Source organism: Chitinophagales bacterium (assembly GCA_020635995.1).
Lineage (GTDB): Bacteria > Bacteroidota > Bacteroidia > Chitinophagales > UBA8649 > JAFMKE01.
On the sequence record JACJYS010000006.1, the window covers coordinates 57,672 to 173,014 of the forward strand.

Here is a 115,343-nt window from a genome sequence, read left to right on the forward strand (position 1 = left end):
GTTTTACTGCTAAGGAATTTACTCTGGCAGACTGCTGCAGCTGCTTAACCATATCTAAGGCATTTTGCTGAATTTTTATGTTTTCTTCTAAATTTTTAAGTTGATTATCTAAAGCTACAAGCTCGTAGTACGAGTCTGCCACTTCAGCGATTAAATTAGTTGTTAAAAAATTCTTTCCGTCTATGGTAGCCATATATTCCATTACGGCTGCATTTTTAGCATTCCGAAGTTTTTTATAAACATCTAACTCCCACGATGCAAACAAACCAAACTGAAAATTGCCTAAAAATTTAGGAAATTCTTTTCCATTTGCCATGTCTAATCCTTCTTCAATGGCTCCATTTCGGGTATATGTACCTACTTTGTCCACATCGGCACCTATTTTAGCACTTACAAAAGGCAAGTATTCTCCTTTTCTTGCTTTTACTTCATTGTTGGCAATATTTATTTTTTGCATTACAATGTTAAGCTCCTTGTTGTTAGCTAAAGCAGAGTCAATTAAATTAACTAAATAAGGATCTTCAAAAAAGTCATTCCATTTTAGTTGTGCTGAATTTACAGTATCTGTTTTTCCTTCTTGAAAAGCCTCTGGCAGGCGTGTATCTGCTTCTTTTTGAGGCGTTTTAAATAATGCACATGATTGAATTGTTAAACAACTAATGACTATTATAGTAAGTTGTTTAGCAATTCTCTTATTTATTGTTATTCTCATTTTGTTTTGTTTTAATTTTGGTTATCATTATCATCAAATTCTATCTCTGTGTCATAATCGTTGTATTTATAATCTTCGCTAAGAGGTTTTAAATCTTCGTCTTTAATTAATTTTTTACCATCAGAAATACTGGCAAAAATGTAATATAAACCGGGAATTATAATTACTCCGAATACTGTACCCAATAGCATACCTCCTAAAGCGGAACTTCCTATGGTTCTGTTTCCTATAGCTCCGGCACCTGTGGCTATTACAAGAGGTATTAATCCGGCAATAAAAGCAAATGAAGTCATTAAAATAGGTCTAAACCTAACTTTTGCTCCTTCAATGGCGGCATCTCTTATACTCATGCCCTCGTTCCTTTTTTGTATGGCAAACTCAAAAATTAATACAGCGTTTTTACCTAATAGTCCTACTAACATCACCAGTCCCACTTGAGCATATATATCGTTTGCTAAGCCTAATATTTTTAGCAAAAAGAAAGAACCAAAAACTCCCGCAGGAAGCGATAAAATAATACCAAAAGGTAAAATGAAACTTTCATATTGGGCGGCTAAAACTATATAAACAAACACTAACACAATTCCAAAAATTACAATAGCTTCATTTCCTCTTCGGGCTTCATCAAAAGCTAAACCTTCCCATGCTACATCATAGCCGTGAGGTAGTGTTTCTTTAGCCACTTCCTCCACTGCTTTAATGGCATCTCCTGTGGTATATCCCTTGGCGGGCACGCCTCTAATAGCCGCTGAATTGTACAAGTTATACCTTGTTATTTCATTAGGTCCTTGTTTTTTAACCATTTTCATAAATGCAGAATAGGGCACCATTTCGCCTTCTTCGTTTTTTACATAAAGATTTAAAATGTCGCTTGGATATTTTCTGTATTTTGGATCGGCTTGGGTATAAACCTTAAAGAAATTATTAAACCTAATAAAACCTTGCTCATAAGTACTACCTATTAATATATTGAGGTTTTCCATAGCTTTACCTATGGTAACACCTTTTTGCATAGCTAATTTATTGTCAATAACTAATTCGTACTGAGGATAGTTTGCGGCATAAAAAGTAAACAATCCTGTTAATTCTTTCCGTTTACCTAAGGCTGCCATAAATTCCTTATTAAGTCTATCAAATTCTTGATAGTCTGTGTTATTTCCTTTGTCTAACAATCTAAAAGAAACACCACCGGCAGCACCATAACCCGGAATAGCAGGCGGTTCAAAATATTCAATAACAGCACCAAAATCCTTTGTTTTTTCTTCTAATTCTTCTATAATTTCAGTTACAGATTTTGAACGCTCTGACCAATCTTTTAAATTAATAAGACAAGTACCAGCGTTAGAACCTCTACCTTCGGTAAGTATTTCGTATCCTGCCAGAGAAGATACTGACTGAATGCCTTCTATCTCTTCAGCTATACCTTGTAGCTGGCGTGCTACTTTATTAGTAGCTTCTAATGTAGTGCCGGGAGGAGTTTGAATAATAGCATAAATCATACCTTGGTCATCACTTGGAATAAACCCTGCCGGCAAGGTTTTATTTACAAACACTGTACCTGCGGCAAATGCAGCTAATATTAAAAATGTAAGTAATCTTCTGGTTAATATTTTTTCTAAAATATTAGTATAATGACCTGTTACTTTTTCAAACCAACGATTAAAACCATCAATAACATAACTGATAGGAGTTTTCTTTTTGGGTTGACCGTGAGTATTTTTTAAAATCATAGCACATAAAACGGGCGTAAGCGTAAGTGCCACCAAACCCGAAATAACAATAGAGGAAGCCATTGTAATAGAAAATTGTCGGTAAAAAATTCCAACAGGACCGGACATAAATGCCACAGGAATAAAAACGGCAGTCATTAATAAAGTTATGGCAATGATAGCTCCACCTATTTCGTTTAATACTTCTTGTACAGCACGGTATGGTCCTACATTATTTTTTTCCATTTTATCGTGTACCGCTTCTACCACCACTATGGCATTATCTACCACTATACCTATGGCAAGTACTAAAGCAAATAACGTAATAAGATTTATAGTAAGTCCAAATGCTTTCATAAAAATAAAAGCTCCTACCAGCGATACAGGTACCGCTAATGTAGGAATAAGAGTAGAACGCCAATCGCCTAAGAAAATAAACACAACTAAAGCCACTAAAATAAATGCTTCTACAAGTGTGTGTATTACTTTTTCTATTGACGCATTTAAGAAGTTAGATACATCATAGTTTATTTCGTAATCCATACCGGGAGGGAAAGATTTTTCCAGCTCTTTCATTTTGGTTTTTACTTGAGCTATTACATCGCTGGCATTACTTCCATATATTTGTTTTAGCACAATAGCCGCAGAAGGATGTCCGTCTTTGTTAGAATAAATATCAAAAAACTCACTGCCTAATTCTACTTTTGCTATATCCTTAAGTCTTAAAATTTCTCCATCAGAGTTAGTCCTAATAATAATATCTTCATACTGTTCCGGTTTATTGTATCTACCTTGATAAGTTAATACATATTCTAACGATTGTGCTTCAATACCAGAACTTCTTCCTAATCTACCCGGGCGAGCAATGATACTTTGCTCATTAATAGCATCCATTACTTCTTCTGTAGAAACTTTGTAAGCTCTCATTCTGTCTGGATTTAACCAAACTCTCATAGCATACTGGCGACTACCTAATATTTTAGCACTTGAAATACCATTAATCCTTTTAATTTCTGGAATGATATTAACGTTTGCATAATTATATAAGAATTTCTCATCGGTATTTTCATTTTTGCTATATACATTTACGTACATAAGCATACTTGGCTGCACACGCGATACAATAACACCTTCCAATTGTACTAACTGAGGCAACCGGCTCATTACTTGATCCACTCTGTTTTTTACGTTTACTACCGCTTGGTTGGGGTCTGTTCCTAATTCAAAAATTACTTGTATGGTAGCTTCCCCTGCACTGGTAGCATCAGAAACTATATATTTCATGCCTTGTACACCATTTATGGCTCTTTCTAAAGGAATAAGTGTAGAGTTTACTAATACATCGGCACTAGAACCCGGATAGGCAATAGTAACAATAACCCTTGGAGGAGCAATTTCCGGGAACTGAGAAATAGGTAATGTTTTTATGGAAAGTACTCCTAAAAACATAATAACCAACGATACTGCAATAGCTAGTACGGGTCTTTTTATAAAATGTTTAAACATTTGTTTCGGTTTTTAATTGATTAATTTATTCAGCGTCTAAATGTAGATTAGATAAGACTTCTTCAGGTTTTAAAAAGGTGGTAGTAACTTCTTCACCGTCTTTTACTTTTCTTAAACCATCTAATAAAATTTTATCATTTTTGCTTAAACCATCTTTAATTATAAAAATGTTAGGCAATTCGTAAGCAATGCTAATTTCTCTTTGTTCTAATTTGTTTTCTTCGTTTACAACAAAAACATATTTTTTATCAAGCACTTCAAAAGTTGCTTTTTGTGGAATTATAAGGGCATTTTTATAAGGTGTATTAATTAAAATACTCCCTGTTTGTCCATGTCTTAAAATTCTATCGGGATTAGGAAAACCGGCTCTAAATTCAATATTTCCTGTTTCATTATTAAACTCTCCTTCTATAGTTTCTATAACTCCTTTTTGATTAAATAAATCGCCATTTGCCAGCATAAGACTTACAGGTTCTTTTTCGGCATTTTTATGTGTAGCAACATAGTTTAAATACTCCGCTTCCGGCACATTAAAATACACCCACATTTGGCTGTTGTCAGATAAAGTGGTTAATAGCTCTCCTTCATCAAGTAAGCTTCCTTCTCTTACTTGAAGTCTATCCATAATACCCGTAAAAGGGGCTTTAACATCTGTAAAGCCTAAATGTGTACTTGCCAGTTGTACTTCAGCGTTGGCTTTATCTAAGGTAGATTTTGCTAAAGCAAGCTCATTAGGCGATACTACATTGCTATCGGCTAAAGCTTTTGTATTTTTATATTCCGTTTCAGCCAGTCGTGCTTCGGCTTTTGCTTTTTGCAGGTCGGCTTCATATACATTAGGCATTATTTTAAACATCATTTTGCCTTGAGGCACTAACTGTCCCTCATCTACATATATTTTTTGCAAGTAGCCTTTTTCTAATGCTCTAAGTTCTATGTGTTTTATAGCATGAATTTGGCATACATACTCTTTAGTTATAGCAGTATCGGTAAGCAAAGGTGTAGTAATAGGTAGCTGAATAACTTCTTCATGCTTTTTTTCTTTTGAGTGGCAACTGCTAAACACTGCTAATAGCAGCAATAAGAAATAAATTGTTTTGTTCATTTTTTTCAATTTTGTTTAATAAATATTTTGTTTATGTTTTAATTTGAAACCTCAAAAAATTAATAGGATTAGTATTTGATATGCCGTAAATGCATAACAATACTTACAGTAAACAAGCTATGTTTACTATAAATAAGAATGTGTTAAGTGAATTTTAAATTCTAAAATCTTGGAGTACTATAAAAATAGGCATGCCGGCAAGTGTGCTGGTGCTATTTTTAAAAGTATAAAAATTATCGGTAAGAAATTTGCTCAGTGAGAGCTTACTAAAATCAATGTGGGCAAAAATTTGTGGAAGAGGTAAAGCTATGCTTATAAGTTTCTCTTCTTGTTCTGCTATTTCGCCAAAAACTTCGTAAAAGTTATTTTCTGTAGTTTTAATATAAGAAAGAAAGCAATTATTAACGGTATAATTTATTGTATAATTACCGGCAGTTGCGGCATTGTAATTATCTGCTAATGAGATGTTTGTAGTTTCTGCGTGGAAGAAAAAACTTGCAATTAATACCAATAAAAATGTATAAACTTTCATTTGTTTTAAAACTGACGCAAAAGTAAATAACATTCAATATTGATTTATTGAATTTAGCTTTTTAACATTACATTAACTATGGGTAAAAATTGCTATTTTAATAAGATATTTTAATTTTTCTTAGCAATAATAGCTACGGCATTTAAGTGATTTTTGTACTTTTTAAATGTTTTTCTCATAGCTAAAATTCTTTTTCGTTCATTTGGGTGGGTAATAATGTTAAACATTATTTTAAGTGTTCTAAAAAAGCCTTCATCATCTATTACTCTTGATGGTTCTAACAAAAGCATGGGGTTAGTTTCTATACTTACAATAGAAAAACCTTCTTTTTTTAGTAGATTTTCCCATTCTTCTACAGTAAGCGGTCGGGCATTTACTTTTATCACGTTTGCTAATTGCTTTTGAATATCGGCTTTCAAATTTTCATCTATAGTGTTAGGCGTAAGACCTAATTCGTGTATGCCGTAGTATCCGTCTTTTTTTAGCAATCTGTAGGCTTCTTTAATAATATCCGACTTTCGGTGGTCGGCTTGCATGGTTAACATGGCTTCTCCATACACTTTATTGGCACATTCTGAGTCTAAATTAGAGTTAGATGCATTGCCTACAACAACTTTTCTGTTTTTGCCTGTTATTTTCTTTTCTAAAAATGCTACGGCATCTTTGTTTAAATCCACTCCCGTGTATGATTTAGGATTTTTTTGAAGAGCAATATTGGCTGTAAAACCTAAACCCGGAGCAAATTCTACAATGTCATCTGCATTTGTAATGTTTAAGTTGTCTATTAATTTTTGTGTTAGTTCTTTTCCGCCAGGTCTAAGAACTTTTTTTCCCATTTTAGCTAAAATCCAGTGTCCTTGTTTGCTGTCAATTATTTGCTCACTCATTTGTTTTATTTAGTTTATTTGTTAATGTTTTTTACTCTTTCTTCAGAATCTAAGATGGATAGCGTTAATCTTACTATACTTTCTTTTTGAGCAGTAAGGCTATGAGGTATATTGCCTTTTAAACTGATTAAATCGCCTTTTTTAAGAATTAGAGATTCGTTTTGTACACCAAAACTTATTTCACCTTCCACTATTTCTACTACAATAGGATATGGTGTTTTGTGTTCTTTTAGCTCTTGGTTTTCTTTAAAAGCTATTCTTATTTCTTTTGTAAAATCTGTTTGTAGTAATACCGAAACGGCAGGTTTATTTTCTTTAAAATCCAAATCTGCAAATAGAGATGCTGTTTTCATATATAATTAGACTAATTACAAACAAAGGTAAACATTGTTTTTTTAATTATAAAGATAATTTTGTCTTTTATTTTGAGGTAAAAAGAATTTGAAAATTTGAAAATGAGCTAATTCGGAAATTATAATGTCAACAAATATAGTTGCCCGAAAAGTACCCCGTGGGAGATTTTAGGTGGCTTAGACCAATAAGATGGATACCTCAAGCAAAGAAGTAGCCAAACTACAAATTCCTTCCGACAACTGGCTAATTGGAATACCATAGACAAAAAACTTATGATTATCCGTAAAGATACCTATGAAGTATTTTACATTAACTTTTCTTTAGAAGAAAAGTTACAAAAGAATCGCACTAAGTTTTCAGCGACCCATTATAACCTCAACTCCTAAAAATCAAAAACTCATCACTCCGTTCTTCAAACAGTTTAATTTTTTACGGAGTTTTCGGTTAATGGGTGCCCCACTTGCAAACTTAAAGTGCACTTTTTATCTGACCTTAATCAAAAATACGTTAAGAAATGATGTAAAACAGACATCAACTATAAGTGGTTTTTATAAAAATACGGATAGACAAATTAGTATGCTCCTACGAGTGAAAATACTTTAGGAAAACTAAAATTGAGCATACATTAATTTGTCCTCGTCTGTTTTATAGCATTTTAGTATTTTTGATTACAGTCTTGATTTTTTGTTACTTTTGTATCAAGACAAAAGTAAAAGACCACAAACTACTTAAACGTCCCAAGATGTTATCTTAAAGTATAAATTATTGGTATAATAACGGATAGTCATTAAAAAACTATATTGAGTTCACTATCTCTAAAAACTCATCTCGCTTATCTTTAGAAATTGATACTATAATATCATTGCTCATTACTATGTAATTCCCGTCTTTTCTTACAAACTGCTTGATGTGTTTTATATTAATAAAATACGAGCGGTGCGGTCGGTAAAAAACGTTATTGTTTTTGAGTATATCTACAAAATATTTAAGCGGTTTGCTTATTACATGACTTCTACCGTTTTCTATATACACTTTGGTGTACATACCGTCTGCTTCCATCACTATTATTTCATCAAGTTTTACAAACAAAATACCATCAGAAACAGGCAAGCCTATTTTATCAAACATAGCAGACTGAAAACTTAATTTCAGCTCTTTTATTTGATTTGAAAAATCTTGATTTTTTAATTGCTGTTTTACCTTTGCCACAGCTTCTTTTACCTTATTGGGACGCATTGGTTTAAGCAAATAATCTACCGCATTCATTTCAAAGGCTTTTATGGCAAAATCGCTATAAGCGGTGGTAAATACTATTTTGAAATTAATTTCTTCAGCTTCAAAAAAATCAAAAATTTGTGTGCCATTATACTCGGGCATTTCTATATCTAAAAAAACCAATTGAGGTTCTTCTGCTTTAATAATTTCTACTCCTTTTGGTAAATTTTCAGCTTCTAATATTTCCGTTATACCCTCACAAAAATCTTGCAGAATAGTGCTTAATAATTTTCTTGCCTTAGCCTCATCATCTATTATTACTACTTTCATGTTTTTAAGCTTTTGGGATTATTAAAGTTACTTTTGTTCCGGTAGCCTCGCCTTTATCATTGCTTAAATCTTCAATTTGTAACGAAATATCTGCTTGCCTTCCCATATTGAGTAGCTCTATCCTATTTTGTGTGGCAGAAGTGGCAAAACTTTTATGCTTTTTCATATTATTTTGTTGCAACATAGCTGACGCTTTTCTACCTATTCCATTGTCTTCAATAGTACAAATAACGTCTTGTTTTTCATTTGTGCTAAAAAATACGTTAAGTTTTTTCTCTCCTTTTTTATGAAGCAAACCGTGTTTTAATGCGTTTTCAATAAAGGGTTGTATCAACATTGGCGGAATAGAAACTTGTGTTTCGTCTATATTTTTAGCTTTTGAAACACTGTAATTTAATTCATCTTCAAAACGGATTTTTTCTAAAGACAAATACAATTCACTCGCTTTAATTTCATCTTCTAATGTAATGAGTTTCTCTCTGCTATGGTCAAGGTAAATACGCATTAAATCGGCAAATTTCCCTAAATAATCGCTAGCCAGTTCTCTATTGTTTAAGATAATGTATTCTTGTATAGAATTAAAAGCATTGAACAAAAAATGTGGATTCATTTGAGATTTTAAAGCCTTTAATTCTGCCTGATTAAGTTGGCGTTCTAAATTGAGTTTATTTTCTGTTTCAAATAGTTTTAGTTCAGCTATTTCTGCACGTTTTTTAAGCTGTATTTGATAAATAAAGAAAAGTGCCAGTAGCAGAATAGCTAGTCCTCCAATTAATGAAGCAATAAATAATTTTTTGTTTTTGCCGGCTAACTGAGTGGCATATTGCTCATTTACTAAGGCTTGTTCTTTTTCTTGTTTTAAAATGTCGGTTTCATATTTTTCTTTTAGTTCTTCTGCTAAAGCCATTCTTTTTTCATTATCTAAAGAGTCTTTTAAAGTGATATAAACAAATTCTATTTCTTCGGCTTTATCAAATTGTTGAAGAGCCGAATACATAATTATCATTTTTTCCGCTATTCTTTTTTTCGATTGCATATCGCCCACATCTGTATAAATTTTGTAAGCATCTTCTAAATATGGTTTTGCCAAAGTATATTTATGCTCTTTCACTAAACAAAACCCTTTAAACATCTTAATTTTCCCCAACTTTGACTTATCGGCAGATTGACTATAATAAATTAATAATTCATCATAGAGCGTATATAGTTTTTGGCAATTATTATCCATATAATACATTTCCATCAAGGTAGATTTTCCTGCCATAATGCCTGGTGTAAATCCAATTTCTTCGCTTATTTCTATTGCTTTGTTGAAATAAATTTCTGCATTGGTATAATCTTCCATAGTGCCGTAAGTATTACCTACTTCAAAATAATATCTTGCTTTATTGGGTGATGGAGCATCATTTTTTACCATTTCTATTATTTCCAGCATAATAGATAATGCTTTATCGGTTTCGTTGGTAACGCGGTAGTAAGAGCTTAACTCACTTTTTATAAAAATTTGCTCTTCTTTTGGGCTATGTTGTTTAGATAGTTCGTAAGATTCTATAGCAAGATTCAATGCTTTATCGTACAATTTGTTTTTACCATAATACATAGCCTTATAAATTAAAGCCTTAGCTTCAAATCTTTTATTTTTAAGTGTTTTAGCTATTAAATGGGCTTCTTCGGCTAACTGCAAAGCCGAATCTAAATCCTGTTTAAATTCTAATCTAAAGGTTTCTATCAGCAATTCAAATCTAAGAGAATCTTGCTTTTGATAGTTAGATAATTCTTGTTTTAAACTATCAATTTGAGGGGTATTTTGGGTATAAGAAAATAGACTTATTGTAAAAAAACTGAGTAATAAGATTAGTTTTAGGTTCATACTTTTAGGGTTTGCACACATAAATATGCACAATTTTAGCTAAAACTATGTACCAAACTAAATAGAAACTGCTGAAAGTGCCGTTTTGGTTGCTTAAACTAAAACACCGTTATTTTATTCCTTTCTAATTTTACTTCTTTGCGTTCTTCTAACTTTTTTAGTAGCCTTGATATTACTTCTCTTGATGTATTTAGCTCTTGGGCAATTTGAGCGTGCGTAATATTTAATTCACTATTTTCTGTTGCATCTACTTGTTTGTGCAAATAATTTAGCAATCTTTCATCTAACTGCTTAAATGCCACTTCATTAAGCGTTTCTAGCACTTCATCAAAACGCTGGTTGTACGAACGCAAAACAAATCTATTCCAGCTTGGATATTTCATCATCCAATCTTCCATAGATGATGACGGAACAGCTACAACTTTTGAATCTTCTACCGCCTGCACTTTTATACTGCTCATTTTATCGTAGCACGCAAAAGACATAGCACAGCCCTGCCCCGCATCTAAATAGTATAAAAATAGCTCGTGCTCTTCTTCATCTACTTTAAATACTTTAAATTTTCCATCAAAAAGCAAGGGAATATACTTTATAATACTCCCATGATCTATAATAACTTCATTTTCTTTGTACTTAACTATTTTTCCTTTTTTTTCAATTTCAGCAAGTAAATCTGCATCTAAAAATTCGGGAAAATGTTCGTTTAAAATATCTATTATTGGCATAATTATTCTTTTATCATTTCGTAATGTGGCAATCCGTCTTCTAAATACTCTGTGCTACATACTTTAAATCCATAACTTTTATAGAAAGGTACTAAATATGTTTGTGCAGAAATTCTGCATGCACTTGTTTTAAATTTTTCATTTAAAACTTTTAGGCTTTCTTCCATTATTTTTCTTCCTAATCCAAGTTTTCTGTACGCTCCGTCTGAAACTACTCTACCTATTGAAGCTTCTGTATAAGAAATTCCTTGTGGTATTACTCGTGCATAAGCCACTACCTTTTCTTTATCTTTTAGCATTACATGCCACGATTTTTGATCTTTATAATCGGTATCTTGGTAAGCGGCATTTTGTTCTACTACAAAAACTTTTTCTCGCAAGTGTATAATGCCGTATAGTTCTTCTAAACTTAGTTTATCAAAAGATTTTATAGCTGTAGTTATTTCCATAAAATTTTACCAAAGATACGTAAAATAAAAAAGGGTTGCTTAATGCAACCCTTTTTTTAAAATATCATAACTGAAAAATTATTTTTTACCTTTTTTCTCAGCTTTTTCCATTTTTTGTTTCAATTGAGAAAGTACATCTAAATCGCCTAAAGTTGAAGCTTCATTGCTTGAATTTAAGTCTTTTATAGCCTTTTTCGTTCTTGCATTGTCTTTCTTAGCTGTTTCTTTTTGCTCTGCTCTTTCTGCTTCTATTTTATCATTATAAACAGCTGAGTGAGAAAGAATTATTCTCTTATCGTTTCTATTAAATTCCAATACTTTAAAATCTAATTTTTCGTCAACTTTTGCATCTGAGCCATCTTCTTTTTTCATGTGGCGTGTAGGTGCAAAACCTTCTAAACCATAAGGTAATAATATAATACTTCCTTTATCTTCTGTTTTTAATACGGTAGCTTCGTGCACAGAACCTTCAGGGAACACTGATTCAAAAGTATCCCATGGGTCTTCTTCTATTTGTTTGTGTCCTAACGATAATTTTCTGTTTTCATTATCTATATCTAAAACTACACATTCTATTTCTTCACCTACTTTTGTAAACTCAGACGGATGATTGAAACGTTTTGTCCATGATAAATCTGAAATATGAACCATGCCACCAATACCTTGCTCTAACTCAACAAACACACCGTAAGGCGTAATGTTTTTAACTTCTCCTTTGTGTTTTGAACCTATTGGGAAGTTTTTACCTATTTCATTCCAAGGGTCTGGAGTTAATTCTTTCAATGATAAAGACATTTTTCTTTCTTCTCTATCTATTGTCATCACTACAGCTTCGTGCTCATCTCCTAATTTAAAGAAATCTCTTGCGTTAATAGGCTCATTGCTCCACGCCACTTCACTTACGTGAATTAAACCTTCTACACCCGGATTAATTTCTAAGAAAGCTCCGTAATCTTCAACATTAACAATTTTACCTTTAACTTTTTGACCTACTTCTATTTTATCGCCAAATTCATCCCATGGATGTGGTTGTAATTGTTTAAGACCTAAAGAAATTCTACTTTTCTTATCGTCAAATTCTAATACAACAACATTAATTTTTTGATTTAATTCTAATACTTCACTTGGGTGGTTAATACGTCCCCAAGAAATATCTGTAATGTATAATAAACCATCTACACCACCTAAATCTATAAATGCTCCAAAGTCTGTAATGTTTTTAATAACACCTTCTAATACTTGACCTTTTTCTAATTGAGAGATTATTTCTAAACGTTGCTCTTCAATATCGCTTTCAATTAATGCTTTGTGAGATACTACGGCATTTTTAATAGCTTCATTAATTTTCACTACTTTAAATTCCATAATTTTACCTACAAACGCATCATAATCCACTATTGGCTTAACATCTATTTGAGAACCCGGCAAGAATGTTTCTAAACCAAATACATTGGCTATTAAACCACCTTTAGTTTTAGTAATAATTTTACCTTTAACAATCTCATCGTTTTCGTAAGCATTTTTAATGCTTGTCCAAGCAGTAAGTAATTTAGCTTTTTTACGAGATAACTCTAACTGACCTCTTTGGTTTTCAGTATTTACTACGTAAACATCTACTTCATCGCCTACTTTTAGGTCTTCCATATCTCTAAATTCAGAAGTAGAAACCATACCGTCAGATTTAAAACCTACGTTTAATACTACATCTGCTTTATTAATACTTACCACTGTACCTTTTACCACTGTATTCTCTTCTAAAGAGTTTAATGCAGCCGTATAAGTTTCTTCCATTTCAGCTTTTTCAGCTTTAGAATATGTAGTTACATTTCTTTTATCTACAGACCAATCAAAATCATCATGAGCTGTTTCTACTGCTTCTTCTCTTGCTTCTTTAACATACGGAGCTTCTGCATCTTCTACATCGTCTTCTTCTTCAAAATCTTCTACATCTTCATCATCGTCAGAAGATTCATCGGCTTTGCCGTCAGTTTCTTCCTCTGCTACTTCTACTACTTCTTCTTCTGTGGTTTCTTCAGTAGTTTCTGCTTCATTTAAGAATGTTTTAGCTTCGTTTATCCAATCGTGCCATACATCTAAGCTTGTCATTGAATCTTCTTTTTCAAGTTCTTCAATTTTCTCATCTGTTAGAGCAACTAAATCGGCAAAAGTTTTAACGCCTAATTTGTTTAGTCTCTTTTCAAAGGCAGGACCTACACCGTTTAGTTTTTTTAAATCGTCTTTTTTACTTGACATGTTTAATTTTTTTTATGACTTTTTGGCTATTCTATTTTCAATATAAATTATTGATTTTCAAATAGTTTTACAAAAAATCGGGTTAAGAATAAATATTTTGGAGTGCAAAGGTACTGAAAAAGCTTTTAATTCCTTTACTTTTCTGTAGTTTTATTACTGCTTTTTTCTTCTTTAGCAGGTTTTTCCTTTTTCTGTGGTTTTCGGTGTTTTATCTGCTCGCCTAAATTTAAGTTTAAAGTAAACTGATTGGCAGAACCGGCTACAGTATATTTTGCAAAAGAATACTGTATATCAACTCTTTTTATATGCAAGCCTGCTCCAAAACTAAAGCCCGACAATCCTGCTTTATTGGGAAATTTCAGCTCTTGTCGCCTGTGGTGGTTATACGCAAAACCTAATGAGAATACTCTTCCAAACTCAAATTCGCCACCTATTATAATATGCCTCATCATATTGTCTAAAAAAACTACTCCTTTTTTAGGTTTTTTATCTTCTTCGCCAAATATACTGCCGGTTTGGTTATCATTGGCTACGCCATTATCATCTATTAAATCCCAGCGTGTAAAATTATGAGCTGTTATATTTATTCTAAATGGCAGGTGTTTAAATCGCTTTGAAATACCAAACTGCACATCGGTAGGCATCATTTCCTGCCCTTTTCCTTTTACATAGGTTTTCATTAAAAAGCCTACATTTTTAACTATTAATGATGCTGAAAAGTTTTTTGCGGTATCTACATACATTCCGGCTAAGTCAAATGCCATACCCATTGCATTGTAGCTTTCTATTTGCGAATATGCCAATTTCACATTGGCTCCAAACTTAAGTTTATCGCTAAAAAAGCTACGCCCTGCTCCTACTACAAGTGCCACGTCTGAAGCACCAAAAGTTCCTTGGCTATTGCCGTATTCGTCATAGCGTTCTTGCTTGCCATAATTCATAAATTGAGCTCCAAACTGAAAAGTAGCAAAATTAAAACTGTGCACGTAAGAAGCATTGGCATAATGACTACCTGCAAAATAAGGCAAATACGACATAGATATATGTTTATGCATTCCTTTTTGCAACATGGCAGGATTTCCAATGGCTAAACCGGCATCTTCGGTATCGTAAATATGATTATAAACACCTCCCTGTGCTGCTGCACGAGCAGAAACAGGCATATCTAAAAACTGAAAAGTACTCATACCGCCTACTTGTGCATAAGCTGTATTGATAACAAATAAAAAAATAAGTACTTTCTTCAAAATATAATTTTGTTTTTAAACGAACGAAAAACGAAGATAGTGTATTGTTTTAAAACTTATTGGAAATAATAGCAATTGTTAATACCTATTTGGATTTTACAATGGTAAATGCCTTTAGATTAATAAAATTTTAGCTTATAAGATATCTATGTTCATAGGTAGAACAGCACTTTTCATTATCCCCCATCCCTTAAATTCGCAAAAAAATATACACTCTTTTCTATTAAATTAATTTTTATTCCTTATATTTATCTCAACTAAAACCTATACCATGAAAAAATCAATACTTTCTTCATTACTTTTTATCATTTCGCTTTCTTTTTCTTTTGCTAAAACAATAGATGCAAATTATGCCAAAATAGTAGCTCAAAATTTCTTAGAAAATGAAACTAAAATTGCAGATGCAAGTCATTTAACTTTAGTTAAAACAGAATTTTCTAAACACAAGCCTGCATATTTTAATGCTCCCCTACCCTTGTTTTATACTTTTACAACTGCCAATAATGAATTTGTAATAGTTGCAGCAGATGATGCAGCAATGCCAATATTGGGATACTCTGACGAAAGCAGAACTATTGATGTAAATAATATTCCCAACAGTATTCAAAAATGGTTTGAACTGTATAAAAAACAGATTATTTATATAACCGACAATAACATTGAGGCTACGCCTACAATAGACTTTTTATGGACATCTTATTACAATGATATTCCCATAGCTCAAGCTAAAGGCACTAATGCCGTTTCGCCATTAGTACAAACCACTTGGAATCAATCGCCATATTATAATGCACAGTGCCCCGGTGGTTCTGTAACGGGTTGCGTAGCCACGGCTATGTGTCAAATAATGAAATATTGGGATTATCCTGCCACAGGTTCAGGCTTCCACTCTTATAATGAAGATAATTATGGCACTTTATCTGCCAACTTCGGAAGTACTACCTACAACTGGGCTTCAATGCCTAATAATGTGAGCAGTTCTAATAGTGCTGTTGCCACTTTAATGTATCATGTAGGTGTAAGTGTAGATATGGATTATAGCCCACAAGTAAGCGGAGCTTTTGTTATCAGTGCTCAAAGTCCTGTTCAGCATTGCTCGGAATATGCTTTAAAAACCTATTTTGGCTACAAAACATCTATGCAAGGCTTAGCGAGAAGTAATTATTCAGAATCTCAATGGACATCAATGTTAAGAACTGAACTTGATGCCGGCAGACCAATATTATATACCGGATTTGGCTCTGGCGGAGGGCACGCATTTGTGTGTGACGGCTATGATAATAATGGATATTTCCACTTTAATTGGGGCTGGGGCGGAGCTTACGATGGTTATTTTGTGGTTAATGCCCTTAATCCAAGTGGTGTAGGAACAGGAGGTGGCTCCGGAGGATACAATAGCGGACAGCAAGCATTAATAGGAATAGAACCTGCCAACGGTGGCGGAGGCGGTGGTGGCGGAGGCACTCAACCGGGTAGTACAAATTTGGCTTTAAATGACTATGTTTCGCCCTCTAATTCTACTATATATTATGGGCAAAGTTTTAGTATAAGTACCAATGTTGTAAATAATGATGTAAATAATTTTGCAGGAGATTATTGTGCCGCAGTTTTTGATTTGGATGGCAACTTTTTAGATTATGTAGAAGTACTAACAGGAGCTACACTACAAAGCGGATATACATATTCAAGCAATATGGTATTTAGTTCGGGAGGTTTATTAAGTATGGTGCCGGGCTCATATTATGTTGGTATTTTCTATCGCCCTACGGGAAATAACTGGATAGAAGTGGCGGATAATACGCCTTATGCAAACTTTATTCAAATGAATGTTATAAATCCTAACGATTTAGAATTGACAGAAAATATAACATCTAACACAGGAAGTAGTATTGTGCAAGGAAGTCCGCTATCTGTTAATTTGAATTTAATAAATAATTCAGCATCTACTTTTTATGGTGATTATGCGGTTAATCTATACAATTTAGATGGTTCTTATGCAGAAGGAATAGAAACTATTACAGAAAACAATGGATTACCACCCGGATATACGTATAATAACTCTTTAACATTTTCTACTAATGCCATCGCTTCCACCCCTGGAACTTATTTGTTGGCAGCTGTATATTTTCCCAATGGTGGAAATTTGAATATAGTAGGCTCTTCCAACTATATTAATCCTATAAGAGTAACGGTAAAAGCACCGCAAATTTCTCCGGATATTTATGAAAATAATGATGCCGAAAGTCAAGCGTATGCTTTTAACCCTAATTTTAGTGGAAATAATGCAAATGTTTCTACCACAGGTTCAAATTTACATATCACATCAGATAATGACTACTACAAATTAGTACTTCCGGCAGGAAGTAATTATAATGTTTCGGCTCGCCTCCACGATTCTTATAATAGTGGAAATGGAAATACTTACTCAGTAGATGCTCTTTTTAGTTATTCTACAGATATAGTTAATTGGTCATCTGCTTTTGATGATGTTATTGGATACACTATTGGCATAACAAACGGAGGAGAACTCTATTTTAGAGTTGCTCCTTATTTTGCAGGAGAAACGGGTTCTTATTTATTGCAGATGAATGTTGAAAAAACAAACAATCCGGTAGGAATTATAGAAACCGCAGAACAAAATTTGGTTAATTTATATCCTAATCCGGCTTCAGAACGCATTATTTTGTCTTCGGAAAATAACGTAGAACAATTAAAACTGTACAATAATCTGGGTAAAGAAATTCAAGTAAACTACTCAGATATTAATTCTAATAAAAAGCAAATAGACATTAGTAATTTAAGTACAGGCGTTTATATACTTAAAGGAAAAACGAACGGAAAAACGTTTACTGAAAAATTGATTAAAGAATGAAAATACTAAGCATTTTAATAACATTAATTGGCATTTTTTCATTTTTATCGTGCAATAAAAATCTAAAAAATGCCGATAAAAACTTTAGTCCGCTATTTACACCCGGGCCAAGAGCTTATGTGTATAAAACCAATGCCGATTATAGCAATAAAGTACCTGTAATTTTATCGGAAGATAAAAAAACCATTATCTCTTACCCTCACCCTAATGATGTAAAAACAGGAAATAGTTTTTTAACACCTACAAAATTGCTACAAGATTATTACTTAGATAATAAGGGCATACAAATCAATACCGCTTTTTTAGACATTAGTTTTGAAGAGTATAGTAGCTATACAGAAGTTCCTCCCTTAAGTTATTTAGAAAGCAAAATATTAGACAAAAACCCTTTTACCGAATTATGCGATTGCGGATTAAAATCCAATATTAAAAATACTGAAACAATAGATCTTTTAATTAAACAAAAGAAACTAAGGAGCACTTGTAAAGTACTTAAATAAGTGAGCATACTTCTAAATAGTTTCTAACTCGCCATTAGATTTTTTACTATAATCTAATATATAATTTATGCTAAAAGTACTTGGAGATTTCTTTTCTTTATCTAATAAAGAAGTTATTTCTTGAATGGTTTTAAAATCCTCTTTCAATGTAGCATCAAACTCTAAAGCTATTTGCAAAGCATTAGTTTTATCTTTGGGCAATTCGTTGTAATAATAAAGGATTAAATCGTTAAAGGTAAAGTTTTGGGTCATATTGTGTTCTTTTATTTACATTATTAACGACTACAAAATTCTGAATATTGTATTTCCATCTCATTTTTTCACCAAAATATGTTTTTTAAGTTTCTTTTAACATTAAGACCCCTATTTTTCCCCATATTTGCATAAGCTATATGAATTTTAAACTTGTATCTAAATTTCAGCCGAAAGGCGACCAACCTACTGCTATTAACGAATTAGTTAAAGGCATAGAAACTGGCGATGAAGCTCAAACTTTATTGGGAGTAACAGGCAGTGGAAAAACTTTTACCATAGCCAATGTAATACAGCGAGTACAAAAACCTACTTTAATTCTTACACATAATAAAACTTTGGTAGCTCAACTTTATGGCGAGTTTAAACAATTTTTTCCCGATAATGCTGTAGAATATTTTGTTTCGTACTACGATTATTACCAACCCGAAGCCTACTTGCCCACAACAGATACTTATATAGAAAAAGACCTCCAAATAAATGAAGAAATAGACAAACTTCGTCTAAGTGCCACCTCTTCCCTACTTTCAGGAAGAAAAGATATAGTAATTGTAGCTTCTGTTTCTTGTATTTATGGTATGGGAAATCCTACTGATTTTGCCAATGGCGTTATCAAACTCCATATAGGTCAAATTATAAGCAGAAATACTTTTTTGCACAACTTAGTGTCAAGTTTATACAGTAGAACCATTACAGATTTTTCAAGGGCAACTTTTAGGGTAAATGGAGATATAGTTGACATCAATATTCCTTATGCCGATTGGGGATACAGAATTAGTTTTTTTGGCGATGAGATAGAAGAATTAGAACGCTTTGACATAGATACCGGAAAATCTTTTGAGCAATTAGACGAAATGGTTATTTTTCCTGCCAATTTATACGTAACGCCTAAAGACCAAATGGTTTCTTTTATACATCAAGTGCAAGATGATTTACACAAACAAACAGCATATTTTGATAGTATAGGTAAGCATTTAGAAGCCGCCCGATTAAAAGAAAGAGTGGAATTTGATATTGAAATGATAAAGGAATTGGGCTATTGCTCCGGTATTGAGAATTATTCACGCTATTTAGATAAAAGAAATGAAGGCGATAGACCTTTCTGTTTAATAGACTATTTCCCTGATGATTTTTTATTAGTAATAGATGAAAGTCATGTTACACTGCCCCAAGTTAGGGGTATGTATGGTGGCGATAGAGCCAGAAAAACCAATTTAGTTGAATATGGCTTTAGACTTCCTGCGGCTTTAGACAACAGACCTTTAAATTTTGAGGAATTTGAAAATATTATACCTCAAGCTATTTATGTAAGTGCTACACCAGGAGATTATGAATTGCAGAAATGTGAAGGTGTGGTTGTAGAGCAAGTGGTACGCCCTACGGGTTTATTAGATCCCCCTATAGAAGTGCGTCCTACACAAAATCAAATAGACGATTTACTACATGAAATTCAACTAAGACGGCAAGAGAATGAACGAGTATTAGTAACAACCCTTACCAAAAGAATGGCAGAAGAATTAGCTAAATATTTTGCTAAAATGGGCGTTCGTTGCCGTTATATTCACTCCGAAATAGATACTTTAGAGCGAGTAGAAATAATAAGAGACTTACGTTTAGGAAAATTTGATGTATTAATAGGAGTAAACTTACTGAGAGAGGGTTTGGATATTCCGGAGGTTTCTTTGGTAGCAATTTTAGATGCGGATAAAGAAGGTTTTTTAAGAAACAAAAAAAGCATGATACAAACCGCTGGTAGAGCGGCAAGAAATGCCAAAGGGCAAGTAATAATGTATGCCGATAAAATAACTAAAAGCATGCAACAAACTATTGAAGAAACGGAAAGAAGACGAGAAAAACAAATAGCTTATAATGCGGAGCATAATATCACACCTGAAACGGTATTCAAATCAAAAGAAGAAATATTATTATCGGGTTCTGTTTTAGATTTTATGCAAGGAAAAGCAACGGCTTACAGCAATGAAGAACCCACTTTAAATTTAGCTGCTGAAGAGGGCGAGAGTTACAACGACAAGAAAACTTTAGAAGATAAAATAGCGAAAATAGAAAAGGCTATGAAATCTGCTGCCGGACAAAAAGATTACTTAGAAGCAGCAAGACTGAGAGATATACTCTATAGTTTAAAAGCCATTTATGTAGAAAAGAAGTTTTAGTCACTCCCAAATAGAAGAAAATAAAAATGCCCTATCAAAAAATTGATAGGGCATTTTTATTAATTTAAAATAGTATTAAAACTACTATTGTTTAGTACCTGCAAAATCCAACTGTCCATCTACAGGAACTGAAGCTCCAGCTGGTGCTGTAATAGCTAAACTGCCAGAAACTGCATCTGTTGTAGAGAAATCTGCTGTACCGTTAACAAGCACAGTTGCAATACCTTGTACACTATATTCAAAATCTGTAACAGTAAATAATTTAGTACTAGTATTATATGAACCTTCTACTGCAATTGGGTCAGTTAATAAACTTGAAATACCCGATAAATCTACAGACAAAGAATAGTCAGAGCCAGATTGTAAAAACTGTGCTACAATTACTACTTTGTTTGTATCAGTCCAAGTTGTATCTAATACTGCTCCATTAGCGATATTCATGTTACCTGTAGCCTCAGTATTATAAGTTCCACATTCTGTACAATCATATGCATTTGGATCTGTTACACAAGTTCCATCTTCACAAATTTCACCTGTTGCACATGTTACTCCTGTACAAGGGTCATAGTTAGGGTCAGTTACGCAATCTCCGTCTTCACACACCTGACCAGTTGGGCAAGTAACATCATCGCAACTGTCTTTACAAGACTGTAAGCCGAATGTTATAGATCCCATTACAAATAAGCTTAAAAATAATTTTTTCATTGTTTTCTTTTTTTTTAATTAATAATTGTTTGTTTGATTAATAATATAATGTTAGCAAAATTACAATAATAATTTAATATTGCAAGTTATTTTACAATAAAGTGTTTTTGTATTAAATTACCATCAATATCAATGCTAATAACGTAAAAACCTGTTCCTAAATTGTTTTGCAAGTTAATATTCTCATAAATCATGCCATTTTGATAACCCATATCTTTAGCAAAGATAGTTCTTCCAGCCACATCATACACACTATATTTCACACTACTTTCTTTTAAAATATCCATTTTTAAAGTAAATGAACCATTATTTGGATTAGGATATAATGTTAAACTTCCTTCATCAATAACATCTGAAATTCCTGTTGGACAATTAATAGATAACATTGTAGCACTACCAATTACATTACAAGCATTGTTTATAGTAGGGAAATTACTTGGCAATGGTGGTAAAGTAAATGATACTGAAGATGAGGAATTAGGAGCTATATTTACCGTAAATCCAGGAATTGTTATTACTTGGTCTTGTGTAATCAACGGACAAGAATCGGCATAAACCGTAGATACAATATTTGGTACTGTTAATGTTAAAGAACCAGTTCCTACATTTAAAGCACTTATACTCCATGTGCCATTAGGATTTCCACTATATAACCCTGTAAGAGGGAAACATAAACTTCCGCCAGGAACTATAGACGGCAACATATCAATTAAAGCTTTGTTTATTGTATCAGGAATTAAAGATTGGAAATTAGCAGGCACTATATCTCTTAAATTTGCTGTACTTCCATCAGGGAAAGTAAATATCAAACTATCTGCAACTAAAAGAACTCCATCTGTTGCTGCTATATCTAAACATAATTGAGCATCAGATATACAACCTGAATCAACATTTGGTTGATGTATAATTGAATCTATAACCAAAGCTTCGGCAGAAATAGGAGTAAAATAGTAATCTCCATTTTCAACGCCATCAGGTAAACTTCCACAATTCAATACTACTCCACTATCATTTGAAGATGGTATAACCCAACCGTTATCAATAGCTGTTTGTAATGATGTCATATCTGTTACAGGACCATCTGCCTCTGTAGAAATAGCCCAAGCTACATCAAAGCCTGAATTCAAATAAAAGTCTTCATGACTTATAGTAACTTCTCCTCCTACCCCTAAAGAAGTAGCGTCTGCTGATGAAATACCAGCCACGCAAACTGCAAAAGGAGCAGATAAAGCCTCACAACCTAAAGGCGAAGTAAAGCTAACTGTAAATGGAGCATTTAAAGGATTAAATGTTGCTAATGTATCTGCCGTTGCTCCCGGAATAGGAATAGCACTTCCACTTCCGTTAGCGTACCATTGTACATCAAAACCATTAGGATTATCTACATACAAACCACCATTTGAAGTTACCATAATAGTTGGTGTACTCACAACTTCTACTATTATCTCCGCAGAATCTGTTAAACTTGGACAAATACTTCCAGTTTCAACTACTTCTGCATTGTAAAATCCTGCATCTGTAACCATTAATGTTGAATTTGTTTCACCCAAAATCTCAACACCATCTTTAAACCATTTTACCAAATCATAAGAAGTAGCACCCAAGCTAAGCTCAGTTGAATCTCCTCCACAGATAGTAAAACCATTAGAAGCTACTAAAGGATTAACGGTAGAAGGTGGTAAAATTTTAACGGTATCCCAATAAACTAAAGTTTCTGCTACTTGAATACTAAGTGTAACAGTTGATGCATGATTATTATTAGAAGCACCAAATTGACCTCCAACATAGGGGAAAGGAACATAAACTGAAACTGTTCCTAAATTATCATCCGGGGATCCAATTATTGGTGTGTTTGTATCTTCATCCCATGCTTGAATTTTAATAGTATCAGAAGTTAACGGAATATTTAAACCTGTCCAAGATTTATTTCTTCCACTTCCAGCTCCACCTGTACTTACCCAACCATTTCCACCGTCTATTTTTAAATACGGCTCAGGATCCTGAACTGCTGTTAGTTCTTCAATATCAGGATACCAACCTCCTGTAAAAGCAGTTGATGCGGCAGAAATATAATATTCGCTAATTTCAACAGTCATTTTTACAGGATAATTTCCAGGAGCACCATAAAATTTACTTACCGGTTTGCCAGTAGCTGTAGTTCCATCATGAAATTGCCATGAATATGACACAGGGTTTAATATCTCATCGGTAGAACTTAATGTTGTATTAAATTGAACGGTTGCAGAATCACAACTTATAGGAGGGCTCATTTGTACTGGTCCACTTCCTGTACCAGGTAAAACTAAAACATACAATTGTAATGGTTGTGCGGCACAGTCTGAAATACCAGATATACTACCACAACCTTCTATTGCAACATTAACTACTTTTAAACCAGGAGCACTAAAGGTACTTCCACAAACTGTTATAGCTCCATATCTACCATTAGTATTTTGAGGATGATATGTATTACTTGAGGCATTTACTGAATCGGTTCTCCAACTTAAACCTAAAGGAAGGTTGCTCACACCTTGTATTTCTATACTGTTTATTGTAGCAGTACCATTTATAGGTGAAGTAATATTTTGCTTTTTAGGAAATAGTGCCTGCACTATTATTGACGTGTCCACACCTTGCGTTACTTTTAAAGTGTCAATATCCCATGGATCACTATCTATAGTAACTCCTAATGTAAAATCGTCAATTGTTCCCCAAATAGAAGTACTGGGTACTCCAGAAGAACATTGACTGTAGGTTTTGCTTACAAACAGAGTTATTGCAAACAAAAAAAGTAATTTTCTAAATTTCATGTTGATTTGATTAAATTTAGTAACAAAGATATGAATAAAAGTTAAGTTTCAAAACAAGAAAATTATTAATCGCCATAACTTCTGAAAATGAAAATGTTAAATTAACTTATCGTTAAAAATCTTTTTTAGAAATTTAATATTTTTTATGATTTCAAAATTTGTATATCTTAGCACTCACAAATCATTAAAACAACTTTATGAAACACATTTTTTTTACATTATTACTAACAACCCTAACATTTTTTACTTACGCTCAAAACGGAACTATTAAAGGTAAAGTAACTGAGCAAAATGGCGAACCTGCTATTCAAGCTAACATTATTATTGATGTATCTAAAGGTTGGGCTACGGTTACAGATTTTGATGGAAATTATACTTTATCTGTACCGGCAGGTTCTTATGCCGTATTGTATAGATATATAGGTAAAGAAGATAAAATAATAAAAGTAGATCTTAAAGCTGGAGAAACAATAACAGAAAACGTTGCTTTTAAAGAAAAAGAAGAATTAATTAACACCGTAGTGGTTTCTGCTTCTAAATATGAAAAGAAGCTAAGTGAAGAAACCGTAAGTATGGAAGTACTTAAAAGTGACCTCCTTCAAGCAAATAATATTACTAATGTAGAAGACGGGATGAATAAAGTACCAGGAGTAACATTAGTAGAAGGTCAAGCCAATATACGTGGTGGTGCAGGGTGGAGCTATGGAGCTGGTAGCCGTGTTATGATACTATTTGATGATATGCCATTATTAAGTGCTGACGCTGCTGATACTAAATGGAGTTTTATGCCAACAGAGAATATAGAACAAATTGAAGTTATTAAAGGAGCAGCTTCTTCTCTTTATGGTTCAGGAGCACTTAATGGTGTTATTAATGTTAGAACAGGATATGCTAAATCTACTCCGGAAACAAATGTTAGTATATGGAGTGGTATTTTTGCCGGACCAAGGGATAAAAGTGCTGGCTGGTGGTATGATGATAATTCTCAACCATTTTTTACAGGTTTTAATTTTGTTCATAAAAGAAAAATTAAAAGATTTGACGTAGTAGTAAATGGTGCTTTTTCTCAAAATAAAGATCCTTTAAAAGAAAATAGTGGTGGAGATGCTCGTGTAGGAGGAAAATTCAGATTTAGACCTAAAAAAGTTGAAGGTCTTTCTGTAGGAGTCAATCTTAATGTATATAGAAGTTGGGGCTCTGCTTTTTTCCTATGGAATGGCTCTGGAGACCAATCAAGAGTACCTATGCCTAATACCGCAAGTGCATACCAAAACAATAGAATTGCTATTGATCCCTTTATAACCTATGTTGATAAAAAAGAAAATACATTTAGTTTAAAAACTAGATACTTTAATACGACCAATAGAAACAATACAGGACAAGGCTCTAAACCAATCATGTATATGTTTGATGCACAGTATAGCAGATATTTCAATAAATTAAAAATGAGTGTAGTAGGTGGTTTATTTGGATACTACTCTACAGTAAGAAGCCCTGAAGGCAGAGGAGGTGCATCTTTAGTAGGAGAACATAATGGTACAAACATAGCACCTTATGTACAATTAGAAAAGAAACTATTTGCTAATAAATTAAATTTAACTTTTGGGTCTAGGTATGAATTTTTCTACATAAAATCATTAACTTTCAATGAAAAAAAGAAAAGTGCCGGAGATAATAGTAAAGAAGACAATCTAAACAGACCCTTGTTCAGAGTAGGTGCAAACTACTCCCCTGCTAAAGCAACTTTTATTAGAGCTTCTTGGGGCGAAGGTTTTAGATACCCATCAATGGCTGAGCTATATATCAATAGCAACATAGGAGGTATTGGACTGTACCCTAATCCCAAATTAAGACCAGAAAAAGGTTGGTATGCAGAGTTAGGTGTAAAACAAGGTTTTAAAATTGGAGATTGGGGAGCTTATGTAGATGTTGCAGGATTTGTTAATAAATACCAAGATATGATGGAATTTAACTTTGGTCAATTTGGTGAGTTTAATGCGGGAAAAATAATTAACGATTTAGCAAATGGCACTCCATTATCAATTATAGATTTAGGTGTAGGCTTCTCTTCTCAAAACGTTGGAGAGACCTTAATCGCAGGAGTTGAAATTTCAGGAGGAAGTCAGGGAAAAATAGGAAATTTCCCTTTAAATATATTGGTAGGTTATACTTATATAGAACCAATTCCTTTAAACTGGGATGACCCTGTAGTATTTTACAATACAAAAGGCGAAGAAGTTATACCCGGAGAAAGTGGAGTAGAACAATTTACAAACCTAAGCTCTACTTCTGATGGAGGCAATAACTATTCTTCCGTTTCTTCATCAAATGAAAAAGTACTAAAATACAGAAATAAACACACCTTTATGATTGATGTTTCTACAAGCTTTAAAAAGTTTGATTTTGGTATTTCAGTACAATATAGAAGTTGGATGCAAAATATTGACCAACTTTTTGTAAGCGATTTATTTACTGAAACAATCCCTGAAGATGCATTAATTAGAAGCTTCACTAGCGACATTAATAATGTAGAAGAATTAATAGGCACAGAAGCTTTCTCTGGATTAAAAGCATACAGACAAAAATATGATGGAAGAGGAACTACTCTATTAGACGCAAGAATTGCCTATAATTTTAATGATAGAGCTAAGTTATCTTTAGTAGGTAAAAATCTATTAAATTTAACTTATGATATACGTCCTACATTATTAGGAGACCCTATGAGTTTTGCCTTACAATTTAATTATAATTTTAAGCACGATAAAAAGTAAAATGTTAATAAATTCAAGTACGTATTTTCACAATCTGTACTTTTCTTTTTAAATAAGATATTATCTTTGCAAGGCTAATCTGTAATATGATTAGCCTTTTTGTTTAACCAAACACAGTTTATGACAAAATTCTATTTATTAGCTCTCAATTGTTTACTTTTCATCTCCTTATTTAGCCAAAATGCTACACTTAAAGGAAAAGTTATAGACCAAGATAAACAAGGTATGTATGCCGTAAATGTAGTAATAGATGCCGCTAAAGGATGGGCTACACAAACAGACTTTGACGGAAACTACACACTTTCTGTACCTGCCGGAAAATACTACGTACTTTTTAGTTTTATAGGTAAAAAACAAAACATTAAAGAAGTTTACCTAACCGCAGGAGAAACCAAAACACTCAATGCCACCATGCAAGACAGTGAAGTGGAAATAGACATTGTTACCGTAACAGGAGGTAAATACGAAAAGAAATTTGGAGAAGAAATAGTTTCAATGGAAGTTTTATCTCCTAATATTATAGAAAATAACGTAGCACAAGCCGAAGAAGCCTTAAACAAAGTGCCCGGTTATACACAGCTGGGCGAAAGTCCAAGTATTAGAGGTGGTAGTGGTTGGAGTTCTACAGCATCAAGCCGAGTATTATTTTTAATAGACGGAGTACCTCAGTTAAGCCCCGAAAATGGAGGTGTTTTTATGGAAACACTACCTTTAGAAAACTTACAACAAGTGGAAGTTATTAAAGGAGCGTCTTCTGCTCTTTATGGTTCTTCTGCATTAAACGGTATTATTAACTTTAGAACCGCTTGGCCTACAGATACAGTACCTTTTAGAAGAATAACTACAGGAATTGGGGTTTATCAAAAATTTACATCAAATCTTATTAAAAAAAGAAATGACAACCCTAATAGAATGAAAGACCCAAACTGGTGGTGGGACGACTACAATCATCTTCCCGTATTTTTTAATACAACTTATGAACACCGCCAACGTTTTAAAAACTTAGATTTAGTATTAGGAGCTCATTACCGCCATGACCAAAGTTTTAGAAAAGATAATGAATATGACCGTTTTAGAATTAATGGCAAAATACGTCATATTTCTAAGAAAAATCCCGGATTAAACTATGGTACAGCTTGGAACTTTGTATATCAAGAAGGTGGACAGTTTTTCTTGCAAAGTGGAATAGATGAAGACATTTTAATACCTTCTGACCCTACTAATCCCTTCAAAGCTGATGTAAGAACAGACTATGTTGACAGAAGAATATCGCTTTCTCCTTTTTTAAATTACTTTGATAAAAAAGAGAATAAGCACGCCATTAGAATGCGTTATTACAATAACCAATCTACAAACTTCAACTTAGAGTCAATGCAAACCAACCATATTTATGGCGAATATAATTTTACTAAAGATTTTACTGCCATTGGTTTAACTATTATAACAGGAGCAACAGGCTCATACACTACCTCTAAAGGAAATACTTTTACTACAGGCAACCATTTTGCTGTTAACACAGGTGCATTTATTCAAGCAGAAAAAAAATTCTTTGATAAATTAACTATTTCCGGTGGTTTAAGAGCTGAATACAATAAAATAGATTCTATAACTCCTCAAAATAAATTGCAATTTTTAAGCTTATTTAAAAAGAATGGTACTATAAAATCGCCAGTTAGACCATTATTTAGATTTGGTGTAAACTACGAAGTAGTAAAAGGAACCTATTTAAGAGGTGGTTTTGGACAAGGATTTAGAGTGCCTACTATGACTGAATATTTTATTCAAACTAAAAGAGGCTTGGAAGTACAACCCAATCCCTACTTACTACCTGAAGCCGGGTGGAGTACCGAGTTAGGTGTAAAACAAGGCGTTAAAGTAGGAAATTGGCAAGGCTTTTTTGATTTTGCCGGATTTTATACCGCATATATTGACTTAATAGATTTTGATTTCGGTCAAGGATTTGCCATACAAGCTCAAAACTTTGATGACGCCACTATTGCAGGATTTGAAATTTCGGCAATGGGACAAGGCAAACTATTTACTTACCCACTACAATTTTTAGTAGGATACTCTTTTATTAATCCGGTATTAAAAAACCTAACCGGAGCAGAAAAACAACAAAGAATAGCCGCTTATGGTCCTAAAAACTATAAATACTTAAACTACAGAAGTAAACATAATTTTAAAGCCGATATAGAAGGTACAGTTAAAAACTTTACCATGGGTCTTTCAGGTATTTATGTTAGTAATATGATAAACATACCCGTAACAAGAGGAATTAACGGTGTAAATGCCTTTAGAGAAAAACACGACAAAGGTTATTTCCTTTTAGATGCCAGAATTAGACTAAATATTAAAGACCATAGCAACTTAACTTTTATTGCTAAAAATATTTTAAATATTGAATACAGCCAAAGACCGGGCATAATAGAAGCACCAAGAAACTACGCTTTACAGTTTCAATACGGATTTTAAGAATTATTTAATAAAATAGTTCGTTAAGCCACAATACTTTATCTAATTTAGTGTTTAATATAAAAACACTTAAAATTACATGTTATTAGGAACAGGAAAAGCAGACATAACTGCTTTTAAAGAAGGCGTGGGTATGCTTGGTTATGGGCAGGCATTCAATATTATGGAAAATGTGGCTACGCCACTTTATGCAAGGGCATTTCTTTTTAAAACAGATGAAAAATTAATAGCTTACATAAATTGCGAATTAGGTTTTATAACTCCTTCATTAAAAAGAGGTGTAGTAAAAAAACTAAGGCGAAAACACGACAAAACGGAATATAATAATAACAATATCCTATTAGCAGCACAGCACACCCACAGCGGCCCCAGTGGCTTTTCGCACCATGGATTGTATAATACCAATAGTCCCGGTTTTGTATTAGAAATTTATAATAAAATAGTAGATGGAATAGTAGAAGCTATTTTAAAAGCTGAAGAAAATTTTGAAGAAGTTTCAGTTCAATATTCTGAGGGCGAATTTGAAGAAGAAAAAGAAGTAGGTTTTCAACGTTCGTTAAAAGCTTATTTAAAAAATCCCGAAGCCAAAAAAATAACTAAAAAAGAACTTCATTTAGGCATCAATAGAGAAATGAGGCTACTAAAATTTGTAAACGAAAAAAATGAAATAAAAGGAAGCATAAATTGGTTTGGTACTCACCCTACCAGTTTGCCTAATACTAATACATCTGTTTGTAGCGATAACAAAGGCTTTGCCGCACAATATTTAGAAGATGATTTGCAAAAAAATAAAACTGATTTTTTAGGCATTTTTGCTCAAGGAAGCTGTGGAGATGTTTCGCCAAGATTTCAATACAACAAAAAACATTCAAGAATAAGAGGAAAATTAGACGGTAAATTTTTGAATGATGACATGAAAAGTGCTCAATACAACGGTCAACTTCAATATGAAAAAGCAAAAGAGCTAATTACAAAAGAAAATCAAACTAAAATTGAAGTAAATGAGTTAGATTATGGATTAATGTATGTTGACTTTAGCAATATTATTATTGACGAAAAATTTACCGGAGGTATTAAAAATGCAAGAACAAGTCCTTCGTGTATGGGTGTTGCGTTTTTAAAAGGAGCTCCTGACGGACCTGGCATGTTAGAGCCTTTTGCGTATATAACTGCTTTGCTAAGCCGTGCCGTAAAAGCAGGAGAATACGTGCGTGCTTTATTTATGCCAAAAGAATGGGGCATGGCTATGCGACAAAAATATACTTCGCAGGGAAATAAAGATATAGCCATAGAATCTGGTGACAGAAAAATAATGGCTACTTATGATATTAATAATTTAATATTGCCCGCTTGGGTTGATGAAACTATTAGCAATCTTAAAAAATTTCACAGACGTGGAGCTTTAGATAAAAACCCGTGGACTCCTCAAATTTTGCCACTTCAAATAGTAAAATTAGGCACCATTGCTATATGTGCTTTTCCGTTTGAAATAACAACTATAGCCGCTCAAAGATTGCAAAAAACTATAGAAGATATTTTAATAGGAAATGGTGGATATACTAAAGTAATATTAAACCCCTACTCTAACGCTTACAATGGCTATATTACAACTTATGAAGAATATCAAGTGCAGTGCTACGAAGGTGGGCATACCGTTTTTGGAGAATGGAGTTTAGCCGCTTTACAAACCGAATTTGAAAAATTAGCCAAAGAAATGCTTAAAACTGAAGATGAAAGAAATTTAAGTCATGACGTAACGCCTTTAGTATTTACAAAAGAAGATTTAAACAAATTTTCATATTTTAAAGGGCAATATTATTTGAACACTATAAAAAGAAAAGAACGCTTAGCAAAGGTAAAAGCAAGACGAAGAAATAAATTGGAAAAACGCAAAGAAAGAATACAAAAAAAGCTTGATGATCTTTAGACATTTTCTTAGTTTTTAGAAATATAAACGCTATTTTCTAATAGAACAAATGACACAAATAAAAAAGGAGGCTAAATTAGCCCCCTTTTTTATTGTAAAATGTTTGAGTTAAAATTACTCAGTAGCTTCTTTTACTTTTGTAGCAGCATTGTTAACTGCATCTTTAGCAGCATCAACACCGTCTTGAGCAGCACCTTCTACAGCGTCAGCAGCGTTTTCTACAGCTTCGCCAGCAGCGTCAGCAGCATTTTCTACAGCAGTACCTGCGTCTTCCACAGCTTCTTCTACAGTAGTTTCAGTTTCAGTTGTTGTTTCTTCTACAGCTTCTTCAGTAGAACTTGAATTGCAAGAAAATACGAATAAACCTAATACTGCAACTAAAATAAGTGATAATTTTTTCATCTTTAAATTGTTTTTTTGTTTTTAAATTGTGAATAATGGGTGCAAATATAAAAAAAGTATGAATAACACAAATTATTTAACAAAAAAAAATGTTAACATTTGCTTTGTTATTAATAAAGTTTTAATGAATTAACCATATTGAATTGAAAAACCAGCATTAAATGACGATAAAAAAATCATAAAATGCTGGTAAAATGTTATTAGTAAGCAAAAGTATAATAAAAGAGATAATTGCAGTAAAGCTATAGCAGGTAACTATAATTTTATATAAAAATATTCACTAAAATTTACTTTCATTCCTTCACTCCGCACATACACTCCGTTTTGCTTTGGTAACTTTGCAAAATAAAAACAAAGAATATGCTATCTAAATCTAAAATAATGCGAGGCAAACAATGTCATAAATCTTTGTGGTTATACCGCCATGCTTATAATCTACGTGAAATAAATGAACAACAGCAAGCTATATTTCAAACAGGAACTGATGTAGGTATTTTGGCTCAAGGATTATTTCCTAAAGGTATAGATGCTACTAAAGGGCATGATTACCCAAATCTTTCTTGCTATAAACAAACAAAAAAACTAATAGATAATGGGCAAAACGTTATTTATGAAGCTACTTTTGTATATGATGATGTTCTGGTAGCTGTAGATTTACTGGTAAAAAACGGCAATAAATGGAATTTATATGAAGTAAAAAGCTCTACTTCCGTTAAACCCCAGCATATAGAAGATGCTACTGTGCAATACTATGTGGCTAAAGGCTGTGGTATTGATATTGAAAATATTTACATTACCCACCTTAATAATACTTATGAACGCAAAGGCGATTTAGATATTCAACAATTATTTACAGCCACAGCAATTACAGATGAAGTAAAAGCTGGCTTAGATACGCTACCCGAAACTATAGAAAAGTTAAAAGAAGTGGAAAAGCTAAAAAAATGTCCACAAATAGATGTAGGCGAACAATGTAATACCCCCTACCCTTGCGATTATATGAATTACTGCTGGAAAGATATACCTTATTTTAATGTAGTAGAGTTGGTTCATAACAGAGGCAAAGCACAACAATTGATAGATATGGGCATTACAGATTTAAAGGATATACCGGACGATTTTCCTTTAACCATAAATCAACAGATACAAGTAGATGCAGAAAAAACAGAAGAAGATTATATAGATGAAAAAGCAATAAACCTTTTTCTTAATGAAATATCATATCCTATTTATTATCTTGATTTTGAAACCATTATGCCCGCTATCCCACCATTAGACAACACTAAACCTTATGGACAAACGGTGTTTCAATATTCCTTACACATAGAAGAATTTGAAAATGCGGAACTTGTACATAAAGAATATTTAGCCGAAACAGATGGCACAGACCCACGTACTATGTTTTTACAAAAATTAATTAAAGATTGTGGCACAAAAGGGACCGTACTGGTTTATAACAAAACATTTGAGTGTAGTAGATTAAAGGAATTAGCTACTATTTTTCCAAAATATAATGAGGAAATTAATAATATACTCAACAGAATAGTAGATTTAATGCAACCTTTTCAGCAAAAACAATACTATACAAAAGAAATGCACGGAAGTTATTCTATAAAAGCGGTATTACCGGCTTTAGCGCCCCAATTTTCTTATACCAACTTAGAAATAAGTGATGGCGGTACGGCAAGCAATATATTCTATGCCCTATTTGAAGGCAAATATACCGGCAATAAAGCCAAGGCACGCAAAGCCTTACTTGAATATTGCCAAATGGATACTTATGCCATGGTGGTAGTAATGCAAAAACTAAGAACAATAGTGTAAATTTATAAATTATATTTATTCTTTCTTATAAACTTTCACATAATCAACTATAAGATAATCGGGTAGTTTAGCATTATTAATATTGCCAGCCCAATCTCCAACTTCTAAACTTAAAATAATGTATTGGTCTCTTTGAGAAATACCTTTCTTAAACGTTGCGGTAGGTTTGCCGTCTATATAATAAGTATAAGATTCTGGTGTCCACTCTAAACCAAAGGTATGAAACTGATAGGAATCAAATTTTCGCATTTTCACTTTTTTGTGTTCCGATTTGTGGTCTTTGCCATAGCCGTCATAGTGTATGGTGTGGTGTATTTCATTTTTGTGCAATGGCAAAAATTCATAAATATCTATTTCAGCACCGCTTTTAGCTACATCGCCTATGTATTTTCCTAAAATATTGCTTTGAAGCCAAAAAGCAGACCAATGTCCTTCTTCATTTTGCAATAAACAGCGTACCTCAAAATATCCGTAAGTAGTTTCAAATTTACCCTGCGTACTTATTATTGAAGAAAAAATAGTATCATTTTTTTGTTCTGTTCTTAATGCTAAATAACCTTTTTGAACAGTTGCCATAGCTTCTACATTAAAAGCATCTCTCCTTTTACCTAAATTTCGGTATTTCCATTTGTTTAAGTCTAAACTTTGTCCTTCAAAATTATCTTCCCAAAATAGTTTATAACCATTGGGAGCCTGAGCATTAAGTGAATAGCCTAAAATAGAAATTAAAATGATTAATATGTAATTCATTAAGATTTTAGTATCTCCACAAAACGCCAAACATCCTGAAAGCTATTGTACAAAGGTACAGGAGCTATGCGTATAACATTGGGTTCTCTCCAGTCGGCAATAACGCCTGCTTTTGTCAGTTTTTCAAAAAGCTGTTTGCCATTATTTCCTGTCAATAATGATAATTGGCAACCTCTTTCTTCTTTGTTTTTTGGGGTAATTATTTCAAAACCAAAGTTATTTTGTAGAATTAGCCATTCCAAATAAGCTGTTAATTTTTCGCTTTTAGCTCTCAATTTTTCCATACCTACTTCATTAAAAAGTTCTAAGGAAGCTTTATGTGCTGCCATAGAAAGCACGGGAGCATTGCTCATTTGCCACGCTTCAGCACTTTGAGTTGGTACAAAAGTTTTATCCATTTTAAAACGCGTTTTTTCTTCATGCCCCCACCAGCCGGCAAAACGTGGAATGTCTTTATCTTTAGTATGTTTTTCGTTTATATAAACTCCACTTACGCCACCAGGACCGGAGTTTAAATATTTATAACTGCACCAAGTGGCAAAATCCACATTCCAGTCATGAAGTTTTAAAGGAACATTTCCTACCGCATGAGCTAAATCATATCCGGCTAAAGCCCCTACATTATGAGTGGCTTCTGTTATTGTTTTTAAATCAAAAAACTGCCCGGTATAGTAGTTTACACCACCTAAAAGCACTAAAGCTAAGTTTTCTTTATGCTGATTTATTGTTTTAACAATGTCTTCGGTTCTTAAAGTATGCTCATTTTCCTTTGGATATAATTGTACAATGGCATCATCTATTTTATAACCATGAAACTTCACTTGTTGCTGAATAGCGTAATGGTCAGAAGGAAAAGCATCTGCTTCCATTATTATTTTATAGCGTTGCTTTGTAGGGCGATAAAAACTAACCATTAATAGGTTTAAATTAACAGTAAGAGCATTCATAGCTACAACTTCATTTTCTTTAGCTCCCACAATTTTAGCCAAAGGTTTAGTTAAAAAATGGTGGTAGGAAAACCATGGATTTTTGCCGTGAAAATGTCCTTCTACGCCTAATTCTTTCCAGTCTTCCAGTTCTTGAGCTATGTATGTTGCCACTTTTTTGCATTGCAAACCCAAGCTATTACCTGTAAAATAAACGGATTCTTTTCCATTTACTTTAGGGATATAAAATTCATTTCTGTAGGATGCTAATTCGTCTTCTTTATCTAATTGTAGGGCAAATTGTTCGTCTTGTTTAAAAATCATATTTTTAAATAAATTTGAATAGTAGTAAACTAAATAAACCTCTCATCTGCTTCCATTACCGTACCGCATTTGCTACAAGTTCTTTTTTCTTTGTCGGTATAAAAATCTTTAAAGCGTGGCAAAAAGTCTTTTTCTATGTTGGTTAGTTTAAAATAGGTTTCATGTAGTTTGTGGTTACAGTTGTCGCAAAACCAAAGCAAGCCGTCTGTAGCATCATCTTTTCTTTTAAGTTCTACCACTAAACCTACAGTATTTGCAGGTCTTATAGGAGAATGAGGAACTTTAGCCGGCAACAAAAACATATCGCCTTCATTAATTTTAACTTCTACAGCTTTGCCTTCTTCTTGTATTTTTACGGTAATATTGCCTTCAAGCTGATAAAACAACTCTTCACTTTCATTGTAGTGATAGTCTTTTCTGGCATTGGGTCCACCTACTATCATCACTATATAATCTCCCGATTCTTTATACAGATTTTTATTACCTACAGGAGGTTTTAATAAATCTCTATTGTCTTCAATCCATTTAGTTAAGTTAAAAGGTCGTTTTATCATGGCATTAATTTTTTTATAAAGGTAAAAAATCTTTGAGAGCTAAACTTTCTTTTTCTACATTAATAGTAAAAGTGTTTACTAAATATTTGTACTTAATTTATGGTTAATTACATTCATCACTCTAAAAAATGCCGTTAAATCATTTTTATCTATACCTTCGGCAAGGTTGTTTTCTATTTTAAAAACAGCACGCAAAGCTATTTCTCTGTGCTCTTTACCTTTTTTTGTAAGTTTAATTAGCACAATTCGCTTATCTTTTTTATCCGCTATTTTTTTAATAAACTTCTTTTGTTCCATTGTTTTAAGCACTCTACTTAAACTATTAGGTTCTAAGCCTATGCGTGGAGCTATTTTAGTAACGGGCGTACCTTCATCTTCAAAAATAGCCATTAATACAAAAGCAATAGATAATGTAACATCATACTTTTTAGACATCTTGTCGCCTATTTTTTGAATATTTAGCCAAGAAGTTTTTATCTGATATACAATTAAATGCGAAGCTGCTTCTACAAAAGAATCGCTCTGGTTTAAATCTTTTTTCTCTATCATAATTATTTACCTTACATTTGCAATGCAAGCATTGATTTTTCAAAATTAATAAAAAATGAGTAAAAAAGTAATTGTTATAGATGGAAACCGTACACCATTTTTAAAATCGGGAACTGATTATATGAATTTAATGAGCTACCAGCTTGGGCAGCACGCCATTAAAGGTTTATTAACCAAAACGGGTTTAAACCCCAAAGAGGTGGGGCAAGTGATAATGGGAACAGTTATTTCTAACTTAAAAACCAGCAATGTAGCTCGCGAATCGGCTATAACGGCTGGCGTGCCCAATACTACACCGTGTTATACTACCACTATGGCATGTATTTCGGCAAATAGAGCTATAAGTTGTGCTTTTAATGAAATTAAAAATGGACAGTATGATTTAGCTATTGCGGGAGGAGTAGATTGTACTTCAGATACGCCTATTACTTTTAGAAGAGAAATGCAAAAGAAATTATTTGCAGCTCAAAAATTGAAAGGTTTTGGCGATACAATGAAGTTTTTATTTTCCTTAAGCTATAAAGATTTTTTACCGGAGCGTCCAAAGGTGGCAGAGTTTATAACCAATAGAGTAATGGGCGAAGACTGTGATATGATGGCAGCGAGATTTGGCGTAAGTAGAGAGGAGCAAGATGAGTTTGCGGTGCGTTCTCATAAGCTGGCAGCCCAAGCGTGGGAAGATGGGCATTTAGGTAAAGAAGTTACACCCGTAGAATTAGCACCTAAATTTAAGCCGGTAGAAAAGGACAATGGTGTGAGAGGAGATTCAAGTATAGAAAAAGTAGCAAAACTGCGTCCTGCTTTTGACAAAAAATATGGAACGCTTACAGCTGCAAATTCTTCATTTTTAACAGACGGAGCAGCAGCTTCGCTTATAGCTACGGAAGAAAAAGCAAAGGAGCTGGGTTTAACTCCAAAAGCAGAAATAGTAGATTATATTTTTACTGGTCAAGATTTATATGACGAACTTTTATTGGGACCTACGTATGCTATTTCTGAAATTTTGAAACGCAATAATTTACAACTTTCAGATATTGATGTTTTAGAAATTCACGAAGCATTTGCCGGGCAGGTTTTGGCTAACATAAAAGCTTTAGAAAGTGATAGTTTTGCTAAAGAAAATTTAGGGAGAGATAAAGCAGTAGGAAAAGTAGATTTTAATAAATTGAATTTATGGGGAGGCTCGTTAAGTATTGGGCATCCATTTGGAGCTACAGGAAGCAGATTACTAACTACTGCTGCTAATAGATTAATAGCCGAAAATGGAAAATATGCCATTTTAGCTGCTTGTGCAGCAGGAGCACACGGGCATGCTATGTTAATAAAGAAATATTAATGATAGAAAACAGACGTCAGATAACGTCATTCCTGCGGATGCAGGAATCCCGAAGTCGGAAAAGAAAAACAGGCTAATAGATATCAGACGTCAGACATAAGATAATATGAGGTTTAAAATTTAATTATTATTTGCTATAAATTAAATTATATAAAGAAAGAAAGTTCAAGTTTGATTATAAGAAATTAGAAAAATGATTGAGGGATTAATGAAGTCCTTATAACTCAGATTTATGGAGTGTAACTTCTGATATCTGAATACTAAAAATCTAAACAAAAAAATGAAAAGAGAAGACGTTTTAAGAGTAGAAAAGAAAAATGGAATAGCTACTATTTGGTTAGACCATCAGATAGAAAAAATGAATGTGGTTTCGCCCGATATGATGGGAGTGCTTGATGAAGTTTTTCATGAAATAAAAACAGACAATGAAATTAAAGGTGCGGTGATTATTTCCGCTAAAAAAGATTTTATAGCTGGGGCAGATATTAAAGCTTTTGCCATTGAAAAAAAGGGCGATTTTAAGCCTATAGCCGCAAAAGGACACGCAGGACTTAGAGAACTGGAAGCAGGAAATAAACCTGTGGTAGCAGCTATAAATGGCACAGCCTATGGTTTAGGTGTAGAACTGCCTTTGGCATGCCACGCTATAGTTTGTACAGATGCTACTCATACAAAATTGGCATTGCCCGAAGTTAAATTAGGTTTGCTTCCCGGTGGCGGTGGTACGCAGCGTTTGCCTAAAAGAATAGGTTTGCAAAAAGCTTTAGATATGATTCTTACGGGCAAAAATATCTATCCTTATCAAGCTAAAAAAATGGGTTTAGTAGATGAAGTTTGTAATCATAGCAAACTACACTCTGTAGCCACCCAAATTTGTCAAAAAATAATAGATGGAAAATGGAAAAGACCGGAAAGAAAGCTAAGCTTAATGGACAAATTTTTAGACCATACTTCTATAGGAAATAATATAGTATTTAATCAAGCAAAAAAAGTAAGTGCTAAACAAACGCAAGGCAACTATCCTGCTATTCCTGCTATTATAGATTGTATAGAAACGGGCATTAAAAAAGGAAATGCCGCTGGTTATGAAAAAGAACTTGATTTGTTTGAAACCTTAATGCTAACTCCGGAAAGCGATGCTTTACGTAGTCTATTTTTTGGAATGACAGACAATAAAAAGAATCCTTACAAAAAAGAAGGCAAGCCAGTTAAAGAATTAAAAACTTTAGGAATGATAGGTGCCGGATTTATGGGGGAAGGCATAGCAGAAGTGAGCGTAATGAAAGGTATAGATGTACTGCTTAAAGATTTAAGTGCCGAAATGATGCAACGAGCCAAGCAACAAATTTGGAAATCTATAGCAAAGAAAGTTAAGTATAAACAAATAAGTGATGCTAAAGCACAAGAAATAATTAACGATGTAGCAACAAGAACAACTTATCAAGATTATGACAAAGCGGATATAGTGATAGAAGCTGTTGTTGAAAACATGAAAGTAAAAAAGTCTATTTTTAAGGAAGTAGAAGAAAATTGTAGAGAAGATGTTGTTATTGCTACAAATACATCTTCACTTTCTGTAACAGAGATGGCAAGCGATGTAAAAAGACCGGAGCAAGTTATAGGCATGCATTATTTTTCGCCAGTACCTAAAATGCAGTTGTTAGAAATAGTAAGAACAGAAAAAACATCAGAAGATGTTATTGCTTCATGTTACGATTTTGGTGTAAAGCAAGGCAAAACCGTAATAGTAGTTAAAGATGGACCGGGCTTTTATGTAAATAGAATATTGGCTCCGTATTTGAATGAATGTTTAATAATGGCAGACGAAGGAGTGGCATTAGATAAAATAGATAGAGCATTAATAAAAAAAGGATTTCCTGTTGGACCAATTTCTTTATTAGATGAAGTGGGTTTAGATATAGCCGCTCATGTGGCAGAAAGTAGTGCCGAAGCATTGAGCAAAGGTAGAGAAGGTTTTGAAGCAAATGACGCTACTACAAAAATGTTTAAAGATGGAAGATTAGGCAAGAAAAACATGAAAGGGTTTTATAAGTATGAAATAAAAAATGGACGGGCTAAAAAAGCAGGTATAGACCCAGATGCTTATAAATATTTTAAAGGAAATGGCAGTAAAGAATTAGCCATAGAAGAAATTCAAGATAGAGCACTACTTTTAATGATAAATGAAGCAGTGATGTGTTTAGAAGAAGGAATAATAAGAAACACACAAGATGGAAATTTAGCAGCCGTGTTTGGTATTGGATTTTTGCCATTTACAGGAGGTCCTTTTAGATATGTAGATCAGCAAGGTGCAGATAAAATAGTAGCAAGAATGGAAGAACTACAAGCAAAATATGGTGTAAAATTTAAGCCAAGACCAATGCTGGTTGAATATGCTAAAAATAATAACGAATTTTGTCAAAAAAAATACGACAAATGACATAAAACCAAAAATAAAGTATTATCTTTGTGGAAGAACAAAGAGAATAGTAATGAAAAATTATAAAAACAATAGTAATAAAAATTTAGTAGTAGAAGAGCCAATGGCAGTATATGCAGTAGCAGATGATAGTAGTATTTTTACCTTAATAGAAAAAATAAAAAAAGGAATTTCTTTTAATGCTTTTTCAAAATTAGTAAAAAATACACCTTTTAAAATTTCAGAGTGGGCTGGTTTTTTGCATATTTCAGAAAGAACCATGCAGCGCTATCAAAAAGAAAATAAAAATTTTGATGCTTTATATACAGAAAAAATATACGAAGTAAGTATGCTTACTAATTATGGCGTAGAAGTTTTTGGTTCTATAGATAATTTTAATCAGTGGTTGAGTACTTCAAATGTTGCATTGGGTGGTATAGTTCCTAAAACACTATTAGATAGCACCTTTGGTATTCAAGTACTTAAAGATGAGCTTGGTCGTATAGAGCATGGTATATTAGCATAATACTATGGAAGTTTATAGAATAACCAAAACAAAATATGCGAAAAGTATAAACGGTTTTGGAGCTGAAAAATTTGGGGGAAGATGGAATAGTAAGGGCGTAGCTATGTTATATACAAGCCAATCAAGAGCATTGGCTATGACAGAGGTGGCGGTACATTTATCGTATGGTATTATGCCTAAAGATTTTAGTTTGGTAACTATAGAAATACCAAATAATACTATGATTGAAGAACTTAAAATAGAAGATTTGCCAAAAAACTGGGATAATATTCCTCATAATGGAAATACGCAGTTAATAGGAGATGATTTTGTTAGCGAGCAAGAGTATTTAGCTTTAAAAGTGCCTTCTGTAATTGTAAAAGGCGATTTTAATTTTTTGATAAATCCTTTGCATAAAGATTTTGATAAAATAAAGATTAAAAATATAGAACCTTTTTTATTTGATAATAGATTGTTTGTAAATAATTGATTTATGAAAAAAACTCTTTTAATAATTATTGTTTCATTATTTGTTATTGGTAGTATGCCTTCTTGTAAAGGTCCTCACTGCTCAACTTATACTTCAAGCCAAACTACAGGAAAATTGAGTAAATCTGTAAAAAAGAGAGATAAAGCTAAGAAAAAGCAAAGAAGAAAATCTGGAGGGAAAATGAAAACAGGAAAACCATTATTTTAATTAAATTTCAATAAACATAAATATCTTAAAGAATGAAAAAAAACATCTTAACCACCTTTATCTTGCTTTTAACGCTTAGTTTAAACGCCCAAACTCTTATTAAATACGAAAAAGTTGACCATATTACTAAGGACGATTTAAAAGAACTTTGGAAAAAAAATAGTTTACCTAAAGCTATTTCTCCTATAACAGCATCGGCTGTAGATGTGTATGAACTGTATTACAATACCTCTTTGCCCAACGGAGAAAAGGTGGTAGCTACAGGATTATACTATGTGCCTATAGATTTTCCTTATGAAATAGCTACGATGCAATATAACCATGGTACTACTATGAAAAATAGAGTAGGAAAAAATTATGCTTATAATGGCGAAGGAACAATATGCAGAATATTTGCAGCAGACGGCTATGCTGTGGCATGGCAAGATTATATCGGTTTAGGAAGAGCAAAAGGTTTTCATCCATATCAGCATTTAGAAACAGAAGGACAGAGTGGTGTAGATTTATTAAGAGCTGTTAAGCAAATTAATGAAGAAATAGGTTTAAAAGTTAATGATAAACTTTTTATAACAGGCTACTCTCAAGGAGGACATGCCACTTTAGCTGTTCATAAAACTATTCAAGAAAAATATGCTGATGAATTTCATGTTACCGCCAGTTCTCCTATGAGTGGTGCTCATGATATGAGTGGTGTGCAAACAGAGCTAATGGATAAGCCGTATCCTCAGCCACATTATTTACCCTATTTACTTTATGGATATAATAAGATTTACAACATTTTTCCGGATACTGATTTTAGAAACATTTTTAAGCCGGAGTACAGACATGTAGTAGATAAAATGCTAAGTAAAGATTTTGACTATGGCGATATCAATAAAATGCTGCCAGAGTTGCCATTTACCATGGTAGTAGATTCTTTGTATGATTTGTTTATAAATGATCCTAATTTTAAGTTTACTAAGGTTTTAAAGCAAAACAATACTTATGATTGGGTACCTACTTCTCCAGTACAGTTTTGCTACTGCACCGGAGATGAAGAAGTGTATTATAAAAACTCTATAGTGGCAATAGATTATATGAGAAGTCATGGAGCTAAGCATATAATAGATAGAAAAGTAGGCGATAATTTTACACACCGCCAATGTGCCGATTATGCAGTTATGTACACCAAATTCTTTTTTGACAGCTTTAGAAATGGCTTTAAAAATGGAAGAAAGGGTAGTTTAATTAAAAATACAATGGTAAACATTGTAACAGGGATAGAGGATAAAAAGCATGCGAAAGAAAAAGAATAAATAATTGCTAAAAACAAAACAATCAAAGCCTTATTCTTAATGGATAAGGCTTCTGAGTTTCTAAAACACCGCCCTCACTTGCACTCTGCCACCATGCACGGGTTTTGTTATTCCTGTTTTTCTGCCGTCATATTGTACACTTACTTGCAGTAGCTTAGCAAAAGTTTTATCTATACCTACATTCCATACAAAGTTGTTGCCTTCTTGCAAGCCTTGTAGCATATCAAACTGTAGTTGCTCGTTTGTGTAGCTATCATCATTGTAACCTACACTTACAAAAGAAAAAGTTGATGTAATATTGTAATTATTGGCTTTTGAAAACCTTAAGTTTGTACTTACCTCATTGCTGACAGCAAATTGTCCACCTATTTGTGGTAAAGGATTAGATTTAAAACTGTATTCATATTCTACTTCAATTCTCAGCATTTTTTTGAATAGCCACGATAATGAAGAACCTGCTTCATTGAGAATATATTCATACTTTCTATCAAAGTAAAAATCAGAGTCATTTTGTTTAAATCCTGTTCTGTAGCTGCCATTTAATGTAAAATCTTTTATAAAATTCCAGCGGGCTTTAAATTCATTTAAAATAAATTTTCTTCGTTCAAACCCGCTTGTTAAAAGCGTTTTACTATTGCTAAATTGATAAGTGTATTCAAAACCATATTTAGTATCGCTTCTATTAAAAAAGATGACATTTCTAATATTCGTATTGTTGCTAACTAATAAACTATCGTTTAAATTATGTACAAAAGGACTAATTACATTTAGTGCTTTAATATTGCCTGTGGCAAATACTTTTTTAGAAAATTGAAAAGCTGTATTAGTAGAAAATCGGGCTATAAAACTTTGGAATCCTTTTTGTTTAAACCAAACTGCTTTAGGGTTTAGTTGAATACTTTGGTTAAACTGAGTGCTATTAACAGGCTGAAATTCTAAACTATTTTGAAAAAACTTGATAAATCGGTTTTCATTGGCAAATGCCGAAACATAAAATTCATTGAGCTCTTGCACTCCGTTTTCGTTAATGTCGTCCCAAGCAAAACTACCCACTCCATCGGGAGCTTCTATATAAGTATATTGTATTTTTTGCTCTCTACCTGCTCCTATTTCGTACATAGTGTTGGCACGCACCGCCCCTTTCCAAAGCACTAAGCCGTAATCTATTCTTCCTAAATAAAAATGATTTAAGTCTTTAGCTGCACTAAATAAAGTATCTTGCTGTAGGTTTCGGTAGGTTAAATTATAATTTAAAGTATGATTTTTTTTAGCTAAAATTCGTCCTGTCAGTTCTATTTGGTGGGCTTTTAAATAGGGTTTATCAAAACTTTCTCCTTTGGCAAGGTGCTGAAACCTTAATTTGTAGTTTAGTTTAAAATGCTGCCTCAGGCTATCTTGGTTTTGTATATAAAAACCATATTCTTGCCATAAGAAACTTTCATTGTACAATGAATCTGTTAAAGTATTACGCTGCTGGTTTATTTCATTATTTAACGTAGCTCCTATTTTGTATGTTTTGTTTTTAGCAAAATTTTGAGCAATGTTTATTTTCGGTCTAAAAAAATGGATATTTCTATTGCCCGTATTGGCATATAAATATTGTATATTATTTTCTGTTTCAAATCCTTTAGTATTGTATTTAACCAATAGGCTGTTTTCGTAGCCCGTGTATATATTTCCTTGTTTCAGCATACTAAAATTATAGCTAACATTACCTTTGTTTTGTTTAATATAACTAATTGAAAAGTTTGCTAAATGGTCTTGACTAACGGTATCGTTGTTTATACTCCAATTTCGGTTAAACTCAACGGCTCGGTATCTTTCTAAAGGTTTAAAATCTTGCTGTTTAAACTCGTAGTTTCCATCTATTAAAATGGCTTTGGTAGAATCCTTTTTCAAATTTATAGTTTGATTAAAAAATAGGTTTAAGCCGTAGCCAATATTATCGCTTCTATCCATTTTAGAAAAAGTATTCAAATCTCTATTGCTCAGAGCAAACTCCGCTCCTGCTTTCATGCTTTTTATGGGTTTGTATGCCACTCTGGAAGTAAAAAGTTGTTGCATTTCGGGAGCTATTACTTTAATAACCGGCTGATAGCTTCCTAAGTTTGGCCCTACATATTTAAAAACCCTACCGTTGGCTACAGAAGATGTTAGCTCATAGCTTCCATTATTTTGCCCGACATTAGAAAAATTTAAAGAATACAGCGTTGCGTTTTTATTAGTAGAATAGGTGTAAAAAGTGTCAATAATGCCATTAATTACAGTGTCTTTTTGCTCATATAAAACTCGGCTGGCATCAAAATCGGTTTGTTTTATTCCCGAGGCAAAAGCAGACTCTACATTATCTCCTGCATTTTCTAAAACCGCTATTTTATCATCATCAAGGTCTTGGTTTATGGTTTGGCGTTTTGCGTCTTGCTGAGAGAAAAAATTTACGGAAACATCAACTTTTTCGTGTTCAAAACCACCATTTAAGTGATAAAGTGTTCTAAGATAGTTTCTTTCGGCATATTCAAACTCCACACGAATACGCATATCTTGCGTTATCATTTTATTTGGGGTAAAACGCAATTCGCCTAAATTATAGTCAATTACATAATCATTGTTATCGCCACGCTGTAGCTGCACACCATTTATAAAAACTCTTTCAGAACCCGACATAACTATGATGTATGCTTCTCCATTATTGCCTTGCAGTCGGTAAGGACCTTGGTTTCCCTCAATGGCAGTTATGTTATTAATACAAAAATTTCCTCTGGCTACGGCAAAACTTGCCATACCGCTTGCCGTGCCTATTTCTTTTACTTTCTGTTTGCCATGGTAAGAAGCTCCTTGTAAGTTTCTTTGAAATTTCATAAAATAAGAACCGGGACTTTTTAGGTCAAAATCTCCAACTCTTAAATAATGTTCATCTTTTCTGAGTTGAATATAAACTTTGTCAAATTCTTGTAGCGTAGCGGTATTCCCTTCCGGCTGAATAGGAATATTATTGTCAGAAATAACGGCTTTTACCTCTATATCTTTAGTTATCATTCCCAATAATTGGAAATTAAAACTGGAGTTTACATTTAAACTTTGAGCATTTCCAAAACCTACGCCTCTTGATATGTTTCCGTTGTATTCTAAATTGCCAAAATCTATTAAAGATTGATTATAACTACCACTTGAAGGAGTAGAATTGCTGATTAAAAATCCTGTTGATTCTGTTTCCTTTTTGTAGGCAGAATAATCTCTATTAAAATATTTTTTGCCAAAAAGTACGGGGAAAGTTCTGTAAGAAATGTTAGCGGTTTTGTTTTTTAATTCTTCGGGAATAATAAGCTGAGAATTTTCTGCATTAAGGGTGTAGTTTTCTATGTTTTTGCCATCTATTTGCATATTAAAAGTAGAAGCAGATATACTCAGGCTGTCTAATACAATAGTGTCTTTATCTAATACCATGGTTTTAGACACATAGTTAGATAAATTTTGAGCTTGTATTAGCGTGCCAAAACAACATAATAATATAGTAGCTATTTTTTTGAGCAAACAGTTAGCATTCTTTATGCAAACAAACGAAAAAAAAGGGATTTGATTATTAAAAAGAAGGATTATAATAATAGATAGGTAATAAAAATTGAGTAATAGCTTATTTTGTTGAAGTTGACTATAAATCAATGTTGTAGTAAAAGCAAGGAATGGAAAGGTAGTTTTTAGGTTTTATTTAGCAGAACGTTTTGGCTATGCGCAGTGCGGGAATGAAAAGCCGAAACTTTCAATCTGGCACAAACGGTAGCCAAAGCTGCGTTTTTTGTTTTTAAATTTATTCAACAAAAACGTCAAAGCGGAGCTTTGGCGGACTAAAAGCACCGTCCTTTCGTTTATCTCGTCAGCCCGCATTGCGTATAGGTTTTGTTGGCACACGTTTTTATTTTATTAATCCACCAACGTTATTCCAATTGATGTCCTTTTCCATATTAAAATTCACTCTTCTTTGTTCCTGAACTTTGTCAAAAAATAGATTTGTTTTTTCTTGGTCAAATCTTGGTTGGTCAACATAAAAAATAATGTCCCTAAACCCATTTTGCGTAACTCGTCCGATGAAGTGAGTTTTATGTTTTTCCTTAATGAACTGCTCAATTTTGTCTTCTAGTTCATTTAATATCTGAGCTTCACTATCTGTTGGCATTTTTCTATCATCAGTGTCAACGAGTTCTAGAGTCACTTGAATCCACCAAGGGAAATATTTTTTATTTGGGTAGTTGTCATACGACTTGTTGATGTTTGAAACTCCAAAGAATCCATTGTCATCCGTTATTTCACCAACTTCAAATAATTCCCCAGGATAAATAGGTTCAGTCGGTCCGTAGGATTTAGGTTCTTTTTTTGAAAATAGTTTCTTAAACATCTTGCTTGTTTTAATGTGTGCCAACATATAGCTAAGAAGTCGTTTTAATGCTTTTTAGCTTTCGTTCTGCTAAGTTAGTTGTTTTTAAATTAAATATCAATAAAATAGATGTAAAATTAGTAACAAATTACTAAGATATTTTTTAGTGAGCACATAAAAAAGCTACATAATCTTTAACGCCCTCCTCTAATGTGGTAAATTCTTTTTGGTAGCCTGTGTGCCTTAATTTATCCATTTTAGCCTCAGTAAAATATTGATAGGCATCTCTTATGTCTATAGGTGTAGGAATATACTCAATAATTGGTTCTTTGTTTAATGCTAAAAATACGGCTTTAGCTAAATCATTAAAAGTGCGAGCAGTGCCTGTTCCTAAATTATAAATGCCACTATTTTTTTGTGTGTTGTAAAAATATAAGCAAACATCTACTACATCTTTTACATAAATAAAATCTCGTTGTTGCTCGCCATTTTTAATGCCATTTTTATGCGATTGAAACAAACGCATTTTTCCTGTTTCTTGTATTTGTTTAAAGGCATGATAAACTACACTTGACATACGGTTTTTGTGAAATTCATGAGGTCCATAAACATTAAAAAATTTAAGCCCAACCCAAAAAGGTGGAGTTTTAGTTTGGTTTTCTACCCATTTATCAAATGCCAGCTTACTTTCTCCATAAGGGTTTAGAGCCGAGAGGTTTACTGCTTTAATAGCATCATCATAGCCTAAAGAACCATTGCCATAAGTGGCAGCAGAAGATGCATAAAGTAGTGGAATATTGCTTTTAGTACAAATTTCAAAAATTGATTTAGAATAATTGAAGTTTAGCTTATCAAAAATGCTTTTATCCTGCTCTGTAGTATCGGTGCGAGCTCCCAAATGAAAAATAAAAGAAATTTTTGAGGCATTTTTTTGCAACCATTCTATAAAATCATCTCTATGTATTAGTTCTTTAAATTTTGTATGGCTAATATTTTGGTTTTTAGCTTGGTTTTCCAATTCGTCAACCAATACTAAATCCGTTTTGCCCAATTTATTTAAAGCACTTACCAAATTACTTCCTATAAAACCTCTTGCTCCTGTAATTATTATCATACCCTACAAAAGTAAATAATACCAATTGTTAATTCAAAATAGTTTAGATTATTATGTATTCCTTATTCGGTTTTACAAATACAAATAATAAGATTTAAGCAAATTAGTAAATTCTTGTGTATAGCTATTGTCATTGTTTTTATATGTAATACTATTTGAAAAATTAGGGAGCTTATCATTTCTGCTCGCCAAAAGTATAACACGCTTACATTTAGCATTTCTTTTATCGTAAAGCATAATAATTTTTTGATTGCTGTATTTCATTTTTGAAAATACACTTTTATACGCTTCAAATACATCATTATTAGAAAGTAGCAAAGCTAAAATAGTGTTTTGTTGCGTATTATTTTCTATTATTTTAATCCAATCTTCAGCACACAAAGTTTCTGCTTGCCTTGCTATATTTTTAGTTTCATTTGGGTTTTTATAAGTGTTATTAAAAAATGGCGGATTGCTAATAATAAAGTCAAAATTTTCTTCCGTTTTATAAGTTCTTATATCATCATTTATAATTTCAATTTGACTACTAAACCTACTTTCCTTTATATTTTCTTTGGCTTGCTGGTAACATTTATTTTCTATTTCTATACCTATAACATTAGCTCCTTTTTGTGCCAACATTAAACTCAATAAACCGCTACCACAGCCCACGTCTAAAATTTTATGAGTGTTATTAAGCATTTGAGCCACCACTGCCCCAAAAACACAAGCATCGGTGCTCACTTTATTGGCACAGTTGTTTTGTTCTATTTTAAATTGCTTAAATTGAAAGTATGAGTTAGGCATGCGTAGTAAAGGTAAAAAGTTTTTATTGAAGGGGATAAACTATTACTAATTATCCGTTTTCATACCAATATTAAATGAATAATTTATGAATACAGAATTATAGGTAACAAGTGTATTTTTTTACCTTTGTCTTGACACAAAGGTAACCAAAGGTCAAGACTGTAATCAAAAACACTAAAATGCTATAAAACAGACGATGACAAATTAATGTATGCTCAACTTCAATTTCCCTAAAGTATTTTCACTTGTGGGAGCATACTAATTTGTCTGTTTACATTTTTATAATTTCATTCATTTTAGATGTCTGTTTTACATCATTTCTTAACGTATTTTTGATTAAGGTCAGTAAAAGTGCACCTTAAGTTTGTAAACGGAGTACCTATTAACCAAAATTTCCGTAAAAAATTCATCAAGTCAGGAGCGTCATGCTGATGAAGCGGAGCGGAAGAAGCATCTCTTTTTGTTTTATAAGGTTAAATAATTGAGATTCTTCATTACACTTCGTTCCATCTGTCTGCCGACAGGTAGAGGCGGGTAGGGAATCCCAAATTCCTTTTATAAAACAATTATTAAATTGATGTTCCGAAACTGTAAGGTTATAATGGGTCGCTGAAAACTTAGTTAGATTCCCTAACTACCATATAGTAGGTTTTGTAACTTTTCTTCTAAAGAAAAGTTAATATAAAATCCTTAAAATTTTGAAAATTATTATCATAGATTAAGTTCAAATTTGCCCATTTCATTTTCTTGCCGTATATTTACCAAACGTTTGTTTGATAAAATTTAAAAACTAAAAATAAATACATAATATATGAATGCAGAAGCGAAAGCACAAACCGTAATTCCGGCTACAAAAAGGCACATTAGAAAAGCGGCCGTTTTGGGTTCGGGAGTTATGGGTTCACGTATAGCATGCCACTTTGCCAATATTGGTTTAGAGGTGGTTTTGCTGGATATTGTACCCTTTAATTTATCTGAAGAAGATAAGAAAAAACCAGCCATGAGGAATAGCTTAGTAAACAGAGATTTGCAAGCTACCTTAAAATCAAATCCCTCTCCTATTTACGATAAAAACTTTGTAAATAGAATAACTACAGGAAATTTTGATGACAACATGAACCTCATAAGCGATTGCGATTGGGTAATAGAAGTGGTTATAGAAAGGTTAGATATTAAAAAACAGGTTTACGAAAATGTAGAGAAATACAGAAAACCGGGCACTTTAATTACTTCTAACACTTCGGGTATTCCTATTGAAATGCTAATGGAAGGCAGAAGTGAGGATTTCCAAAAACATTTTTGTGGAACGCACTTTTTCAATCCTCCACGTTATTTAAAATTATTTGAAATAATACCTTCATCTAAAACAGATGTAGAAATTGTTAAGTTTTTTGAAAACTATGCCGATTTATATTTAGGAAAAACGCCTGTTTTATGTAAAGATACTCCGGCTTTCATAGCTAATAGAATAGGTGTGTTTTCTATGTCTGCCATTTTTAAATTGCAACAAGAAATGGGCTTATCTGTAGCAGATATTGATGCTTTAACAGGCACTTTAACAGGAAAACCAAAATCTGCCACCTTCCGTACTGCCGATGTAGTAGGTTTAGATACTTTAATAAAAGTAGCCAAAGGTGTTTATGATAATGCTCCTAAAGATGAAATGAGAGAAACCTTTAATGTGCCCGATTATGTTTTAAAAATGGAAGAAAACAAATGGTTGGGAGATAAAACTAAGCAAGGTTTCTACAAAAAAACAACAGATGAAAACGGCAAAAAAGTTATTTTGCAGTTAGATCTTAAATCATTTGAGTATGTGCCGTCTGAAAAAAGCAAATTTGCTTCAGTAGGAGCAGCTAAGCAAGCAGGTGGCTTAAATAATAGATTAAAAACTTTAGCCAAAGGCAAAGATGAAGCCGCTCAGTTTTTAAACAAGTTAAATTTTATGGTATTTCAGTATGTTTCTAACAGAATACCAGAAATTTCTGATGAGTTATATAGAATAGACGATGCTATGCGTGCCGGTTTTGGCTGGCAAATAGGTCCTTACGAGCAGTGGGATATATTAGGCGTAGCTACTACGGTAGCAAATATGAAAGAAGCGGGTTTTGCACCGGCTAAGTGGGTAGATGAAATGTTAGCCAGTGGAGCAGATTCTTTCTATAAAGTAGAAAATGGAGCTTTAAAATATTATGATATTCCATCTAAATCTTATAAAGTTGTTCCGGGTAGAGAGAATTTTGTAATTCTTGACAACCTAAGAAGTAGTCAAGAGCCTGTATATAAAAATAGTGGCTGCACAGTTCACGATTTAGGCGATGGCGTAATGTGTGTTGAGTTTCAAACAAAAATGAACTCTATAGGTAGTGAAGTGCTACAAGGCATTAACAAAGCAATAGATATAGCTGAAAAAGATGGCTGGAAAGGAATAGTTATAGGTAACAACGCACCTAATTTTTCTGCCGGAGCTAATTTAGCTATGATATTAATGCAAGCAGCAGAGCAAGAGTGGGATGAACTAAATTTTGCCATTAAGTATTTCCAAAATACAGTAATGCGTATAAGACATTGTGCTGTTCCTGTAGTGGCAGCTCCTCATGGCATGACCTTAGGTGGCGGTTGCGAAATAACCATGCACTCAGATGCCGCATTTGCCTCAGCAGAAACATACATTGGTTTAGTAGAAGTAGGTGTAGGCGTTATTCCTGCCGGTGGAGGAACTAAAGAATTTGCTTTAAGAGCATCAGATGCTTTTGCTACAGATACCGCTTTAATTCCTACATTAACAGATAGATTTACAGCTATTGCAACAGCAAAAGTGGCTACATCTGCACATGAAGGTTTTCAAATAGGTGTTTTAGATAGAAAGAAAGATGTAGTAGTGGTAAATGAAAATAGAGCTATTGCCGAAGCAAAAGAACACGTATTGGCTTTATATAACGAAGGATATACACAGCCTGTAATGCGAACAGATATTACCGTATTAGGCAGAACAGGATTGGCAGCATTATATGCAGGCATAGCAGGTTTCCAAGTAGGAAAATATGCAAGCGAGCATGATGCCTTAATTTCAAGAAAAATAGCTTATGTACTTTGTGGTGGCGATTTAAGTCAACCTACACAAGTTTCTGAGCAATATTTATTGGATTTAGAACGTGAAGCATTTTTATCATTATGTGGCGAAAGAAAAACATTAGAGAGAATGCAGAGTATTTTAAAAACAGGAAAACCACTTAGAAATTAGACGTATAGATGTTGAGAGGATAGACATATAGACATTTATTAATGAAGAAGCATAACTACAAAAAACTATTAATATGGCAAGAAGCAAGAGTCTTGGTAAAGGAGATTTATTTAATATCTAAATCGTTTCCTGAAGATGAGCGTTTTGGTTTGACATCTCAAATTAGAAGAGCTATAGTTTCTGTTTCATTAAATATTGTAGAGGGAAGTGGCAGAGTATCGGATAAGGACTTTGCAAACTTTTTAAACATGGCTTATACTTCATTGCTAGAAGTTGAAGGTATATTAATTCTTATTGTTGATTTAGAATATTATAAAGAATTTGAATTAGATTCTTTAAATAATAAAATTGAAGAATTACTCAAAATGATATACACATTTAGAGAAAACTTATTAAAATAACTAAAAAAATAGACTGATAGACCGTCTATAAATCTAATGGTCTAAAAGTCTAAAAATCTAAAAAAAATGGAAGCATATATAGTAAAAGGATATAGAACCGCGGTAGGAAAAGCCAAAAGAGGCGGTTTTAGATTTACCACACCTGTAGATTTAGGTGCAGAGGTAATCAATTACATTTTAAAAGAAACACCAGAGTTAGACCCTGCAAGAATAGATGATATTATTGTAGGCAATGCAGTGCCAGAAGCAGAGCAAGGTTTGCAAATGGCTCGTTGGGTTTCTTTACGTTCTAATCTGCCCGAAAGCGTAGGCGGTGTTTCAGTTAATCGCTACTGCGGTAGTGGTGTAGAAACTATTTCTATGGCGGTGGCAAAAATAAAAGCCGGTATGGCGGAGTGTATTTTAGCCGGGGGAACAGAATCTATGAGTTTAGTACCTATTATGGGAACTAAAACAGTACCAAATTATGAAATAGCTAACACCCACCCCGATTATTATATAGGTATGGGATTAACAGCAGAAAACATTGCTGATAAATACAATATTTCAAGATTAGAGAGTGATACGTTCGCTTATGAATCACACCAAAAAGCACTTGCGGCACTGAAGAAAAACGTATTTCAAGAAGAAATAGTGCCTGTAGAAGTAGAGGAAGTTTACTATGCAGACGGCAAGAAAAAAGAAAGAAAATATACCGTACATGTAGATGAAGGACCAAGAGCAGATACAACAGTAGAAGCTTTAGGAAAATTGCGTCCTGTATTTAAAATGGGTGGTCAAGTAACAGCAGGAAACTCATCTCAAACATCAGACGGAGCCGCTTTTGTTTTAGTTATGAGCGAAAAAATGGTAAAAGAATTAGGTTTAGAACCTGTGGCACGTATGATTACATCTGCTACGGCAGGTGTTGACCCACGTTTAATGGGCATGGGACCAGTAGAAGCTATTCCAAAAGCTTTAAAACAAGCAGGCATGAAACTTAGCGATATTGATTTAATAGAACTAAACGAAGCATTTGCAGCTCAATCTTTAGGTGTATTAAAATACATGAAAGATATAGACAGAAGCATTGTAAATGTTAATGGTGGAGCTTTAGCTTTAGGACATCCATTAGGCTGTACAGGTACAAAACTTACGGTTCAAATATTAAACGAATTGCGTAGAAGAAATAAAAAATACGGTATGGTAACAGCTTGTATAGGTGGTGGACAAGGAATAGCAGGGATATATGAGTTGTTGAAATAGACCTAAGAGATAAAACGTAAGATATAAGACAAAAGGCAAATTTTGTTTTTGTAGATGAAATTATTGACATAATATGTACTGCGTTTTAGATTATATAAATAATAGTGCTAATTAAAAATTAAATAATAAAAATTGATGTGAGTATAAGTCTTAAATCTTATGTCTTACATCTTAAATCTTAAAAAAAAATGACAAAAACAGTATTAAAAGGAGGAGAGTTTTTAATTAAAGAAACTAACCCACAGGACATTTTTATTCCTGAAGAAAAGACAGAAGATCAAGCCGCTTTTTCTGCAATGGCGGATGAGTTTATTAACAAAAGAGTTGCTCCAAACTATGACGACATTGAGCATAAAGATTACGCTAAAGTAATTGAATTGCTTAACGAAGCAGGAGAGCAAGGCTTGTTAGGTACAGGTGTGCCGGAGCAGTACGGAGGAATGGGATTAGATTTCAACTCTGATTCTTTAGTTATGGAACATTTTGGTAGAGCACAGTCGTGGAGTGTAGCTTTTACTGCCCATATAGGAATAGGAACATTACCTATTTTATATTATGGCAATGAAACTCAAAAACAAGAGTGGTTGCCAAAATTAGCCAGTGGCGAAGCAAAAGCATCTTACTGTTTAACAGAGCCAGGTTCAGGTTCAGACGCTTTAGGAGCTAAAACAAAAGCAGTGCTTAGCGAAGACGGAAAAGAGTGGATAGTAACAGGACAAAAAATGTGGATTACCAATGCAGGATTTGCCGATTTATTTACCGTATTTGCTCAAGTAGAAGAAGATAGCCGATTAGATGCCAGTGGTTTTACAGGTTTTATTATTCCTGCACATTTAGATAATATCCGTTTAAATGCCGAAGAGCATAAAATGGGTATCAATGGTTCATCTACACGTCAAATTTTCTTTGAAGGTGTAAGAATACCACGAGAAAATGTATTGGGTGAAATAGGAAAAGGACACAAAATAGCATTTAATGTATTAAACATTGGTCGTTATAAATTAGGATTATTAGCCGTAGGTGGTTGTAAAGAAGGCGTAAGAGATGCCGTAAAATATGCCAACGAAAGAGAACAATTCGGTTTACCTATTTCTAAATTTGGAGCTATACAATACAAATTGGCTGAAATGGCTATAAGAACCTATGCTAACGAAAGTGCTGTTTATAGAACTTCGGGATTAATAGAAGATAAAATAAACGGTTTAGTAGCAGAAGGCATGGACCCTGTAGAGGCAAAATTAGCAGCTGCAGATGAGTATAGCATAGAAGCTGCCATACTAAAGGTATATGGCTCAGAAGCGGGAGATTTTACAGCAGATGAAAATGTGCAGATACACGGAGGTATGGGTTTTTCTGAAGAAACACAGGCATGTAGAGCTTATAGAGATAGCCGTATCAACAGAATTTTTGAAGGTACAAACGAAATTAACAGACTTTTAGCCGTAGGCACTATACTTAAAAGAGCTATGAAAGGTCAGTTAGATATTATGAAACCGGCTATGGCGGTGCAAGAAGAATTAATGGGTATTCCGTCATTTGACGATGCACCTACGGGCTTTTTAGAAAAAGAAATGGAAGCTATACAAAAAGCTAAGAAAGCGATACTGATGGCTGCCGGAGCTGCTGCTCAAAAATACATGCAAAAGTTAGATAGAGAGCAAATGATATTGATGGAAGTAGCTGATATGTTAATAGAAACATTTGTAGCAGAATCTACCATATTAAGAGTTCAAAAATTAGCAAGTATGAAAGGCGAAGAAGCAGTAAGCTTACATGCTGATATGGCAAGAACATTAGTGAGTGATACTTTAGAAAGAATCAACACACATGGTCGCCATGCAATTATGGCATTTGCCGAAGGCGATATGCTAACTATGATGTTAATGGGTCTAAAACGCTTTACTAAATTTGAAGCTTATAACACTACAGAAGCTCGTAAAAGAGTAGCAAAAGCAATAATAGAAAGCAATACTTATCCTTTCTAGACTGTGAAAGTATAGACAGATAGACAATTAGATAAAAAAATCCGAAGCAAAATTGCTTCGGATTTTTTTATGCTTTGTGCTACGACTAAAGTCATCACACGAGATAATGTTAATACTACAATGGGTTATGACCCATTGGAAAAAAATATGCTCACAACAATAGAATTTACTTCTTACAGAAAAATCTAAAATTACCTCACATCTTAATACTACTTAGTATAGTACATTTTTTCCGGGAGCAATTCATAAATTTCGGGAGCAATTTTATCTTCCGGCAATTCATCTTTGTCTATTACAAATTTTACATTGCCTTCATTAGGCTCTTCAAAATATAATTTAGCTTTAACTAATCCCTTAATAGGCATATAGTTTTTACTCGTAGAGTAGTGTTTATCAAATTGACTACTCACATAGTTTATAAATCTTTCTGTCTTTTTTGAAAATACTATCATTTACTTAGTGTTTTAGGTTTAAAAAAATAAACAGCCTTTAAGTTACAAAATATTATTGAATTATCATAATTATACCGTTTGCAAATAAATAATAAACCCGTAAGGCGGAAGCCAATATTGAACTAAATGTACTAAACAAAAGGCATTTACCATTGTATATAAATTGTTAATAAAAATAATTAGCGAAATTTCGCTAAAAACCAATTCTTTTCCTTATTTTTGTTACGAAACAAATTTTATTATGCAAAAAACTCAAAATATAACTATTAACGCTAAAGTATCTGAAGCTTATAAAGAGATACTTACAGATGATGCTTTAGAATTTGTAGCCGCCTTACAAGAAAAATTTAACGCCAGAAGATTAGACTTGTTAAAACAACGTGAAGTGCGTCAGCATGAAATTGACAATGGTAAAATGCCCGATTTCTTGCCGGAAACTAAAGAAATAAGAGAAGGAAACTGGAAATGTGCTCCGCAGCCAAAAGATTTATTAGATAGACGAGTGGAAATAACCGGTCCAGTAGATAGGAAAATGGTAATTAATGCCTTAAACTCCGGTGCTAAAATGTTTATGGCAGATTTTGAAGATAGCAATGCTCCTTCGTGGGAAAACAATATAGAAGGACAAATAAACTTGCGTGATGCCAATTTAGGAACTATAACTTATAAGCATCCTGCAAAAGATAAAACATATAAACTAAATGATAAAGTGGCTACTTTATTGGTTCGCCCAAGAGGATGGCATTTAAACGAAAAGCATGTAACTTTTAACGGAGAAGTTTTAAGTGGCTCGCTATTTGATTTTGGCTTATATTTCTTTCACAATGCTAAAACTTTAATAGAAAAAGGCAGTGGACCATATTTTTATTTACCCAAATTAGAAAGCCATTTAGAAGCTCGCTTGTGGAATGATGTTTTTGTTTTTGCACAAGATTATATAGGAATACCGCAAGGAACTATAAAAGCTACTGTTTTAGTAGAAACAATTTTAGCTTCATTTGAACTAAACGAAATTTTATACGAGCTAAGAGAACACTCATCGGGTTTAAACTGTGGTCGTTGGGATTATATTTTCTCTTACATCAAGCGGTTTAGAAATGTAGAAGGTTTTGTTATGCCCGATAGAAGCCAAGTAGGCATGACCGTACCTTTTATGAAAGCATATTCTCATTTAGTAATAAAAACTTGTCATAAGCGTGGCGTGCATGCTATGGGCGGTATGGCTGCTCAAATTCCTATTAAAAATGATGAAATAGCCAATAATGCAGCTATAGAAAAAGTACGCCAAGATAAGCTTAGAGAAGCCAAAGACGGACATGATGGAACATGGGTAGCCCATCCGGGATTAGTAAAAGTAGCCATGGATGTTTTTGATGAATATATGCCCAATGCAAACCAGTTGGATAAACTAAGAGAAGATGTAAATGTATCAGCTCAAAATTTAATAGAAGTACCAAAAGGAACAATTACTGAAAATGGTTTAAGACTAAATATAAATGTAGGTATTTTGTATATAGAAAGCTGGTTGCGTGGCGTAGGAGCAGCAGCAATTTACAATTTAATGGAAGATGCCGCTACAGCAGAAATTTCAAGAACACAAGTTTGGCAATGGATAAAATACAATTCAAAATTAGATGATGGCAGAACCATTACTTATGATTTGTATAAAGAATTTTTGCCTGAAGAATTAGAAAAAATAGAAAAATATGTAGGAAGCGAAGCCTATAAAAACGGAAAATTTAAAGAAGCGGTAGCATTATTTGATAAACTAATTTCAACTGAAGATTTTGCAGAATTTTTAACCCTGCCTGCCTACCAATTATTAGACTAATTAAAAAAGCATTTTAAAACAAAAAATATTATTAAACATTAGATAAAAAACATGAAAAATTTACAAAATAATTATGTTTCGGCATTAGAAACCGTTCAAAAACTTAAAGCGAAGTATGGAAATACTTGGGGAGAAATTAAACCGGAATATGCAGCACGCATGTATGCTCAAAACCGTTTTAAAACAGGCGTAGATATAGCAAAATATACCGCAGCTATTATGCGTAAAGATATGGCAGAGTACGATGCAGACAGCACAAAATATACACAATCTTTAGGTGCATGGCATGGCTTTATTGCTCAGCAAACTATGATTGCCGTAAAAAAGCACCATAAAACTACCAAAAAAAGATACATCTATTTATCGGGTTGGATGGTAGCGGCTTTAAGGTCAGAATTTGGTCCTTTACCAGACCAATCAATGCACGAAAAAACAGCAGTACCTTCTTTAATTGAAGAAATATATAATTTCTTAAAACAAGCAGATGCTACTGAATTAAATGATTTATTTCGTAGAAAAGCAGCAGGAGAAGACGTACAAGATTTAATTGATAATTTTGAAACGCATGTAGTGCCTATTATTGCTGATATTGATGCGGGTTTTGGAAATGAAGAAGCTACCTATTTATTAGCTAAAAAAATGATAGAAGCGGGTGCTTGTGCCATTCAAATAGAAAATCAAGTATCTGATGCTAAGCAATGTGGACACCAAGACGGTAAAGTAACCGTTCCTCATGAAGATTTTATTGCAAAACTAAATGCCGTACGTTACGCATTTTTAGAGTTAGGTGTAGAAGATGGAATTATAGTAGCTCGTACCGATTCTGAAGGTGCCAGTTTAACACAAAAATTACCGGTATCTACCATGCCTGGCGATTTAGCTTCTCAATATTTAGATTTTGTAGATGCCGAAGAAGTAAGTATTGACGAAGTAAATGATAATGATGTATTATTAAAACGCAATGGAAAATTAGTTCGTCCGGTACGTTTGCCTAATGGTTTATATAGTTTTAGAGCAGGTACAAATATAGACAGAGTAGTTTTAGATTGTGTAACAAGTTTGCAACACGGAGCAGATTTACTTTGGATAGAAACGCCTACTCCGGATATAGATGCAATAGCTACAATGATTAATAGAGTTAGAGAACAAGTGCCTAATGCAAAATTAGTTTACAATAATTCTCCATCATTTAACTGGACATTAAATTTCCGTAAGCAAGCATATAAGCGTTGGGAAGCAGCAGGAAAAGACCTTTCTGAATATGATGTAAACAACTTAATGAATGTGAAATACGATAATTCTGAGTTGGCTAAAGAAGCAGACGAAAGAATTAGAACTTTCCAAAAAGATTCGTCTAAACATGCGGGAATTTTCCATCACTTAATTACACTGCCAACTTATCATACAACGGCATTGCACATGAACGATCTTTCTGAAGGATACTTTGGAGAAGAAGGTATGTTAGCTTATGTAGGTGGTGTTCAGCGTCAAGAAATTAGAAAAGGCGTTGCTTGCGTTAAACACCAGCGTATGGCAGGTTCAGATTTAGGCGATGACCATAAAGAATTTTTTGCCGGAGATAAAGCATTGAAAGCAGGTGGTGTTAAAAATACTTCTAACCAATTTGAAGTAGTAAAATAATAATAGAAACTAAACAGTTTCGTTAAAATATAGTTTGGTTTGGTAATACCAATACACTGTGTTGGTATATAAAGTCCGTAGGAATTTCTTTTCTACGGACTTTTTTTGTAATTTTATATTACAATTTATCTTATGAAATCTCATTATTACATTTTATTGCTTGTTTTATTGGTATCTTTTAATCAGTGCAAAAAAAAATATGAAAAAGCAGGCTTACAAGAGTTTTCTAATTTTGGAAGCAACAAAGGAAACCTCAATGCTTATTTTTATGAACCGGAAAATGTGCAAAGTAATGCTCCTTTGTTAGTAGCTTTGCATGGCTGCACTCAAAATGCTTTAGAAATGTCTTTGTGTACAGGTTGGGACGAGCTGGCAGACAGGTATGGCTTTTACGTATTGTACCCCGAGCAAAAAACAATAAACAATGCCACCAAATGTTTTAATTGGTTTTTAGAAGGAGATATTAATAAAAATCAAGGCGAAGTGTCGTCAATAAATGATATGATAAACAAATTAGTTGCCACCAAAAGTATAAATACTTCTCAAATTTATATAACGGGGTTATCGGCAGGAGGAGCTATGACTATGGCAATGGTAAGTTGCTATCCTCAAACATTTAAAGGAGCAATAGTAATGGCTGGCGTTCCATATAAAGCTGCCACTAATATTTACGAATCTATACCCGCATCAAAAGGCGAAATAGATAAAACGCCAGAACAGTGGGGCGATTTAGTGCGAGCTCAAAATCCTGCTTATTCAGGTTCGTTTCCTGTTTTAAGTGTAGTACATGGCACAGACGATAATGTGGTAAATTATCAAAATGCATTAGAAATTGTGGATCAATGGAGTGATATTTTAAATATAGATTTGCAAAATAGAACTTCCTCAAGCTACAATGCCGAAGTGAGAGATATTCAGTATTTTAATTCGGCTAATATGCCTCAAATTCAGTTGTATGAAATAAACAATTTAGGACATAATGTAGCATTAGATCCCGGCACGGGTATAGAGCAAGGCGGAGATGATACCCAACAATATACTAAAGATAAAGATTTTTACTCCTGCTATTGGGCAGGCAAGTTTATTGGATTGATAGACTAATTTACAAAAGAGGCACGAATACAGTAACACAAGGACGTACTCGTTTCGGTTCGTCTTTGCGAACGGAGTGAAGCAATCTACGGGACTACAGTTTGCCAATGAGAAAGGAGCTTGATAATTGCATTTTGTTGTATGGCGGTTGAAGGGAAATTATGAACTGCAAAAAGATATATATTGATAGCAACCACCTACTAACTGCGTTCGGTATATTTGTTATATTGCTAATTTCTTATGATTGAGTTCAACATTGAAATTTACTTTAGCACCTAATGCTTCAAACACTTTCAAAATTGTTTCAAATCTTGCGTTCTTAACGCTATTCTCAATTTTAGAAATTTGAGCTTTTTGTACACCAACAAGGTTGCCTAATTGTTCTTGTGTCAAATTGCGTTCTTGTCTTGCTTGTTTAATGGCTTGTCCTAACAAGTCTATTCTCAACTCGTTTTCAAACGCTTCACGTTTTTTAGTGCCTCGCTTACCAATGTGTTTGTCTATCATTGTATCAAGCGAAACGGTTTTAAATTTATTTGTTGCCATAACTAATTATTTTTTGTCTTATTTTCAAAATATTGCTTTCTTATTTCTTCGGCTTTCTTAATTTCCTTTGATGGCGTTTTTTGTGTCTTTTTCAAAATTCCGTGTGTTGCCACTACCAAAGTTTCTTTGCCCCCTGTTTTGTCCCAAAACGAAAAAAGCCGATGCGCTTTACTTTTATACAAAGTCCTAAATTCCCAAATGAAGTCGTTTAATTTTTTGAAAAGTTCATTATCGTTCACAAATTGAGCTTTCTTGATATTATAGTAAACTTTTTCTCTTGTTTTATCATCAAGATTCTCTAAAAACTCAACTGCTTCGGGCAATAATTCTATGTCAAAGTTTGGCTTCATTCATAATTTTCATCAAAGATAAAAATTTCCCAATTGGGAAACAAATATTTTACTTGAAATTTATATCAAATCTTATTTGAGTTTAACCCTGTCAGGGTCTTTGGCGTAGCCTTTGACCCTGACAGGGTAATAGTCACAGTAAGACGTCATTGCGAAAAAAATTATTCCTCCGTCATAATTTTTTTCGCAATCTCATTTCCTTGAATAACTATCCATCTTTTTTAAGGAGGAAGCCAATATTGGATTGTTATAGCTACGAACTTACCATACATCAATGCACCGTATTTTTAAGCATCGTAATTTTGCATTATAAAATAAAAAAGGAGTAAAAAATGAAAACAAGAAATGTAGAAATGGTAGCCACGCCAACTGCCCCTCACTTTGTGGGCGATGGCTTTAGAGTACACAACTTTATACCCAGCTATCCACGCTTAGATATGTATAGAATGAGTCCGTTTATTATGTTAGATTATAATTCAAAATTTACGTTTCCGCCAAGCGACAAACCAAAAGGCGTAGGCGTGCATCCGCACCGCGGTTTTGAAACGGTAACTATAGCTTACAAAGGAAAAGTAGAACATCATGATTCTGCCGGAGGCGGTGGCGTAATAAGCGAAGGCGATGTACAATGGATGACAGCCGCCAGCGGAGTTTTGCACAAAGAATACCACGAAACTGAGTGGAGCAAAAAAGGTGGCGAGTTTCAAATGGTGCAACTTTGGGTTAATTTGCCGGCAAAGTACAAAATGAGTTCGCCTAAATATCAAGCTATAGAAAACGCAAGTATGAACAAAGTAGCTTTGGCTAATAATGGTGGTTTTGTAGAGGTTATAGCCGGAGAATATGAAGGCGTAAAAGGTAATGCCACTACGTTTAGCCCGCTTCATTTGTTAAATGCCAGAATGAATAAAGGCGGAAAGGCTACCTTTAATTTTCCTAAAAATTACAATACGGCTGTGTTGGTTCTTGAAGGAGAAATAACTATAAATAACACAGAAAAAGTACAGTCAGATAACCTTGCTTTAATGGCAAATGATGGCGAGCAATTTAGCATAGAAGCAACAGAAAATGCAGTAGTATTAATTTTAAGTGGCGAACCAATAAATGAACCTATAGCTGCTCATGGTCCGTTTGTAATGAACACCCGTCAAGAGTTGGTAGAGGCGTTTAATGATTTTAACCAAGGCAAATTTGGCTATTTAGAAGAGTAGATAGGATAGAACTAAAGTTCCGATTTTTTTCTGAAGATTCGGAACTTTTTTCTTAAAAAATCTGTCAATTTATACCAATTGTTAACACAAAATAGTCTAATCTATTTTGTGTTTTACAATGGTAAATGCCGATAGAGCAATATATTTAGTACAATAAAGCGAAGGCGAAATTGGACTATTATATATTCCTAATCGGTATTAGATACTTTGTAAAAAAAAATTAAAAATGAAAATAGAAATATGGAGTGATGTGATGTGTCCTTTTTGCTATATTGGCAAAAGAAATTTTGAAGAGGCTTTACATCAATTTAAAGATAAAAATGAAATTGATGTGGAATGGAAAAGTTTTCAATTAGACCCTACCATTCCCGAAAATATGCCACACACCAATGTACTTGAATATCTTGCTCAAAAAAAAGGTATGAGTAAAGAGCAAACCAAACAATCTATGAGCCAAGTAACAGAAATGGCAAAAAGTGTAGGATTGGAGCTAAATTTTGATACGGCATTGGTTGCCAATTCCTTAAAAGCACATCGCCTTATTCAAAAAGCAAAAGAAAAAGGTTTAGGAGCACAAGCAGAAGAACGTCTATTTAAAGCTCATTTTGTAGAAGGCAAAGACTTTGGGAATATAAACGTTTTAAAAGAATTAGGTATAGATATTGGGCTTAAGCCGGAAGATATTGACCAAGCAATGCAAAAAGATGAATATGAATATCAAGTGAAATTAGATATTCAAGAAGCCAGACAGCTTGGCGTAAATGGTGTTCCATTTTTTGTTTTTAACAGGAAATACGGTATTTCCGGAGCACAACCAACAAAAGTATTTACCAATACTTTAGAGCAGTCTTTTGCTGAATGGCGAAAAGAAAATCCTGCGAGCAAATTAAATATTACCCAAGGTCCGGCTTGTGATATAGAGGGTAATTGTGATTAATTTAAAAATTGGGAAAGCTAACCAAAATCAACCTTGAATTTGAAAACAGTATTATAATGGGGAAGGATAAAAGAATTAAAATACATAATGAAAGCAATAGTAGTAAGTAAAGCAGGAGAAAATCCAAAATTGGTAAATGATTTCCCTTTGCCCGAAAAACAAAATGAAAATGAAGTACTGCTACAAGTAAAATCTGTAGCTGTTAAGAATTTAGACAAATTAAGAGCCAGTGGCAAGCATTATTCTTTGAATTATGATGACGGCAAAGCAAAAATTGTAGGCATGGACGGTGTGGGAACATTGGGAGATGGTACAAGGGTTTACGCTGTGTCTAAAAATGGTATATTAGCAGAGCAGGCGTGGGTACAGAAAGAGAGTATAGTTCCAATACCCAATAATTTAGATAGTGCTTTGGCGGCCGCCTTGCCCAATGCGGTAATGGGAGCAGCATTGGCACTTCGGTTTAGAGCTAAAATGAAGCAAAATAATGTGGTATTAGTAAACGGAGCTACGGGCGTAACGGGCAAAATAGCCGTTCAATTAGCTAAATTGTATGGAGCCAAACACATTATTGCTACGGGAAGAAATGAGCATGTTTTGGAAGAACTTTATACATTGGGAGCAAATAAAACCATAAACTTAAAAGCAGATAACGATTCTATAGTGCAACAAGTTAGAGCAATAAACAAAGAAACACCTATAGATGTGGTAATAGATTATTTGTGGGGCAAACCTGCCGAGTTTATTTTATCGGCATTAAAAAGCAAGGGCAATTATACGCACCAAACACGTTTTGTAACAGTAGGTGCCATGGCAGGCGATAACATAAATCTTTCCTCCGCTATTTTAAGAAGCACCGATATACAAATTTTAGGTTCGGGATTAGGCACTTGGACAAGTGAAGAAACAAAAATATTAAATACCGAAATTTTGCCCGAAGCCTTTGACTTAGCCGCTAAAGGAGCATTGCAGTTAAATATTGAAAGCATTGGTATAGAAGATGTAGAAACATATTGGCATAAAAAATTAGACAACGCCAAAAGATTAGTGGTAAATTTATAGTGAAGAAGTAAATTATGCCAATTATTACTCCAAAAATAACAATTTAATAAAATAATTTGATTTCATCTTTAAAAACACTAACTTAGATACTACCAACAAAAAAACCAAGCCATAAAACAAGCATATTATTCATTTAAAATATACATTTATGAAAATAATAAATATAACATTAAGTAATATACTCATATTAATTAGTATGCTTATCTGTTTCACTTCTTGCAAAAAAGAGGAGTCAACATCTCAGAATAAAAACTATAAACAAGAGATGCGAACTTTTGTTCAAAATATAAGTAGTTATGCTAAAGGAATAAAACCGAATTTTATAATCATTCCTCAAAACGGTGCAGAAATTGTTAGTACAACAGGCGATGATGAGGGCTCTCCCGAAATGAATTATATTAATGCTATTGACGGTATAGGGCAGGAAAGTTTAAACTATGGCTACAATGCAGATGACCAAGCGACCCCTAATAACGAAAAAGAATGGATGCAAACCTTTTTAGATATGGCTAAAAATAATAGTTCGGTAAAAATATTGGTAACAGACTATTGTTATACTCCTTCAAAAATAGACAATTCATACGCTACAAATAATACTGACGGATATATTTCTTTTGCCGCTACCCATAGAGCATTAGATAATATCCCCAACTACCCAACACCTATACACCAAGAAAATTCAGATGTAATTAGCGATTTACAGCAATCAAAAAATTTTTTGTATTTAATAAATCCCGATAATCTTTTTAATACTAAACAAGAATTTGTAGATGAAGTAAAAAATACAAATTATGATATAATAATAATGGATTTCTTCTACAATGGAGAAACATTTACGGCTAACCAAATACAAGAATTAAAACAAAAAGCAAACGGAGGAAAACGATTACTGATTTGCTATATGAGCATAGGAGAAGCGGAAGATTATAGATACTACTGGCAAGCAGGCTGGCAGGTGGGCAACCCTTCATTTATAGTAAAAGAAAACCCTAATTGGGAAGGCAATTATGTTGTAAAATATTGGGAAGATGAATGGCAAAATATTATTTATGGCAATGACAATTCGTATTTAAAAAAGATACTTAATGCAGGTTTTGATGGCGTATATCTTGATATAATAGATGCCTTTGAACAGTTTGAAAATTAGTAGGAATATATACTTATGCCAAGCTATATTTTTTCTTGTAAACTTGTTCGCATCAACCTGCGTTTTCATTGTTCATCCTCTGGACGCAACGAAAACTTAGTTGTTCTCTACTATCTTTCTTTCCGTTCCATTTGTGGTCAGCTTTTGGGACTCCCCATACCCTTTGCCAAGTTTTGATTTGTGTGTCGGTTGGTGCGACTTGGCAAATGCGAAGCATTCACGAACACCAATAATTGAAATATAAGAGTCGTGAGTAATTGTATGGTTTTAGCGTTGCATTATTTCCGTTTCTTGTTTTCTATCTTTTTAATCGCTCCTGACTTGTACCTTTTAGTGCGGAGAGAATTTTGGCTATTAATTTGGTCATTTTATCGTTTGGAAGAGCTTTTATATTGATGATTTTATTGGTTGCATGATTGAGTAACTGACTTTTTTATATTTTTTAATGGAAATACTGGTTTGTAGTTCTATATGCTTTGATACTACCAATGCCATAAAGCAGATAAGTAATGTAGTTTTATAGGCTCTTCCTAAAAATGGAATATGGGGCGTGTTTGTAAGTTGTTTTTGGATATAAAATCCTGTTCTATCTCTTATAGTTCGTGATAACGCTCTATAATGGTGTTATTATCAGCGATTGATTCGGGTAAATTGGTATAATTTGCTTTTGATGCGGTGGTAATAACCCTTATTTTCATCACACAAAAATAGCCTTAGTGCGGTAAAAATAACCTAAAAAAATATTAAAACACTGATTATCAATACTTTAAAAACGCACTAAATTTATTGGGTACAAGTCAGGAAATATAAGAGTCGTGAGTAATTGTATGGTTTTAGCGTTGGCATTATTTCCGTTTTTTGTTTTCTATCTTTTTAATCGCTTTTTCAAAGTCGCCTTTACCAATTGTTTTCTGTTGGTTTTCTTTGAATTTTTCGTATTCGCATTCAGCATTTGCTTTTCCCAATTCGTGGGAGATGCTTCCTGCATTGTTCAATATTTCCCTGTCGTTGAGTGTCAAGAAACCATTTAATTTTTCAATCCAATTTTTCATATACATTGGCACTCTCCGCTGTGCTTGTCCTTGTGCATAAATCAGATATTGTTCCACCAAATTGTTCAAAGCGGATAATTCTTCTTCGTTCAAATAATTCTTTGCAATGGAAACATCCGTTTTTCGGATTTGAGTACCTCTCCAAGTGGTCAAGCCCATATTCTTTTTTGAACTGTCGGATCGTTCGCTTATAATTTCTGCTACCGTTTGTCCTGTAATTGCCCAATGCAGTTTATTTTGAACGGTTTTGAAAAAATCAATGCCTAATGTCCAAAGTAGGGTCATAATCAACACTTGTGGCGTAAATGTCCGTGATTTTTCGGTAAAACCGTTTTTCGGAAGTACGAATATCTTGTATTCGTCTTTCTAATTCTTCAAAATAGTCAAATGGCAAATCGGGATTTTTCAGGCGTTCGTCATCTAAAACAAACCCTTTTACAATGTATTCTCGTAAATGTTGGGTTGCCCATTGCCTGAATTTGGTTGCAATATATGATTTTATACGGTATCCGACCGAAATGATAGCATCAAGATTATATAAAACCTGCTTTCGTTTTACCTCTCGGTTTCCCTCTTGTTGAACTATTAAGAATTCCTTAATAGTTCGATTTTCTTCCAATTCGCCCTCCTCAAAGATGTTTTTAAGGTGCATATTGATATTGGGAACAGAAGTCTGAAACAACTCCGCCATCAATTTTTGGGTTAGCCAAACGGTTTCGTCCTGAAAACGAACGTCCAACTTTGTTTCTCCATTTTCTGTTTGATAAATAACTATTTGAGATTGGTTTTCTTCCATTTTGTTCGCTGTTAATTGTCTTTTAAATAAGGTTGTAAGAGTTCGTCAACACCCGAATCAATAGGTTTAGAGTTTATCAAATTACTTAAGAACCTAACGTTGGAAACTTCTTTTGGAATATAGGAGCTTTTAATCTTGGGAATATCCTCTGACTTATAAAATCGTAAAGATTCTTTTGCTAATTCGTAATTGAATTTTATTTCATTAACTCTTTCTACATCAATGCCCAATGTTGAATAAACTAAAAGATGTAGCTTCTCTTTTTGTTTTGGAAAGTCATCAAGTTTATCACTGATTTTTTTCATTAAATCAATAATGCTTAATCCTGCAACACTTGTGTTTACGAGAATTGAAACAATGATAATTTCTATATCATTTATTCGTTATTTTAAAATTTATTGATTAAAAACATAAAAGACCATGGATATTTTCATTATGCAGTAACACCCCACCCTATCAAGATTAAAGTACGTCATGCTATTACCCTAAAAAGATAAAACAGTATATCATTTGTAGTGAAGGTTTTACCACTCACTTTAATAGCAGACCAACTACTACTCTGCCACAACATCCTGCTCTACTTTCTTGCTCTTGGCAAAATCAAACAGCATAGTAAAACGCATGGTGTTGTCTAATGGGTTTCTTTGGCTTGATGTAGGTATATTGTAAGCAAAATTTAACTGAAATACAGAGTATTTAATTCCTAATCCTGCCGATAAAAATCTTCTTGCTCCTTTACTTGGTGGCTCATAAAAATATCCCAAACGAGCCATAAATAGCTTATTGTATTCGTATTCCATTCCCACTCCTACGGTAAACTCACTTATTTCTTCTTTAAAACCTCCCGGTGCATCGCCCCAAGAAGTAAATATGGCTGCCGCACTTGATTTTTCTTTATAATCAGGTATGCCATTACCATCTTTATCATATTCTGGTTTAATCACTTTATTTTGTTGAGAAGCATTAGGGTCAACATATAATTCACTTGGTGCTATAGGCGTAGGCACTAATAATTTATTGAAATCGGTATATATACTTACTTTGTTATACTTATCTATTTGCACCTCTGCCCCCACTCCTACTGCAAAATTTGCCGGTATAAAATCTTTGTAAGAAGCACTTCTATTGTAAGACATTTTACTACCCATATTAGTTAATGCCAATCCCCAGTTTATTTTAGCTCCTTCTATATTTTTTACTTTTAAAGGGTTGGTATGAAACATAGATAAATCTGCTCCAAAAGCATGGCTTACAAATTTATCTGTAGAGGTAGAAACCGCACCTAAGTTTGAATAAATGTATCTCATTCCTATAGCTAAACTATAACGCTTAGTAAGCTGGCGAGCATAATTTACATCAAATGAAAACTCATTTGGTCTATCTTGGTTAAGATTCTCGCCAAGTTCATTGGTAAACTGAATATTACCTAAGCTAAAGTAACGCAATGATGCTGCAATGGTTTGTTTTTCTTTTATTTTATAGTAGCCCACTAAATCTGCCATGTAAACATCTGTAGCTATACCTCTAAGCCAAGGCACAAAAGTAACCGCCACGCCAAAATCTGTTTCAATAAAAGCTAAACGAGAGGTATTTGTAAATACAGCATTTGCATCGGGACTAACACCCATTCCTGCATCTCCTAAAGCTCCTGTTCTGGCATCTGGGTTTACTCTTAAAAAAGGTACTGCTGTTGTTATGGCTAAAGTATTGCCGTCATTACTTTGTATTTGAGCTTGAAGCAAGCCAACCACAGAAACAAACACAGCACTTATACTTAAAATTATTTTCTTCATATTATTATGTTATCGCAAAATTACTAATTTTTGAAATTCTTGTGCAGAAAAACCGTTTTCTCCTTTTACTTTTACTTTGTAAATATACACACCTTTACCAATTAAATCACCATAATCATCTAATCCATTCCAAGTTATCTCATTTGGATTAACGTTATAGCCTTCACTCATAACGGTTTGGTTTATGTTTTTTATTACTTTGCCCGATATGGTATATATCTGCACATTAACATCTAACATCTCGCCCGGGCGGTTGTGCTGAAATATAAAAGACGTATGTGTGGTAAATGGATTGGGGTAATTAAATACATTTTTTAAAGCCAGCTCAGCAGAAGATGCCACTACAAATTCTGTATATCCTTCACCGGGATTATTATGTACGTCCCACGCCTTTACTCTTACGCTATATCTACCGTCATCTAACTTATTGAATGGATATTCTACATTTCCTTTAGTAAAATCATCTAAAGTGGCTTCGTAAAATTCATTTAATAAATACTGCTCTTGCGTATTTTCGTTAAGTAAACCTACTATATCGTGCCCTACTCCATTCCCTACCGTATTTATACCGCTTATATCTTCAAGTTTTACCAAAAGTGTTGGTTTTTCATCTGTTAAACCTCCAAATGCAAAAGTAGTATCGTTTATATACACATCTACTATGGGTCCTTTATCATCGGCTAATATAGTGTCGGAAGTTCCACCTACATAAAAATCGTAAGTGTAGCCATGGGCGTCTGTTGTAGCTCCTGTATTATGAGCATAATAAGTTATTTTTCCTTTGTCAAAAGCATAATTTATATCCTTAGGCACAATAAACTCAAAAGAAAATTTACCACCGATAACGCTTGCTTTACCTTTAAACAATATTTTGTTTCTCAACTCAAAATTAGCCACTTGGCTTCCTCCATTTCCTACATCTTGCCCTTTGGTTTGATATTCTCCTATTTTATCAAAAACTGTGGGATAAATAACACCATTAAAATTGCTCAATAAATTGCCACCTAAATTATGTACTTCGCCTTCTATTTTTACTCTTTCTAATGCTTTAAGTGTGTCTAACTGCACATTAATGGGTACGCTATTTACTTTTGTAGTTATCACATCATATTTTGGATAAGCTAAAGTAAGTGCGGGGTCTCCTAACAGTACAAATTTTCTATTATTGGTAGATTGTGCTGCCGTATTTTTAGCTTGCATTATTATTTCTCCAAGCGTAGGTTTTCTTCCATTTATATCTTGAAATAAGAAATCTAATATTTCACTATTCATCAAGAAATTTTCATAAGCATAAACTACCCTTGTAGTAGTAAATAGTGCTATAGCTCCACCTTTTTCGTTGGTAATTAAACTTTCTCCTGCCGAGTGGAAATCTACATCGTCATAAGAGCTAAAATCGCAAGTAGCAGTTATAAATAATGGTAAATTATCTATATTATCTAAAGCTCTTATATCTTCTATATTAAAAACTCTTTCTTGAGACCAATTTTTAGGACCACCGTGCCCTGTATAGTTTATTAAAAAAGCTCCTGTTTTTATTTTACGCAGTATAGCATCATTTACCGTAGGGTATCTATCGCCACCGGCAGCATTTTCTTGGGTGTATGCGTCTAAATATATTTTATCAAAATTATAATAATCCTTATCTTCTATAGATGTTAAAGCCGTTAGCTGCTCCACTTGATTAAAGTGCAAATTATTATCCTCATCATCGGCTACGAAACACAAGTTATTTCGCCAATCTTTCATAGTATTGGCGGTATTGTAGTTTATAATTTTATCTACTACTCCTTTAGCTTGGTTAATATCATCTATTGGCAGTCTTCCTATGGCTATATCAAGTCTATTGCTATTGTTGGCTACTTCTATATTTTCTCCTTCACTATCATCTAAATATCCAAAATAATCGTCTGTACAATAAGATTCTATTTGCGAAAAGCTATTATAACTTTCATAAGTAGGCACTATATTTTGACCTTTGCCCAGTTTATCTTTATAATCAAAAGAAGCATCGCCAAAAAACAAAGCATATTTTGGCATATCCTGCTGATTAGTAGCTCTGTCGTAAAACATTTTAAAGAAATTCCTAATTGCCGTTATATCTTGCTCTCCGGAAGAAAATTCGTTAAATATTTTTTGAACATCTACCACTGCTACCGTCAATCCATTATCTCTATGAAAATTGGCTAATCGGTTGGCTTCGCTTAAAAAGTCATTATTGGTAATTATAAATAAATCTTGCTGGTCTAAAGCATGCAAATTTTGGTTAGATACATTGCCCTCAAAATTTGGTGTAGAAAAATTAGACGAAGCAGTATTTACCGCCACAAATTCTCTTAGCGTATCCATACTTACTTTTATAGCATAAGTACTGCCACTAAGTGTTCCATTTATTTTTTTAATGGCTGTGCCTCTTGTTACGTCCCATATTTCTGTAGCATTATTAGCATTAGCTATATTGTATTGCGTATTTTGCCCCAAAGCATCTGCATTTCTAAACAGCAGTTGGTCGCCTGCCAAATTTATATTTGCTTTAGCTATTACTTTTATATAATCTAAAAAACCTGTGGCTTGTTGGTCTGAACTTGAAAAAACTATTTCAAAATTATTTGTTGAACTTAAATTTTTACTGTAATTTTTTAAAGCATCTTTAGCTGCGTCCGGATAATTGCCACTGCCTACTGCGTTTGTATAAACATCATCCCAAAATGCACCATTATTATTAATGGTAAACTTTGATTGATTGCTACTTGAATGAGCTAAAACTCTTATACTAATATTTGCGTTGGTACTACTATTTATATTAGGTATATTTATAGTAGCCGTTTGGGTATTGTTATAATTATTTAGTTTAGTACCAAACCATTCTCTTCCCGAACCCATAGTTGCCGGTAGTTCGGTATATATTACATTATTAATTTCTTCTTCAAAAACGCCTAAAAAATCGTAAGTGTTAGCTGTAAAAGAGGTAGAACTTATGCTTTGCTGAGTAGGCATAAAACCTCCCGAACCTCTATTTGTAGTAATAAAATATCCCGCTTTTTCGGTAAAATAATTGGCAGTATAGTTATAGGTAGAGTTTTGATATTGCCAAATATTGGGTCCTTTAGCATAAAACAGCACATAATCGCCTTGCTCCCACACGCCATTATTATTTTGGTCTTTTATTTTAAGCTGAATTTCTTCTATATCATCTACTTTAAATGCACTATTGGCTTCTGGCAGTAATCCCATAGCTTGACCAAAAACGCCAAAACTGTTAAAATTAATATTGCCGTTTGTTATATTATTAGTAGTTAAAAATTCATGGTCTATTTTGTAAATACCATCGTTGGCTACATTTATTTTATACCAGCTCCCCGAAGCTAAAATACTATTTGGCTTTGTAGATTTTGCTCCTTTAGGCTGGTTAGTATAATTTGATTGCACATCTACAGAATAAGAAACTAATTTTTCAATTTCTCCTGTAATAGGATTTATTCTTAAAGGGCAAAAACTAACCGAAGCGTAATTTTCTTTCTTAATACTTACTACATCTGTTTTAAAAAAAATATTAGATTTTAAGCCCGTTTTATCTATATTCTGATTATTAAATTTTTCAAATTGCAAATCATTAAAACTTACATTGGCATTATTTCCGTTTATAGAATACGTTTTAGTAATAAAAGGTACACTATTATTGTCAATTGCAGCTTCTTTAAAACTTTGCTGATATGACTTAGTGTTAGGATTATAGGTCTGCAAGCTCCAATTAATAAGTTCAGAAACTTGCTGAGCATAAGAAAACCCTAAAAGCGAAAAAAATAAAAATAGTACTTTATACATTTTTAAAAATTGGCACAAAACGGAACAAAAGTATAGGTTTTTGTGCTTTTAGTTTAACAAACGAAGGCAATTTGCAATTATTGCATTCATAAAAATAAAATTGAAATAATTTTTCAGTTACAAAATACGTTATATATTCGCACGTTCAATACAATGTTGAATTTTAGTAGATTATTTATATTATTTATAGCCTTATTCCAATTTGCTATAGCCCAGCAAGTAGAATTTAGCCAGTTTTATGCCGCTCCTCTGCATTTAAACAATGCTTTGGCGGGTATATCTTATGGTCCACGGGTGGCTATTAACTACAGAAACCAGTGGCCAGAGCTGGGCGATGGTCCTAATGGCGGTTTTGTTACTTATAATGTAAGCTACGATCAACATATAGAAAAACTACACGGAGGCGTAGGCGTTCAATTTACATCAGATAGAGTTTCTAATAATAAAATAGTATTAAATACGGTTAGTGCTATGTATTCCTTTCAAATAAGAGCTTCTAAAAAGTTTGGTATAAAACTCGGACTTGGCGGCTCGTATAATCATAGATATATTAATTGGTACGATATGCTTTTTTACGACCAAATAAATCCCCTTTCAGGATTTTATCAAAGTATAGGTGTACCCAATGCCACTACAGAAATACCTCCGGGAAATTTTAACAAACACTTTTTTAATGCTAATACGGGTATTGTATTTTTCTCTAACAAATATTATGGTGGCATAGCAGCACATAATTTAGTGCCGGAAAAAGATTATTTTGGCAATAGCACCAATAGAACAAGATTAGCCATAAATGCAGGTGCATTTTACAAATTAGGAAAAGGCTACCAAAAAAAATATTGGATTTCGCCACAAGTTTTATATACCTATCAAAACAATTTTAATCAAATTACCGTAGGTAGTTTAGTAGGATATGATTTTATTTACTTAAGTTTGTGGATGCGACATACTATAAATAACTTTGATGCCGTTATAGGAGGTATAGGATTTAAAAAGAGCGTTCTTCGGTTTGGTTATACATTTGATATTAATGTATCTCCATTAAAAGGGACAGCAGGCTCACATGAGTTGAGTTTTGTGTTTAATTTTACCAAAGAAGAGAGTTCTTTAAACCCTAAATCGGTACAATCATTTTTAGCTTGTCCATTTTATTTAGACTTTTAAGTTGGATTTTAAAAAAAATGTTATAAATTAGCACACTTCTAATAAAAATAGAAAAAAATGAAAAATAAGTTTTTAGCGTTTACTATGATTTTTGCATCTGTGGGGCTGTTCAGTTTAAGCTCTTGCAAAAAAGGTTCTTCATCTACAACGGGTTGGGAATATAACAATCCTGACTGGGGCGGTTTTGAAGACAGAAAATTTATGGGACAAGAAACAGGTCCCGGTTTGGTATTTATTCCCGGTGGTACTTTTGTTATGGGAAATACAGAACAAGATGTTATGTTTGAACACCAAGCATTCCCAAGAAGAATTACCGTTTCTTCATTTTATATGGATGAAACAGAAGTACGAAATTTGGACTACCGTGAGTATTTATACTGGTTAGGTAGAACTTTTGGTACAGATTATCCGGAAATTGTAAAAGCTGCTGAGCCAGACCAAGAAGTTTGGAGAGATGAGTTAGCTTACAATGAACCTTATGTAGAGTACTACTTTACTCACCCTGCTTACGATGATTATCCTGTAGTAGGTGTAGATTGGGAGCAAGCCATGGATTATTGCGAGTGGAGAACAGACAGAGTTAACGAAATGATAATGGTAAGAGATGGATTTTTAGAATTAAATCCTAACCAAGTAAATGCAGATAACTTTAATACTGATGCTTATTTAGCCAACCAATACGAAGGTGTAGAAGGTAAAAAACCAATGAAAAACTTAGACCCAAATGGCGAAGAGTACAGAAAAGTGCAGTTTGAAGATGGTATTTTATTGCCGGACTACAGATTACCTACTGAAGCTGAGTGGGAATATGCAGCATTGGCTTTAATAGGAAACTTACCTCACCCAGACGAAGAAAGAGTAACAGACAGAAGAATTTACCCTTGGAATGGTACAACTACACGTTATTACAAAGGTGGCTGGCAAGGAGATTTCTTAGCTAACTTTAAAAGAGGTAGAGGAGATAACATGGGACTTGCAGGAAACTTAAACGACAACGCTTCAATTACTGCTCCGGTAGATGCTTTTTATCCAAACGATTTTGGTTTATTTAATATGGCAGGAAACGTAAGTGAGTGGGTATTAGATGTTTACAGACCATTAACTTTTGAAGATGCTGAAGACTTTAATACTTTTAGAGGTAACGTATTTAAAACTAAAGTACTTGATGATGAAGGAAATATAGCTCCTAAAAATGATACAACCGGTAAAATAGAATATCGTTTAGTAACAGACGAAGAAGTAGCTACAAGAAGAAACTACAGAACTGCTGATGTTAGAGATTATTTAGATGGAGATAACCAATCATTAAACGGCAATGAATATATGTATAACTATGGTGTTACATCTTTAGTAAACAACGAAAGTAGAGTTTATAAAGGTGGTAGCTGGAATGACCGAGCATATTACTTATCTCCGGGAACAAGAAGATATTTAGACCAAAAAGAAGCTTCTTCTCAAATAGGATTTAGATGTGCAATGATAAGAGTGGGCTCACCAAGTGGAAACCAAATAAAAGGTGGAAACAACTTTAAAAAGAAAAAGAAATGGTAATAAACCCATTGTAACAAATATAAAAAATGCGAGCCAAAGGCTCGCATTTTTTGTTTGTGATAATCTTAGAATGTCATAACGGAAATTTTGAAACAATATTAACAACTTCTTTAGGGTCATCTTCTATAGACTCCCCTAAAGGGTGGAAATTAAGACGAACCAACAGGCACACGTCTTTGCGAGAAAATTATGACGGAGGAATAATTTTTGTGGCAATCTCAACCTCTCCGTAGTTTACAGTGCATACTCTTGTCCCTCTCTAATGAAAAATTGTCTGTCCACCCTCTTTGATAGTATAAAGTTGTTACACTATCTACTGCATATATGGTTTATTGGCACTATAATATACCGTAGTTCTCATGCAGAATATGCATATTTATGTGTGTCCTCTCTTATTGTAAAAATAAATTAGTTATTTGCATCTGTTACTCATATATAAATATAAAAAGCACTTTTGAAATGGAATTCATCTATATTATTACAATAATAATACTTACAGCATTATTTATGCTTACCGCTTTAAAAATGGTATTAGAATATGCCGGAAACATTGAAATAGATATTGATTTGCCACATGGTAAAATCAAAATAAAGAAGAAAAAGCCAAACAAAAGGCAAAACACGTCATAGACTCTTTAGGCGGTTCAGGTTGTTTTTTGGTTGAAATATAAAGGCTCGCCCACCTTGCTTATCAACAACTAAAACAAATTCAGCTACTAAAACTCCTCCAAAGCTTTTTTAATAGCTTCAGACTCACTATTAACAACTCTGTAAAAACCCTCATTTTTAAATAGTTGCTTAGCTAAATTGGCTTTTAAAAGTACTTTTACGCCTTTTTTGTAGTTTGCATTATCACTAAGTTTTCTTTCTAAACCATTGCTTTGAGCATATTTAATAAAAGATGAAAACATAGTTTCAGACACATGGAAAGTATTTGCAAAATTATCAATGTTATATTTATCAAGCTCAGCTTTATTTTTAGTTGTGTAATCAAATAAAAATGGAGCCATGTATTGTCTAAAACTTGCCACATAATTATTAGTCATTAAAGTATCTAAAGGCACAAAAACATCCGGAGCTATTCCTCCTCCCCCATAAACTTTTCTTTTTTCTACTTTGGTATAATACACAACCGTATCTTGATGTGTTTCTACTAAAGAATCTGTGCCCAAAAGCTCTCCATCTTCATATCTATTACCTAATTCTTGATAATAACTGTCTTTATCATCATAAGGTTTTTGAATGCTTCTTCCCGAAGGCGTATAATACCTTGCCACAGTTAGCCTAAGTGCCGATGTATCTGGAAATAAATGTTGCTCTTGCACCAATCCTTTCCCAAAAGTTCTTCGTCCTATTATAGTTCCTCTATCCCAGTCTTGTATAGCTCCCGCCATTATTTCGCTTGCCGAAGCCGAAAATTGATCCACTAAAACAACCAACTTTCCTTCTTCAAAAAGTCCTTTGCTGTCTGTTAAATAATCAACTCGGGGCTGATGTAAACCTTCTGTATAAACCACCAATTTATCATCAGCAAGTATTTCGTCTATCATTTCTACGGCTGCTTGCAAATATCCTCCGGGATTGCCTCGCAAGTCTATTATCAAATTCTTTATTTCTTGCTTTTTCAATTTTTTTAAGCTGGAAGAAAACTCATCATAAGTAGTTGCAGCAAACCTATTTACTTTTATATAACCCGTCTCTTTATTTAAAAGATAAGAGGCATCTACACTATAAATAGGTATTTTATCTCTTACTATGTAAAAAGGAATTAAATCTCCCTCTCTCAGCATAGTTACTTTTACTTTTGTTCCTTTAGGTCCTTTAAGCATTTTAACTACATCTGAGTTTTTAACACCCACGCCAGCCACTAATGAATCTTCTACATAAATAATTTTATCGCCAGCCATTATTCCTATCTTTTCCGAAGGACCATCTTGTATAGTAGCTTCTATGCTTATAGTATCTTTTCTTATTCTAAACTCCACGCCTATACCTTCAAAATTTCCCTGCATATCTTCTTCTACAGCTTGCATTTCTGACGATGGAATATAAACAGAATGCGGATCTAAATCTGACAATAAATTTTCTATTGCTTTATTTTCAAGGTCTTTTACATTAAGAGAATCTACATAATTATTATCTATATACTTTATTACATCTTCTATTTTATTGTAGTTATATTTTTGAAGTATAGAAGGTTTTTCTACCGTATTAATGCTAACCATATAGCCTAGCAAAATACCTCCTGCTAATACTAAAGCTAAAATTAATGGATGCAAATTTTGCTTCTTACTATTAGAAGGTTTACCAAAATTATTGTCTGTCATAAATTGATTTTAAAATAAGCCAGCAATTAACTCGCTTATATTAATGTTGAATAAATAATACGGCACAAAGATAACTGTTGCCCATACTAAAAAAGAAAGAAACATAAAAAATGCTATTCGCCACTTATCTTTAGTAAGCGACATAGCTATAACCATACCAATGGGAATAGATAATACAGGAGTAAGAAACGCTATACCCGGCACACCAAAAGTTTTTCTAACTCTTACTAATATTCTGTTCCATTTTGTAAAAATTCTTTTTTTCTTTTTAGGAAAAACTTTTTGATAAAGTTTACTGAGCATTTCTCCGGCAAATGCAAATGCAAAAACACCCAATATACCACCTCCTACTGTACTTATATAGCTGGGCAACAAACCTTGCTGAAATCCTAAAGAGGTAGCTAAGCCCATCATAAACTTGACAGTTGAAAAGCTAAATACTAATAAAGCTGATAAAAATTCTTCCACTTACACTGGTGTATTTTAAAATTTGACAATTAGCTGACTAAGTTAAAAAATTAGTACATTATCTTTATGATTATTAACCACAAATTTTATGCCTTATGAAAAATTTAACATTTAAACTCAGCATTTTAGTAGTTTACGTATTAGTAAGCTTTAAAGTTTCTTATGCACAAGGAAGCATTAATGGTTATATAACTGATGAAGCTTCAAATTTAAAAATAGAATTTGCAGCTATTTCTTTAGAAAATGACCAAAAAACTTACCAAGCTCAAAGCAATGACGAAGGATACTATTCTTTTTCTAATATTGCCAATGGCAAATATATTATGACTATTTATTTTCAAGGTAAAAAACAAACTGTTGATGAAATAAGTATTAATAATAATGAGCAAAATTTAAGTATTGCCGGAAATTTCACCAATACTTTTGGCAAAGATGAAGATTTTGTGGTAACGGTATATAAAAGTTTATTTAGAGTAGATATGCCTGATGTGAAACCCATAGATGCAGGCGTTATTAAAAATGGACCAATAAGAACTATAGAAAAAGCCATAGCTACTACACCCAATGTAATAGAAACACCTATGGGTTTAAGTATAAAAGGTGCCAGACCGGGCACAGCAGTGTATTATATAGATGGTATGAGAACTTATGGCGATTTGAATATTCCTATGAGTTCTATAAGCAACATAGAGGTATATTCCGGTGCTGTACCTGCAAAATATGGCGATTCTACCAGCGGTATAATAGCTGTAGAAACCAAAAGTTATTTTGATTTCTAATACCATTTAGGATTGATATAATTTCGTTTTTCGTTTTTGTGTGTGTAAATCCCTGTTGAATTATTTTGGCAGGGATTTTTTATTTACTTCGGTTAAATACTGTTAAGCCATATTTTAGGTATATTGTTTTAAAAGTATCTTTACATTAAGTTTGAAACGCTGGCATATATATATGATAATAGCCATACTGAGCATTGCTCTTTTGGGTTTAATTTATATACAGTCTATATATGTTAAAAGAGGTTTATTTATACAAAATCAAATTTTTGACCAATATGTAAACGAAGCTTTAGTTAGAACCGCCCTAAAACTTGAAGAAGCTCAAGCATATAACATCATTAACAATACATACATTCCTGATTTTTACAACACTTCTCAAGCCATAAATGGCGATACAGATATGAGCATTGAATATGTAAATGGAGAAATAAATTTAGATGTTCAAAAAGATGAAGCCAATTATAGATTTACAGGAACAACTATGCAAGAAATTGATAGTCTTGTTAAAGCGTCTGACTTAGATAAAGATATACAAACCGAACTAAACGAAGGACTATTAGAAGAATACAAAAAACTGTTAGAAAATATGACTATGCAGTTTTTGTATGGCAATAAAAATAATTTAGCTCTTGATTCTCAACTAATTTCTAACACGCTAAATTTTGAATTTACCCGCTTAGGAATTAATACGCCTTTCAATTTTGCATTAATTGATGGTTATACTTTTCATAAAATAATAAGCACTTTTACAAGAATTAATGCTTCTACTCAAAAAAATTCTTACAAAACGCCTATACATACTAATAATTTTACGGGCGAACACGCCATACTTATGGTAGATTTTCCTAAAAAGAAATCTTACATACTTAAAAGCAATAGCACTTTACTTTCTTTTTCTTTCTTTTTTGTTGCACTTATAGCTGTTTCCTTTGGTGCCAGTATTTATATTATTTACCGTCAGAAAAAACTATCGGAACTTAAAACCGATTTTATAAATAATATGACGCATGAGCTTAAAACGCCTGTGGCTACAATATCTTTAGCTACAGAAATGCTAAAAAAAGAAAAAGTAAGACAAGACCCTGAAAAACTATTGAATTATAACAATATTATAAGTACAGAAAACAAGCGGTTGGGTTCGCATATAGAAAAAGTACTACAAATAGCAGAATTAGATAGAAACAGTGTAAAACTTAATTTAGAAACAGCAGATTTTCATGAGCTTATTAATGAAACTATCAATAAATTTAAACTACGGCTTGAAGATGCTAAAGCCGAAATAAGCGTTTCACTTAACGCCACAAAAAGCAAAGTATCAGTAGATAAAAACCACATGAGCAATGTACTTTCTAATTTGGTTGATAATGCCATAAAATACAGAAACGTAGAAAGACCACTAAAGATAAATATTGAAACTAAAAATGAAAATAATAAGTTAATATTTATAATAACAGATAATGGTATAGGAATGAATGCCTCTGATGCAAAAAAGATATTTACTAAATTTTATAGAGTGCCTACTGGCAATATACACAATGTAAAAGGCTTTGGATTAGGCTTAAGTTATGTTAAAACTATAATAGATGAGCTTAAAGGAGAGGTACAAGTTAAATCAGAATTAAATAAATACACTAAATTTACGTTAACATTACCAACAACAAAATAAAGAACAATGAAAGAATATAAACATAGAATACTATTAGCAGAAGATGATCCAAACTTAGGAACACTTTTAAAAGATTCTTTAGAACTAGAAGATAATTATGTAGAACTTTTTACGGATGGCGAAAAAGCTTGGAAAGGTTTTAATAAAGATTATTTTGATATTTGCGTTTTAGATGTAATGATGCCCGAAAAAGACGGATTTACCTTGGGCAAAGAAATAAAAAGAGTAGCACCTAAAATGCCTATCATTTTTCTTACGGCAAAATCAATGAAAGAAGACAAACTTGAAGGTTTTAAATTAGGAGCAGACGACTATATAACTAAACCATTTAGTTTTGAAGAGCTACAACTCCGTATAGATGCTATAATGAGAAGAGTAGAAAGTGCTATTTTGCCATCGCAGGGGCAAAGTGAGTTTATAATAGGGAAATATAAGTATATAGACGATGAACGCTCTTTAAGCATGGGAAAAGAGACCAATAAACTTACCACTAAAGAAGCAGAATTATTAAAACTATTGGCTCACAACCAAAATAAAGTAGTAGATAGAGATGTAGCCTTAAAATCAATATGGGGAACAGACAACTATTTTACGGGAAGAAGTATGGACGTGTATATAACCAAACTCAGAAAATACTTAAAAGATGATGAAAACATTGAAATAGTTAATATTCATGGAAAAGGTTTTAAGCTAATAGTAAAAAACCAATAGTTTTTATTGAAATTTTAAACAGAATGGATAGTAGGAATGCTATCCATTTTTTGTATTAATATCAATTACAAAAGTATGTTGAGCAGAAAGAACTACGATACAAAGTTCAGATAATTACCCATTTTTTTGTACTTTTGATTTAAAGAGAAATTATAGAACTGATGATAGGCAAACCTTTTGTTAAATGGGCTGGAGGTAAAACTCAATTAATTAAAAAAATAAGCGAATCTTTTCCTAAAGGAATAAAAAAATCAACATATACTTATATAGAACCTTTTGTGGGAGGAGGAGCAGTATTATTTCACATTTTAAATAATTATCCAAACATTGAAAAAATTGTAATTAACGATATAAATTCAGATTTAATTAACACATACAAAACGATTAAAAATAATGTTGAAGAATTAATTGAAGTGCTACAAAAATGGGAAATAGAATTTCATGGTTTATTAAACGATGATGGTACTAAGAAAAAATATTATTATGAAAAACGTAATTTGTTTAACTCTCGTCAATCTGATAAAACAACCCAAGCGGCATTATTTATTTTTTTAAATAAAACCTGTTTCAATGGATTGTTTCGGGTAAATCGGAAAAACGAATTTAATGTGCCTATAGGTGGCTACAAAAGACCTATGATCTGCGATAGAGATAATTTATTAGCTGTAAATTCTCTGCTTCAAAAAGTCATAGTTTTAAATGATGATTTTGAAAAAACATTAAAAGAAGCTCAAGTAAATACAATTTTCTACTTAGACCCACCTTATAAACCTTTAAATCAAACTTCAAGCTTTAATTCATATTCAAAAGATGAGTTTAATGATGACGAACAAATTCGTCTTGCCAAATTTTGTGAAAAAATAGATAAATTAGGTCATAAATGGATTTTAAGTAATTCTGACGTAAAAGGTAAAAATCCGAATGACGATTTTTTTGATGATTTATACAAAAAGTATAACATAGATAGAGTCTTAGCCAAAAGAAGTATTAATGCAAATCCCGAAAAACGTGGAGAATTAACAGAATTACTTATTACCAATCAACCAAAAGAATATGTCAAAATCATTTGAAATTTTTATCAAGCAATTAAGCACAACAAATTCAACACTTGATTTTTTTGTTGATTATACCAAAATACAAGAAAATATAGACAATATTGCCATTAAGTTAAATCAATTAAATTATTTAATTGGTCAAGATGACTTGAATAGTGCAGTTAAAAAACTTTTCAATGAAAACAAAAATTGCTTTTCAGTTTTAAATATCCTCATTGCTGTCAGAAACAATAGACCCATTTTAAATGACAAAGGAGAAGTTGTTTTATTATATAATTATTTTGATACAGATAAATCTATTATAGAGTTTTTAGAAAAAACGGGATTAGCTCATATTTTTAGAACAAAACAAATTAAAAATTTAGTTGATTATGTTTTTGGAATTGAAGTTGGTCTTGACACAAACGCAAGAAAAAATAGAGTTGGTAAGAATATGGAAAAGACTATTGCCAAAATTTTTACTCAAAACGAAATCAAATTTGAAGAACAAGTAAGACTTAAATTAAACAGTCTTGGCGAAGATGTAAAACAATTTGATTTTACAATAAAGACTAAATCAAAAACATACTTAATTGAAACAAATTATTATAATGGTGGTGGTTCAAAATTAAATGAAGTTGCAAGGGCATATACAGATTTAGCTCCTAAAATTAATCAATACAAAAACTATGAATTTGTTTGGATTACTGATGGTGTAGGTTGGCATTCTGCTAAAAACAAATTAGAAGAAGCGTTTAATAATATACCTCTTGTTTACAATTTATACACTATTAAAAATTTTATTCAAAAAATAAAAAATGAATCCCAATAATGTTAAAACCATTCTTCAAATCAGATGATAAAGACTTTACCCTATTACACGGCAATTCATTAGAGTTATTATCCCAATTTGAACACAAATTTGATATGATTTTTGCAGATCCACCTTATTTCCTGTCAAATGGAGGGCTAACTATTGAAAATGGCAAAATAGTTTCAGTAAATAAAGGACACTGGGACAAATCAAAAGGTTTTAATTATATCAATGATTTTAATCGCAAATGGTTAAAGTTAGCACGGAATAAAATGAAGGATAATGCAACTATTTGGATAAGTGGTACAATGCATAATATTTTCAGTATCGGACAAATTTTAGCTGAATTAGACTTTAAAATTCTAAATATTATTACTTGGCAAAAAACAAATCCACCACCCAATTTTTCCAAACGATATTTCACTCATTCCACAGAACAAATAATTTGGGCAAGAAAATCAAAAAAAAATCCTCACTATTTTAATTATGATTTAATGAAAATATTAAATGGAGATAAACAAATGAAAGATGTTTGGACTTTATCCGCTATTGCTCCTTGGGAAAAATCATGCACAAAACATCCAACCCAAAAACCTCTATCAGTACTCACTAGGTCAATCTTTGCATCTACAAAAAAAGGTGCTTGGATTTTAGACCCCTTTACAGGCAGTAGCACAACTGGTATTGCAGCAAACCTTGCCGAACGTAGATTTTTAGGAATAGATATTGAAAAGAAATACTTAGAAATTAGTACGCAAAGAAAAAAAGAAATTGAAAACATGGATACTGCAACGAAATATAAATCAAAAATACAAGATTTTAATTCCTACAATCAATTTGATCTATTAACTGTAGAAGAACCTAAAGCGAAATATAATGACGAATTAATTTTTTAATGCATCTTTTACAAAAAACAACAATCTCTCCCTCAAAAAACCAACAATAAGTATTTTATTTTACCTTTGACACAAGTTTATTAACTTTAAGAATGCCCGAGCAACTAAAAATAACAAAAAGCTTAGACCCCGTTATAGCAGATATAAAAGAATGGCCTATTTATAAATTGAGTCAAAACAAAGATTCTTTTTTAAAAGAAGTAATTGACTTAACTATTGATAGTGCTCTTTCTAAATTCCCGTCAAATAACGAACTGCACAGCGAAATAAAAAATATTCTTTATCAAGAAAAAATAAGATTAACCAAAACACCTTGGAAAAGCGATTCGCCAAGCGAAAGAATTTTTTGGAGCGAAATAAAAAGAAAAATCCTTGAATGCGATAAAATTGAAGACGAAGAACAAAAACATACTTCCGATTTAGAAATACTTAGAGAAATTCTTACTTTTTATGGCAATGAAATGGTGGCTAATTTTGACCCTAAAAAATATAAGATTGCTCAAAAAGTGCTACCTTTTGTTTTTGGCAGATTAATGAACGCTTCGCCTGGCGAAAAACTAAAATTTCTTTTTGCTTCGGATAAAAGTATTTACGATAAATTTAAAATAACGGGTCCTATTGACCATATCAGAAATTTGGCTAAAAAAGGAACGGTTATAGTAGTGCCTACGCATTTTAGCAATATTGATTCGCCTACCATCGGCTTTGTGATAGACATTATAGGTTTGCCCGCCATGACTTACGGTGCAGGCATTAATTTGTTCACTATCGGCATTTTATCAAGGTGGCTAAACGATTTAGGAGCATACAAACTTGACCGAAGAAGAAAAAACTACATTTACTTAGAATTTTTAAGAAACTACAGCAAAATAGCTATAAGTAGAGGTGCACATTCATTATTTTTCCCTGGTGGCACTCGTTCAAGATCTGGACAAATAGAGAAAAAATTAAAATTGGGGTTGTTAGGTACCGCTCTTGAAGCTCAAAGAAACAATTTGCAAAACTTTAATGAAGAAGTTGCCAAAAAAGTATTTATTGTCCCAGTGGTTTTAAACTACCATTACATTATAGAAGCAGATTCTCTTATAAGCCAACATTTATCGTACGAAGGAAAAGAACAGTTTATAGACGAAGCTGAAAAAATAAGTTCTTCTTATAAATTACTTAAAACTATACTCAAAGTTTTAACGGCAAACCCCGGCATGACTGTTTCTTTTGCTCCACCCATGGATGTAATAGGAAATGATGTAGATTTTGAAGGAAACAGCATCAATAACATTGGGCAAAAAGTAGAAATAAAAGATTACTTTTCTTTTAATGGCAAAATGACCGAAGACAAACAGCGAGATATGGTTTATACCGAATTGTTAGGCAAAAAAATAGTAGATAAATTTTTGACTTACAATACCGTTTTAAGTAGCCATATAGTTGCTTTTGTTGCTTTTGAGTTAATAAAAAAACAATTTAATAATCTCTCTATTTATCAATTACTGCGTATTCCTACAGATGAAATTGAAATAGATGAATTTGAATTTGAACTGGAAGTAAGCAATATTCGTCAAAAGCTTTTAGACTTATATGCAGAGGGAAAAATACTGATGTCGGAAAGGCTAAAAGATGCAGATATAGACCAAGTAATTAAACACGGATTAAAAAACTTAGGTGTTTATCACGCTCAAATGCCTTTAATTAAAAACTCAAGCAATAATATTATAACCCAAGATTTAAAATTACTTTATTTTTATCACAATAGATTATTAGGATATGGACTTGAAAAGCACTTTGAATAAATATGGAGTAGTAGGTGCTGGCAGTTTTGGTATTGCCATAGCCAATCTATTAGCAGAAAATGGCGAAGTACTTTTATATGCTCGTACCGAAGAGCAGGTAAAAGAAATTAACGAAAAGCATTTTTCAAGAGGTTATGAACTTAACCCCGGCATTAAAGCTATAGATAATTTAAAATTAATAGCTCAAGAATGTCAGCTTATATTTCCTATTATTCCTTCTGATAATTTTGTAGATTTTCTTGATGAAATAGCTCCGTATTTAAGCCCTGCACATATTTTAATTCACGGCACAAAAGGATTATATACGCCCAAACAATTAAATACCGATACGGATATAATAAAAGAAGAAATTTATACCATGTCGGAGTTAATACAGTTAAAAACAGGCGTAATACGAGTAGGCTGCTTGGCAGGGCCAAATTTAGCAAGCGAACTGGCAGATAAACAACCCGCAGCAACAGTTATAGCCAGCAAGTTTAATGAAGTTATAAAAGAAGGACAAAACGCTTTAACAAGCAATAGATTTCAAGTATATGGTTCCAATGATATTTTAGGAATAGAGCTGGCAGGCGTTTTAAAAAATTATATAGCTATTGCCTCTGGTATGCTAAGTGGTTTAGGATATGGCGAAAACGCAAGAGCCTTACTAATAACCAGAGGCATGGGCGAATTAATATACATAGCAAAATCACTTGGTGCATCAGAAAAAGCTTTTTTAGGTTTAGCCGGCATTGGCGATTTAATAGCTACCTGCAATAGCGAAAAAAGTAGAAATTTTAGGGTGGGATACTATTTAGCCAAAGGCAAAAAAATAGACGAAATAATTAAAGAAATAGGAGAAGTTGCCGAAGGAATTAAAACACTTCAAATAGTAAAACTATTGCAAAGATATGGCTTTAAAGCTCCTATAGCAGAGGTTTTATACAGAATAATTTTTGAAGATTTTCCTATACAAAAAGGTATAAACTTATTAATGAGTTTTACGGTTTCTAAAGATGCAGAATACATTTAATTAATGAGCCATTCATTTTCTTACTTTCCAAAAGATACTTTTGAAACGCTTGAATTTGACAAAATAATTCAAATATTAGAAGATAATTGCCTTAGTAATCTGGGTATTAAAATACTCCATCAAAATAATTTTTCTACAGATATTGATGAACTCAATTTTAAGTTAAAACAGGTTTTTGAAATGAAGTCTATTATACAAAATGGACAGAAATTTCCGCAGCAAAACTATTTTGATTTAAGTGATGAATTAAAAGCTTTAAGCATTACTAACAATATAATAGAAGGCAAGCAATTTAGAAGAATTTTAGCTTGTGCCAATACTATTGATGAAATTGATCAATTTTTTGTAAAACATAAAGAAGAATTTCCGTATCTAAAAAGTATAATTGACACCGTAAAAACCGATAAATCTATTATAACTGAAATAGATAAAATTATAGACGAAGACGGAGATATAAGAAGTAATGCCAGCAAAGAACTTCAAATAATTAGGCAAAATATAATTAGCAAATCTAAAGCTATACAAAGAGTTTTTGGAAGTATTTTAAGTAAGCTAAAAGAAAAAAACCAATTAGCAGAAACAGAAGAAAGTATAAGAAACGGCAGAAGAGTTTTATCTATTCAAGCAGAAAATAAAAGAAGCGTAAACGGCATTATTCATGATGAATCTGACAGTGGAAAAATAAGCTACATAGAACCTCAAGAAACAGTACTGTTAAATAATGAGTTATTTGAATTAGAAAGAGATGAAAAACGCGAAATTTATAAAATACTTAAACAATTAAGTAATTCCATAGCTCAAAAAATTCCTACTTTAAATATTTACCAAAAAACACTTGGAAAATATGATTTTATTAGAGCCAAAGCCTTATTTGCTATAAAGATAAATGCCGAAATACCATCATTAAACAATAATGGAATTTTAAATTTAAAAGAAGCTTATCATCCTTTGCTTTTTATTAAAAACAGTAATGTAAAAAAAGAGGTTGTACCTTTTTCAGTATTGTTAAATGCTGAAAAACATATTTTACTAATAAGTGGTCCAAATGCCGGAGGCAAATCCGTAACACTAAAATCAATAGCACTTATACAGCTTATGGTTCAGTTTGGTTTATTAACGCCTTGCAATGAGCATTCTAAAATTTGTTTATTTTCATCTTTTTTTGTTGATGTAGGCGATAAACAATCTATAGAAAATGAGTTGAGCACTTATAGCTCAAGACTTCAACAGATGAAATATTTTTTAGAAAAAGCAAATGCAAAAACTATTTATTTTATTGATGAATTTGGTACGGGAACAGACCCGAAATTGGGTGCAGCTATGGCAGAAGCTATTATGCTAAATTTGGCTCATACAAAAGCTTTTGGCGTTATAACAACTCATTATTCTAACTTAAAAAAGGTGGCAGAACAAGACGAAAGGTTTTTAAATGCAGCCATGATTTTTAATGAAAACACCCTCTCTCCTACTTTCCAATTGCAAACAGGAAAACCGGGAAGCTCATTTACTTTTGCCATTGCTAAAAAAACAGGTTTGTCTAATACTTTAATAAATGAAGCAAAGGAATTAGTAGATTATTCCGATTTGAAATTTGAAGATTTATTGCAAAAAGTAGAGCAAGAGAGGAAGAAATTAGAAAAAGAAAATCATAAAATAAGAATTGAAAATAAACGCTTAAAAAAGCTTGTAGTTAAGTTTGAAAAACTAAATAATGAAGTGCAGCATAAGCAAGAAAATTTAAGAATACAACTACATGAACTTGAAAAAACGAAGAATAAAGCTGTAGAACAAAAAATAAACGAAGTTTTAAACGAAATAAATAATGCTAAAAGCAAGAAAATAGCTGCCCAAAAAATAAAAGAATTGACGGAAGCTAAAGCTGAAATTTTAACTAAAAAAGATAAAATAATTCCTGCTTATAAAAAAGTAAGTACTCAAAATTTCTCTATCGGAGATATTGTGCTGATGAATGAAAGTGATAATGAAGGGGAAATATTAGAAATAAGAGGCAAAAATGCAGTAGTAGCTTTTAATGGTTTAAAAACGACTATTCCTTTAAAGAAATTGAGTAAAATTATAACCGAAGAAACTCCAAAAGAACAGAATAATAATAAAAATTACTCTTTACGAAATGAAGTAGAAAATGAATTTGACATAAGAGGTTTAATGCCATACGAAGCCAGCGTACAAATAGAAAGCTATATAGACCAAGCTTTGCTTAATAATCTTAAAACTATAAAAATAATACACGGAAAAGGTAGTGGTGCACTACGGACACAACTGCAAAACATAATAAAAGAATATAGAAGCAATATAACTGAATGGCGTTTTGAAGATGAAAAAAAAGGAGGAAACGGTGCTACCATTATCACCTTTAAATAAAAATACACTTGAAAAAGTATTGTCTTTTATTTTAGAGCAAAACAGTGCTTTTGTGCTGTACAAATTGCCTAATAATAAAGACATTCATTTATTAGTAAGTACAGAATTAAATGAAGAGACTTTTGTACTTGAATATTTTAATTCAAAACAAAAAACACTTATAAATGGCAGTAGTTTTATTAATGATGGTATTTTAAAAGTTTTAGATTTAAGTTTAAAAAATAATATTGAGCATAATAAAGACGAAACAAACATTTATAATACGCAACAGGAATATGAAAGCTATGTTCAAGATATTGTAAACCTTTGCAAAGAAAATAAAATGTCTAAATGTGTGGCTGCAAGAAAAATTAAATATCATTTAAAAAAACCGCTCTCTTTAGCTGCTACATTTTTAAAAGCATGCAATTTATACAAAAATACCTTTGTTCATTTAAGTAATTCAAATTTTGGATTATGGTTAGGTGCTTCGCCAGAATTACTTTTAGAAAAAAATGGATTTTCATATAAAACTGTTTCTTTAGCCGGCACAAAAACAACTAATAGAGCTTGGACAGCTAAAGAATATGACGAACAAAAGATAGTAACAAACTATATAATTGACTCACTAAAAAATAAAAAAGTAGAAAATTTACAAGTAAGTGATGTATATACAACAAATGCAAGCCACCTAATGCATTTAAAAACGGACATTTCTTGTCAAACAAAAAACGAATTAAATATTTTAGACGCATTACACCCCACCCCAGCCGTTTGTGGACTACCCAAAACAGAAGCTCAAAATTTTATTGAGAAATCAGAAATTTATAATAGAAACTTTTATGCAGGCTATATAGGCAAAAAAGATAACATAGGTTTTTACTACGTAAACTTAAGATGTATGCAAATATTTGAAAAACACACAGATATATACGTAGGAGCCGGTATAACAAAAGATTCAAACCCCGAAAAAGAATGGAAAGAAACCGAAGAAAAAAGTAAAGTAATGAAAAAATTGTTGGAATAGTTTTTTTTTCGGAAATTTATGACTAAATTTGTCATGACATGAAAAGTCTATTTGATAAAATAAGAGAAAAAAGAATAGAACTCAATATAAAATCAAGTGAGTTAGCTCAAAAACTTAAAATAGATCAATCCTTAATAAGTAAATTTGAGAATGGGAAACGTATGCCCACACGTACACAAGTTATTCAGCTTGCTAAAGCACTAAAACTCAATGTAGATGAACTACTTGTACTTTATACCAAAGAACTTATTTACAAAGAAATAGGACAAGATGATATAGCTTATGAAGCAATAACCATGGTAAGAGAAGAAATTTCTTACTACAAAAAAGCAAATGAGAATAAGCTAAGCGAGTCCATAAAAAAAATGCTTTCTGAAATAGATAAACTAAGAAATAAGCTACAAGTACTTAGAGAAAATGACAGTTATAGAATAGTACAAGCTTTAGAATTAGAATATACCTACGAAAGTAATAAAATAGAAGGCAATACGCTTACTTTGCAAGAAACAGATTTAATTGTAAACGAAGGATTAACCATTTCAGGAAAAAGCATGAGAGAGCATCTTGAAGCCATAAATCATCAAGAAGCTATTGATTATGTTAAAGATTTAGTAGATAAAAACCATGAAATAGATGAAAGAACCATTTTATCTATTCATAATTTAATACTAAGAGGTATAAATAAAGAATATGCCGGAAAATACAGAAATGTACAAGTTATGATAAAAGGAAGCAAACATTTACCTCCTCAAGCGTATCTTGTTGCAAAACAAATGGAAGATTTACTAATTTGGTATTATCAAAATAAATCTAACCTACATCCTGTAGTTTTGGCGGCAGAAATGCACCAAAAGTTAGTAACTATACATCCTTTTATAGATGGAAACGGAAGAACATCAAGACTGTTGATGAACTTAATTTTACTTCAAAATGGATATGTAATTGCAAATTTAAAAGGAGATTCTAATTCAAGAATAAACTATTATAATGCTTTAGAAAAATCTCAAATTAATGAAAATAAAAATGAAGATTTTATAAAGCTAATAGCCAATCAAGAATTAGATAGTTTAAAAAACTATATTCAAATTTTAAGCTAAAAGAATGATAAGCCTGAGTTTATTTAAAACTTGGGCTTATTATAATTTACTTTATTTTTGCATTGTTTATGAATACAGATAAAATACATATACAACAGTTGGCAGAAATTTGTGCAATTAAAGGTATTGAACATGCTGTTATTTCTCCTGGCTCAAGGTGTGCTCCTTTAATAGTGGCATTTAACAGGCAGAAAAATATAAGGTGTCATTCTATAATAGATGAACGCAGTGCTGCTTTTGTTGCTTTAGGCATAGCCCAACAAACTAAAAAACCTGTTGCCTTAATTTGCACCAGTGGCTCTGCTATTCTAAATTATGCTCCGGCTCTTGCAGAAGCCTTTTATCAAAAAATACCGCTGTTGGTTTTAAGTGCCGATAGACCTAACGAATGGATTGACCAAGGCGAAAACCAAAGCATACAGCAATTTGAAGTTTATAAAAATTATATTAAAAAATCGTATCAGCTGCCACTACAAGTTAATGCAGAAAAAGACCTTTGGTATAGCAATAGAATTGTATCTGAAGCTATTAATTTTTGTGTATTCCCCGATTTTGGCCCGGTGCATATAAACATTCCGCTTAGAGAACCTTTGTACCAGCTAACCAATACAAAAAATGAAAACCCTAAAGTAATTGACTTTAACACACCGCACTACAAACTTGAAGAAAAAGAGATAACTACACTTCAAAAAACGTGGCTGAAAAGCAAAGGAATTTTAATAGTTGTAGGTGGTTTTAAAAGTAGAGATTTATCTTTAGAAAAAGTGCTACAAAAAATTTCTAAACAAAGTAATGTGGTTGTACTTACAGAATCCGTTTCTAATGTTTATGGAAAAAACTTTGTCAATCAAATAGATTCGTCTATTGAAATAATTACTAAAGAAAAAAATCCCACTTTCATTCCTGAATTGGTTATAACATTAGGTGCGGGAGTTGTTTCTAAAAAATTAAAATTTTGGTTAAGAGGTATTAAGCATGAACATTGGCATTTAAGTCAATCATCTCAACATTGGGATATTTTTCAGTCTTTATCAAAAGTAATTCAAATAAATGAAACCGACTTTTTTTCATATTTCAGCAATTTAGAAATTAAACCCGATAGTATTTTTAAGAAAAACTGGCTTAAACTTCATAAAAAAACACAAGAACTTTTAGACAACTTCTTATCAAAATCTGAGTTTAACGATTTTAAAGTTTTTGATTTTTTAATAAAAAATATTCCTACCGACAGTTTATTACAACTGGGCAATAGTACGCCCGTTAGATACGTAAACCTGCTAAATATTGATACTAATAAAAATGTAAAAATAAACTCAAACAGAGGTGTAAGTGGTATAGATGGCGTACTTAGTACTGCTGCCGGAGCAAGCTTAACCACAAAAAATCCATGTATTTGTATTAATGGCGATATTGCTTCATTATATGATAGCAACGCTTTTTTAAATTTTGAATTAAAAAGTAATTTTAAAGTAATAATAATTAACAATGGAGGTGGCAATATTTTTAAAATAATTCCCGGACCGGATAGTTTAGATGAATTAGAGCAATTTTTTGAAACAAAACACAATATTGATTTTAAAAATATAGCTTTAGCGTATAATCTCACCTATTTTTCTGCAAATAATGCTGAAACTTTAGCAACAGAATTTAAAAAGTTTATTGCCCATAACAAACAAGCCAGTATTTTAGAAATAAATACTAAAAATTGTTCTAATTCAGACAGTTTAAGGCATTATTTTGATTACTTGAAAGATAATATATCTACAGATAAATTGTAAATTTACGTTTATGAATAGCACTGAACCTACCATTAATCCCGTTGTAAAACTTGAAAAAGCCAATATTTATCAAGATAAATCATTGATTTTAAACGAAGTAAATTTACACATCAACTCGGGGGAATTTGTTTACTTAATAGGAAAAACAGGCAGTGGCAAAAGTTCATTACTAAAAACTTTATATGCTGATTTACCGCTACAAAACGGCAATGGTTTTGTAAACAATTTTGATTTATGCAAGCTTAAAAGAAAAGATATTCCCATGCTTAGAAGAAGCATAGGTATTGTTTTTCAAGATTTTGAATTGCTAATGGATAGAAATGTAAATGAGAATTTATCTTTTGTATTAGAAGCAACAGGCTGGCAAGACAAAAAGAAAATGCAAAATAGAATAGACCAAGTTTTAAACCAAGTGGGGCTTACAACAAAACATTTTAAAATGCCTCACGAGCTTTCTGGTGGTGAGCAACAGCGAGTGGTTATAGCCAGAGCTCTTTTAAATCATCCGCCACTTATACTTGCCGATGAGCCTACGGGAAATTTAGATCCCAGCACTTCTGACGAAATAATGAAGCTACTTTTTAAGATAAACAAAGAGTCTGACACTGCTTTTTTAATGGCGACACACAATTATACTATACTTGAAAAATTTCCGGGGAAAATAATTAAATGTTCTTCTGGAACTATACAAGAAGAAGAAGGACTTTCTGTTTCAATAAACTAAATATGGATGTTTCTGTATTAATTCCTGTATATAATTACAATATTTCTACATTAGTTACTCAGTTAATTAATCAACTTGAAAAACTTAAACTAAACTTTGAAATTTTATTGATTGACGATTGCTCCGATTTAAGTTCTACTTATTTAAACTTAAAAGTAAATCAAAAAAATAATGTAAAATATGAAGTACTTACCGAAAATATAGGTAGAGCCGCCATTAGAAATTTGCTATTTAAAAATGCTAAATACGATTTTTGTATTTGCATAGATTGCGATATGCTTGTTGAAAATGAGCATTTTATCAATAATTATATCAAAGAAAATGAACAAAACTGCATTTTAGTAGGTGGACATTACTATCAAAAAGAAAAGCCAAAAGACAATAACCTATTTTTACATTGGAAATATGGTACATCAATAGAAAGTAGAGGTAAAACTTCCTTTATGTCAAGTAATTTTGCTTGCAATAAAAATACATTTGAGCAAATAAAATTTAATAACTCATTAAAAAACTACGGGCATGAAGATACTTTGTTTGGCATTTTAGCTAAGGAAAAACAAATAGAAATAAAACAAGTAAACAATCCTTTGCTTCACAGTGGAATAGAAACCAATACTGTTTTTTTAGAGAAACAAAAGCAAGCTGTTTTTAACTTAAAAGCCTTGTATAAAAGTAAGTTTTATTCAAAAAAATTGAAAAAGCACATTAAACTTATTAGCTATGCTAATATTCCTTTTTTGGGAAAAACACTAAAACCCTTAGAACCTTTATTATTAAAAAATTTAAAAAGCATAAAGCCAAATTTATTTAACTTGCAGTTACTGAAAATTATTTGGTGGAATAAAAATTAAAAATATGAAAGTAGCATTGTTAGGATATGGCAAAATGGGTAAAACGATAGAACCTATTTTGATAGAAAGAGGACATGAAGTAGTACTAAAAATAACTGCTGAAAACATTGATAAACTAACTTCAGAAAATTTAAAGAAAGCAGATATTGCCATTGAGTTTTCAAGGCCTGAAAGTGCTGTAAAAAACTACGTTTTGTGTTTTGAAAACAATATTCCTGTGGTTTCGGGGACTACTGCGTGGCAAGCGGAAAAAGAATTAGTTTTCTCTTCTTTAAAAAAACATAATGGTACTTTTTTTTATGCTCCAAATTTTAGCATTGGTGTCAATATTTTTTTTAAAATAAATGAAGTACTTGCCAAATTAATGAATAAACAAAATAGCTACGATGTGGAAATGGAAGAAATTCATCATACTCAAAAGTTAGATTCGCCAAGTGGAACAGCCATAAAAACTGCTGAAATAATTTTAAATGAGTTAGAAAACAAAAAAAGCTGGCAAGAAAATAAAACAGATACTAAAGAAAATTTATTGATAAAAACATTTAGAGAAGAAAATGTACCCGGCACTCATAAAGTTCGTTATTTTTCAGATGTAGATGAACTCACTTTTGAGCATGTTGCTTTTTCTCGCAAAGGTTTTGCTTTAGGAGCCGTTTTAGCAGCCGAATGGGTTGTAAATAAAAAAGGCTATTTTGAAATGAAAGATATGTTAAACCTATAAACTATTTTAGTTTGCTCAACGCATCTTTAATTCTTGTAGCAGCTTCTGTTAAATCTTTTTCGCTGGCGGCATAAGAAATACGCAAACAATTTTCATCTCCAAAAGACTCTCCGCCTACTGTAGCAACATAAACTGTTTCTAATAAATAAAACACTAAATCTGTAGGGCAAGTGATAGTGTATTTTTCGTAAGATTTACCAAAATAAGCACTTACGTCCGGAAAAATATAAAATGCTCCTTCAGGCACATTTAGCTTTAATCCTTCGGCTTCTTTTAGCATATTTAGCATTAAATCTCTACGCTTTAAAAAGCTATCTCTCATTTTAAAAGTAGCCGTTAATGGACTATTTAATGCCACTACCGATGCTGCCTGTGAAATAGAACTTGCCCCGGACGTAAATTGGCTTTGCAATTTAGAGCAAGCTTTAGCCAACCACAAAGGAGCTCCCATATAGCCTATTCTAAAGCCTGTCATGGCAAAACCTTTACTCATACCATTAACTGTAACTACCTGATTTTTAACAGCTTCTATTCTTCCTATACTAAAATGAGCTTCTCCTGTAAAATTGATATATTCATATATTTCATCGCTTACCACTATTAAATTAGGATATTTAGCAATAACTAATGCCAATTCTTCTAACTCTTTTTGGCTATACAAAGAACCTGTAGGATTGCATGGCGAGCTAAAAATTAACAACTTAGTTTTATCAGAAATATTAGCTTCCAGTTCTTGCGGTGTTATTTTAAAATCGTTTTCTATTGATGTTTTAATAATTACTTTTTTAGCATTGCACATATCTGCTATACCTGCATAACTTACCCAAAAAGGAGCTGGTAGCAACACTTCATCGCCCTCATTTAATATACACAAAGCTATATTAGCAATAGTTTGCTTAGCTCCACAAGAAACCACTATTTGGTCTGTAGTAAATTCTAAATTATTATCTCTTTTAAATTTATCAACAATAGCTTTTCTTAATTCTACTGTGCCAGGCACAGGCGTGTATTTTGTGTCGCCATTAGCTAATGCTTCCACTGCCGCATCTTTTATATGTTGTGGAGTATCAAAATCGGGTTCGCCTATTGTAAGGCTTATTACATCTTTGCCCTGAGCTTTTAAATCTCGGGCTTTTTGAGCCATTGTTATGGTTTCAGAAGGTGGCACTCTGTTTATTAAATTAGATAACTCCATTAATGTTTATTATTTTTCGCAAATATACATTCAAGAATACTAATGTTATCCACTAATTTATCACAAACTTTAATTAGATTTTTTCTGTTTAGATAAAAAGTTAAAAATTATTCTATAAATTAGTATTGACAAAAATAAGCTTATGGGAAAATATCAAGAGCAACATCAAACCGATGTATTAACGATAGAAAAAGAGCTAAGCACCAGCAATTTAGTAGTATATAACGATGAAGTAAATACTTTTGACTGGGTAATAGAAACACTTATAGAGGTTTGTAAACACACTTATGAGCAAGCAGAGCAATGCTCAATTTTTATACACACACAAGGTAAATATGCGGTAAAAGAAGGTAGCTTAAAAAAGCTTCGCCCTATGCGAGATGCCATTATAGAAAGAGGCATACAAGCTACTATTGAGTAATTACTTAGAAAGCAATTTTTTCAATAAGCTGATAAATCCACTTACTAATCCTCCGCTCTCGTTTTTATCTTGATTGCTACTATTATCGCTATTTTCGTTTGACATTTTATGCTATTTTACATAAATGTACACTTTAATATCTAATAAAACAAACACAATGTAACTTACTGTTAATCGTTTTAATAGTTACAAAACCATTATGCTAAAATCTATCTCTTATCTTTAATATTAGTTAGACGCTATGATTAAACGCATTTTAATAATTTCTACTGCCGTTTTCTTCATTTCCTTTTTAGGGTTTGGTTTGTATATTTATTTGAACAAAAACTTTATAAAAAATCAAGTAATTAATGCCATTAATAAAGAATTGGATGCCAAAGTAAATGTTAACGGAAAAATTGATTTGACTTTATTTGAAGCTTTCCCTAAAATTACTTTAAAATTTGAAGAAGTATATATTGAAGATAAACTTAGGAAAAATGACACTTTAGCATTTTTAAACACCATTCAACTCAGCATAAATCCGTTTAGTATTATTAAAAAAGATTACTCTATAGAAGGTATAAAACTTCACAAAGGCTTTGTTCACTTATATATGGATGAAAATGGACAGCAAAATTTTGATATTGTAAAATCTAATAACGAAGAAAATAAAGAATCTTCTATTTTGAATTTAAAAAGTGTAGTATTAGAACAAATAGAATTAGAATATTTGGATAAACCCAACTCTATTTTTAACCACAGTTATACCGAAAAAAGCGAAATAAAGGGCATTTTTGAACAAAAAGATTTTAAAATCACTATAAATATTCAGCATCTTTTAAATAAAAATTTTACTATTAACGAAACAGATATTTTAAATGGTAAAAACCTAAAAGGTTCTGTGAAAATAGTATTTAATGAAAAAGAAAATTGCTATGTTTTTGATCAAAATTCTATAAAAATTGAAAATAATAATGCCGAAATTACTGGAAAATATTGCAATGCGAGCAACACTATTGAACTCAATGCAAAAATAAAAGGCACTTCACTAAACGATGCTTTAAATCTTGTTCCTAAAAAGTGGTTGACTATACAAGATTACTCCGGAAACGGAGATTATTTTTTAAATGCTTCGGTAAATGGAAATATTGATAATCTAAAAATAAATGCCGATTTTGAACTTAAAAAAGGAAATATAAACCTTAGTAAAGAAAATTTAAAGCTAAGCAATGTTTCTGTGAAAGGAAACTACAACAACCTGAAACATAAAAACGGGAGTTTAAATCTTCAATCATTTTCTTTTAGCACTTTAAATTCAAATTTTAGTGGCAGTTTAAACTACCCAAATATAGATAAAACCGAATTTCAAACTCAAATAAAAGCTACTTTAAATAAAGAGTTGCTTAATACATATTTGAATGAGCATTTTAATTTTACGGATGGAAATATTAGTATTAATAATTTGCTTCTTGACATTTCGGAGCGAGAAAATGGGAAATGGAAAATAAATAATGTTGACGGAAATATTTTAATAAATGAAATAAAAGGACAAGCCGTAAAAATCAATTTGCCAGTTAGTTGCTCTGGAGAATTTTCGGGAACAAAAAATTACCTGACAGTTCTAAATCTTAAAACACTTTTTGGGAAAAATGACATAGAATTTGACGGAGAAATAAAAAATTTATTAGAACAAATAATAAATAATGATTATTCTCAGCCATTAGGTGTTTTTGGTAAATTGAATAGCAATTTCTTTAACCTAAATGATTTTATTGCCTCAAATACTACCAATACTTCTGAAGAAAACAATACTAAACAAATAATTTTTCCTTCTATAAACGGAAAAGTAAATGTAGAAATTAAAGAGTTTGTATATCAAAAATTAAACTTAAAAAACTTAAATTTAAACTGCTTAGCCAATGGCACAACTTACCAATTTAACATAGCTCCAATAGATGCTTTAGGCGGTACTTTTAATGGCACTTTAGTGAGCAATATAATAGGCAATAACGATTTAGAAATTAACTTAAACGGTTCAACAAAAAATATACAAGTAAGCCAACTTTTTGACGCTTTTGACAACTTTGGTTTAGAAGATTTAAAAAGCAACAATATAAAAGGAAGCCTTACGGCTGATTTTGCATTAACTTCTGTTTGGAATAATTTTAGCGATTTTAACAAAGATAAATTTATTATGAGCAGTAAAATACTACTGCAAAATGGCGAATTAAACAACTACAAACCCTTAATGAGTTTAAGCAATATGCTTGATATCAATCAATTATCAAACCTAAGGTTTGAAGATTTATCTACCAACATTATTATAGAAAAAGGTATAATTTATTTGCCTTCTACAGAAATAAAAAGTAATTTATTGAGTTTAAAAGCTGGTGGCACACATACTTTTAATAATGAAATAGATTATAAAATAATTTTAAATTTGAAAAACTTACTTGCCGCAAAATTTAAGACCAAAGAAGCCAACAAAGAAAACTATGTAAATGACGTAACGGGCGGAATAAATATTTTTATAAGCATTACAGGCACCGTAGATAATCCTATAATAAAATACGATAAAGAAAGTGTACGCAAAAAAATAAAGCAAGACTTTAAAGATGAAAAACAAGAATTTAAAGACTTATTTAAAAAGAACCAGAAAAGCGAATTTGAAGAAGACAAAATAGAATTTGAAGAATTTAATACCGAAGAATATTTAGAATGGGAAGAGGAATAACTATTAATTATTAATGTTTAATGGTTAATGTTTAATTAATGTATTAGCACTAAGAAAGTAAGTAAAAATGGATATTTATCAACGAAAATCAAGAATTAAATTCCTAATAATAATAGCGGCAATATTAATAGCTATTGCTTCGCTGTGGTACACGGGCAGATTGGCTAAAAAAATAGCCGATGAAGAAAAAAGCAAAGTTATACTTTGGGCTCAAGCCTTAGAAAAAAAGGCTAACTTGGTTAAACTTACGGGCAACTTATTTAAAAAAATAGGCGATGACCAGCGTACAGATATTGAAAATTGGGCAGATGCCACCAGCTTACTTTTAAGAACAGACGATATGGAATCGCTTTCCTTTTTGAGTAAACTTATAATAGGGAATACCAATATTCCTGTTATTCATACCGATGCCGATAATAAAATAATAGACTATAGAAATATAGATTTTAAAGCAAATATAGACACCACATACTATGTAGATAGCTTGTTAAATTCAGAAGCATTTCAAACCTACAAACCTGTAGAAATTAATTATATAAGTGGCAAAAATTTTATCTATTACAGCGATTCTAAAATATTTTCTGAACTCAAATTAACTTTTAAAGACTTAACAGAGTCTTTTATTGATGATATTGTAGCTAACTCCGCCTCTCTGCCTGTTTTATTGGTAGATAATAACAATAAGGTAATAGCCAGCGGAAACATTGATGAAAAAGATTTACTGCCCGAAAATATAGCTACTACCATTTCAAATATGGCTAAAGAAAACCAGCCTGTACAGTTAGATTTAGGCGATTCAAGTACCAAAACTTTATATTACCAACATTCTACTATTTTAAAGCAGTTAAAAGCATTTCCTTTTATTCAATTATTCTTATTTGGTATATTAATAGCCGTAGCATATTTAGGTTTTAGCAGTGCCAGAAATGCTGAGCAAAACAGAGTTTGGGTAGGCATGGCTAAAGAAACAGCACACCAGTTAGGCACGCCTATTTCATCTTTGAGTGCTTGGGTAGATTATTTAAAAGAAATGCCCGAAGAAGCATCAAAATCTAACTTTATAAATGAAGTAGAAAAAGATGTAAACAGACTAACACTTATAGCAGAACGTTTCTCTAAAATAGGTTCAAAATCGGATTTGCAAGCCCTAAAAGTTAGAGAAACACTTGAAAAAATAGTAGCTTACATGGACAAACGCAGCTCAGACAAAGTTACTTTCAGTATAGAAATGGAAAATGAAGATTTACAATTTAATATAAACGAAGCTTTATTTAACTGGGTTATAGAAAACCTTATAAAAAATGCCTTAGATGCCATGGAAGGCGTAGGAAATGTAACTATCAGGGCTTTTGAATCAAGCAAAAATATAGTAGTAGATGTAATGGACACGGGCAAAGGTATTCCCAAAAATAAATTTGAAACCGTATTTCAACCCGGCTATAGCACCAAAAAACGTGGCTGGGGTTTAGGACTTTCTTTAGTAAAAAGAATTATTGACAATTATCACAAAGGCAAAATTTACGTTAAAGAATCCTCTGAAAAAGGAACCACTTTTAGAATAAAGCTGCCCAAAGCATAAACTTTTTTAGCCCTAAAGAATTGACTATCTTTGCAAAACCAAACAATTATAAATTTATAAAATGACAGAAAACGTGCTAAGTAAAACCGAACAGGCAATAGCCATGGAAGATAAATATGGAGCTCACAACTACCACCCTCTTCCTGTAGTATTAAAAAAAGGCAAAGGTGTATTTGTGTGGGATGTAGAAGGAAAAACTTATTTTGATTTCTTATCGGCATATTCTGCTGTAAACCAAGGACACTGCCACCCACGAATTATAAATGCCTTAAAAAAACAAGCTGAAGAATTAACCTTAACTTCAAGAGCATTTTATAGCGAAGCACTTAGCGAATACGAAAAATACATAACAGCCTACTTTGGCTACGACAAAGTTTTGCCCATAAATACAGGTGTAGAAGCTGTAGAAACTGCTTTAAAATTATGCAGAAAATGGGCTTATGAGAAAAAAGGAATTCCGCTTAACCAAGCTAAAATTATTATGGTAGAAGGAAATTTTCATGGAAGAACCTTAGCCGTAATTTCTGGAAGTACCGACCCCGATAGTCGCGGTGGTTTTGGTCCTTATTTGCCCGGTTTAGAAATAATACCTTACAACAATGTTGACGCTTTAGCTAAAGCGGCTAAAGACCCCAATGTAGCAGGATTTTTAGTAGAACCCATACAAGGAGAAGCAGGTGTTTTTGTTCCAGATGAAGGATATTTAAAAAAATGCTTTGAAATATGCAAAGAGAACAACATTCTTTTTATAGCAGATGAAGTACAAACAGGATTAGCACGAACAGGGAAAATGCTTTGTGTTGACCACGAAAATATAAAACCGGATATTGTTATTTTAGGTAAAGCACTTTCGGGAGGTGTTTTTCCGGTAAGTGCCGTTTTAGCCAATGATGACATAATGCTTTGCATTAAACCGGGCGAGCATGGTTCTACTTATGGCGGAAATCCATTAGCGTGTAAAGTGGCTATAGAGGCTTTAAAAGTTATAAAAGATGAAAGCCTTCAAGATAATGCTAAATATTTAGGGCAATATTTTAGACAGGAAATAGCAAAAATTAAACATCCATTGTTAAAATTAGTAAGAGGAAAAGGCTTGCTAAATGCTGTAGTTATAAACGATAGTGAAGATAGCGATACTGCTTGGAAAATATGTTTAAAACTAAGAGATAACGGACTATTAGCTAAACCTACACATGGGAATATTATACGTTTTGCTCCACCGTTAGTTATAACCAAAGCACAACTTGATGAGTGCATAGCCATTATAAAAAAGACATTTGAAGAGTTTTAAAAAATGTTAGCAAAAATATAAGAATATTTACCCTAAAAGAGCGGTAAACTTGCACTAAAAAAAGAAAGGTTCGGAGCATTTTCTCCGAACCTTTCTTTTTTTTAATGGGTGGCTGATGGGATTCGAACCCACGACCAATGGAACCACAAACCACTACTCTAACCAACTGAGCTACAGCCACCATAAAAATGGAGTGCAAAGATAAACAATATTCATTTATTGTTTCCAAATTATGCTTACAATTTTTTATCGCCTATTTTTTTATTAGTTTATTTAGATTAATTCAAAATAAGGCTTATCTTTGTCATTCCATTGTAAAATATTTAATAAAAAACATAAAAATGAGTAAAGAAAAAAACTTTGTAGCCATTAATTATATAACTTGTAAAGACCATTACAAAGAAAGATTTGAAGAACTTTTTGCTTCTCGTAAAGGTGCTATAGATAAAATGCCGGGATTTCAAGAAATGGAAGTTTTAAAACCTATGAGTGATGAAGGCGAAACAGTTTATTTAATAATGAGCCATTGGGAAAGTGAAGATGCTTTTAAAGATTGGACTAAAAGCGAAGCCTTTTTAGAAGGTCATAAGCGTGGTTTTGAAGATTTAAAACAAGCAAAAATGAGAGGAGAAGAAGCTCCTATGAGCTCATCTTTTAAAACTTATGAAGTTATATCAAGATAATACTATGAGTGAAACTCAAATACAAGAAGAAAACAAAGAAGCCCAAAATAAATCTGTTTCTTGGCTTAAAAGACTCGGTTTTGCGGGCTTCATGTTTTTCTTTTTAAAAGGTATGGGCTGGATAGTGCTGGCTGTTATTGCTTGGATTTGGGGACCGGAAGCTATAGTAGAAATTAAAAATTTCTTTGCTAATTTATTTTAGCATTTTCAATTTTTTCTCCCAATTTTCTAATTCTGCTACTGAAACGGCTATCTTTTTTTCTACCACTTCTTTAAGTTTTAAAGAGCCTTTTGAATTGCCAAAGAAAGACATATTCTCCTCATAGCGGTTTATTTCTTCCTTTAGTTTTTCTATTTTTCCCTGCACAAAACGTCTTTCAGATTTTAATTTAGAACCGGCATTATCATCTTCTTTTATAGCTTCTATCTTAGCTTTAAATTTTATATTTTGTATAGATTCGCCTTGTAATTCTAATTTTTTAGCCGCTTTTTGTACAGATGCATTAAATAAATTATCGGCATTCTTAATTTCTTTTTTAGGAACATAACCCACCGTTTGCCATTCTTTTATTAAAGCTTCCAATTCTGCTTTATTAGCACTTTCTGCTATTTTTTTAGCTATGTCATTTTTTACCTTTAAGTTTTCCTCTTGGCGGTCATCTAAAGTATCAAAATAATGTTTTTTAGCAGTAAAAAACTCATCACAAACTCCTCTAAATTTCTCCCAAAGCTCTTGGTCTTTCTTGTAAACCGTTTGTCCTATTTGCTTCCAATCGTTTTGTAGCTTAATAAACGCTTGCGTTGTATTTCTCCAATCTGTAGAATTTTTAATCTCCTCTGCTTTAGCAATTAATTTTTCTTTGGCATCTTCTATACGCTTGTTTTCATCTTTCAATGCTCCAAAATAAGTACTTGCCTTGCTCCTAACTTCATCTGTTAAAGCACTAAATTTCTCCCAAAGTGTGTCTTCTTTACCTTTTCCTGCATAATCTTCTGCTTTCCATTTATTGTGCAGTTCGTTTACTATATTGTTTACTTCACTCCACTGCTGCGGACTATTGTAGGTGTCTAATTCTGTATTTAATATTTCTAACTGCCCCGCTAAATTTGTTTTGTTTTCTAAAGCCAATGCCTGCTTATCTCGCATTGCCTGATAATGCTCTTTTATTTTTTCATAAACAGCATTAACATTATCCCAATACCTATTTTTTAAGTTTTCCCACTGCTCATTGCTTGTTGGGCCTATTTGATCCCATTTGCTTTGCAGTTCCTTAACAGTTTGCTCCATCTTTTTAATAGATGGCTGATTTTGAAGTTGTTGCAACTCATCTATAACGGCATTTTTTTGCTCGCCATTCTTTTTAAAATCGTAAGATTTAAGCTCATTAAAAATGTCAACATTATAGTAAAATTTATCTCGGTACAAACTATAATCAGACTGTAGTTCCTTAAAGTTTGCTTTATTTACTTCGCCAGTAGCATCCCAATTATCTCTTATTTCATAAAACTTTTGAAAAGCACTTCCTGCATTTTGCATTCCACTTTCTACCAAAGTTTTAAGTTCTTCTAATAAAGCTTTTTTAGTTTCAAAATTCTCTTTTTCTTCTTTTTTCTTTTGGGCTTTTGCTTTGTCTAAATTATCGTTGTATATATTTTTTAGCTCAACAAATCTATTATCTAATGGATTAGAAACAAATTCAAATTTTTCGCCTTCTTCTTTATCTTCTTTGTTATAAAAAGCCTTTTCTTGCAAATCTTTTTCTGCTCTCGTCAATTCAGAAAAATTATTCATTAAATTTTTCACTTCCTTTCTCACAGAAAATGCATCTTCATTTTTAGCTAAAACTTCTAACTGCCCAATAATATCTTCTTTAGATAAATTTTCTCTTATCTCTTCTTTTGCCTCAGCTTCTTTTTGTTCTATTAATTCTTCTTTTTCTTGTTCTTCCATTGCCCAAATTATAGATTATCAATTATTTTTTACTATCTGCGTATCCAAATACTTTTTGTAGTAAATCTGTACTTCTTGAACTCACATTTTCTCTTATTTGCAGTTCTTCTTTTGCTACCATTTTAAATAAACCGTCTAAGGCTTTTTGTGTAACATAAGCTGTTAAATCCGGATTTACATCTTCTACCAAAGGAATTTGGTTATATCTTGTTACTACTTCGCTCCAATAAGTTGTAGCATTTACTTTGTTTAAACTATTTTGTATAACTGGCGTAAATTTAGATTGTAGCTGACTATAAGTTGCTTTGTTTAAATAATTTGTAGCGGCATCATTGCTTCCCAAAAGTATGTTCATGGCATCATTAAAAGTCATTTGCTTAATAGCCGAAACAAAAATAGGTGCTGCTTGCTTAGCGGCATCTTCTGCGGCTCTGTTTAACGATACCACTGCTTTATCTACCATACTGCCCAAACCCATTTGACGTAGTGTGTTTTCTACTTTTTGTGCTTCTGGTGGAAATAAAATTTTAACCAAAGAATTTCCGTAATAGCCGTCTGTTTTAGCCAAACGATTAGCTCCTGCGGAAATACCTACTTCTAAAGCCTGCTTTAGTCCTCCGCTAACTTCGCTACTGGTGGGTGTAGTGCTGCTGCCCGTTAAAACATCACTTGCTCCTTGTAAAAGTTGCTGTGCAGATTCGCATCCACTTGTTAAAAGTGCCAATGCAAATAAAATGGATAAAAATTTCTTAGTCATTATTTTTAATTTTGTTCAAGTATTTGTTTTCAAAAACATTGCCAAAATTAAGAATTTAAAATGAAAGTTAGCATAATAACCATAGGAGACGAAATATTAAATGGTACAACCATCAACACCAATAGTGCCTTTTTAGGCGAAATTTGCACCTTGCACGGGCTTGAAATTATAGCCGGGCACGCTGTACCCGATACCAAAACAGGTATTACTAATGGCATAAAAACAGCATGGCAAAACGCTGATATTATATTAGTAACCGGTGGCTTGGGCCCTACTAAAGATGATATAACCAAAGAAACACTTGCCTCATTTTTTAATTGCGAAATGGTTTTTAACCCTTCGGTATTCAAAACTATAGAAGATTATTTTGCTAAAAGAGGGAAAAAACAAGTGGAATTAAATAGAAAACTTGCCTATATACCCGAAAAATGTGAATTGATAACTAATGAAAAAGGAACAGCCTTTGGTATGTGGTTTAAAGAAAAAAACAAAGTTTTAGTTTCTATGCCTGGAGTGCCACACGAAATGAAATTTATGTTTGAAAACCATATTTTGCCCAAAATAAAAAGTAGTTTTTCATTGCCTACCATTATTAATAAATACATAATGTGCTCGGGAATTGGAGAAAGTAGAATTTATGAAAAAATAGAAGATATAGAAAATAGCTTACCACCGCACATTAAATTAGCTTATTTGCCCAGTTTAGGATATGTAAAACTACGACTTACCTACAAAAATGAAACTAAAGACACTGAAAAAGAACAAGAACTAATTTATTTTCAAAATGAAATAGTAAATAGAATAAAAAAGTACGTTTTTAGCCTTAATGAAAATGATAATTTAGCCAATGTAGTAGGCAAATTATTACTTGAAAAAAAAGCAACTGTTTCTACAGCCGAAAGTTGTACGGGCGGCTATATTGCTCATTTGCTAACAAGCAATGCAGGAAGTTCTGCATACTACGAAGGTTCTGTAATAGCCTATAGCTATGATGTTAAAAAAACAGAATTGGGCGTACAGCAGCAAACTTTAGAAAAATATGGAGCCGTAAGTGAAGAAACAGTAAGAGAAATGCTGGAGGGTTTATTAAAGAAAACAAATACAACTTACGGTATAGCCGTTAGTGGTATAGCAGGCCCGGGTGGTGGCTTGCCCGGCAAACCCGTAGGCACAGTTTGGATAGCCGTGGGAGATAAAAATAATATGACCATAAAGAAATTTGAACTGACAAAAGAAAGGACATACAATATTAAAATATCATCTCATACGGCTTTAAATATGCTAAGGAATTTCATTTTAGAGAGCAACTAAATGTAATAATCATCACAAAGTATAAAAATTGCATTTTTTACCTTTATTAAAAATTTACTTAGATGCATAATTATACTAAAACAATTATTTTTTCTTTTCTACTGGTCATTACTTTTTCGGTTGCCAAATCTCAGCAAAACTTAAACCTAAGCCTTGAACCTTTAACTATACAAAATTTAGGAGGCATACAAGCTTACGCCTTTGGGCAGTATAATGGAAAATGGCTTATAGTAGGCGGTCGCCTTGATGGTTTGCACCAAAGACAACCTTTTGCTGCTTTTGATATAGCCGGACACAATACTAATATTTATGTTGTTGACCCCGAAAACCAACAAATATGGACTTCAAGTATCAGTGCTTTGCCTACAAGCATAAGCGAACAACTAAGTTCTACCAATATGCAATTTATACAAGAAGGCAATTATTTATACTGCATTGGTGGCTATGGGTATAGCAATACTTTTAGCGACCATGTAACCTACAATTCTTTGACTGCTATAGATGTACCCAATACCATTAATGCTATTATCAACGGTACAAATTTTACTTCATTTTTTAGACAAATAAATGATAACGAATTTCAAGTTACAGGAGGAAGATTAGACAAAATAGGTCAAAATTATTATTTGCTTGGAGGTCAAAATTTTATAGGAAGATACAACCCCATGGGACCAAATAATGGACCCGGTTTTATTCAAGAATATACTAACGAAATTAGAATATTTACCATAACTGATGACGGCACAAATATCAACATCACACATTTATCTCCTTATACCGATACTGTAAATTTGCACAGAAGAGATTATAATGCTCTGCCCCAAATAATGCCTAATGGCAAAGAGGGTATCACAATGTTTTCAGGAGTGTTTCAATATATTGCAGATGTTCCTTTTTTAAACTGTGTAAATATTGATTCTTCGGGTTATACCGTAAACAATAATTTCCAACAGTTTTACAATCACTATCACTGCCCGGCTATACCGCTATATACTGAGCAAAATAATATGATGCACAATGTATTTTTTGGAGGAATAGCTCAATACTACGATAATAACGGTACTTTAGTACAGGACGACAATGTGCCTTTTGTTAACACGATAGCCAATGTAACAAGAGATGCAAACGGCACTATGTTAGAAACAAAATTAAATATTGAAATGCCTAACTTACTGGGTGCAAGTGCAGAATTTATACCTAATTTGAATTTAAAACATTATGAAAATGGCGTAATTAAATTAGATAGCATACCAAATCAAAAAACACTCTTAGGCTATATTTATGGAGGCATTGCCAGTACTGCTCCTAACATATTTTTTATAAATGACGGCACGCAGAGTAGTGCCAGCAATGTAATTTATAAAGTATTTATAGAACAAACAGACACAACAGGAATTGCTATTTATAATACTATAAATGATATTAAACCTATACTTTACCCTAATCCAAATAAAGGATTATTAAATATTAATTTCAGCACTAAAACTAAGAACGAAATTAAAATAGATATTAAAAACGTAGAGCAAAAAATAGTGTATTCTAATACCGTAAAACCAAAAAATATTGGCGAAAATGCCATTACACTAACATTAAACAATCTATTAACTGACAATATTTATTTTATTGATTTAATAATAGACGGGAAAGCACATACTCAAAAGTTGATATTAAATAAATAGGGTTTTTAATTACAGAATAGTCATATAAAGTCTGAAAAATAATTTCACATTCCATAATGTTCCCCCACCTGAAAAGGAGGGGGAAAGGGGTGGTTCTATAAAAGTATGTGAAATTATTTTTTGGACACAATATAAATAAGAAAAGCTCTTAACAGTTTTTTTTGAAAAATACATAATATCTTTTGTATCTTTACTAAACAAACCAATCCCTTATGCTAAAGAACAGAGATCCATACGAGTTTCCCAAAGACGAATTAAAGCAAGAATATAATAAATATACGAATGACGACCATGAGGTATGGCAAATTTTATATTCAAGACAGGAAGAAGCACTAAAAGACAATGCTACCAAAGATTTTTTTGAAGGTATGAAACTCTGTGGTTTTGCCAGCGATAAAATACCACATATAGAAACCGTAAACGATAACTTACTTAAAGCCACAGGCTGGCAAACTTATGTAGTACCAGGTTTAATAGCAGATAAACCATTTTTTCAATTTTTGGCAAACAAACGTTTTCCAGTAACCACTTGGATAAGAAAAAAGCACGAATTAGAATATCTTGAAGAGCCGGATATGTTTCATGACGTATATGCCCATGTGCCACTATTGAGCATACAAAGTTTTGTAGATTTTGTGCAAGGACTGGCAAAAATAGCTTTAAAGCACATAGAAAATGCCGAAGCAGTAGAATTATTGAGTAGATTGTATTGGTTTACCGTAGAATTTGGTTTAATAAATGAAGACAATCATTTAAAGATATACGGAGCAGGCATTTTATCTTCCATTGGAGAGTCAGATTACTCGGTACACGATAAAAACGTACCACGCTACCCGTATGATGTACGCCATATTTTTAGAACACCCTACTACAAGCACGATTTTCAAAAACAATATTTTGTTATTGACAGCTATGAACAGCTTTACGAAAGCTTAGACCATATTGAAGAAATATTGGAAGATGAGCTTGAAAAAGAAAATGTGAAAATTAACAATTAAACACTAAAAATTACTACTACTTCCCTCTCCTACTTCATCTTCTATTATTAAACCATTTTCGCAGTATGGTTTCATTTCTGTTTGTATAAAATGTTGTACTTCTTTCTCTATATTTTTAGGATAAAGTACGTGCAAATTTGGTCCGGCATCTAAAGTAAAGCAAACGGGCAATTTTGTTACTTCTCTAAATGCTCTTAACTTATTAATTAAGGTAATAGTATTGGGCTGCATTAAAATAAAACTGGGGTTAGATGTCATCATTAAAGCATGAAGCGTAAGTGCCTCCTCCTCTACTATTCTAATAAAACTATCCATATCGGCATTTTTCATTGCCAGCATTAAAGTGGCTAAATTATCATTAGCTTGCTTAAATCTAACTTCAGCAAAAGGATTATTTTCCATTAATTGATGCCCTGCACTGCTACTTACCGATTTTTCTTTTGCAGAAGCTATTAAAATACTGTTTTTAAATGTATGAAATATTTTATCTACCTCATGGCTAACATCTATAGCGTATAAATCTGAGCTTTTTACAAAATCTGTATGCTTGCCCCACATAGCTAATTTAGGATAGACAGAACGAGAAGCCGAACCACTTGCTAAACGACTTAAGTAAGATGCTTTTTGTTTAAAATCTTCGTTGTTGTTAAGGTTTTGAAACAAAGTGTTTTCTATTTCGCATAAAGCACAGCATAAAGCCGACATTGCAGAAGCTGAAGAAGCTATGCCTGCCGAATGAGGAAAGGTATTTAATGAATGTATCTCATAATCTAACTCTACATAAAAAGGACTAACATCTGCTACGCTTTTTATAAATTTTTCTATACGTTTTTCAAAAGCTTCATTTCTTTTGCCCTCAAAAAACAACTTTACTTTACCACTTCCCTTAGCATAATGCACTTCCATTTCTGTTCGGGCATTTTTTAAAGTAAAACTTACCGATGGATTTTTAGGCAACTGATTTCCATATTTACCCCAGTATTTAACTAATGCAATATTTGATGGACTTTGCCATCTCACTTTTCCTTCAGTTTTTCCTTTAGCATTGCTCAATGTTAATGTTGCATTTTTTATTCCTTCCATATCATTTTATCAAAATTAAAAATCGTTTTATATCCTTTATTTTTAAAGTAATTTTCTACATACTGTGTGCCTTCATTACTAATTGCCATAATAAAATCGCCACCCCAAGCTCCTAAAGATTTACATTTTCCAGCAAAATCTGAAAATAAGCGACTATTTACACTTTCTATTTTCAATAAATTACTCATAACACTTTCATGTTCTGCTACAATTTGTATAGCATCTATAGTATTGGTACAGTTAATTAAAGATTCTGTCAAACTATTAAAATCGTCTATTGGTTTTTCAGTTTGTTTTAAGGTTTTATAATAAGCTATGGCTTCTCTTGAGTTTTGCTTTTGCTCTAAAAACACAAAAAAGGTATTTTTAGTCCAATTACTATTTAGAACTACAGATTTAGACTGCGTTTTATCATTAACATTATAAACTATGGGCGTATTTGCGGTAGCACATGCTATATCGTAGCCACTACCGCCAAATGTTTTTTCTAATAATTGATAAGCATCTACACCACTCCACTGCGAAAGCAAACTAATTAGTGTACTACTACTTCCCAAACCCCAATTATTTGGGAATTCTAAATAAGTTTTAAAAGAAAAATTTTTGTTGTAAAAAACTTCAGCATTTAGTTTTTCTATTTCTTTCAGAATAATAAATAATCGCTCTTCAAATTCATTTTTATCATCTTTAGGAAAATAGGTATTCAGCCAAAGTTCATCATTATTATTATAACTTTTCCACTCTATTTGATGTCGGTTATTTTCTAATGTTTGAACTTCTAATTTTTGCCCAAATTTGGTAGGCACAGCCAAAGTATTTGCTCCATCTAAAACTACATACTCTCCTGTAAGCATCAGTTTTCCATGAGCATAATATTTATTCATAAAAAAGGTTTATGCCGTTCTTATAAAATCAAGATACTCTCTAACTGCACTAAAAGAAACTACTTTATCTTTAAAGTAAGCAATGACTTTTTCCACCTCTTCTTCTGTGGCATGAAACTGACTTAAAATATTATTTAGGTGCATTTTCATGTGTCCGGCTTGTATGCCTGTTGTTGTTAGCGATTTTACGGCTGCAAAATTTTGAGCTAATCCTACGCAAGCCACTATTTTCATTAGTTCATGAGCTTTAGGATTACCCATTAATTCCATTGATTTTTTAGCCAAAGGATGTAAGCCTGTTAAACCGCCCACCGTACCTAAAGCTAAAGGTACTTCTATCCAAAATCTAAAAATATTATTTTTAATAGAGCAATGCGTTAAACTTCTGTAAGTACCTGTTTTGGCGGCATAAGTATGGGCACAAGCTTCTACGGCTCTAAAATCATTTCCTGTAGCTATTACCACGGCATCTATGCCATTCATTATGCCTTTATTGTGTGTAGTAGCTCGGTAAGAATCTATTTCTGCTATCTTAATAGCTTTCTCAAATTTTGAAGCAAATACTTCCGGTTTCATTGCTCCGTCATTAAAATATCCCAATTCTTGTATAGGGCAACTCACTTCTGCTCGCACCACACAATCTGGCGTATAATTAGAAAGAATAGACATTATTATTTGAACATCTTTTTCTTTTATAGTAAACTGTGGCGATAACTGAATTTCATCTATCAGAATTTCGGCAAAGCGTTCTAAGCAAGAATTGATAAAATTGGCTCCCATAGAGTCAACGGTTTCAAAACTACATTTTAGCTGGTATAAGTTTTCTTCTTTAGCCGTTAAATCAAGTAATTCTATATCCAAAACACCACCACCGCGTTTTTCCATGTTTTGAGTTATATCTTTTACACCCTCTATTAATTTAGTTTTTAACTGAGGAAAAAATGATTTTAACTTATCTCCATTCCCATTATAAGCAAAATGTACGTGTCCTAATTTTACAGAGTTAACTACCTCTGCTTTAAATCCACCTTTTTCGTACCAATATTTTGCGGCATTAGCACAAGCCGCCACTACAGAACTTTCTTCTGTAACCATAGGTACGGCATAATCATTTCCGTTTATTAAAAAATTAGGAGCTATACCAAATGGCATGTGAAAATTAGAAACTGTATTTTCGCTAAAACCTTCAAATACTTTTTGAGCTTCAACATTATCGTGCCAAAAGCTGGCAAAATCTTTAGCCAAATCAATAGGATTGGTATATAAAAAGTTTTGTGCCAACCATTGTATTTTTTCGGTTTTAGTCAGTTTTGAAAAACCTGATATCTTTTTTCCTTTAGACATGGTGCAAATTTACAAAGATTCTCAAATATACTAAATAGAGTTTGTACTAACTACAAAATTCGGACTATTTAAGTTTTAGTTTTTTTAGAAAATGGATTTATTATCAAATTAAATAATTATTTTCCATATATTTTTCCGTATGTGATTTTTTCATTTCGTATTTAAAATTCAATACTTTCAATCCGTATAATGTCAATTCTTGATTTGCTGTTATTTTACCATTTTCTGATGATACGGTCAAACTGTCTTTAAAAGACTTTATAAATTTAGTCCACAAGTTTCCATTTTTATCTTTTAGTAAAAAGTAAAAACCACTATCTCCAATTTTTCTTCCCGCTGATTTTAAAATTAATTCTCCATTTTTACCAACAATTGGTTGCAAGATTACTGTTGCACTTCCGTTTGGCAATGGAAAAATAGCTTTTATACAAACTTTTCCATTTGGGATTTTACAAGTTTCATAAACACCTGAATAGACTACTTGATTGGTTTGTTTAAATGTTCTTAACCAAATTGTTCGTTTTACTTTCTCTGTTGTTTTATCAGTTAGTTGAATAATCTCACTATTCATTGCTTTTGTATTGTTATTACTACTCAAAGGAATGTTTAGTTGTTCAAGCCTACTGCTAAAAAGTATTTTTAATAAATGCCCGAAAACTAGAAAAACAGGATTCCATTTTGTTGTTAATTTAAGCTCATAATTGCTGGTATTTTCATAAAAATCAATAACTTTTTTTGAAAGTCTATTTAATTCGGAAGAAGATAAATTTAGCTGCTCTATTGAATTTAAAAGTCCTTTGTTTTTATTAGATTTAAGGATTGATAAATCTTCCTTTTCTGCTA

90 protein-coding genes, 1 tRNA gene and 1 pseudogene (2 of these 92 cut by a window edge) are annotated in these 115,343 nt (G+C 32.5%); 51 read left to right on the forward strand and 41 right to left on the reverse strand.

Annotated elements, in window-relative coordinates; translation table 11 throughout:
• The 12 genes from H6578_09555 to porQ all read right to left on the reverse strand — a co-directional run.
• Nucleotides 1-712, reverse strand: the 5' portion of a protein-coding gene (locus tag H6578_09555) for a TolC family protein (GenBank protein ID MCB9227397.1). 737 nt of this gene lie to the left of the window's left edge; the window shows 712 of its 1,449 coding nt (coding positions 1-712); its start codon is at nucleotides 710-712; the stop codon falls past the left edge of the window.
• 11 nt (nucleotides 713-723) lie between these two features.
• The gene (locus H6578_09560) at nucleotides 724-3,927 is read right to left on the reverse strand and encodes an efflux RND transporter permease subunit (GenBank protein ID MCB9227398.1); all 3,204 of its coding nucleotides are present in this window, start codon (nucleotides 3,925-3,927) and stop codon (nucleotides 724-726) included.
• A gap of 25 nt (nucleotides 3,928-3,952) precedes the next feature.
• Nucleotides 3,953-5,032 carry an efflux RND transporter periplasmic adaptor subunit gene (locus H6578_09565; GenBank protein MCB9227399.1) on the reverse strand — a complete coding sequence of 360 codons (1,080 nt, stop codon included), beginning with the start codon at nucleotides 5,030-5,032 and terminating at the stop codon, nucleotides 3,953-3,955.
• A 154-nt stretch (nucleotides 5,033-5,186) separates the two neighbouring features.
• Entirely contained in the window at nucleotides 5,187-5,564 is a 378-nt protein-coding gene (locus H6578_09570) for a hypothetical protein (protein MCB9227400.1), read from the reverse strand.
• 110 nt (nucleotides 5,565-5,674) lie between these two features.
• Entirely contained in the window at nucleotides 5,675-6,451 is a 777-nt protein-coding gene (locus H6578_09575; GenBank protein ID MCB9227401.1) for a methyltransferase domain-containing protein, read from the reverse strand.
• Between the two features lie 14 nt (nucleotides 6,452-6,465).
• Nucleotides 6,466-6,804: a cupin domain-containing protein gene (locus H6578_09580; protein MCB9227402.1), complete on the reverse strand. Its 339-nt coding sequence runs from the start codon at nucleotides 6,802-6,804 to the stop codon at nucleotides 6,466-6,468.
• Nucleotides 6,805-7,600: 796 nt separating this feature from the next.
• Nucleotides 7,601-8,350 carry a response regulator transcription factor gene (locus H6578_09585; GenBank protein MCB9227403.1) on the reverse strand — a complete coding sequence of 250 codons (750 nt, stop codon included), beginning with the start codon at nucleotides 8,348-8,350 and terminating at the stop codon, nucleotides 7,601-7,603.
• Nucleotides 8,351-8,354: 4 nt separating this feature from the next.
• Nucleotides 8,355-10,220, reverse strand: coding sequence for a histidine kinase (locus H6578_09590; protein ID MCB9227404.1), 1,866 nt, complete (start codon nucleotides 10,218-10,220; stop codon nucleotides 8,355-8,357).
• Between the two features lie 98 nt (nucleotides 10,221-10,318).
• Nucleotides 10,319-10,945, reverse strand: a complete 627-nt coding sequence (locus H6578_09595; GenBank protein MCB9227405.1) for a Crp/Fnr family transcriptional regulator — start codon at nucleotides 10,943-10,945, stop codon at nucleotides 10,319-10,321.
• Between the two features lie 2 nt (nucleotides 10,946-10,947).
• On the reverse strand, nucleotides 10,948-11,394 hold the full coding sequence (locus tag H6578_09600) for a GNAT family N-acetyltransferase (GenBank protein ID MCB9227406.1): 447 nt from the start codon (nucleotides 11,392-11,394) through the stop codon (nucleotides 10,948-10,950).
• A 78-nt stretch (nucleotides 11,395-11,472) separates the two neighbouring features.
• Nucleotides 11,473-13,500, reverse strand: a complete 2,028-nt coding sequence (gene rpsA / locus H6578_09605) for a 30S ribosomal protein S1 (protein ID MCB9227407.1) — start codon at nucleotides 13,498-13,500, stop codon at nucleotides 11,473-11,475.
• Nucleotides 13,501-13,781: 281 nt separating this feature from the next.
• Nucleotides 13,782-14,894: a type IX secretion system protein PorQ gene (gene porQ, locus H6578_09610; GenBank protein MCB9227408.1), complete on the reverse strand. Its 1,113-nt coding sequence runs from the start codon at nucleotides 14,892-14,894 to the stop codon at nucleotides 13,782-13,784.
• 271 nt (nucleotides 14,895-15,165) lie between these two features.
• On the opposite strand from porQ, the gene H6578_09615 reads away from it, so the two are divergent.
• The gene (locus H6578_09615) at nucleotides 15,166-17,766 is read left to right on the forward strand and encodes a thiol protease/hemagglutinin PrtT (protein ID MCB9227409.1); all 2,601 of its coding nucleotides are present in this window, start codon (nucleotides 15,166-15,168) and stop codon (nucleotides 17,764-17,766) included.
• Entirely contained in the window at nucleotides 17,763-18,266 is a 504-nt protein-coding gene (locus H6578_09620; GenBank protein MCB9227410.1) for a hypothetical protein, read from the forward strand. The genes H6578_09615 and H6578_09620 overlap by 4 nt, the downstream gene beginning before the upstream one ends.
• A 12-nt stretch (nucleotides 18,267-18,278) precedes the next feature.
• On the opposite strand, the gene H6578_09625 is transcribed toward H6578_09620, so the two are convergent.
• Nucleotides 18,279-18,518, reverse strand: a complete 240-nt coding sequence (locus H6578_09625; GenBank protein MCB9227411.1) for a hypothetical protein — start codon at nucleotides 18,516-18,518, stop codon at nucleotides 18,279-18,281.
• A 140-nt stretch (nucleotides 18,519-18,658) separates the two neighbouring features.
• On the opposite strand from H6578_09625, the gene uvrB reads away from it, so the two are divergent.
• Nucleotides 18,659-20,689 carry an excinuclease ABC subunit UvrB gene (uvrB, locus tag H6578_09630; GenBank protein ID MCB9227412.1) on the forward strand — a complete coding sequence of 677 codons (2,031 nt, stop codon included), beginning with the start codon at nucleotides 18,659-18,661 and terminating at the stop codon, nucleotides 20,687-20,689.
• An 84-nt stretch (nucleotides 20,690-20,773) separates the two neighbouring features.
• Here uvrB and H6578_09635 read toward each other — a convergent pair whose 3' ends face one another.
• Nucleotides 20,774-21,394 (reverse strand): hypothetical protein, encoded by a 621-nt coding sequence (locus tag H6578_09635; protein MCB9227413.1) that lies wholly within the window; start codon nucleotides 21,392-21,394, stop codon nucleotides 20,774-20,776.
• Between the two features lie 86 nt (nucleotides 21,395-21,480).
• Nucleotides 21,481-24,204: a PKD domain-containing protein gene (locus H6578_09640; GenBank protein ID MCB9227414.1), complete on the reverse strand. Its 2,724-nt coding sequence runs from the start codon at nucleotides 24,202-24,204 to the stop codon at nucleotides 21,481-21,483.
• Between the two features lie 197 nt (nucleotides 24,205-24,401).
• Between H6578_09640 and H6578_09645 the strand changes: the two genes are divergently transcribed.
• The 3 genes from H6578_09645 (at nucleotide 24,402) to H6578_09655 (ending at nucleotide 31,377) form a co-directional block, all read left to right on the forward strand.
• Nucleotides 24,402-26,975, forward strand: a complete 2,574-nt coding sequence (locus H6578_09645; protein MCB9227415.1) for a TonB-dependent receptor — start codon at nucleotides 24,402-24,404, stop codon at nucleotides 26,973-26,975.
• 120 nt (nucleotides 26,976-27,095) lie between these two features.
• Nucleotides 27,096-29,450, forward strand: coding sequence for a TonB-dependent receptor (locus H6578_09650; protein ID MCB9227416.1), 2,355 nt, complete (start codon nucleotides 27,096-27,098; stop codon nucleotides 29,448-29,450).
• Nucleotides 29,451-29,529: 79 nt separating this feature from the next.
• Complete coding sequence (locus H6578_09655; GenBank protein MCB9227417.1) at nucleotides 29,530-31,377, forward strand: neutral/alkaline non-lysosomal ceramidase N-terminal domain-containing protein; 1,848 nt, start codon at nucleotides 29,530-29,532, stop codon at nucleotides 31,375-31,377.
• A gap of 114 nt (nucleotides 31,378-31,491) precedes the next feature.
• On the opposite strand, the gene H6578_09660 is transcribed toward H6578_09655, so the two are convergent.
• The gene (locus H6578_09660) at nucleotides 31,492-31,779 is read right to left on the reverse strand and encodes a hypothetical protein (GenBank protein MCB9227418.1); all 288 of its coding nucleotides are present in this window, start codon (nucleotides 31,777-31,779) and stop codon (nucleotides 31,492-31,494) included.
• 360 nt (nucleotides 31,780-32,139) lie between these two features.
• Between H6578_09660 and H6578_09665 the strand changes: the two genes are divergently transcribed.
• On the forward strand, nucleotides 32,140-33,603 hold the full coding sequence (locus H6578_09665) for a DUF2779 domain-containing protein (GenBank protein MCB9227419.1): 1,464 nt from the start codon (nucleotides 32,140-32,142) through the stop codon (nucleotides 33,601-33,603).
• A 15-nt stretch (nucleotides 33,604-33,618) separates the two neighbouring features.
• On the opposite strand, the gene H6578_09670 is transcribed toward H6578_09665, so the two are convergent.
• The 4 genes from H6578_09670 to H6578_09685 form a co-directional block, all read right to left on the reverse strand.
• On the reverse strand, nucleotides 33,619-34,353 hold the full coding sequence (locus H6578_09670; protein ID MCB9227420.1) for a glycoside hydrolase family 16 protein: 735 nt from the start codon (nucleotides 34,351-34,353) through the stop codon (nucleotides 33,619-33,621).
• A complete protein-coding gene (gene kynU / locus H6578_09675; protein ID MCB9227421.1) occupies nucleotides 34,353-35,603 on the reverse strand; it encodes a kynureninase in 1,251 nt (416 codons plus the stop codon). The genes H6578_09670 and kynU overlap by 1 nt, the downstream gene beginning before the upstream one ends.
• Nucleotides 35,604-35,632: 29 nt before the next feature.
• Nucleotides 35,633-36,157 (reverse strand): 3-hydroxyanthranilate 3,4-dioxygenase, encoded by a 525-nt coding sequence (locus tag H6578_09680; protein ID MCB9227422.1) that lies wholly within the window; start codon nucleotides 36,155-36,157, stop codon nucleotides 35,633-35,635.
• 78 nt (nucleotides 36,158-36,235) lie between these two features.
• Complete coding sequence (locus tag H6578_09685) at nucleotides 36,236-36,706, reverse strand: MarR family transcriptional regulator (protein MCB9227423.1); 471 nt, start codon at nucleotides 36,704-36,706, stop codon at nucleotides 36,236-36,238.
• Between the two features lie 55 nt (nucleotides 36,707-36,761).
• On the opposite strand from H6578_09685, the gene H6578_09690 reads away from it, so the two are divergent.
• The 6 genes from H6578_09690 to H6578_09715 all read left to right on the forward strand — a co-directional run bounded on the left by H6578_09690 (nucleotide 36,762) and on the right by H6578_09715 (nucleotide 42,958).
• Complete coding sequence (locus H6578_09690) at nucleotides 36,762-38,042, forward strand: acetyl-CoA C-acyltransferase (protein MCB9227424.1); 1,281 nt, start codon at nucleotides 36,762-36,764, stop codon at nucleotides 38,040-38,042.
• Between the two features lie 280 nt (nucleotides 38,043-38,322).
• Entirely contained in the window at nucleotides 38,323-40,482 is a 2,160-nt protein-coding gene (locus H6578_09695; protein MCB9227425.1) for an enoyl-CoA hydratase/isomerase family protein, read from the forward strand.
• Nucleotides 40,483-40,534: 52 nt separating this feature from the next.
• On the forward strand, nucleotides 40,535-40,987 hold the full coding sequence (locus H6578_09700; protein MCB9227426.1) for a DUF2384 domain-containing protein: 453 nt from the start codon (nucleotides 40,535-40,537) through the stop codon (nucleotides 40,985-40,987).
• A 4-nt stretch (nucleotides 40,988-40,991) separates the two neighbouring features.
• Nucleotides 40,992-41,456, forward strand: a complete 465-nt coding sequence (locus H6578_09705) for an RES family NAD+ phosphorylase (GenBank protein ID MCB9227427.1) — start codon at nucleotides 40,992-40,994, stop codon at nucleotides 41,454-41,456.
• A 3-nt stretch (nucleotides 41,457-41,459) separates the two neighbouring features.
• Entirely contained in the window at nucleotides 41,460-41,663 is a 204-nt protein-coding gene (locus H6578_09710; GenBank protein ID MCB9227428.1) for a hypothetical protein, read from the forward strand.
• Nucleotides 41,664-41,695: 32 nt separating this feature from the next.
• Entirely contained in the window at nucleotides 41,696-42,958 is a 1,263-nt protein-coding gene (locus H6578_09715; GenBank protein ID MCB9227429.1) for a hypothetical protein, read from the forward strand.
• A 60-nt stretch (nucleotides 42,959-43,018) separates the two neighbouring features.
• On the opposite strand, the gene H6578_09720 is transcribed toward H6578_09715, so the two are convergent.
• The 4 genes from H6578_09720 to H6578_09735 form a co-directional block, all read right to left on the reverse strand.
• Nucleotides 43,019-46,489 (reverse strand): hypothetical protein, encoded by a 3,471-nt coding sequence (locus tag H6578_09720; GenBank protein MCB9227430.1) that lies wholly within the window; start codon nucleotides 46,487-46,489, stop codon nucleotides 43,019-43,021.
• Nucleotides 46,490-46,868: 379 nt separating this feature from the next.
• A complete protein-coding gene (locus H6578_09725; protein ID MCB9227431.1) occupies nucleotides 46,869-47,348 on the reverse strand; it encodes a DUF695 domain-containing protein in 480 nt (159 codons plus the stop codon).
• A 142-nt stretch (nucleotides 47,349-47,490) separates the two neighbouring features.
• On the reverse strand, nucleotides 47,491-48,441 hold the full coding sequence (rfaD, locus tag H6578_09730; protein MCB9227432.1) for an ADP-glyceromanno-heptose 6-epimerase: 951 nt from the start codon (nucleotides 48,439-48,441) through the stop codon (nucleotides 47,491-47,493).
• Between the two features lie 72 nt (nucleotides 48,442-48,513).
• Nucleotides 48,514-49,227 (reverse strand): methyltransferase, encoded by a 714-nt coding sequence (locus H6578_09735; protein MCB9227433.1) that lies wholly within the window; start codon nucleotides 49,225-49,227, stop codon nucleotides 48,514-48,516.
• An 811-nt stretch (nucleotides 49,228-50,038) separates the two neighbouring features.
• Between H6578_09735 and H6578_09740 the strand changes: the two genes are divergently transcribed.
• The 4 genes from H6578_09740 to H6578_09755 all read left to right on the forward strand — a co-directional run bounded on the left by H6578_09740 (nucleotide 50,039) and on the right by H6578_09755 (nucleotide 56,102).
• Nucleotides 50,039-52,471 (forward strand): enoyl-CoA hydratase/isomerase family protein, encoded by a 2,433-nt coding sequence (locus tag H6578_09740; GenBank protein MCB9227434.1) that lies wholly within the window; start codon nucleotides 50,039-50,041, stop codon nucleotides 52,469-52,471.
• 41 nt (nucleotides 52,472-52,512) lie between these two features.
• Nucleotides 52,513-52,872: a four helix bundle protein gene (locus tag H6578_09745; GenBank protein ID MCB9227435.1), complete on the forward strand. Its 360-nt coding sequence runs from the start codon at nucleotides 52,513-52,515 to the stop codon at nucleotides 52,870-52,872.
• A 66-nt stretch (nucleotides 52,873-52,938) separates the two neighbouring features.
• Nucleotides 52,939-54,117 carry a thiolase family protein gene (locus tag H6578_09750; protein ID MCB9227436.1) on the forward strand — a complete coding sequence of 393 codons (1,179 nt, stop codon included), beginning with the start codon at nucleotides 52,939-52,941 and terminating at the stop codon, nucleotides 54,115-54,117.
• 188 nt (nucleotides 54,118-54,305) lie between these two features.
• Complete coding sequence (locus tag H6578_09755) at nucleotides 54,306-56,102, forward strand: acyl-CoA dehydrogenase family protein (GenBank protein MCB9227437.1); 1,797 nt, start codon at nucleotides 54,306-54,308, stop codon at nucleotides 56,100-56,102.
• 209 nt (nucleotides 56,103-56,311) lie between these two features.
• Here the strand turns inward: H6578_09755 and H6578_09760 are convergent, their stop codons facing one another.
• The gene (locus H6578_09760; GenBank protein MCB9227438.1) at nucleotides 56,312-56,554 is read right to left on the reverse strand and encodes a hypothetical protein; all 243 of its coding nucleotides are present in this window, start codon (nucleotides 56,552-56,554) and stop codon (nucleotides 56,312-56,314) included.
• A 238-nt stretch (nucleotides 56,555-56,792) separates the two neighbouring features.
• Here H6578_09760 and aceB point away from each other — a divergent pair, with 238 nt between their 5' ends.
• From aceB to H6578_09775, 3 genes are all read left to right on the forward strand, one after another.
• The gene (gene aceB / locus H6578_09765; GenBank protein MCB9227439.1) at nucleotides 56,793-58,385 is read left to right on the forward strand and encodes a malate synthase A; all 1,593 of its coding nucleotides are present in this window, start codon (nucleotides 56,793-56,795) and stop codon (nucleotides 58,383-58,385) included.
• A gap of 51 nt (nucleotides 58,386-58,436) precedes the next feature.
• The gene (locus H6578_09770) at nucleotides 58,437-60,026 is read left to right on the forward strand and encodes an isocitrate lyase (protein ID MCB9227440.1); all 1,590 of its coding nucleotides are present in this window, start codon (nucleotides 58,437-58,439) and stop codon (nucleotides 60,024-60,026) included.
• Between the two features lie 132 nt (nucleotides 60,027-60,158).
• Entirely contained in the window at nucleotides 60,159-61,127 is a 969-nt protein-coding gene (locus H6578_09775; GenBank protein ID MCB9227441.1) for a PHB depolymerase family esterase, read from the forward strand.
• A gap of 213 nt (nucleotides 61,128-61,340) precedes the next feature.
• Here the strand turns inward: H6578_09775 and H6578_09780 are convergent, their stop codons facing one another.
• Nucleotides 61,341-61,664: a helix-turn-helix transcriptional regulator gene (locus H6578_09780; GenBank protein MCB9227442.1), complete on the reverse strand. Its 324-nt coding sequence runs from the start codon at nucleotides 61,662-61,664 to the stop codon at nucleotides 61,341-61,343.
• A gap of 2 nt (nucleotides 61,665-61,666) precedes the next feature.
• Nucleotides 61,667-62,014 carry a type II toxin-antitoxin system RelE/ParE family toxin gene (locus H6578_09785; GenBank protein MCB9227443.1) on the reverse strand — a complete coding sequence of 116 codons (348 nt, stop codon included), beginning with the start codon at nucleotides 62,012-62,014 and terminating at the stop codon, nucleotides 61,667-61,669.
• A gap of 332 nt (nucleotides 62,015-62,346) precedes the next feature.
• Between H6578_09785 and H6578_09790 the strand changes: the two genes are divergently transcribed.
• From H6578_09790 to H6578_09805, 4 genes are all read left to right on the forward strand, one after another.
• Nucleotides 62,347-63,225 carry a pirin family protein gene (locus tag H6578_09790; protein MCB9227444.1) on the forward strand — a complete coding sequence of 293 codons (879 nt, stop codon included), beginning with the start codon at nucleotides 62,347-62,349 and terminating at the stop codon, nucleotides 63,223-63,225.
• Nucleotides 63,226-63,451: 226 nt separating this feature from the next.
• Nucleotides 63,452-64,162 carry a DsbA family oxidoreductase gene (locus H6578_09795; GenBank protein MCB9227445.1) on the forward strand — a complete coding sequence of 237 codons (711 nt, stop codon included), beginning with the start codon at nucleotides 63,452-63,454 and terminating at the stop codon, nucleotides 64,160-64,162.
• A gap of 87 nt (nucleotides 64,163-64,249) precedes the next feature.
• Nucleotides 64,250-65,224, forward strand: a complete 975-nt coding sequence (locus H6578_09800) for a zinc-binding alcohol dehydrogenase family protein (protein ID MCB9227446.1) — start codon at nucleotides 64,250-64,252, stop codon at nucleotides 65,222-65,224.
• A gap of 148 nt (nucleotides 65,225-65,372) precedes the next feature.
• Complete coding sequence (locus H6578_09805) at nucleotides 65,373-66,371, forward strand: endo alpha-1,4 polygalactosaminidase (protein MCB9227447.1); 999 nt, start codon at nucleotides 65,373-65,375, stop codon at nucleotides 66,369-66,371.
• A gap of 845 nt (nucleotides 66,372-67,216) precedes the next feature.
• On the opposite strand, the pseudogene H6578_09810 reads toward H6578_09805, so the two are convergent.
• The 4 genes and pseudogenes from H6578_09810 to porU form a co-directional block, all read right to left on the reverse strand.
• Nucleotides 67,217-68,219, reverse strand: a pseudogene (locus H6578_09810) (virulence RhuM family protein).
• Between the two features lie 11 nt (nucleotides 68,220-68,230).
• The gene (locus tag H6578_09815; GenBank protein MCB9227448.1) at nucleotides 68,231-68,599 is read right to left on the reverse strand and encodes a PD-(D/E)XK motif protein; all 369 of its coding nucleotides are present in this window, start codon (nucleotides 68,597-68,599) and stop codon (nucleotides 68,231-68,233) included.
• Nucleotides 68,600-68,773: 174 nt separating this feature from the next.
• Nucleotides 68,774-70,012: a type IX secretion system outer membrane channel protein PorV gene (gene porV / locus H6578_09820; protein MCB9227449.1), complete on the reverse strand. Its 1,239-nt coding sequence runs from the start codon at nucleotides 70,010-70,012 to the stop codon at nucleotides 68,774-68,776.
• A 9-nt stretch (nucleotides 70,013-70,021) separates the two neighbouring features.
• On the reverse strand, nucleotides 70,022-73,837 hold the full coding sequence (gene porU / locus H6578_09825; GenBank protein MCB9227450.1) for a type IX secretion system sortase PorU: 3,816 nt from the start codon (nucleotides 73,835-73,837) through the stop codon (nucleotides 70,022-70,024).
• Between the two features lie 153 nt (nucleotides 73,838-73,990).
• Between porU and H6578_09830 the strand changes: the two genes are divergently transcribed.
• The 3 genes from H6578_09830 (at nucleotide 73,991) to H6578_09840 (ending at nucleotide 77,182) form a co-directional block, all read left to right on the forward strand.
• A complete protein-coding gene (locus tag H6578_09830) occupies nucleotides 73,991-75,001 on the forward strand; it encodes a PorP/SprF family type IX secretion system membrane protein (GenBank protein MCB9227451.1) in 1,011 nt (336 codons plus the stop codon).
• Nucleotides 75,002-75,058: 57 nt separating this feature from the next.
• Nucleotides 75,059-76,552: an SUMF1/EgtB/PvdO family nonheme iron enzyme gene (locus tag H6578_09835; GenBank protein MCB9227452.1), complete on the forward strand. Its 1,494-nt coding sequence runs from the start codon at nucleotides 75,059-75,061 to the stop codon at nucleotides 76,550-76,552.
• Between the two features lie 459 nt (nucleotides 76,553-77,011).
• Nucleotides 77,012-77,182 (forward strand): hypothetical protein, encoded by a 171-nt coding sequence (locus H6578_09840; protein MCB9227453.1) that lies wholly within the window; start codon nucleotides 77,012-77,014, stop codon nucleotides 77,180-77,182.
• Between the two features lie 86 nt (nucleotides 77,183-77,268).
• On the opposite strand, the gene H6578_09845 is transcribed toward H6578_09840, so the two are convergent.
• Nucleotides 77,269-78,879 (reverse strand): S41 family peptidase, encoded by a 1,611-nt coding sequence (locus tag H6578_09845; protein MCB9227454.1) that lies wholly within the window; start codon nucleotides 78,877-78,879, stop codon nucleotides 77,269-77,271.
• 9 nt (nucleotides 78,880-78,888) lie between these two features.
• Nucleotides 78,889-79,347 carry a hypothetical protein gene (locus H6578_09850; GenBank protein ID MCB9227455.1) on the reverse strand — a complete coding sequence of 153 codons (459 nt, stop codon included), beginning with the start codon at nucleotides 79,345-79,347 and terminating at the stop codon, nucleotides 78,889-78,891.
• 95 nt (nucleotides 79,348-79,442) lie between these two features.
• Between H6578_09850 and H6578_09855 the strand changes: the two genes are divergently transcribed.
• From H6578_09855 to dapB, 15 genes are all read left to right on the forward strand, one after another.
• Nucleotides 79,443-80,126 carry a carboxypeptidase-like regulatory domain-containing protein gene (locus H6578_09855; protein MCB9227456.1) on the forward strand — a complete coding sequence of 228 codons (684 nt, stop codon included), beginning with the start codon at nucleotides 79,443-79,445 and terminating at the stop codon, nucleotides 80,124-80,126.
• Nucleotides 80,127-80,298: 172 nt separating this feature from the next.
• The gene (locus H6578_09860; GenBank protein MCB9227457.1) at nucleotides 80,299-81,792 is read left to right on the forward strand and encodes a HAMP domain-containing histidine kinase; all 1,494 of its coding nucleotides are present in this window, start codon (nucleotides 80,299-80,301) and stop codon (nucleotides 81,790-81,792) included.
• 6 nt (nucleotides 81,793-81,798) lie between these two features.
• Nucleotides 81,799-82,503 carry a response regulator transcription factor gene (locus tag H6578_09865; protein MCB9227458.1) on the forward strand — a complete coding sequence of 235 codons (705 nt, stop codon included), beginning with the start codon at nucleotides 81,799-81,801 and terminating at the stop codon, nucleotides 82,501-82,503.
• Between the two features lie 161 nt (nucleotides 82,504-82,664).
• Nucleotides 82,665-83,573, forward strand: coding sequence for a DNA adenine methylase (locus tag H6578_09870; GenBank protein MCB9227459.1), 909 nt, complete (start codon nucleotides 82,665-82,667; stop codon nucleotides 83,571-83,573).
• Nucleotides 83,557-84,369, forward strand: a complete 813-nt coding sequence (locus H6578_09875; protein MCB9227460.1) for a type II restriction endonuclease — start codon at nucleotides 83,557-83,559, stop codon at nucleotides 84,367-84,369. The genes H6578_09870 and H6578_09875 overlap by 17 nt, the downstream gene beginning before the upstream one ends.
• Nucleotides 84,369-85,247 carry a site-specific DNA-methyltransferase gene (locus H6578_09880; protein ID MCB9227461.1) on the forward strand — a complete coding sequence of 293 codons (879 nt, stop codon included), beginning with the start codon at nucleotides 84,369-84,371 and terminating at the stop codon, nucleotides 85,245-85,247. The genes H6578_09875 and H6578_09880 overlap by 1 nt, the downstream gene beginning before the upstream one ends.
• 92 nt (nucleotides 85,248-85,339) lie before the next feature.
• Nucleotides 85,340-87,037: a 1-acyl-sn-glycerol-3-phosphate acyltransferase gene (locus H6578_09885; protein MCB9227462.1), complete on the forward strand. Its 1,698-nt coding sequence runs from the start codon at nucleotides 85,340-85,342 to the stop codon at nucleotides 87,035-87,037.
• Nucleotides 87,012-88,049, forward strand: coding sequence for an NAD(P)-dependent glycerol-3-phosphate dehydrogenase (locus H6578_09890; GenBank protein ID MCB9227463.1), 1,038 nt, complete (start codon nucleotides 87,012-87,014; stop codon nucleotides 88,047-88,049). The genes H6578_09885 and H6578_09890 overlap by 26 nt, the downstream gene beginning before the upstream one ends.
• A gap of 3 nt (nucleotides 88,050-88,052) precedes the next feature.
• Nucleotides 88,053-90,431, forward strand: a complete 2,379-nt coding sequence (locus H6578_09895) for a Smr/MutS family protein (GenBank protein ID MCB9227464.1) — start codon at nucleotides 88,053-88,055, stop codon at nucleotides 90,429-90,431.
• On the forward strand, nucleotides 90,385-91,437 hold the full coding sequence (locus H6578_09900) for a chorismate-binding protein (GenBank protein MCB9227465.1): 1,053 nt from the start codon (nucleotides 90,385-90,387) through the stop codon (nucleotides 91,435-91,437). The genes H6578_09895 and H6578_09900 overlap by 47 nt, the downstream gene beginning before the upstream one ends.
• A 38-nt stretch (nucleotides 91,438-91,475) precedes the next feature.
• Entirely contained in the window at nucleotides 91,476-92,534 is a 1,059-nt protein-coding gene (locus H6578_09905) for a Fic family protein (GenBank protein MCB9227466.1), read from the forward strand.
• Between the two features lie 68 nt (nucleotides 92,535-92,602).
• Entirely contained in the window at nucleotides 92,603-94,312 is a 1,710-nt protein-coding gene (menD, locus tag H6578_09910) for a 2-succinyl-5-enolpyruvyl-6-hydroxy-3-cyclohexene-1-carboxylic-acid synthase (protein MCB9227467.1), read from the forward strand.
• A gap of 10 nt (nucleotides 94,313-94,322) precedes the next feature.
• Entirely contained in the window at nucleotides 94,323-95,036 is a 714-nt protein-coding gene (locus tag H6578_09915) for an ATP-binding cassette domain-containing protein (protein ID MCB9227468.1), read from the forward strand.
• Nucleotides 95,037-95,038: 2 nt separating this feature from the next.
• Entirely contained in the window at nucleotides 95,039-95,887 is an 849-nt protein-coding gene (locus H6578_09920) for a glycosyltransferase family 2 protein (GenBank protein MCB9227469.1), read from the forward strand.
• A gap of 4 nt (nucleotides 95,888-95,891) precedes the next feature.
• Complete coding sequence (dapB, locus tag H6578_09925; protein MCB9227470.1) at nucleotides 95,892-96,608, forward strand: 4-hydroxy-tetrahydrodipicolinate reductase; 717 nt, start codon at nucleotides 95,892-95,894, stop codon at nucleotides 96,606-96,608.
• Between the two features lies 1 nt (nucleotide 96,609).
• Here the strand turns inward: dapB and H6578_09930 are convergent, their stop codons facing one another.
• A complete protein-coding gene (locus tag H6578_09930; GenBank protein ID MCB9227471.1) occupies nucleotides 96,610-97,803 on the reverse strand; it encodes a pyridoxal phosphate-dependent aminotransferase in 1,194 nt (397 codons plus the stop codon).
• A gap of 142 nt (nucleotides 97,804-97,945) precedes the next feature.
• On the opposite strand from H6578_09930, the gene H6578_09935 reads away from it, so the two are divergent.
• From H6578_09935 to rocD, 4 genes are all read left to right on the forward strand, one after another.
• Complete coding sequence (locus H6578_09935) at nucleotides 97,946-98,224, forward strand: ATP-dependent Clp protease adaptor ClpS (protein ID MCB9227472.1); 279 nt, start codon at nucleotides 97,946-97,948, stop codon at nucleotides 98,222-98,224.
• Between the two features lie 241 nt (nucleotides 98,225-98,465).
• The gene (locus H6578_09940; GenBank protein ID MCB9227473.1) at nucleotides 98,466-100,940 is read left to right on the forward strand and encodes a hypothetical protein; all 2,475 of its coding nucleotides are present in this window, start codon (nucleotides 98,466-98,468) and stop codon (nucleotides 100,938-100,940) included.
• A 67-nt stretch (nucleotides 100,941-101,007) separates the two neighbouring features.
• Entirely contained in the window at nucleotides 101,008-102,519 is a 1,512-nt protein-coding gene (locus tag H6578_09945) for a HAMP domain-containing histidine kinase (protein MCB9227474.1), read from the forward strand.
• 61 nt (nucleotides 102,520-102,580) lie between these two features.
• Nucleotides 102,581-103,810, forward strand: a complete 1,230-nt coding sequence (gene rocD / locus H6578_09950) for an ornithine--oxo-acid transaminase (protein MCB9227475.1) — start codon at nucleotides 102,581-102,583, stop codon at nucleotides 103,808-103,810.
• A 107-nt stretch (nucleotides 103,811-103,917) separates the two neighbouring features.
• Here the strand turns inward: rocD and H6578_09955 are convergent.
• Nucleotides 103,918-103,991: transfer RNA gene (locus H6578_09955), tRNA-His, on the reverse strand.
• A 160-nt stretch (nucleotides 103,992-104,151) separates the two neighbouring features.
• Here H6578_09955 and H6578_09960 point away from each other — a divergent pair.
• Complete coding sequence (locus H6578_09960) at nucleotides 104,152-104,493, forward strand: antibiotic biosynthesis monooxygenase (GenBank protein ID MCB9227476.1); 342 nt, start codon at nucleotides 104,152-104,154, stop codon at nucleotides 104,491-104,493.
• A gap of 4 nt (nucleotides 104,494-104,497) precedes the next feature.
• Nucleotides 104,498-104,695: a hypothetical protein gene (locus H6578_09965; GenBank protein MCB9227477.1), complete on the forward strand. Its 198-nt coding sequence runs from the start codon at nucleotides 104,498-104,500 to the stop codon at nucleotides 104,693-104,695.
• On the opposite strand, the gene H6578_09970 is transcribed toward H6578_09965, so the two are convergent.
• Both H6578_09970 and H6578_09975 read right to left on the reverse strand, forming a co-directional pair.
• Nucleotides 104,687-106,444 carry a DUF349 domain-containing protein gene (locus tag H6578_09970; protein MCB9227478.1) on the reverse strand — a complete coding sequence of 586 codons (1,758 nt, stop codon included), beginning with the start codon at nucleotides 106,442-106,444 and terminating at the stop codon, nucleotides 104,687-104,689. The two genes, H6578_09965 and H6578_09970, sit on opposite strands and share 9 nt — an antisense overlap.
• A 22-nt stretch (nucleotides 106,445-106,466) precedes the next feature.
• Nucleotides 106,467-107,201, reverse strand: coding sequence for a DUF4197 domain-containing protein (locus H6578_09975; protein ID MCB9227479.1), 735 nt, complete (start codon nucleotides 107,199-107,201; stop codon nucleotides 106,467-106,469).
• 60 nt (nucleotides 107,202-107,261) lie between these two features.
• Here H6578_09975 and H6578_09980 point away from each other — a divergent pair, with 60 nt between their 5' ends.
• The 3 genes from H6578_09980 to H6578_09990 all read left to right on the forward strand — a co-directional run bounded on the left by H6578_09980 (nucleotide 107,262) and on the right by H6578_09990 (nucleotide 111,189).
• Nucleotides 107,262-108,512: a competence/damage-inducible protein A gene (locus H6578_09980; GenBank protein ID MCB9227480.1), complete on the forward strand. Its 1,251-nt coding sequence runs from the start codon at nucleotides 107,262-107,264 to the stop codon at nucleotides 108,510-108,512.
• Nucleotides 108,513-108,574: 62 nt separating this feature from the next.
• On the forward strand, nucleotides 108,575-110,191 hold the full coding sequence (locus H6578_09985) for a T9SS C-terminal target domain-containing protein (GenBank protein MCB9227481.1): 1,617 nt from the start codon (nucleotides 108,575-108,577) through the stop codon (nucleotides 110,189-110,191).
• Between the two features lie 212 nt (nucleotides 110,192-110,403).
• The gene (locus H6578_09990; GenBank protein MCB9227482.1) at nucleotides 110,404-111,189 is read left to right on the forward strand and encodes a phenylalanine 4-monooxygenase; all 786 of its coding nucleotides are present in this window, start codon (nucleotides 110,404-110,406) and stop codon (nucleotides 111,187-111,189) included.
• Between the two features lie 3 nt (nucleotides 111,190-111,192).
• Here the strand turns inward: H6578_09990 and H6578_09995 are convergent, their stop codons facing one another.
• The 4 genes from H6578_09995 to H6578_10010 form a co-directional block, all read right to left on the reverse strand.
• Nucleotides 111,193-112,272 carry a diphosphomevalonate decarboxylase gene (locus tag H6578_09995; GenBank protein MCB9227483.1) on the reverse strand — a complete coding sequence of 360 codons (1,080 nt, stop codon included), beginning with the start codon at nucleotides 112,270-112,272 and terminating at the stop codon, nucleotides 111,193-111,195.
• Entirely contained in the window at nucleotides 112,260-113,156 is an 897-nt protein-coding gene (locus H6578_10000; protein MCB9227484.1) for a hypothetical protein, read from the reverse strand. Before H6578_10000 ends, H6578_09995 begins: the two co-directional genes overlap by 13 nt.
• Nucleotides 113,157-113,165: 9 nt before the next feature.
• The gene (locus tag H6578_10005) at nucleotides 113,166-114,500 is read right to left on the reverse strand and encodes a hydroxymethylglutaryl-CoA reductase, degradative (GenBank protein ID MCB9227485.1); all 1,335 of its coding nucleotides are present in this window, start codon (nucleotides 114,498-114,500) and stop codon (nucleotides 113,166-113,168) included.
• A 103-nt stretch (nucleotides 114,501-114,603) separates the two neighbouring features.
• Nucleotides 114,604-115,343: the 3' portion of a hypothetical protein gene (locus H6578_10010; protein ID MCB9227486.1), read on the reverse strand. It continues 154 nt past the right edge of the window; the window shows 740 of its 894 coding nt (coding positions 155-894); its start codon lies beyond the right edge, outside the window; its stop codon occupies nucleotides 114,604-114,606.

Coding starts and splice junctions, on each gene's coding strand:
- H6578_09560 (MCB9227398.1), bottom strand. CDS start 3,927: ATGTTTAAACATTTTATAAAAAGACCCGTACTAGCTATTGCAGTATCG.
- H6578_09565 (MCB9227399.1), bottom strand. CDS start 5,032: ATGAACAAAACAATTTATTTCTTATTGCTGCTATTAGCAGTGTTTAGC.
- H6578_09570 (MCB9227400.1), bottom strand. CDS start 5,564: ATGAAAGTTTATACATTTTTATTGGTATTAATTGCAAGTTTTTTCTTC.
- H6578_09575 (MCB9227401.1), bottom strand. CDS start 6,451: ATGAGTGAGCAAATAATTGACAGCAAACAAGGACACTGGATTTTAGCT.
- H6578_09580 (MCB9227402.1), bottom strand. CDS start 6,804: ATGAAAACAGCATCTCTATTTGCAGATTTGGATTTTAAAGAAAATAAA.
- H6578_09585 (MCB9227403.1), bottom strand. CDS start 8,350: ATGAAAGTAGTAATAATAGATGATGAGGCTAAGGCAAGAAAATTATTA.
- H6578_09590 (MCB9227404.1), bottom strand. CDS start 10,220: ATGAACCTAAAACTAATCTTATTACTCAGTTTTTTTACAATAAGTCTA.
- H6578_09595 (MCB9227405.1), bottom strand. CDS start 10,945: ATGCCAATAATAGATATTTTAAACGAACATTTTCCCGAATTTTTAGAT.
- H6578_09600 (MCB9227406.1), bottom strand. CDS start 11,394: ATGGAAATAACTACAGCTATAAAATCTTTTGATAAACTAAGTTTAGAA.
- rpsA (MCB9227407.1), bottom strand. CDS start 13,500: ATGACAAGCTTAGATGTATGGCACGATTGGATAAACGAAGCTAAAACA.
- H6578_09615 (MCB9227409.1), top strand. CDS start 15,166: ATGAAAAAATCAATACTTTCTTCATTACTTTTTATCATTTCGCTTTCT.
- H6578_09620 (MCB9227410.1), top strand. CDS start 17,763: ATGAAAATACTAAGCATTTTAATAACATTAATTGGCATTTTTTCATTT.
- H6578_09625 (MCB9227411.1), bottom strand. CDS start 18,518: ATGACCCAAAACTTTACCTTTAACGATTTAATCCTTTATTATTACAAC.
- uvrB (MCB9227412.1), top strand. CDS start 18,659: ATGAATTTTAAACTTGTATCTAAATTTCAGCCGAAAGGCGACCAACCT.
- H6578_09635 (MCB9227413.1), bottom strand. CDS start 21,394: ATGAAAAAATTATTTTTAAGCTTATTTGTAATGGGATCTATAACATTC.
- H6578_09640 (MCB9227414.1), bottom strand. CDS start 24,204: ATGAAATTTAGAAAATTACTTTTTTTGTTTGCAATAACTCTGTTTGTA.
- H6578_09645 (MCB9227415.1), top strand. CDS start 24,402: ATGAAACACATTTTTTTTACATTATTACTAACAACCCTAACATTTTTT.
- H6578_09650 (MCB9227416.1), top strand. CDS start 27,096: ATGACAAAATTCTATTTATTAGCTCTCAATTGTTTACTTTTCATCTCC.
- H6578_09655 (MCB9227417.1), top strand. CDS start 29,530: ATGTTATTAGGAACAGGAAAAGCAGACATAACTGCTTTTAAAGAAGGC.
- H6578_09660 (MCB9227418.1), bottom strand. CDS start 31,779: ATGAAAAAATTATCACTTATTTTAGTTGCAGTATTAGGTTTATTCGTA.
- H6578_09665 (MCB9227419.1), top strand. CDS start 32,140: ATGCTATCTAAATCTAAAATAATGCGAGGCAAACAATGTCATAAATCT.
- H6578_09670 (MCB9227420.1), bottom strand. CDS start 34,353: ATGAATTACATATTAATCATTTTAATTTCTATTTTAGGCTATTCACTT.
- kynU (MCB9227421.1), bottom strand. CDS start 35,603: ATGATTTTTAAACAAGACGAACAATTTGCCCTACAATTAGATAAAGAA.
- H6578_09680 (MCB9227422.1), bottom strand. CDS start 36,157: ATGATAAAACGACCTTTTAACTTAACTAAATGGATTGAAGACAATAGA.
- H6578_09685 (MCB9227423.1), bottom strand. CDS start 36,706: ATGATAGAGAAAAAAGATTTAAACCAGAGCGATTCTTTTGTAGAAGCA.
- H6578_09690 (MCB9227424.1), top strand. CDS start 36,762: ATGAGTAAAAAAGTAATTGTTATAGATGGAAACCGTACACCATTTTTA.
- H6578_09695 (MCB9227425.1), top strand. CDS start 38,323: ATGAAAAGAGAAGACGTTTTAAGAGTAGAAAAGAAAAATGGAATAGCT.
- H6578_09700 (MCB9227426.1), top strand. CDS start 40,535: ATGAAAAATTATAAAAACAATAGTAATAAAAATTTAGTAGTAGAAGAG.
- H6578_09705 (MCB9227427.1), top strand. CDS start 40,992: ATGGAAGTTTATAGAATAACCAAAACAAAATATGCGAAAAGTATAAAC.
- H6578_09710 (MCB9227428.1), top strand. CDS start 41,460: ATGAAAAAAACTCTTTTAATAATTATTGTTTCATTATTTGTTATTGGT.
- H6578_09715 (MCB9227429.1), top strand. CDS start 41,696: ATGAAAAAAAACATCTTAACCACCTTTATCTTGCTTTTAACGCTTAGT.
- H6578_09725 (MCB9227431.1), bottom strand. CDS start 47,348: ATGTTTAAGAAACTATTTTCAAAAAAAGAACCTAAATCCTACGGACCG.
- rfaD (MCB9227432.1), bottom strand. CDS start 48,441: ATGATAATAATTACAGGAGCAAGAGGTTTTATAGGAAGTAATTTGGTA.
- H6578_09735 (MCB9227433.1), bottom strand. CDS start 49,227: ATGCCTAACTCATACTTTCAATTTAAGCAATTTAAAATAGAACAAAAC.
- H6578_09740 (MCB9227434.1), top strand. CDS start 50,039: ATGAATGCAGAAGCGAAAGCACAAACCGTAATTCCGGCTACAAAAAGG.
- H6578_09745 (MCB9227435.1), top strand. CDS start 52,513: ATGAAGAAGCATAACTACAAAAAACTATTAATATGGCAAGAAGCAAGA.
- H6578_09750 (MCB9227436.1), top strand. CDS start 52,939: ATGGAAGCATATATAGTAAAAGGATATAGAACCGCGGTAGGAAAAGCC.
- H6578_09755 (MCB9227437.1), top strand. CDS start 54,306: ATGACAAAAACAGTATTAAAAGGAGGAGAGTTTTTAATTAAAGAAACT.
- H6578_09760 (MCB9227438.1), bottom strand. CDS start 56,554: ATGATAGTATTTTCAAAAAAGACAGAAAGATTTATAAACTATGTGAGT.
- H6578_09770 (MCB9227440.1), top strand. CDS start 58,437: ATGAAAAATTTACAAAATAATTATGTTTCGGCATTAGAAACCGTTCAA.
- H6578_09775 (MCB9227441.1), top strand. CDS start 60,159: ATGAAATCTCATTATTACATTTTATTGCTTGTTTTATTGGTATCTTTT.
- H6578_09780 (MCB9227442.1), bottom strand. CDS start 61,664: ATGGCAACAAATAAATTTAAAACCGTTTCGCTTGATACAATGATAGAC.
- H6578_09785 (MCB9227443.1), bottom strand. CDS start 62,014: ATGAAGCCAAACTTTGACATAGAATTATTGCCCGAAGCAGTTGAGTTT.
- H6578_09790 (MCB9227444.1), top strand. CDS start 62,347: ATGAAAACAAGAAATGTAGAAATGGTAGCCACGCCAACTGCCCCTCAC.
- H6578_09795 (MCB9227445.1), top strand. CDS start 63,452: ATGAAAATAGAAATATGGAGTGATGTGATGTGTCCTTTTTGCTATATT.
- H6578_09800 (MCB9227446.1), top strand. CDS start 64,250: ATGAAAGCAATAGTAGTAAGTAAAGCAGGAGAAAATCCAAAATTGGTA.
- H6578_09805 (MCB9227447.1), top strand. CDS start 65,373: ATGAAAATAATAAATATAACATTAAGTAATATACTCATATTAATTAGT.
- porV (MCB9227449.1), bottom strand. CDS start 70,012: ATGAAGAAAATAATTTTAAGTATAAGTGCTGTGTTTGTTTCTGTGGTT.
- porU (MCB9227450.1), bottom strand. CDS start 73,837: ATGTATAAAGTACTATTTTTATTTTTTTCGCTTTTAGGGTTTTCTTAT.
- H6578_09830 (MCB9227451.1), top strand. CDS start 73,991: ATGTTGAATTTTAGTAGATTATTTATATTATTTATAGCCTTATTCCAA.
- H6578_09835 (MCB9227452.1), top strand. CDS start 75,059: ATGAAAAATAAGTTTTTAGCGTTTACTATGATTTTTGCATCTGTGGGG.
- H6578_09840 (MCB9227453.1), top strand. CDS start 77,012: ATGGAATTCATCTATATTATTACAATAATAATACTTACAGCATTATTT.
- H6578_09845 (MCB9227454.1), bottom strand. CDS start 78,879: ATGACAGACAATAATTTTGGTAAACCTTCTAATAGTAAGAAGCAAAAT.
- H6578_09855 (MCB9227456.1), top strand. CDS start 79,443: ATGAAAAATTTAACATTTAAACTCAGCATTTTAGTAGTTTACGTATTA.
- H6578_09860 (MCB9227457.1), top strand. CDS start 80,299: ATGATAATAGCCATACTGAGCATTGCTCTTTTGGGTTTAATTTATATA.
- H6578_09865 (MCB9227458.1), top strand. CDS start 81,799: ATGAAAGAATATAAACATAGAATACTATTAGCAGAAGATGATCCAAAC.
- H6578_09870 (MCB9227459.1), top strand. CDS start 82,665: ATGATAGGCAAACCTTTTGTTAAATGGGCTGGAGGTAAAACTCAATTA.
- H6578_09875 (MCB9227460.1), top strand. CDS start 83,557: ATGTCAAAATCATTTGAAATTTTTATCAAGCAATTAAGCACAACAAAT.
- H6578_09880 (MCB9227461.1), top strand. CDS start 84,369: ATGTTAAAACCATTCTTCAAATCAGATGATAAAGACTTTACCCTATTA.
- H6578_09885 (MCB9227462.1), top strand. CDS start 85,340: ATGCCCGAGCAACTAAAAATAACAAAAAGCTTAGACCCCGTTATAGCA.
- H6578_09890 (MCB9227463.1), top strand. CDS start 87,012: ATGGACTTGAAAAGCACTTTGAATAAATATGGAGTAGTAGGTGCTGGC.
- H6578_09895 (MCB9227464.1), top strand. CDS start 88,053: ATGAGCCATTCATTTTCTTACTTTCCAAAAGATACTTTTGAAACGCTT.
- H6578_09900 (MCB9227465.1), top strand. CDS start 90,385: ATGAAAAAAAAGGAGGAAACGGTGCTACCATTATCACCTTTAAATAAA.
- H6578_09905 (MCB9227466.1), top strand. CDS start 91,476: ATGAAAAGTCTATTTGATAAAATAAGAGAAAAAAGAATAGAACTCAAT.
- menD (MCB9227467.1), top strand. CDS start 92,603: ATGAATACAGATAAAATACATATACAACAGTTGGCAGAAATTTGTGCA.
- H6578_09915 (MCB9227468.1), top strand. CDS start 94,323: ATGAATAGCACTGAACCTACCATTAATCCCGTTGTAAAACTTGAAAAA.
- H6578_09920 (MCB9227469.1), top strand. CDS start 95,039: ATGGATGTTTCTGTATTAATTCCTGTATATAATTACAATATTTCTACA.
- dapB (MCB9227470.1), top strand. CDS start 95,892: ATGAAAGTAGCATTGTTAGGATATGGCAAAATGGGTAAAACGATAGAA.
- H6578_09930 (MCB9227471.1), bottom strand. CDS start 97,803: ATGGAGTTATCTAATTTAATAAACAGAGTGCCACCTTCTGAAACCATA.
- H6578_09935 (MCB9227472.1), top strand. CDS start 97,946: ATGGGAAAATATCAAGAGCAACATCAAACCGATGTATTAACGATAGAA.
- H6578_09940 (MCB9227473.1), top strand. CDS start 98,466: ATGATTAAACGCATTTTAATAATTTCTACTGCCGTTTTCTTCATTTCC.
- H6578_09945 (MCB9227474.1), top strand. CDS start 101,008: ATGGATATTTATCAACGAAAATCAAGAATTAAATTCCTAATAATAATA.
- rocD (MCB9227475.1), top strand. CDS start 102,581: ATGACAGAAAACGTGCTAAGTAAAACCGAACAGGCAATAGCCATGGAA.
- H6578_09960 (MCB9227476.1), top strand. CDS start 104,152: ATGAGTAAAGAAAAAAACTTTGTAGCCATTAATTATATAACTTGTAAA.
- H6578_09965 (MCB9227477.1), top strand. CDS start 104,498: ATGAGTGAAACTCAAATACAAGAAGAAAACAAAGAAGCCCAAAATAAA.
- H6578_09970 (MCB9227478.1), bottom strand. CDS start 106,444: ATGGAAGAACAAGAAAAAGAAGAATTAATAGAACAAAAAGAAGCTGAG.
- H6578_09975 (MCB9227479.1), bottom strand. CDS start 107,201: ATGACTAAGAAATTTTTATCCATTTTATTTGCATTGGCACTTTTAACA.
- H6578_09980 (MCB9227480.1), top strand. CDS start 107,262: ATGAAAGTTAGCATAATAACCATAGGAGACGAAATATTAAATGGTACA.
- H6578_09985 (MCB9227481.1), top strand. CDS start 108,575: ATGCATAATTATACTAAAACAATTATTTTTTCTTTTCTACTGGTCATT.
- H6578_09990 (MCB9227482.1), top strand. CDS start 110,404: ATGCTAAAGAACAGAGATCCATACGAGTTTCCCAAAGACGAATTAAAG.
- H6578_09995 (MCB9227483.1), bottom strand. CDS start 112,272: ATGGAAGGAATAAAAAATGCAACATTAACATTGAGCAATGCTAAAGGA.
- H6578_10000 (MCB9227484.1), bottom strand. CDS start 113,156: ATGAATAAATATTATGCTCATGGAAAACTGATGCTTACAGGAGAGTAT.
- H6578_10005 (MCB9227485.1), bottom strand. CDS start 114,500: ATGTCTAAAGGAAAAAAGATATCAGGTTTTTCAAAACTGACTAAAACC.